The sequence below is a fragment of the Desulfosarcina sp. genome (assembly GCF_055467485.1).
Map to the genome: position 1 here is coordinate 1 of NZ_JBUOIV010000010.1, position 112,696 is coordinate 112,696.

The window sequence follows — 112,696 nt, forward strand, 5'->3', positions numbered from 1 at the left end:
AAACTTTTTCTCACACGAATTCTCACACAGAAACAAAAAGGGGCACGCCATCAAAAACGTAACCCCTTGATTTTACTGGCGCGCCCGGCAGGATTCGAACCTGCGACCTACGGATTCGTAGTCCGGCACTCTATCCAGCTGAGCTACGGGCGCTAAAAAGTTGGACTGCTTCTTAAGCCAAACGGACGAGCATGTCAATGAATTCTTTAAATGGTCCACACCCGCAAACGGCTATTCGGGTCGACAGGCTTCGATAACGACCCAGAGGCCATGTTTCAGGACAGACGCTAAAAAGGTATTGATCAATGCAGGAAAAAAAGTAGACTGTCCAGTCATGACCCCCCCTCACGAACACTTCATGAAGATGGCCATCGATCAGGCCATTGTCGCCGGGCAAAAGGGCGAAGTGCCTGTAGGTGCGGTTATCGTCGATGCCGACAACCAGGTGCTCGCGCAGGACCACAACCGGACCATCGGCAACTGCGATCCGTCGGCCCATGCGGAGATCAATGTCCTTCGTTCGGCCGCGCGCCGGATTGAAAATTATCGTTTGTTAAGCACTACGCTCTATGTTAGCATTGAACCTTGTGCCATGTGCATGGGCGCCATTGTCCACGCCCGGGTAAAAACAGTCGTGTTCGGGGCGCCCGACCCGAAATGGGGCGCGGCCGGCAGCCTTTACCACCTCGGTCAGGACTCGCGACTCAACCATCAGGTCGAGATTGTGCAGGGAATTTGCGCGGACCGGTGCCGGTTGATCATCCAGGAATTTTTCCGCGAGCGGCGCAAAGCGAATTGAACCATCCGGCCAGCGCCTGTTCACGCCATTCAGTTAATTTCGATGAAGGAGCATTTCGTGGCAAACATTGTAATTGTAGGGACCCAGTGGGGAGATGAGGGAAAAGGTAAAATCGTTGATTTGTTGGCCGCTGACGCCGACGTGGTGGTGCGGTTCCAGGGTGGCAACAACGCCGGCCACACCATGGTTGTGGATGGCGAACAGTTTATCAGCCACCTGATCCCGTCCGGAATCCTTCAGAAAAAAATCTGCGTGATCGGCAACGGCGTCGTCGTGGACCCCGAAGTCTTGATCGAAGAGATCGATTACCTGGAATCCAAAGGAATCGCCGTCGGTTCCGACATTCTCATGATCAGCGACCGTGCCCACGTGATCATGCCCTATCACAAACTGGTCGACCATGGTCGTGAAAAGATGAAAGGTGACAAAAAGATCGGCACCACCGGCCGGGGCATCGGACCCAGTTACGAAGACAAGGCCACCCGGCGCGGTGTTCGCTTCGTGGACTTGATCGACCCCGAATCTTTCGACGAGCGCCTGCAGGCCATCGTTCCGGAAAAGAATTTTTACCTGGAAAAATTTCTCGGCACCGATACGGTGGATCTCGAGTCGACACGGAACCGGTACACCCAATTCGCCAATCGGCTGAAACCATACGTCACCAACGTTTCCGTGGCCTTGCAGAAAGCCGGCGGCGCCGGCAAACAGATTTTGTTCGAAGGCGCCCAGGGTACCCACCTGGACATCGATCACGGCACATACCCCTATGTCACCTCTTCCAACACCGCTTCCGGCAATGCCTGTTGCGGCAGCGGCGTCGGTCCGAAAGATATCCACGGTGTGATCGGCATCGTCAAGGCCTATACCACCCGAGTGGGCGCCGGCCCGTTCCCGTCGGAACTGTTTGACGAAATCGGCGACCGGATTCAACAGACCGGCGCGGAATTCGGCGCCACCACCGGCCGTCGGCGGCGATGCGGTTGGTTGGATACGGTCATCCTCAATAATGCGGTGAGACTCAACGGTCTGACCGGTCTGGCCATTACCAAGCTGGATGTGCTCGGCGAGCTGGATGAACTGAAAATCTGTACCGCTTATGAACTCAATGGCCAGCGCATCAATGAGGTACCGGCCAATCTCAATCACCTGGCCGCCTGCAAGCCGGTATATGAGACCTTGGCCGGCTGGCGCCAGGATATTCGCCGTGTTCGGCGCTACGACGACCTGCCCGAGGTCGCCCGTGTATACCTGGCGCGCATCGAGGCCTTGACCGGCGTACCCATCCAGATCGTTTCGGTGGGGCCGGGAAGAGATGAGACCATCGTTTTGGACAACCCCTTCACCCGATAAAAAAGGGTAAGCCAATCGGGCTTCAACCTATTGACTTTTTACATGCCTTGACATACAAGGACGACCCATCGGGACATGGCTCAGTCTGGTAGAGCACAGCGTTCGGGACGCTGGGGTCGCAGGTTCAAATCCTGCTGTCCCGACCAAATTGGTTGAAAGGGGTTACGGTTGCATAATCGTGCCCCTTTTTTATTTTCCGAATCTGCCAACCGTTCATTTATAAAGGAGGATCACATGACAAACCAGCGCATCGGATGGATCGGGACGGGCGTCATGGGTGCGTCCATGTGCGGGCACCTGCTGACCGCCGGACACCGGCTGACGGTTTTCAGCCGAACCCGCGACAAAGCGGTCAGTCTTCTTGAAAACGGGGCGGCCTGGGCCGACACACCCAAGGCCGTGGCGCAAAACAGCGATATAGTTTTCACCATGGTAGGCTTTCCGGACGATGTTCGGGAGGTGATCTTAGGGAACGCGGGCGTCCTGGCGGGGACCAAGGCCGGTGACACGGTGGTTGACATGACCACATCCAGCCCGGACCTGGCCCGCACCATTTACCATGAATGCGCCGCAAAGGGGGTAAAGGCACTGGATGCACCGGTTTCCGGAGGGGACGTGGGAGCCCGGGAAGCCACCTTAGCGATCATGGTGGGCGGTGACAAGCCGGTGTTCGATACGGTCAAACCGCTGTTCGATCGTTTAGGCAAAACCATCTCTCTGATGGGAGGGGCAGGCGCCGGCCAGCACACCAAAATGACCAACCAGGTTCTGATTGCCGGCACCATGATCGGCGTGGTCGAATGCCTTCTTTACGCCCAGCGGGCCGGCATGGATGCGCATCAGGTCATCGATGTAATCGGCAAGGGCGCGGCCAGTTCGTGGTCCATCAATACCCTGGGGCGCAGAATAGCCGATGGCGACTACAATCCCGGTTTCTATATCAAGCATTTTGTCAAGGATATGGGCATCGCCCTGGAAGAGGCGCGGCGCATGCGACTGTCACTGCCCGGCCTGGCCCTGGTTAACCAGTTTTACGTGGCGGCAATGGCCATGGGTTGGGAAGACCTTGGCACGCAGGGGTTGTTCAAGGTGATGGCGGCCATGAACCGGAAAGTATCCGGCCAATAAACTGGCATATAAACCATCGCGGCTCATCGTTAAGGACGCAGAACCCGGTAGCGGATGCACAACGTGTTTTCGTCGATCTGGCAAAATTCTTTCAGGGCCAGTTTCAGGTTCACGGTACCTGAAAAGATGGACAGCCCGGAACCGAAGGCATAGGGGGACAGCGTGAGGATCAACTCGTCTATAAGCCCTTTTTCGGCAAAGAGCTGGTTGATCTTCGCGCCGCCGACCACCACGGCTTCCTCGTAGCCTTGCGTGGCCAGGTCGGCAAGGATCTGCACGGGAGGCGCCTGGGTATACACCAGATCGTCCCGATCGGAGCGACGATCCGGGTTGCGTGTCATGACGATGGTTTTGCGGCCGGGCAGCACCCGCCCGATCGTATCGAAGGTCGTTGAGCCCATGATCATGACTCCGGCTTTTTTGGTAACTTTTACATACAGCTGTTTGTCGGCCTTGCCGGTCCAGTCGGGGTAGTGGTCCACAGCTCTGGCGATTTTTCCATCAACCGTAATGGCAACCATCAGGCAGACATGCATGGCGGTAAGTTCCCTGTTTTAATGTGAGAGCCAGGATGCGAAATACTGGAGAAGTCCTTATCATAAAAGCACGCCGCTTAAAATATAAAGGATGGCAATAAAGTTTTCGATCACAGGGCCGATGAAGAAGTGTGTCGGGGCTTTCGTCCCATCACGTGTCGGCCATTTGACAAATTGATGATGGTCAAAATCAACAGAAAACGATATATATACACTTCCGGAATAGGATTGTGAACCGGGTTATCATTCGTCGATGGATAAGGGGTGCGACGTTATCGTTCTGCCTGCCAAAACCATTGTCTGTAATTCTAAATCACGGTACCGATTACGTGATATGACAGACCCCCTGAGCCTTCCGAGAAAGGTGTTCCCATGAAAGTTGAGTGCGAAAACTGCAGCAAGTCGTTGGAGCTTCCCGATGACCGCCTTCCCACCGGGAAAAAAGTCTCGTTCCCCTGCCCCGGCTGCAAGTCAAAAATTACCCTGGACCTGAGGGAGAAACCGGAACCCGAACCTGCTGATACGGCTCCCGATGAATCCACCGGGAAAGTGGTTATCACGCCGATCGCTGAGAAATCCTCGGGCGACCTGGACGGCACCGATCTGAAGCGCAAAATCCTGAACAGCCTCAAAGACCTGCCGCCGATGCCAAAAATTATCTACAAGGCACGGGAGGTAATGGCCAATCCCATGTCCGGGTTCAAAGAAATCGCCGAGGTGATCGAAACGGATCAAGCCATTGCCGCCAAGGTGCTGCAAGTATCGAACTCCGCCTACTACGGGTTGTCCGGAATGGTTTCTTCGATCCACCAGGCCACAGTCGTTCTCGGTCATAAAACGCTGGAACAACTCATTACCATGGTATCGGCCACCAGTCTGCTGGGAAGTCATCTCAAAGGATACCGCATGGGGTCCGGCACCCTTTGGCAGCACTCTCTGGCCGTGGCCCTGTGTTCGCGGTTGATCGCCAAAGACCGAGCACCGGCAATGGAAAACGACGCCTTTTCCGTCGGGCTGATCCACGACGCCGGCAAGTTGGCCCTGGATCGTTATCTGCTGGAACGAAAAGCCCAGGTGGACCAGGCGCTGACAGCCGGTGTCAATTTTCTGGAGGTGGAAAAGCAGGTGCTCGGTTTCGACCACACGGAACTGGCCTCCGAGTTGTGCACCAAATGGAAGCTACCGGAGAATCATGTGAGCGCAATGCGATTTCACCACGACCCCGGCGCATCCAAGGGCAACCAACTGGCCTACATCGTCCATACGGCCAATCATATCGCCCAGCAGAGCGGGATAGGCAGCAGCCTAGACGCCACCCTTTATGCGCTGGACCCGGAAGCACTGGCTTTTCTCTCCCTGGATGAAGAAGATCTGGCCAAGTACAACGACGCGACGATCGAAGCCGTGAACCAGATTACCCAGAGCATGGCGTAAGCGGCTACTAATTTGCAGGAGCAGATGGAATGATTGAGAATGAAAAAACGCTGACCACCACTGAATTTTCACAAATGACGGGCATCGCCGTTCCCACGATCACCCGGATGCTGCGTCAGGAAACGATTCGTGGAAAAAAACGCGGAGGGAAATGGGCCATCTACGAAAGCGAGCTTCAAAACCGGACCGTTGCAACTCGAAAAGATCCTGCGGCAATGCCACCCGGCCTTAACCCTGCAGCTAATCCACCGACCGATTCCCCTAAAACAGTCGATGTCGATGCATTCGCCCAAATGACCTATCTGACTGAAAAAGGGGTTCGCCAATGGTTGAAAACCGGCCGGTTGTCAGGTCGTACCGGTGCGGACGGCACGCTACGGGTGGATGCATCCAACCTCGAGCGACCCGAACTCCGACACTTGATCAGAAAATAGTTCAATCCACTTCCGGCGATCTGTTTTTCCATAACCTTGGCACCGCCCGCGCTTGGCGAGGTGTATCGATCGGCTTCCTTTTCAATTGTCACCTGATGATTGCCCCCCCTGCCATCGACCCGCCAGGTTCGCCGACCATCGTGCGGTTTACTTGAACCGCAACAGCAAGCACATACGCCGTTGCTTGCGGCGGAGTAAGTGGGCGGACAGGACATCGACTTTCATTCTTACGTTGACGCCTCTCTTGCCCACCGAACGACCCGACAATCTATGGAAAGCCGGTGCAGGCGCAACCGTTCACCCGCACCGGCGATAGATGCTGCTCAATTAAAGCGAATCGGCAGGGTACGCTTCCGCACGGTGAGACTGGATTTTCTCCTTGTTCTTGATCAGCTGTTTTTTGGCTTTGTCGACCACCAGATCAATGGCTTCGTTCCAGGCACTGCTCTCTTCTTTGGCGTGGACATCGAACCCCTTGCCACTAAGGTTGATATCCACGATTTTTCTTAGTTTTTCTTCCTGGAAAACCACATCGGCGGTTCCGGAATGGGGCATGATCTTTTCAAGACGCTCAAGCTTTTCTTCAAGGTAGGATTTCAGGTAATCTGAGGAGTCTACACCTTTGAAGGTGATCAGAATTTGCATATCACGTCCTCCTTTCGCGGCGGCCCGGTCCACTCACCACAGTTTATGCAATCCCCGTGTCTTGCTAGACCGATGGGGAGGTGTAAGGTCATTTGATTCGCTTCTGAATTAAAACGGCAGCGCCTCCTTTCAATGGCTTAAGACGATGATCCGAAATCGGAATCCGTCTGTTTTTTCAGTTTATCATCGGCTGAAAGCCGAGACAATAAAATCCTTTGCTTTTTCCAAGAAGGGTTTCTTGAATTTGACTTTCAGATACAGATCGCCGTTTGGGCCGCCGTTTTTTCCTGTGCCGCCCATCTGGGACAGTCGAATCTGCTGGCCGTCCTTCGTACCGGCAGGAATGCTGACCACCAGCCGTTTAGAACGCCGAAGGTGATGATAGGGATAGGGGCCGCCTGCTCTGGCAAATTCCGGAGTCAGCTGGATGGTGTCGTGAATATCCTGCCCCATTTGAGGAAGGCTCAACCCGGTGACCTTCTGCAGCAGATAATTGGCAAACCGACCCAAACCCGGGGATGCACCGGTCGCCATGGCCTTCCCCCCGCGCCTGCCGAAGCCTCCGCGGTAGATGAATCCGCTGCCGCGAAGGCCATGCTGCCTGAAGTCAAAGCGCTTGTACCCCGAACCGTAAAAATCGTTGAATATGGCATCCACGCCACGAAGGCCGAACGACCGTGCCATCTCCTCGAAGATCTGGTGAATATCGGACCCGCTGAAAATATCCTGCTCGGTGTAGGTATTTCTGAACTGGCCGTAGGCATTGTCACCGAAACGGCTGCGCATGGCATCGTATGCACGACGCTTCTCCACATTGGACAAAACCGCATACGCCTCGTTGACCGACTTCATCATTTCCGCACTGTCCGGATTTTTTTCGTTGCGGTCCGGATGATATCTAAATGCGAGTTCCCGATACGCATCCTTGATTGTTTTTGCCTCTGCATGCGGATCCACGCCGAGAATCTGGTAGTAGTCCTGTTGTGCCATACGCCGGTTTTCCCTTTTTTGAATTGAATTCAACACCCCTTGCCTGCTCAAGTGACAATATAGTCATGAATCGGCCGTTGGCGATGCTAAAAACGGCCGGCCGGAAAAAGGTTTCACCGTGTATTCGTTCAAATTGTCGGCGAAGATGCTCAAGCATTCAGAAAAATGGCCGAATAACAGATTATCATGCAGGATAAGGAAGTTGGGAGTTTAAAGGTGAAACCAAACCTGACCACCCTGTTAATCAGTTCATTTGTCTTGATGGCCGCCCTACTGACCAGACAGGCAATTGACGTTGGTAATTCGACGCATGGTCGCTATTATGTGACGGCCATCTTGATGATCAGCAGTATCATTGCCGTGATCACCGGACTCCGATGCTTGCTGCTTCTAAGACGCCGGCCGATGGCAGTTGGCGCTGCCGATGAGAAAGACGATGACCGGCAGCGCCAGCATTATCGGATGCAGTTTGATGAGGCATCCCATCCCCTTTTTGTCCAGAGGACCGATGACCGCCATTCGGCGACCCAGTTCAGTTGTCCGGTCCGCGATGTCTCGGAAACCGGGATCAGCTTGGGCTGCAAGGGGGTGTACATGCGCGGGCAAACGGTTCAGGGTGAAATTATCTTTGTCAGCGGCCGGACGGCTCCGGTAAATGGCGTGGTGATACGTGAGGAGTCCGACCGTACCTGCCTGCGTCTTCACTGCACCATCGACCCGCCCCTGTTAATGGCGGAGCAGCGTGAACAGATAACCCATGAAAAGGGGAGCCACCCACGCCCGGTGGTCAGCAAGGCCTTGCTGGACAAGACGGCCGGGTCCCTGCCCAGTCACTCGCCAAAAGGGATCTGTCGATTGAAAAGGCCATGAGCGTCCCCCGATTTGTCAATTCGAAAGGGCCTGGATGACGACATCCGGGCCCTTTTTTTTAAGGAAAAGATAGGCGTGGTTAAATCGTATGGCTACAGTTCCCAGAGTGGTGGAACCGCGCCGGAAAATGCCTTGGGCATGTTAAACTCCCCGCTCTCTACCGTCAGTCTCACCAGACGGGCGGCTTCTTCCATCCCCATGGCGTTCATCATGGCAAACGGCCCTTTGGGCCAGGCCAGCGAGGTGCAGATCCCCAGTTCGAGGTCTTTGATGGAGACCACCCCCTTTTCGATCAGATGGGTGGATATGGTGAAGATGGAGCCAAGCAGACGGTCTTTGACGACATCAAGCAAAGCCGAGTCCTCGGCCACGGGTCCATCTTCAAGATCCCATGGGTTGCCGCTCTCAAACTGGTCTTTCAGCTGATCCGGCACCGCCGGGTAGCCGACATCGGTATCGGCCAGATAATCGTTCATGGAAACGGCGGCGTGGTAGCAGGTGCCCAGGCCAGATCCGTTTTGCACCCACATGATCCCGAAGCGCACGCCCAATGCCAGTTGGGAGATACGTTCCAGGGTGGCGACATTGTAAGCGTCGCCATAAAAGGAGTCGAGCATCATGTAGCTGGAGATGAACACCGGATTGATAGCGAAGCCGGGAAAGTCCTTCACCGCGATGGGCACTTTGCGGTTTTTTTCGGCGAATGCCATCAGGGCTGTAAAGGTTCCGTCGCTGGTATGCTTTTGTCTGATCACCTCCACCAGCCGGTTGATGTTGGCTGGAAAGAAATAATGCAGTCCGGCGGTTCGGGAAGGGTTGGAAACCGATGCCATCAACCGCTCGATAAGAAAGGTGGAGGTATTGCTGACCAAAATGGCATCCGGGCGGCACACCTTGTCCAACTCCTTGAAGATCTGGATTTTCAGGTCCATGTTTTCTACTGCGGCCTCAATAACCAGGTCGCATGGTGCCAGGTCCTGATAGCTGGCGGTTCCCGATATCATGCCGGCCACCTGATCCATCTCCTGCTGGGTTATCTTACCTTTGGCCACCCGCTTATCAAGGGCTGCTTTCACCCATCGGTCATACATGGAACGAACCAACTCGTCATTCAGCTCCTTGAAAATGACGCGGTATCCGGACGATGCAGCATTGAGTCCGATGGCCGCACCCATCACGCCGAATCCAACGATTCCCACGGTTTCGATTTTTGCCATCTCTCCTCCTTATTCCATTAACGTAACGTGCCTGGCCATTGCTTCGATACAATGGTGGGGTCGTAATAATTTAAATTATATTAAGATAGTTAATTCAACAATTGAAAAGGGGTAAAGATGAATCGACTCTTTTTATCTCACCCTTGCGCCACAGGGTCAAGGCTATTTTTTAACTACATTAAAGCTACATTGTATTTCAGGACGAAAAATTTGCGCTTCGGCCACCTTGTATTGACCTGCCGGATGGCTATATTGGCACTTGTCCCAAAAAACGCCAACCATACGAAACGAGCAGATATGTCCTCTTTTTCAACCAACGAGAAAATTCGTAATATTGCCATTATCGCTCATGTCGACCATGGCAAGACGACCCTTGTGGACGCCATGTTCCGCCAGAGCGGCCTCTTTCGGCATGGTCAGCAAATGGACGAAAGGGTCATGGACAGCATGGACCTGGAGCGCGAGCGTGGCATCACCATCGCCGCCAAAAACTGCTCCGTGGTCTACCAGGGTGTAAAAATCAACATTGTGGACACACCCGGTCATGCCGATTTTGGCGGCGAGGTGGAGCGAGCGCTGTCCATGGTCGACGGCGCCATCCTCTTGGTAGACGCCTCCGAAGGCCCCTTGCCCCAGACCCGTTTCGTACTGCAAAAAGCCCTCAAATCCAAACTGAAGATCATCGTGGTGATAAACAAGGTCGATCGCAAGGATGCCCGGACATCTGCAGTGCTGGATCAGGTGTACGATCTGCTCATCGACCTGGATGCCAATGAAGACCAGTTGGAATTTCCATTGCTTTACGCCATCGGCCGCGACGGCGTGGCGGGCGAAGCCCCCGACCGCCTGGCCGATGACCTTCATTTGCTCTTTGACGCCATTGTCAGGGAAATTCCCCCGCCCCGGTTCGATGATGAATCACCGTTTCAGATGCTGGTTTCCGATCTGGGCTATTCAGACTATCTGGGCCGCCTGGCAGTGGGACGTGTGGTGGGTGGCAAGGCCGAATCCAGGCACCGACTCATCCGCATCGATGCCAACGGCAGCCACCGCCCCTTGAAAGTCACCCGCCTGCAACTATACGAGGGCATGGACATCACACCGGTATCTACAGTGAGCGCCGGTGAAATTGCGATCTTGTCCGGCATCGATGAAGTATCCATCGGAGACACCATCTGCACTGAAGACGCACCCTTCGCGCTGCCCCGGATTACCGTCGATCCGCCCACGGTTTCCATGCTGTTCACCATCAACGACGGCCCGTTTGGTGGCAAAGAAGGACGCTATGTACAGTCGGCAAAAATCCGGGAGCGGTTGCTCAAAGAGACCTTGCTCAATGTGGCGATCCAGGTGGAGACCACCGGGGACAGGGATTCGGTGGTGGTCAAAGGACGCGGGGAGTTTCAGCTGGCCATCCTCATCGAGACCATGCGCAGGGAGGGGTTTGAATTTTGCGTGGGGCGCCCTGAAGTGATCCTGAAGGAAGCGGACGGGGTCGTCAAAGAGCCCGTTGAACGGCTCTTCGTCGACTGTGGCGAAACCTTCATGGGGGTGGTGACCGAAAAACTTTCCGTGCGCAAAGGAAAGATGATGAACCTCACCAATACGGGGACCGGACGGGTGCGCATCGAGTTTTCAATTCCTTCGCGGGCCCTGATTGGCTATCGGGATGAATTTCTGACCGATACCCGCGGAACGGGCATCATGAATTCCTACTTTTTGGGATACGAACCTTACCGGGGAGACTTTCCCAGCCGTTTTACCGGGTCGATCGTATCGGACCGTCAGGGTCATGCGGTGCCCTATGCCCTGTATAACTTAGAACCAAGGGGTCGGCTGCTTATCCAACCCGGAGAACCGGTTTACGAAGGGATGGTGATCGGCGAGCATAACCGGGAAACGGACATCAACGTCAATCCCACCAAAGAGAAAAAACTGACCAACATGCGCGCGTCCGGCAAGGACGAAAACGTAATCCTGGCCCCTATCCGGCCGATAACCCTGGAACAGGCCATCAACTTTATCCGTGACGACGAGCGGGTGGAAATTACCCCCAAATCCATCCGGCTGCGCAAGGTAACGCTGGGCCTCAAGGCCCGATACGTCCAGCGCGGCGCTAAAAAGTAAGCAACGCTTAGCGGGGGTTTTCGAAAAAAACGTAGCTGGTGGAGTAATCGGAAAACTCGAAATAAACCTTGCGCTCGTCGGCATCCTTGACCATGTTCAAGTTGGCGTCCAGGTAACCGTATCCGAAGCGGTAGGGTCGTGGGTTGTTGTCCGAAGTGCCGTAGGCCGTGGACAATTTATCGATATTGATGAAACGGCGTACCAGCTGTTCGCCGGCGTAAATCTCCAGCACTCCGTCAGTACCGGTCCAGTTCTGGATGGACCGTCCGATCTTGTTCTGTGATTCCTGGGTACAGCCCACTGCCGTTAAGACAGCCAATATTGCCATCGTTTTCATTAATGTCTTCATTACGTTTCCCCTGATTTAGCCTAAAAACGCCTTAAGGCCCCATCATCGCTGCCTGCCGGGCGATCCGGCGGTTTTTTTCACACTCGCTCAGAACGGCTCATCCTCGCCGCAGACCTTGAATATTGCCATGACCTGCCGGCAAAGCAAGTCGAATTGTTCCGGGAAGAGGCTCTGGGCGCCGTCGCTCAACGCCTTCTCCGGCTGGTGGTGGACCTCCACCATCAACCCGTGTGCGTTGGCGGCAACCGCCGCACGGGACAGGGGTAACACCTGATCCCGTCGACCGGCGGCGTGGCTGGGGTCCACCACAATGGGCAGATGGCTCTCTTTCTTGACCACCGGCACGGCGGACAGATCCAGGGTATTGCGGCTGTGGTGAACGAAGGTTCGCACCCCCCGCTCACACAGGATCACCTGGTGGTTTCCCTGGGCCATGATGTATTCGGCGGCCATTAGCCACTCGTCAATGGTAGCGGCCATGCCACGTTTGAGCAGGATGGGCCGGTAAGACTCGCCGGCCCGCTTGAGCAGGCTGAAATTCTGCATGTTCCGGGTACCGATCTGGACCACGTCGGCATAATGTTCCACCAGGTCGAAGGTCTGAAAATCCATCACTTCGGTGACCACCGGCAGGCCGAAATTCTCTCTGACTCGGGCCAATATCTTAAGTCCCTCTTCTCCAAGGCCCTGAAAGGAATATGGTGAGGTTCGCGGTTTGAAGGCACCGCCCCGGAACAGGTGCGCACCGGCTTTTTTGACATGCCCGGCGATGGTCAAGGCCTGCGTTTCATTTTCAATGGCACAGGGTCCGGCAATAAGGGTAAGGTGGCCGTTTCCGATAGTGACCTCTCCCACTTGAATCAGCGTGTCCTCAGCTTTTGTTTCCCGACTGACCAGTTTGTAGGGTTTGGTGATGGGCACTGCCTCTTTGACCCCTGGCAGGCCAACAAACAGGGCCGCATCCACGGGGCCTTTGTTGTTCAACACGCCAATGGAGACGCGATCGCCGCCTGGAATTGGCCTGGCCGTGCATCCCTGTCCTTCAATGACCTTAACCACTTGGTCGATCTGCTCGGCTGTCGCCGTTTTATCCATCACCACCAGCATGCTGCGCCTCCTTTGGTAATTGGGACCCGGGATGGTCATCCCGGCCAGAAAAAAAAGGCCCGGATTAACCCCGCGGCCCCTTTAACTGAAAACGGACCGCCGGATTATCGCCCGTAGGTCCGTTTGCTTGTCATCGATACACCATACATCTCATGCAACGGGGATCCGGCAGGCGCACCCGATTGGTGAGCGCCACCACCAAAACCATAGCTTTCCTATCACTGAGATGTTCATGTTTTTCTGCTTTTCCTAATGGTTACCATACGAGAAGGAATGGCTTGGATATGGCATCCATCATCATAATTGTCAACCGTTTTTCCAATGGGGTAGGCGATGGTGATGGGCTTGAGCCGTAGCACAACGGGCAGACGTAAAAAGGGCTTGACTTGAAGTATGCTCGCATTATTGTATTGCCCAAAAAAAGGAGCGCGATCATGCCGATTTTCGAGTACCAATGCAAGGCCTGCTGCAACCATTTTGAACAGCTCGTGTTTTCATCGGACACCGAGGCGGTTGCATGTCCCGTGTGCAACTGCGCGGACGTGGAAAAGCTGATGTCAGCCGGTGCCGTCCGGCCCCATGGCATTCCCACCGGCTCCGGCGGTTTCCAGCCTCCGGCTTGCAAGCCATCTGCCGGTGGCTGACGCATTTAATCCTGCTTTTCCGGTCCGGAAAAGTTCCCTTTTCAAGAAAAAGGCTCGTTGTCAAACCGGGCCTTTTTCTTTTTCATCCGGCAAGTCGATTCCCATGGCAGCGAGTTCCGATTCCACCCGCAGCGCCCAGCCCCGATTGGCCTTGGGGTTGGCCGGACTGGGGTGGGTCAACCTGCCGGTCTTCAAATGCCTGCCCTTCAAGGCCTCTTCAATCCGCTTTTCGGCAAAACCGCCAATCCCCAGCACCCAATGAGGCTGGAATACCTCGACGGATCGCTGCAGCGCCATATCGCAAATTTTAAAAAGCCGTTTTTTTTCAACCGCCGGAAGCTTGTCGGGTGTGCGGTTGCGGCCGCTGGCTTCCATGAACACCATCGGGCAGTAATTGAGTACGAAAAACTGCTTGAAAAAGTGGTCCGGCGTTCCATACCGATATTTGGCCCATCCCCACAGCCGTTGGCCGCTCACCTCCCTGCGCGTGCACGAAAATCCTGAAACCGGCCGCTTGGGGTGAACGTCGGGCGGCAGCGCGATAGGGGCGTGGATGCCCATCCATCCGGACACCATCTCCACGTCGCCAAACGGTACGCCGGTCTGCGCCATACCGAACGGGCCGGGATTCATGCCTACCAGAATGACCGATTTGACCGTATCCCCATAGCGGGCCACATAGCTGTCGTATCCCCTTCTGGCATAGACCAGCGGATGGTAGGTGTGGGTCACGGGAGCTGAAAAGGTCAACTGCCTGGCGCTTGCCACCAGGTCGTCGGTAATCGCAGCGATACGGGTTGCCGGGCGGCTGTCTGTTTTCACCATCCTACCGGATCGCCCGAGCCCTGACCGGACCGATCATGGCTTGTTTTGCATGAGGGTCCAACATGGATGTCCTGGTTTTCATGCCGGCTTGCCCCTTTCGATTCGATGTTGGCATACGGGTCCGCAAGTCGTTTGAAAATGCCAGCCGTGGCGGATACCCCGAGCCTGGACACCGTAACCCAAACTGCTTTTAAACACAACCGATGCTGCGTCCGACTGGCCTCGCCGAAGGTTGTAACAATCAGATTTTCATTGACTTTTTCAGTAGATGATGGTCCACTTTTTCCGGCACCATTCATTGCGTCATTTCCGATCAGCACCTTCAAACCCCGTTTAAACCAACAGGTCCGTCCATGGCGAATGTCAAATCATCCTCGACTGCCCCTTCTTCGGCGACAAAGACACTGAATGCCAAACGGCTGGAATCCGAAAATCGGAAGCTACGAAAAAAAAACGAGGCATTAAGCCAGAGAAACCGTGAGTTGGACCTGATCAGCCAATCTTTTCTTGCAATTAACTCCAGTCTCGAACTGGATCGGGTTCTTTCTACGATTTTAGAGGCCATCAAAAACCTGTTCGGTGTCGTTGGCAGTTCCATTTGGCTGAAAGATCATCATACCGGGGAGGTGGTGTGCCGACAAGCAGCAGGCTTTCAGCGCAATGTCGTCAAAGGCTGGCGTCTGGCACCCGGTGAAGGAATTGCCGGATGGGTCAGCTCTTATGGCGACAGCGTCATTTTACCGGACACCCGTAAGGACATGCGCCATTTTCGGAAGGTTGCCGATACGATGCAGGTGGAATTGCGTTCCATCATCAGCGTACCCATGCGGGTCAAAGGCACGGTAATCGGTGCCCTACAAGTCGTGGACAAGCAGGTTGGCCGTTTTGATCAATCCCACGGGAAAGTGCTCGAAGCACTGGCCGACGCCTCGGCGACCGCCATCGAAAATGCCCAGCTGTTCGAACAGGCCAATCGTGAAATCGCTGAACGCAAGCGGGCTGAAAAGAAACTGAAAAAGAATGAAAAGGAGCTGAAAGACAAAAGCGTGGCTTTGAAAGAGGTCAATACCGCACTCAATGTGCTGCTGAAAAACAGGGAGGAAGACCAGGTTCACATGGAGGATACCATCGTGGCCAACGTCAAGGATCTGGTGATGCCCTTTCTGGAAAAGCTCGCCCGAAGCCAGCTGGATGAAAAACAGACCACTTACGTGGAAATCATCCAGGCCAATATCTCCAATATCGTATCTCCTTTTCTGCGCCAGATCCCTATGAAGTTTTTCGATCTGACCCCCACAGAAATCCAGATTGCCGATCTGGTCCGCAAAGACAAGACCACTAAGGAGATCGCTCAAATCCTGAACGCATCGGCAAAAACCATCGAGGCCCACCGCAACCGGCTGCGCAAGAAACTGGGACTGACCAATCAGCGGATCCAGCTTCGCGATTACTTGATGACCCTGGTGTAATGGCTTGAAGGTCGATCACGGCTCCGCTGGCCCAATGAGTTCGCGAATCTTTTCTATCAGTTGGGTATTGGAAAACGGCTTGGTGATGTAGGCATCGGCGCCCATGGCGATTCCCTTGGCCATGTCGGCATCCCGGTTTTTGGCCGTGAGGAATATGATTCGGATGGATTCCCACTCGGTCCGTTGTCGAATCATCTGGTAGATCTCATACCCATCCAGATCGGGAAGCATGATATCGAGCAGAATCAGATCGGGCTGGACTTCGGCGATTTTTTCGATGGCTTCCTTACCGCTCTGGGCCAGTTTGGGCAGGTAGCCTTCTTTTTCCATGAGAAATTGCAGCGGCACCAGAATGCTCAATTCGTCATCCACAATGAGAATCGTTTTTCGATGCATTCGACTGCTCCCCCGGGGGCTGACTGGCATGCTGTCCCTGTCTCGCCGAAACGTGACCGCATATTGAACCGAACAGATGATCTTATTTTTCAGTATAGTCGATTTTGGATGGATGCACAATCCGTTGTGATAAATAACGACTCAACGCGCGATTGAACGCTCGTCAACCTGTGGAATCGACCCAAAGGGCGCATTGAACAGGGCGCAACCGAAAGATCGGCTTCGTTGATTGAAAAGAGGCTGCGCCTTGGCCGCATGGGCGGGCGGTCACGCCCACTGGTCTTGATCGTTAAACAGCGCCATGACCTCCCGTCGGTAGCGGTCGAGGGTGTCCACCTTGCGGATCCGTTTGACTATTCGCCGGCCATCCGGGAAACCGGCCGCAAAATAGCTCCAGAATCCTTTCATCCGATCCAGTAGGTGGCCGGGCCCTGAAAACTGGCGGCGGTAGCTGTCCATCAGGTCGTCGTGAAATTTTTCAAACCGCTGGTTTCTGTTGCCGATAAGCCGGTTTCCCGATTGGATCATTTCAGGCAGAAACGGGTTGGCGATCAGCCCCCGCCCCAACATCCAGCCGGATGCGGACGGAAATCTCGATTCCAACGAGTGAAACATCTCCAGGTCATTGATATCCCCGTTGTAGACCACGGAATGGGTGATGCGTGCCAGGCAGACGTCAAAGGCAACTAAATCCACCTCTCCCGCATACATTTGCACCCCGGTACGCGGATGAACAATCACCCGCGCAAGGGGGTAGCGGTTGAAGACCGGGATGAGGTGATCCATTTCACTGCCTGAAAACCGCCCCAAACGGGTCTTGATGGACAAGTTTCCGGCAAATCCATTCAGTACTTTATCGAGCATTCGATCGACCACATCCGGGTGCGGCAGCAGTCCGGAACCCCGCATTTTTTTGGCTACCATGGGAAAAGGACACCCCAGGTTCCAGTTGATTTCCCGGTAACCCAGGTCGCAGAGCGTGTTGGCCAGGCAAAGAAATTCGTCCGGGTCGTTGCTCAGAATCTGGGGGACGACCGGCATGGCCCGGTTGTCGGCCGGCGCCAGATCCCGCAGGTGGGAGGGTTTGATGCGCCGGCCTTTTATTGAGGTGACAAACGGTGCCACCGCCTCGCCAACACCTTTGAAATGGCGTTGATAGGCATTCCTGAACACCGCATCGGTATAGCCGCGCAACGGGGCGAGAATCAGGTGTTTCATCGTCTTTACAGCCACGAAGCGGGTACGGCCAGGCTCAGGTAACATTCCCGCTCTTCGAAGACCAGCCGTTTGGTAACCAAGGATTGAAGGAACGTGCGGATTTGTTCCGGACGCTGGGCGGCAAACGCTTTGATTACCTCTTTGAGGGTGCGGGGGATATGGCAATAACGGTAGATTTCCGCCGATGCCCCCGTGAGCCGATGCCTGGCTGCAGCCTGCATCGGTAAATACTGGTCGATGACAATAAAACGTCCACCATCTCGAAAGGACAATGCCGGTCTGCCGCCGGTCTGCCGCTGCAAGGCGTCATATTCCTTTTGCCACTGGCGTGTCTGTAACTCGACGGGGCGCCACAATTTGAGCTGGTGTGTCCGATCACCGCGATAGCTCTGGATCATGAAACGGATACCCGCAGCCACCGGTTCCGGAAACAGTTTTTTCAAGTTGGGATGGTTGAAGACGGACCGGATGTGAAACCGCCGGGCAAACCGATATACCGGGCTATCCAGACCCAACCAGAAACTGACTGTTTTGAGCGGCCGGTACCATCGGGCAAATGCGAGGGTACGAAGGGTTTCATTGATATCGTTGCTGTCGCTGCCGGGGAAATGAAGCATCAGGTTGGACGCGTTGACGATGCCCAAGGCTTCACAATGCTTCATCAGGTTCAGGTTGTCGATGGCCCGTACACCTTTGTTCATCCTGGTCAGTAATTGGCTGGACAGGGCTTCGATGCCCACTTGAACGGTATCCACGCCGGCCTGCTTCATTTTGCGAAGCAGCGTCGGGGAGGTGGTGGCCCGCAGCTCGGTAAAGATGGACAGATCCAGGCCCAATCTCCGGATCCCATCGAAGATCGACGAGGCCTGTTTCATCGAGAAGGCGTTGTCGGCAAAGGTCAGGGAAAGGACCTGATGCCGCCGGACGAGGTAGGCCACCTCGCGGACGACCTGTTCCGGCAGTTTGGCACGATATCCCTGCCACTGCAGGTTCAGGTTGCAAAAGGCGCATCCCCTGAACCGGCCGGCGGCATCCTGCCGGTGCCACCAGCACCCGCGAGAGCCTTCGACGGGAAGAACAGGGAAGAAACGATGATCAGGAGAAAACCCGGCCAGCATGTTGAAGTAGTCATCGTAGTCAGGCACCGGCAGGCGGTCCAATCGACTGAGTTGACGAAACCGGTCTATTTCGCCAGGCCTGGAATCGGAGGAGAGGACGCCGTCGGGAAGCGTCGAGGCGGACCGGGAGCGGGGGGTGGTCAGATGGCGCAACAGTCCGGTCAGAGGGCGCTCGCCCTCCCCCACCACCAGGTAATCGACATATGGGAAAACCTTCAACAGGTCCGCAGATCGCTCACCGGAGAAGGAAGAGCCGCCTACGACCACCGGCAGCGATGGACAGATGGCCTTGATTCGTGAAATCAGGTAAAGGGAAGCGGTCACCTGGCAAAACGAAATGGTAAATCCGACCGCTGCGAGGGCCGGCCAATCGATTCGCTGTAGCCAGTCGTCGGTGACAGTCTTTACCTGGTGGACCAACTGCTGAAAATCATCAGTTTCCTGATCCTTTCGTTTCAGTGTCCGGGTGTACAGCGATTCAGCCCGAAGGGCATGCTCGGGATAGAGCAGTGCCGAGAAGACGGATTCGGCCCGCCAGACCCGTCGTGAAACGCCCTGATAACGGTCATATCCCAACGCATGGGCCACCTGAAGGAAAAGATGGCAGGCATCCGTTTGAATCTGCGGCAGCGTTTGGCTTAAGTAGGCTTTCAACGCACCCAACGGCAGGGATGGGCGATTGAATAGCGGCCAGGGCGCGGAAACCAAAAGCACCCGCCCCGATATGGCCGTTGCCTCGGCTGACATGATCCTGCGGGTTAACCCACCCGACCGGATCGAGCCAGCAGGCGCTGGACACGCTGGTCGGCGGTCATGTTAATGTTATTTATGATATGTTTGAATTTAAACCATCGATATGAAGATTTATTTACGAATCCGTTTATACACCCGCCTGCAGGCAGCGATTCACCGTATCCGGATAGAAGCGTCAAATGCAGCCGGCCGTTTTTTACCACGGCGGCCAGGTTGGTTTTTTTCAGGTTTTCATACTGACCCTCCAAGCCGATGGATATCCGGGTAACGCCATTGCTCATTTCACGGGAAAGAATCTGGCCCACCACGGTTCCCTTGAAATTCACCGAAGGATCGAAGATCAGCGGTTCACCGTCAAACACCACCCCCATACCGGCTGGGCTCCCATTTCCGATATGCGGCACAGAACAAGCGAACAAACCGATTGCCGATACCATCAAGGTCAACAAAACTGTTTTTTTCATCATCCCTCCACGAATCGTAACGTCTAAACGGCTAAGTGAAGCGAGCACGTACAAGCATCGAGGTGCGAACGGGAGGCTTTCTTATAGCGCTAATGCATGATTTCATCAACCGGAAAGCGTTATTGGGGGCATCCGATGAACGATAGCGCGCCTTGTGGCAGCCGGGGGACAATCTCACGCCGGAGACTGCCCAAACCGTTCCGACTGGTTTGATTTTTTTCCTGAGCCGGCAGTTTCAGATTTTCTAAGATATATGACCTGCCTTATCTCATGAGCAACGAATCGACTTCAGGTGGCAAAAAAGGAAAACCGTCGAGCATGGTGTTCGCACCTTGTCTTCAGCCTTAGCATTGCCCTTGCACAGGCGGTTGCCGCCCAAAGGCATCTTCTTTGGTTCTGCGACAGCGTCGACAAGTGTTCGAGTCAGGATATTTTTTTTGCTTGAAACCTGAAACCGCTCCATATACATCAATTCCAGTCCGATCAAAAGTGACTATCGACACGCCCAACCATCACGGGCGGACGCTTCTGGCTGAACACGGCTTTATTATCGTGCAATTTGAACCACTTCCGACCTGTGGACCAACTATGAAAATTTCGATTCGCTGGGCGCTGATTGCCGGTTTTTTGGGATTGATCTGGGGAACCCACCTGATCACGACCACGTCTTCCTTTATCACCTCCCAGGACGTGCTTCGACAGCACGCCCGGGATATCATGAAGAACATCGCCGAACTGGCCATGGAGCAGTCCCAGCGCCACCTGTTGCATGCCCATGCTGCGGCCGCGTTGACCCGGCGCCTGATGGCATCCAACGTGGTGGGCAACCAGACGCACCAAATTGACGCACTGGAGCGCTATCTGCACGACCAACTCACCGTCAATCCCCATTTTGCCGGCATTTATGTAGGCACGCCCCAAGGCGATTTTTACGATGTGCGCCATTATGACGCCAAGGTAAAAGGGGGGTTTCGCACCAAGGTTATCCTAAACACCGCCCAAGGAAGGCAGGTCCGCTTGAACTACCGGGACTCCCTTTTTACGCCCCTTGGTGAAGAAAACAACAACGCAGACACGTATGATCCGCGAAAGCGACCCTGGTATCAGAAAGCAGTTGCCGAAAACGGCATCGTCTGGACCGACCCATACATCTTCTATACCTCACAAAAGCCCGGTATTACCATTGCCGGGCCCTTTTTCGATCCGTCCGGGAAACTCATGGGCGTGGTTGGCGTCGATATCGAAATCGACCAGTTATCGGTTTTTATCGGCAATTTGAAAATCGGCAAGAACGGAAAAGCATTCATGCTGAACCGCAACAGCGACGTCGTGGCCTTCGGGAATCTGGACAAGCTGAAAATCCTGGAAGCGGGGGATGGCGGTACCCCCCGCCTGGCAAAAATCAGAGAGCTTGACGATCCGCACAGCCGGAAAGCCTTCGAAGCGGCAAAAATCCAAACCGACGCATCGGGGATGCTGATCATGGGCGAATCGCGATTTTCGCGGTTTACCCACGAGAATCAGATCTACCTGGCCATGTTCACTCCTTTTTCCAACCCTCAGTGGCCCTGGATCATCGGGGTGTACCTGCCTGAAGACGATTACCTCGGCGCCATCAAATCCAATCGATTTTACAATATCCTGGTCACCGCAATGATTTCCCTGTTTGCCGCCTTTGTGGGATTTCTCCTGGCCCGAGGGGTGATCCGCCCGATCGCCCTGCTGGGACGCACCTCTCGGCAGATTAAAATGGGTCAATCGGCCCCCCTGCCGCAAATCCATTCGGCTTATTCCGAAATCCAGGAAACCGCTGACGCTTTTGCGGAAATGAAAACGGCGGTGGAGCGAAGCCGCAAAAAATACCAGGGTATTTTCAACAATATCCAGGATGTATACTACGAAGCCTCCATCAAGGGAACGCTGATTGAAATCAGCCCGTCCATTGAAAAAATATCCCAATACCGACGACAGGAGCTGATTGGGAAAACCCTGCTTAAAATTTATGCGGATCCCGGCCAGCGGATGGGTATCGTTGACAAACTGATCGACAAGGGCCGACTCAACGATCAGGAAGTGGTGTTCAGAGATAAGGACGGGCGGTTGAAACACTGCTCCTTGAATTCCACTGTGCTGCGGACCGAATCCGGTAAGCCCTATCGCATCATCGGTTCCCTGCGCGACATCAACGACCGCAAAATGGCCGAGCAAGAGCTGCTTCGATACAAGAATCAACTGGAGGCGTTGATCAAGGAGCGAACCCTTGAATTGCAGAAAGCCAACGACGGCCTGGTCGGACAAATCGAACAACGCCGATTGACGGAAACGCAGCTTCGTGTCAGCGAAGAGAAATACCGCACGATCCTGGACACCATCGATGAGGCCTACTTTGAGCTGGACGACTCGGGCAATGTCACCTTTGTCAATGATGCCGCCTGCCGGATCATGGGCTACGATATCGATCAACTGATTGGCATGCCGTTCAGGCGCTTTTCGACACATCAATCGACACGGGAGATCATCCAGGCATTCAGCAAGATGGTCCGCTCCGGTGAACCGCTGCGGGTGACCGCTTTCCCGGTGATCACACAGGACGGCAGCGACAAGGTGCTTGACTTGAGCGCGGCATTGATTCTGGATCCTTTAGGAGCCGTCACCGGATTTCGCGGCGTGGCTCGCGATGTCACGGCCAACATCCTTGCCCAGAAGGAAAAAGAGAAACTCCAGGGCCAGCTCAATCATGCCCAGCGGATGGAAGCGGTGGGCACCCTGGCCGGCGGCATCGCCCATGACTTCAATAATTTACTGATGGGGATCATGGGCAATGTGTCCCTGCTCGCCTCCAAACTCGAGGCCACCAGCATGCTCTCCGAATACCTGCGGGCCATCGAGCAATGCGTAGAGAGCGGTGCCACCCTGACGCGTCAACTTCTCGGATATGCCCGGGGTGGCAAATACCAGGTCGCACCCGTCAACCTTAACGAGACGGTCCAGCGGACCGCAGACATGTTCGGCCGAACTAAAAAAGAGATACAGATTCATGCCCGCTACCAGGAGAATATCTGGACGGTCGAAGCGGACCAGGGCCAGATCGACCAGGTGCTGGTCAACCTTTACGTCAATGCCTGGCAGGCCATGACAGACGATACGACCCTGTCCCTGTCAACCAAAAACCTGCTGCTGGACGAGGTTTTCACCGCGTCTTTCGGCGTCAAGCCGGGTCCCTATGTGGCCGTTAGTGTTAAAGACAGGGGAAACGGCATCGACCCGGAAACCATGAAACGAATTTTCGAACCATTTTTCACAACCAAAAAAATGGGCCGGGGAACCGGCTTGGGACTAGCCTCGGCATTTGGCATCATCAAGAACCACGGCGGCATCATCGACGTGGAAAGCCGGGTGAGCCACGGTTCAACATTTACCATCTATCTGCCTGCCATATCCCGGGTTCCCGAAAAAATATCGGCAGCACCACCCAATCTGCCGCTCAACGGGTCCGGCACGTTGCTGGTGGTGGATGACGAGCCCTACATCCTGAATGCCCTGACAGGAATACTCCAAGACTTGGGATACCATGTCATTCCTGCCAACAGCGGACACCAGGCCATTGCCCTTTTCGAAAGCGGGATGGGTAGAATCGACGGGGTGCTGCTGGATATGATCATGCCCGACTTAAACGGCCGTCAGGTCTTGGCCCGGCTGAAGCAGATCCAACCGGGCGTCAAGGTGCTGCTGTCCAGTGGATACAGCCTCGATGGTCTGGGGGGAAAAGAAGAGGCGGGCGATGGGTTTATTCAAAAACCGTATCATATAGAACAGTTGGCGGCTGCCTTGAATGAGCTCCTAAACGGCGGCAATCGTGCTGGGACCGCCTGATTCGACCCGTCACGATCTATCGCGATGCCAGCTACTTGGGATTTAAGGAGTAGTCGGGATCAGTCTGACGGTCAGGGGCAGAACATGTATGGCGCGCGACACTTCCCGGGTGCGCCCCAAGGTCCATTCAGCACATTGTTTGCCATTGACCATCAGCGAATTGATCTGCCGCACCACGTCGGCGACATCGATCACCGGGTGCCGCATGAACACCTCGGGAAGGCCGTAGGTCAGGTTGCAGGCCAGGCACTTTCCGGGTCGCTGTTTGAGCTGAAATTCGAGATCGATCTGATCGTCCGTTTCCCCTGCAAAGGTAAGGGTGATATCATAGGCGCCTTCTGACGCATCACCCAAAAGGGCAGCGAAAAACCGATCCGCGCGGTCCGATGGGAAAATTTCGTCCAGCGTGCGTTGATTTAAAATCGACTTGCATGAAGGTGTGTGCATCAATTGGGTTCCTCAGCTTCGAATCCTCACTCGTGCAGCCGTTATTGAACCGCCATAGCGAGCGATTTCTCGCCGCTTGCGGCGGGGTTAGCGAGCGAACAGGAAATCGATTTTTATCCTTACTGTAAAGATTCCCCGCGGCTTGCCGCGGAGAGGTTCAATCAAACTTCCTATCGCGGTCCGAACCTGACCGTTCATCTACACTAGCGTCCATCCAAAATCAACCGCCCTGTCCATAGCGCAGGCACAACGTCGGCTTATCATCGGGGTAAAGTGCCCTCGAGATAGCGCCGGCCCAATCGGCGGTGGATGACCGGCAATGAAGTCATCGCGGGCGGCACATAATCGAAGATCGTCTTTAAGAACCGTTCGGTAATCCGGTAGGTGGCACCCCACAGCAGTTCATCGTCGCCATCGTGACGGTGAACAAAACAGGGCATATCCCGGTATGGCATGTCCGGTTCCCCGGGGGTGCCGGTCTTGAACGAAATTCGATATCGTGCATAGTTAGCGGCATCGAAGAACGCCGCCACCGGGATGGTGATGATTTTTTCCACTTCCCAGTTGGGGAAAAAGCGTTTCTGGTTGTTCACCCATCCTACCATCGGGTAAATGGCGCGTTTGAACATGACCAGATGCTGGGCAGGCATGGGGCCCAAAAATCTCACCCCAAGTGGATTGAGCCGCATCTCTTCAAATCCTTCCCGCAAGGCAGCGGCCAGGAGCAGGGCCAGCTTCGAAAAATCAGTCTTTCGGTGTCGCCGCCACCACGAACCATGGGGCCACCGGGACAATGGCATTCTCGGCCAATTGAGCCATCTGGCCAGCAGTCGGTCGATTATCGGTGCGATGCCGCCACCCGGGCAACAAAGGTCTCCAGGTTGGCGAACTCGCTGCGAACGCTTGTTCAGGATCAAATACGGCTCCCCGTCGCCATCTTTTCCCAGCAGGAAAAGAACCGCAGAGTGTAGACTCAGGTCGCCATTGGCACTGAAAGCGAAGGTTGCTGGAGACAGATGGTGAAGCCGTTCCTGTACGAGTCGGATGAACGATTCGGGCGATCGGGGCAGCGCTGGCATGGTGGTTTCCATCGGTGTTGCCTGGCTCACTTAACGATTCGGATCCGGCATGTGGCGCGCAACCGCTTCCAGAGTGCCCGGATGATCACGGCGGCCACGTCCTTGGTTTCCAGGTTCCACTGGCCCGACTGGCGCTGACAATCCGTCAGCAACCCGGTGTTGGCGGTGAACAGATCGAAATGGTTGTTGATATAGCTTCCCAGTGTAAAATGCAGTGAAACCAGTTCGTCCGCAGTCATGTTGGCAATGGCAGCCCTGTCTTTCAGCGACAGGGTCCGCTCCAGATGATCGACTGCCGCCTTTATGCTTCGGGGCGGATCTTCCCGTTGAGGCAGACGCTCCTGTTCGACGACCGACATCAGCGGCGTAGTGATGCCGGTTTCGATCATTGAAAGAAAAAAGGTCGATTCAAGGATTTTGGATACCTTGTCCGCAACCGAATAGTCGACGCGGTTTTCACCCTCCCCGTCAACATGCAACACCTTGATTCGATTCTCGGCGATCCACCTGGCTATCCGCCGGGATGCGGAAAATCCATTTTCCCCTTCAAGATCCTGAATGAGCAGGGCTTTGTTCTGCCGCAAAGCGGTTTTTCGGGTTGTTTCCAGTCGAATGGAAGCCGTTTCTCCGGTGGTGAAATAGACGGTGCCGTGGCTGGCCTCGACAGACTTTTCCGTGATCGATCGCTTATCAGCGACCGACAGCCGGTCGAGGGAAAATTTATTGGGGATCAGCTCACCTTCACGGAACCATCCGCCATAGGCCAATCCCAGTTTGACGGCTACCTCCAGGGCAGCCACTGCTGCACCGGGCTTCCCGCCGGAAATGATCTTCTCGATCATCCGTTCTCATCTCCCTCGATGTCTTTCAGGTCGGTCTTTATCCCACCGGCTGCAGGAAAAATAACCAATCGCTGACCGGGATGGATCACATTGCTCAAGCCGATGCGGTTCCAGATGAGCAGTGCGGCAAGGGGCACCTCGAACTTCTGGGCGATTCCTGAAAGGCTGTCTCCCTCCTTGACCACGTAAACGCGTTGGCTGCGAATTTTGGCGTCCGCTTCGATCAGGGCTGCCAGACGGTCATGAAACCCGGCTTCACCGTCATCGGGTATGTTTACGTTGCGTGTCCCGGCAGCCAGGTAATGCCCCCGTATTTCCGGGTTGAACTCCTTGACCGTTTTAAAATCGGTTCTGGCTGCGTTGGCGATCAAACGCAGGGGAAGATCCGTGAACGCATTGACCCGAACCGTCGAAAACGTCTCCGGAGTATAAAAATCACTTGCAGAGAGTTCAAATCCATGATTCCGGGGTGCTTCGACAATGCGTTTGATGGCCAGGATACGAAAAACGAAGCGCTGGGTTTCCAGGGGAAGGTAGAGTTGATAATAGTTGGTGACGCCCTGCTCCAGGATTTCAGCTTCGAGGCCCTCTTCCCCCATGTTATAGCCTGCCAGGGAAAGGCTCCAGGAACCGAATCGTTCGTAGAGCGCTTTAAGGTATGTCAGCGCTGCCGGCGTACTTAGATATAGATTACGCCGTTCGTCAAAATTGTCATCCACGACCAATCCATATTTTCTGGCTGTCTGGGGCATCAATTGCCAGACTCCCATCGCGCCTTTACTGGACCCGGCGTGCATTCTGAGGGCACTTTCAGCGACGGCAAGATACTTGAGGTCGTCGGGTAGTCCATTTTCCCTGAGCATCTGTTCAATGTAGGGGAAATAGCGGGTGGTCCGTTTCAGCCAGAGAATCACTTGGGGACGGTTTCCCATGGCGACCAGCATCTCTTTCTCGAACCGCTCCAGCACCTGTGGATCGTCAGCAGGCACCGTTTCCCCGCACAACCGGATCGGCTGTTCAAGCTTGAGCGCCGATAGCAGCAGGTCATCTTCGATCGCATGGGCCAGGCTCAGGCGGGGAAACAGCACGCTGACAAGGATCGCGACGGTGTATATGGCAAGGTTTGGCATGATGAGCATTGTCTTATTCATGAATTTCAATTGTCCGCCAACGCCTGGCGGATGAGTGGGTTGGTTCAGCAGCAACCGATGGCTCGCAACACGGTTGAAACCCTATCATAATCAGTCTGATCCGATTGTCACTCGAGGGAGGAATAACGAGTGCCACTTGCTCGCTATCGTGACTCGGGGCGAGTTCTTTACATTGGCCGGCGTTTTTGGAAACGCCCCACTTTTTTTCTCAGGTACGTGTTTGGTTTCCTAATCCAGTTTCAACCAACGGCAGATCAAGCTTTTTATCTCCGCGTTTTCCAGTTTATCGCCGGTTACGGAAACCAAACCCAGACGAAGGGAAATCCGCTCATCATCGCCCCATGGCCACCACGCCGCATAAAGCACCACCCCGTTAACGGGATCCATGGTAAACACCTTCTGGCCGGGCACGAGACCGAAACCGGACTGGAAATAATCGCGGACAGGTGCATCGGCATCGTTAATGGTGGTGAAATCCCATTTGTAAGAAAATTCAAGCGTCAGCGGAAGCTCAACCATGATTTCATCCTGACGGTCGATTACCGCCAGGGCCAGGTTGAACTCTTTGTCCCATCGCCACGGGCAGGTTTCAGGAATATTGAGGCTGATGCGTTGGCAGACGGTTCCCAGAGATTCCAGATCGTTACGTGGCATGGGTTTCCTTCCCGTTGAGATGAATGCCTACCTTATTTTGATGCTCCTGTTCGGCATCTGCATTGATGGCAGGCCTGCCGCAAGTTAGTTTGTCCCGAATATAGAGCACCCGGCGGGTCTGTTGCAAGTACTAGCCGGTCCGAGGCCGCAGAAACCGTTTGGCGGTTGTTTTTTTTCATCACGACCAACGCGGTTTGCGCAACCGGGTTATCCTGAGGAAGCCGCCACGGAGACAGGGATGGCCGGCAGGATCCTCACCAGCACAGCCGGATCGACGGCCACGATAAACCCGCGTTTGCCACCGTTGATGTATATCGTTTCCATGTCCAAAATGGTGGTTTGTACATAGACCGGCATGTTCTGCCGGGTACCGAAAGGGCTGATGCCGCCGACCTGGTATCCTGTGCAATTCAAGGCCCTTTCGGGCCGGACGGGAAACACTTTTTTCGCACCGATCACCCGGGCCAGCGTCCGGGTCGACACCACTTGGTCACCATGCATGAGTACCAGCAGAGGTGACTGCGCGTCGGTCTCCATCACCAGGGTTTTCACCACCCGATGTTCGGGAATATTCAATTCCATAGCTGCCTGGCGGGCACCACCTCGCTCGGTGTAGGTATACATGAACGTATGAAATTTCACCCGCCTGTCGCGCAGGAATCGTATGGCCTGGGTGATCGGGTATCTGGGTCTGTTCATTTGTCCTCTATAGCCGCGCATACCGCATACCCCCTCCTCGGATATGAAACGGCGGCCATTTTTCCAAAAACCGGTTGAACGCAATAGTCATTTATATCAAGTTGCAGCCTATTTTCATAGTCCTTTACACCGTTGGGAAACACCCCCTCATCAGTAGTATTTGTTTAAGTTTATTTGTAATTATTCCTGTATGATTGTCACTAATAATTCAAGTTTTAAAGGAATTCTAAGTAGTCAAGTACACCTCCGATTGCAACCGCGTTGGGTAGACCATGACCATGTTTGTGGTAATGAACAAAGCCAAATGGAATTCGTTGGGTCCGGAGATCCAATGCGTTTTTGAATCGAACAGCCGCAAGTGGATCGATGTCCATGGGGAGCGCTGGGATCAAGGCGACAGGGAGAGCCTTGCGTATGCCAACAGCCTGAAGAACGAAATCCTTGAACTCAGCAGCGACGAGTCGCTTCGCTGGAAGTAGAAAGTGCGCCCCATTATCGACGCCTACATTTCCGGTGCGACGACCAGACAGCCGGACGGCAGCGGCTACGTCGACATGCTCGTCCACGCCATCGATGGACAAAAATGACCGGGGCGCGGCGGTGAATCGGATTGAACGTCTGGTGGGCCGGCTGGCCTCTTTTTTCAACGGTATCGCGGCGGGATGCGCCATGCTCGATGTTGTGCGGTTCGCCAGTTGCGCGTCATGGTCCCTGAAGGCATTCAACCCTGCCCCGGAAAACAGTGCCGATCCGTCGACAACCCTGTCAATCCGACAAGATATAAGGAATCGTTAATGAGCCTTACCATGGCCGGCGTCACCGGCCTCATGCTGCTGTTCATCCTGATTTTCACCGAGATGCCCGTCGGTTTTTTGATGGCCCTGGTAGGCGTGGCCGGCTTCGCCGGTCTCGTGACCGTGGATGCGGCGCTCAACCTGACGGGCCAGATTGCCTTTCATTCAGGCATCAGCAGCCGGCTGTTCTAAGTCGCCTACACGTTCATCGGTCACTGTCCCGAGGGAATGGCCGTCGCCACGCTGGGAGCCTGCACCGGCTTTTCCGCCACCTGCGGTTAGGCCAACGCAAAGGCCGCCACCATGGCCGCCGTGACCCTTCCCGAAATGAAAAGACATCACTATCAGGACAGTCTGGCCACCGGCGTGGTATATGCAGGCGGGAGCCTGGGCATCTTGATTCCGCCCAGCGTCATTTTCATCATCTACGGGATCATGACCGAGCAGTCCATCGGCAAACTGTTCATGGCGGGGATCGTTCCGGGGATTCTGCTGACGGCTCTGTTCATCCTGACCGTGGTCATCTGGGTGACCCTGCGCCCTGATCTGGCACCCCGCGGTCCTCGGACGACGCGCAAGGAAAAACTGGAATCCTTGTCCGGTAAATAGTGGAGACGCTGATCCTGTTCGGATTGGTCATGGGCGGCCTGTTCCTCGGCATCTTCACCCCGACGGAAACTGGCGCCATCGGCGCCATGGGCACGCTCTTCATCGCCGTCATCCGCCGCAATATCAGCGGTAATGGACTCATCCGGGCACTGTTCGAGACCACCCGTATCTCCAGCATAGTTCTGGTGATCGTGGCCGGAGCCACCATTTTCGGTCATTTTCCGGCCATCACCCGGATTCCCTTCGATGTGGCCAATTGGGTGACTGGTTTCAATCTACCTTCCTATCTCATAATGGCGCTGATCATCGGCGTGCATCTGGTGGGGGGCTGTTTTATCGATACCCTGGCGTTCATCATGCTGACCGTCCGCATCTTCTACCCGGTGATCATCTCCATGGGCTACGATCCCATGTGGTTCGGGGTCATTATCGTTCTGGTCACCCAGATTGGCGCAATCACGCCGCCGGTGGGCGTCAAGGTCTATGTGGTCAGCGGAGTCGCCCGAACCGTTCCTCTTGAGGTCATTTTCAAAGGCGTCCTTCCCCTGCTCCTTGCCCTGGTTGTCGGTGTGCTGCTCATGATACCCTTCCCCCAGATAGCCTTGTATCTGCCCGGATTGATGAAATGAACCTGCATCCTAATCGGTTGGAACGAAAAAACCGCACGCCGGCTGCTCGGATCGTGCGGTTTTCTTTTTGGGTGCGGCGGCGATTATTGGAATGACTTGGAGATTCGACCCGACTCCCGGTTTTGAAAGATGAGTTCCTTGGGTTCGATCTCACGGTTGTATTCTATCTTGCCGTGGGAAATGCTGCCCGGTTCAAGCACGCTGTCCAGGCTCTCGCTGAACTCACCCGTCACCTTGTTGTTATCGCGGTCAAGTAGGGTAAAATGATCGGGATGGGTGGTGATAATTTGTCTGCTGACATTTTTCACCCAGACATACAGCATGCCGTTGCCCATGTCGTGTACAGCCATCTCTGCAATGCCGTTTCCGGTGTATTGCCTCAGCCGTGCGTTGCGTCCCTCGCGCGCCTGCTCCCACGCCTGCCGGCGTTTCGCATTGGCTGAACGGATGGCGCGTTCCTGTTGGGCTTTTTTTTGTTGGGTCAGTCGTTCTTCGTAAAGCGCCACCTTTTTCTGGTACCTTGAATTGTCGGGATCCAGAGCCAGCAATTGGCGGTACAGCTTCAGGTTCAGAGCGGCATTGGAGGCCGGAACCGGTTTGACTTCGTTTTCCAGGGCTTCGATTTTTTCCCGACGGGCAGCCTTTGCACGCCGTGCAGCAGCCTCTGCCATTTCGGCCTGCTGCCGTTCATTTTCGGCGATGGCCGCCTGGCGGAGACGCTCATTCTCTTCGCGGGTCCAGCGTTCGGCGATGTCCCCGCCGACAGCCACAACCGTGCCGTTTTCAAAAGCGATCGGTGTGCACAACTCCGCTGTTACCGGTTCACCGGATCCATCCCCGGCTTTTGTCTGATAAAATGCCACAAAACGCTGGTCGCTGATATCATTCCGGATATCTGGCGGCCCCAGGGATTCAAAAACAGCTTCCTGGGAGTCTCCTGGTTGGATTCTGTTCAAGGCGCTGATGGTTTTGTTGATGTCCAGATGGACACAAGCGGTCAGCGTTAACGCTGCGATGAAAACGACCACCCCGATTCGCATTGCACCAATCTCCTTCTTCCGTGGTACGGGGATCATGGTTATTGATCCTGCTGTCTTTGTCCCGCAATGGGTTGCGCAAAGTGGATTTCCGAATCCCAGGGAAACAGTATCCAGGTATCCTGGCTCACCTCGGTCATGAACGTGTCGACCAGGGGCCGGCCGGCCGGTTTGGCATAAACCGTGGCGAAGTGGGCCCGGGGAACCATTTCGCGAACCTTTTTAGCCGTTTTACCCGTATCCACCAGATCGTCGATCAGCAGCCAGCCGTTGCCGTCACCGGTCGTGGATTTGAGCACCTGAATCTGGCCCTGATTTCGGCCAGCGTAACTTGCAACGCAAACGGTGTCAACCAGTCGGATATCCAGTTCCCGCGCAATAATGGCGGCGGGTACGAGGCCGCCCCGGGTGATGGCGACAATGCCTTTCCAGGGCCCCAGCTCGACCAGGCGCCAGGACAAGGCCCGGGCGTCCCGGTGCAATTGCTCCCATGAAATGGGATAGGTACGATGGTAAGTGTTCTCCCGGCCGATGGTCATCGGATTTGCAGCCCGCCCTTTCTCACGAGGTTCCGGTCCAGAGGCGTGCCCGCCCAGGCGTGGGACATGACCATCAACAGGTCATCGCGGTCCAGTTCCTCGGGATTGCACAATATGGTTCCATCCCCCAGTGCTTTGTCCGCTATGGCTTCAATGCTATCCACCGGCACCCGGGCACCGCCGTCCGGACCCACGATCTCCTTGAAAAACCTGGCGTGGCGTCCACCGGTCTCCTGGTGAAGGCGCTGGTTCAGCTGTCTTATGGCCGCAATGGCATGCTGCGCCCGCAGATGAGCCGGTGTCTGCGCATAGGTACGCGCCCCCGACAACGGCAGCAACAACTGGGCGGTCAAATGACCGTTTTTATGCATATTGTACTCCAGCCCGTAGGGGAGCAGAATTGCCATGCAGGTGCCATGGGGCACGCCGCAGACCGCACCCACTGAATGGCCCAGGGTGTGGACCATGCCCACCATGGCGTTGGAAAAAGCTACGCCTGCCAACGTTGCGGCCACGGCCAGTGCCAGTCGCCCGCGTGCATTCTCCGGCTCATTTATCACCTTCAGCAAATTTTGGCCAATCAATTCAATGGCCAACAGCGCATGGGCGTCACTGAGCGGATTCTTGGCCAGGCAGGTATAGGCCTCGACGGCGTGGGTCAGGGCATCCATGGCGGTTGCGGCCGTGATCGCCGGCGGCAGCGTCAGCGTCATGCGCGGATCCAGCACCGCTATGTCCGGCAACAGGAAATAGGACGCAAAAGGCATTTTCAGGTTTCGGGCATGGTCGGCGATCACCGCCACCAGAGTCACCTCCGATCCCGTTCCCGCGGTGGTGGGAACGGCCATCAGTGGCTTCAACGGACGTGCCAGAATGCCGGCTCCGGAAAACTGCAGCAGGTCGTCGGCATTCTCAGACACCAGGATATTGACCCCTTTGGCCGTATCCATGACCGACCCGCCGCCCACGGCGAGGATTGCATCGCAGCCGCTTTCCCGGTACACCCCGGCGAGCCGAACAACCACTTTCAGGTCAGAATCCGGCGGAACATCGTCTTCTACGGCGCCAATCCGGATCCCCGGAGTGATGGCCGCGCTGAGGATATCAATCAGGCCGGCACCGACAACCCCCTCATCGGTGATGATCATGGGGCGCTGAGCCCCTAATTCGTTGAGCAGTTGGGGTATTTTTTCCAGCGCATGGTGGCCGGCAACAGTTTTGACAGGGCAGAAAAATTCGTAGTAGCCCGGGAAATACATGATCAACTCCTCTGAAAGTGATTGGAAAAGAATAGTTTTCTACCGGTGGCCACTTCAGTTGTCCATCGCCGTAACGCCTCGCCTGGCGCCCTCCAGTATACGCGCCACGTGGTCGTCGGAGGAACCGCTGGCCAGATGGGACCGGATCCGTTCAATCTGTTCTACCGTCATGTCGCTGTCAACGATAGCGGATGGGATTTTTTCAGACAACTCGGCATTCAGCGCATCGAAAAATTCCCAAAACAGGGCAATGGTGCGCGGTGTTTTCAGGTCGGCGGCAGTCACGGCGAAAATGTCCGCCCCCACCATGGGGTATAGCAGTTCCCCCACCTGCTCCGGTTGGTTATACCCTGCCTCAGCCACCACATGGGGCAGCAGCATCGCCATTAAAAAGCCCAAGGGAAGGTCGGTCCCCTCCTTCAGGCCGGTGGCCAGGACATGGCAGATACCCGGAGAGGAACTGAAATAGGCGCAACCGGCCGCCACCTGGCCATTGACGACGGCACTGAGGTTTTTTTTGCGGTCCGTTTTTCGGAGGGCGGCCGGCAGGTGTTGCATGATCAGGCCAATGGCTGTGTGAGCGTAGGCGCGGCACATGGGCCCGGCAGAATCGTCGAGGAACGCCTCCACGGCATGAACCAGCGCAATCATCGCCCCATCCACCACATCGCGGTCATTGCGGTCCACCATCATCGCCGGATCGATGAAAACAACGGTGGGGATCAGCCGCGGGGAGCACAGTCGCCGGATTCCGTCGTTGGCATAGCCGGTCGCCTCATCACCGTTGCCGGCAGCCGTGGCCACCAGCATCAGGGGACGCAGCGGCCCTGGGTCGGAAGCCTCCTCGCCTGCCTCGTCAACGCTTTCATGAAAACCCTCAGAAACCATCAAATTCAAGCATTTTGCTGTGTCCACCACCGCGCCATGCCCCAGGGCAAGGATACTGTCGCAAGCCCCGTCCCGGTACATCCGCGCCAGCACGGGCATCAAATCCGGTTGCGGCCGGTCCGGCAGGCGGTCATAAATGCCCAGTGTCAGGCCGGAGGTTTTGAAGGCATCGACGACGCTGCCGATCCGCTTCTTACCGACCTGGTCACGACTGGCCAGAATCAGCGGTGCGTTGGCATTGAAGGCTGACAGTTCTGCGGGCAAGTTCTCCAACGCACGGCTACCGCAGTTGATTTTCAAGGGACAGGAAAAGGAAAACTCATCAAACAGACGCATCGATCACTCCTCCATTCATTAGAGCGAAGCCACTTTCGCGTCGCGACACGATCAAAGACCGACCACTGCACGCAGGTAAATCAGGGCACGGCCCACATATTTCCGAAAGGGAGGCCACTGGGGGTATCGCCGGACCGCCATTGAAGCCAGCCGCCTGGGCAACAGGAATACTTCCACCATGTCCAGGATGCGAACCACGGCGCAGGCGGCGGGAAGTTCCCCGTCCACAATCAGTCGGTCCCTGGCCGCTGCCGTGACCGTGGCCTCCTGAAAGGTGAAAAGCAGCATCGCCGCCTCGATGTTTTTGATAATCAACTTCAAATCGATATAGCGCTGCTTGATATTGGCGCCCAGGTATCTGACCTTGCCGGCTTTGTCCTTGCCCACAACCATGGCCGGTCCCTCTGGTGCAACGGTCAGGGCGAAGGTGAATCCGTCGGGGATGGTATCGAAGGCCTTGCGCACCTCCCGATCCACCCGGGCGGCCGCCTGGATGGCCCGCCCCATGAACCAGAGCATGATGGACAGGTATAACCGTTTGACCGGTTTGCCGCCGGGTGAAACCATCCTGAAATACTCCAGCCGCGGGTCGGTAGCCATGTCCCATTTGGGCTTTATCCCCAGCCGTTTCAGCGTATTTTCGGTTGGGATACCGTGGGGATCATATCCGCGAAGCCGGTAATAGGCATCGAGCATGGGTTGCAGGGGAACTGTCCGTTTCTTGGCATCGCAGCCCCGTCCTTCGGTGAGAAACCGTCTCGGCAGGGTATCGTCTTTACGGGATATTCCTTCGCCGGTGTTCATGGTGCGCTCCAGCACGTGAATCCGTGCACCGGCCGTGAGCATCTGCCATTGGTTCAATCGCAGGCCAGTCATCGACCGCCATAGCTTTGAGAAAATGCTGATGTCCATGAGCATGATGGCAACGGCCGGCAGATATTGCATGATCAGGCGCAGCAGAAACGTGGGCGTGTATTTGACGATGGGGGGTTCGAGCACATAAGCGTAGGATGTAAACTGGCAGGTGTGCAGGGAGTTGACCGCGGCGTAGAGGTTTTCAAAAAAGGCGACGAATCGTGCTTTGGCGCGGGTGGTGTAGGGGTTGAGAAAACCAAAGGTTACTTCCAAGGCAAAGGTGGTGGCGGACAGGTGACAGGCGCCCCGGTTGGCAACGGCATAGGCCAGCCCCTGCCCCCACGCCCCCCTGGGATCGTAAGCTGGCATTTCCAGTCCTTTGACCTGGATCGCAAAATCCGAACCGCCATAGCGTTTAGACAGCAACCGCGTGCCGTTGGCCATTTCGTCGCCGAACCCCCGTCGCCAGGCCATGTCATCAAGGGCCTGGGCAACACCATCAGGGACGCCAAACTTCAAACCGGTGGAGATCAGGCCCTTTTCACCGGCTTCCATGCACCATGCCAGGACCGATCCGGCCGAGATGGTGTCCATTCCCAGCAGGCCGCATTGGTCGTTGAAGGCGGTGATCATGTCCGGTTCAAAGATGCCCAGGTTGGGACCCAGCAGACCGACGGTTTCGTATTCCGGAATCTGGTGCACACTGCCGTCGGCCAGGGTGCCCTTGTGCCCACACATGATCGAACAGGGTTTGCAGGTGCTGGGCGTGGCGCGGTAACGCTGCCGCATGGTCTCGCCAGATACCTGATCGGCCTGGGGGTGGCTGCCTTCCTGAAAATTCTTCACCGGCAGGATGCCGCCGTCGTTGCACCAGTTGACATGGCTGCTGGTGCCATAGTTGCGATAGTCGTCGGAGGTCACCGGATTTTTTTCGATATATCCAGCCGCCCTTTTCTTAGCCCGGTCGAACAGCTTTTGATTGGCCGGGACGATTTTGTAGGCCTTACCCCTGGCAACGATGGCCTTCAGGTTTTTCGACCCCATCACGGCCCCCAGACCGCCTCGACCCAGGAACCGATGACCGGAGGCCACGTTGGCAATCAGAACCTGGTTTTCGCCGGCCGGTCCAATAGCCAGTATTCCGGCCTTTCCATCCGGGTTCAGTTCTCTCTGGACCGCCTGGGTATCCATTCCCCAACACCCGGTACCGTCCACAATTCGAACACGGTTTTCATCGATGTCGATCATGACCGGTGAAGGTGCCTTGCCGGTGATCAGCAGCCCGTCATAGCCGGCGGTCTTATAGGCCATCCCGAATGGCCCGCCGCAGGACGAATGCAGCATGATGCCGGTCAGCGGCGATTTGGTGATGGCCGAAAAGCGCCCCGTACACGGTGCGCCGGATCCCATGAGCACCCCCATCATGAAGGCCAGGTAATTCTTTTCACCCAGCGGGTCGATCCCGCGATCCATGCGGTCATAGAGTAATTTGAGCCCAAGCCCTTTACCGCCCAGGAAACGCCGGCGGTCATCCGCATCCACTTGAAATTCATCCACCTGGCCGGTCGTCAGGTTAATCTGGACAATCCGGTTGCTGGTTCCGACGATTGTTTTCATGCAATTGTTCCTAACCGTTTGGCGTGAGCGCAACATGCCTGCAGATGACGCCAGGCAAAATGATGAATTCGGATTCGATTCGACACCGTACATCATTTTAAATGACAGGACAACTGGAACGATCAGCTTCCCTATTCATTGAAATAATTGAAATTCGCGGATTACTGATTGCCGCCGGGAAGGCATCGTCATTGGAAGGGTCGGATCGGCAACGAAACCATTCCTTTCCAAGGCGTCGGTTCGGAAAGCCGAAATGAATCGCAGGCATTGAACCCCGGTAGCGACCGATAGCCCCCCGCTTGCGGGTGGATGGTGAGCGGTGCCGAAAGTCGATTTTCATCCCCGGCTCTGAATATTCCGGAATGATTGCCGGGTCCATGCGGCCGCTCAGCAAAGGGAGAGAATTTTAGTGACCAGTTTTTCGATACCGGCGGCCACATCCTTGATACCGGGCCCCAACATATAAGCCGGCGTGGTGACAATCCTGTTTTTTTCATCCACGCAGATGTCAGACACGGAGCAAGCGGCATGCACCCCGCCCATGGATTCGATGGCCGCGGCGGTGCCTGCATCGTTGCCAATGGTTACCCGCGGAGACCGTTTGGACAGCACACGCGTCAGGGTTGCCGGGGCGATGCATATGGCACCGATGGGTTTCGAGTGGTCAGCCATTTCTTCCAACAGCCGCTGCACTTCGGAATGGACCTGGGCGTCGGGCCCCTTGACCGCAAAATCACTGAGATTTTTGGCCGCACCGAACCCGCCGGGAATGATCAGGGCATCCAGGTCACCGGCACTGACCGAACTGACATCCTGAATCTCGCCCCTGGCGATTCGCGCGGATTCCACCAGCACATTTCGCCGTTCATCCGCCTCCTGTTGGGTCAAATGGTTGATCACATGAAGTTGATCCACATTCGGGGCCATGCACAGGGTCGATGCCCCCGCTCGATCCAAGAATAAGAGGGTCAGCACCGCCTCGTGGATTTCAGCACCGTCAAAAACACCGCAGCCGGACAATAACACACCAATTTTTTTTGCCATTTGATTTCCTTTCGCTGTCAGTTACCATCGCGGGGCGCAGTTATTCCAATACATGCTTGTCCAGGACGAAACAGGTGAACATGCCCTGAAAAAGTTCCACGCCATCTTTGGTCACGCTCACGGAAACCCAGTACTTCTTGCCCTTGACCTCCTGGACCTGTGCCTGCGCGAGCACGGTCTCACCCACCCGCACGGGTTTGAGGAACTTTACATCCGAGGCCCCCAAGACCACATGGGGATGATTTACTGCGATCATGGCCGCGTAATCCGCGGCACCGAAGATAAATCCACCGTGGACCAATCCTTGCTCGTCCGCGGCCATTTGCGGTGTGGTCACGAGTTCAACCTGGCTGTTCCCGTTATTTACGTATAATGGCTTGCCGCACAGGGATTGATCGATATGGCGATGGGTGTCAATGTTCATCCATACCTCCATAAGTGTTTCAGGCAGCCTACCTGCCCGGGTCAATGGCAATTGAAATAGCTGATTGATGCCGGCGTGGCTTGAAAAGAGGTTTTAATCATAATAAAAAGGGGGTAATGCTGTCAATCGTTTGCGAGTGGGAATCCCGCCACGATCGTACGAAAGGAGTCGTTTTGAATTCGATTGTTCAGAAGCGCATCACCACGATCAGACAGGACCTGGCTGAAAAGGAACTGGACGCCCTGATGGTATCGGTCCAGGAGAACCGCTATTACCTGAGCGGGTTTACCGGCGAGGACACCCAGTTCGATGATTGGGGGGGTGTTGTGTTGATATCCGGCCCCCCCCGGGTGGTGGTGCCCGGGAGCCGCTATGAGCTGCAGGCCCAGGCAGAGGCAGCCGGATTTGAGATTGTCTGTTACAAAAGCGGCCTTGAAAAAGAGTTGCCGGCAATTGCCAACTCCTTAGGCATCCGCCGGCTTGGATTCGAAAGCGTGCGTCTTTCCCATAAAAATCATTCGGCCTACCAGGGCGCACTGGGTAAGCGGAAGCCGCCGGTCGAATTGGTTCCCACGGAAAACATGGTGGAGGCGCTTCGCCAAATCAAATCTGAAGACGAAATCCAACGCATCGCCAACGCCTTGCAGTTGGCTGAAAAAGCCTTCGATCAAGTCCTGGGGACTATCCGACCAGGCATAACAGAAAGGCAGGTGGCCTGGGCCATGGAAAAGGCGATGCGCGAATCCGGCGCCCAGGATTTGTCGTTTCCCGTTATCGTGGCTTCGGGTCCCAACAGTGCAATGCCCCACGCCGTGCCCACGGACCGCATGCTGGAACGGGGGGAACCCATCCTCTTCGACTGGGGCGCCCGATTGGACCAGTACTGCTCGGATACCACCCGAACGGTGGTGATGGGTAAGCCGGATGACCACTTTAAAAAAGTGTTCGACACGGTTGTCATGGCTCGGGAAATGGCCATTGCCGCCATCCGGGACGGCGTTAGCGGCACCCAGGTGGACAAGATCGCCCGGGACCATATCGATCAAAACGGCTATACGGGCAAATTCGGCCACAGCCTGGGTCACGGCACCGGCCTGGCGGTTCATGAGAGTCCTCGATTGAGCCCGATCAAAGACCAGCGGTTGGATGCGGGTATGGTCGTTACCGTGGAGCCGGGCATTTACCTGCCGGGATGGGGGGGAATCCGCATGGAAAACCAGGTCGTGGTCCGCGGGAGTGACGCCCAGGTTCTCAATGATGCCACACCCTTTGATCCCTGGCTAAGGATGTAGACGATGGACAGCACATCCGACTTTCTCCAGCGCATGGATCAGTACCAGACCTTTCTGGTGATGGAAAAAGGCCTGGGCGAAAAGACCATCGCTGCCTACAGTGCGGACCTGATGCGATTCGGCCTGTTTCTTGAAAAGAAAAAAACGGATCGCGTCTCCCATATCGACACGGGACTGATCCTGGCCTATCTGATTCACCTTAGAAACCGGGGGTTGAGCGCCCGGTCGCGTGCCCGTCACCTGGTCAGCCTGCGGGGTTTTTTTAAATTTCTGACCAATGAAAAAATCGTCGAAAAAGATCCGGCGCAACAGGTAGACCTGCCCAAAACCGGATTGCAGCTTCCCGACGTACTGACCATCAGCGATGTGGAAGCCCTGCTGGATGCTCCGGACCGGAACCAGCCAGAAGGATTGCGGGACGCTGCCATGCTGGAACTGATTTACGGAGCCGGCCTGCGCGTATCCGAACTGATCCGGTTGGCCATGACCGGCATCAACCTGGAGGCAGGATTTGTCAGGGTTTTCGGTAAAGGATCCAAAGAGCGGGTGGTACCCGTCGGCCGGATGGCCCTGAACGCCATCCGGGAATATCTAGACCGATCACGGCCGTTGCTGTTGAAAAACCGTTCCAGCGCGGATCTCTTCGTCACCCGGCGGGGCAGGGCCATGACCCGGCAGAGTTTCTGGAACCTGGTTGGCCGGTATGCCCGGCAGGCAAAATTAAAGAAAAAAATCTCCCCTCACAGCCTGAGACATTCCTTTGCGACGCATTTGCTGGAAGGGGGTGCCGACCTGCGCGCCGTGCAGATGATGCTGGGCCACGCAGACATCTCGACCACCCAGATTTACACCCATGTCGCTCAACGGCAGTTGGTCGAAGCCCACAAAAAATACCACCCCAGAGGGTAAACAACGGCCATGCAACCCGATCAGGTAATTCGTCTGAAGCAATGGTTCGAGTCGTATACCCGTTCATTCATGACCGGTGAAGGGCCCATAGACAGTCCACTGGAATTGAAGATCGGTCATACGGCAAGGGTTTGCGACAACATCTGCCATCTGGGCCGTTCCATTGAACTGACCGACGGCCAGCTGTGCCTGGCCGAGACCATCGGCCTGTTTCACGACCTGGGACGTTTTGAGCAGTATCGGCGCTACCGAACATTCAACGACCGGCAATCGACCAATCACGCGGCCGTGGGCATCGATGTGCTTAATCAAACCGCCGTCCTGGACACGCTTCCGGCCGATGAAAAAGCTACGATCATCGACGCCATCCGATTTCACAACGCTCCGCGCCTGCCCGCCAACCGGCCACCGGCCGCCCTGTTGTTCATGAGATTGATCCGGGATGCCGACAAACTGGATATCTGGAAGGTCTTTGCCGATTGCTACCGGTATCGCCAACGACCCGAACCAGCCATCGTCCAGCACCTGACCGACCTGCCGACATGGGACCAAAAGATCGTCAAGGCCATCTCTGAAAAGCGCACGGCCAGCTTCCAGGACATGAAAAGCCTGAATGATTTCAAACTGCTCCAGCTTAGCTGGGTATTCGGTCTGTACTATGCCGAAACCGCTGTCCAGGCAAAAAAAAGAGGAGATCTGGCCGCCATTGCCCGTTCATTGCCTGACCATCCCATCTTGCGCCGGGCCATCGGCGTCATCACCGGCCACCTGGACGAAGCGGTATCGGCCGACCGGACGCGAACGACGGTATGTCAACAGGTCATCGGCGGGTAGGTGCGGTTTATCGTTCCTGATTCCGGCCGGGTTGACAGACAGCGGCGGCTTGGATAAGGGAACAGGCGTTGAAAATTGCCAATAAAACATTTACCGCCGATTGACAGCCGTCCACCAACAGGGAGCAGCCGCTTGACCCACACCCATACACCCTTGAAACCCCACGGATTCTGGAAACCCGACAACCACTTGCCAAGGACCGGAGAGAAGGCCTGTGGCGAAGCCCTGTGTAATCTTTCACAACCCGTTTATGTGGTGGATGTGAACGGCCAGACGGGTGTGGCCCAGGATGGCATGGCCACGCTCGGAACGCACGCGCAACCGGCAACCGACGGGTACCCCCTGTTGGGATGGTTGCCGTCCCTTGATCTGGCGTCGCTTGGAGACCCTGGCTTTAAATCGGAGCATGGATTGACCTTCGCCTACATCTGCGGGGCCATGGCCAACGGCATTACCTCCACTGCCATGGTAGAGGCAGCCGGCCGGGCAGGCATGATCGGGTTTTTCGGAGCCGGCGGGCTGTCCACCGAACAGATCGAATCGGCCATCGACACCCTGCAGAAAAACCTCGCTGGTATTCCCTACGGCTTCAACCTGATCCACAGCCCAAACGATATGGACCTGGAACAAAAAACCGTGGACCTGTACCTGTCCAAAGGGGTCCGACTGGTCTCGGCATCCGCGTATCTGGACCTGACGCTGCCCCTGGTTCAATACCGCATCCACGGCATTCATAGAGACAAACGGGGGAAGATCGTCTGCCCCAATCGAATCATCGCCAAGGTATCCCGCGAAGAGGTTGCCCGGAAATTTTTTTCCCCGCCGGCGGAAAAGATCCTTCAACGCCTCAAAGAACAGGGAAAGATCACCAGCGAGCAGGCAGAATTGGCCCGCCAGATACCCATGGCGCAAGACCTGACCGCCGAAGCCGACTCGGGCGGCCACACCGACAACCGGCCGGCCCTGTGCCTGTTTCCCACCATGAAGGCCCTTCGTGACGAAATGGCCAGGCAGCACGGCTACGGCATCCCCCTGCGAGTGGGGCTTGCCGGCGGCATCGCCACCCCTGAATCGGCTGCGGCCGCCTTTGCCATGGGAGCGGCCTACGTTCTGACCGGTTCCGTCAATCAATCCTGCGTGGAGGCCGACACCTCCCCGTTGGTCAAAAAGATGCTGGCCGAGGCGCGCCAGGCGGATGTCATCATGGCACCGGCGGCGGACATGTTCGAAATGGGTGTCAAGGTTCAGGTGCTCAAGCGGGGTACCATGTTTTCCATGCGCGGTTCCAAGCTCTACGATATCTATCGGAACCACGACCGGTTCGAAGATGTGCCGGAAGACCAGCGCAGGCTGGTAGAAACCTTCCTGAAAAACACGTTCGAAAAGGAGTGGCAAAGCACACGGGACTTTTTCAGTCGGCGGGACCCGGTCCAGGTTGAGCGGGCGCAAAAGGATCCGAAACACAAGATGGCCCTTGTTTTCCGTTCGTATCTCGGGCAGGCATCGCTTTGGGCCAAAAGCGGTGTACCGGATCGGGCGATCGACTATCAGATCTGGTGCGGCCCGGCCATGGGTGCCTTCAACGAATGGGTCAAAGGATCCGTCCTGGAATCGCCGCAAAACCGCAGAACAGTGAGCGTCGCCCTGAATCTCCTCTACGGCGCCGCCGTGATCTTGCGATTGAACGGCTTGAAAAACCAGGGTGTCGATCTGCCAACTGCGCCGGGGATGGTCTCCCCCCTCACCGATGCGCAGTTATCATCCCTGCCCCGTCTTGACTTCAACGGAGGTGGTGCTGAAGTTGGTTGACTAACGCGGTAAACAGCGGCGAAAAGTTGATCAATCGTACACACGGGTCTTCAAGAAAAAAACAACTGTCCGCTGCATCGACATGGATGATGGTCTCTTCAACGATTTCCGTAATTCTCAAACCGGAGGTCAGTTGATTGGATTGCACGCCAACGGTCTTTCGGATGAGATAGCAAAAGCCTGGTCCTTTCCTGGCACCAGCCGCCCTGACCGGACAGAAATAGATGCGATATCCATTCGATTGGCCACTTTTTTCACCCACCGCCCCATTAGCGCCATTCAAATCTAAAAAGCCATTTTTTTTCATCCACGGAGACAGATCAGTGAGCACCTGCCGGCTGTCCGGTACGGAAAGCTTCAGGTGGGACAGCAAATGACCGCCCAGGTAAACTTTGAACAGGTCTTTGAAAGCATACTGCCTCGCGTAACCCGATTGCATGCCTCCCAGCGGGTCCGGCGGAAGAAAGGATCGGGACCAGCGTTTCCAACGGGCCAGGTTGATCTCAAGTTTTTCCGCTATTTCCCGATTGGTATAGTAATGAATCATAGGCCCTTAACCTGATTAGTTGTTATATCTACCTAACAAGTCACAACTCTTGTGTCAATCCCTTGTTTTTTAGGCTTCAATGAATTATATTTAGCGTCTGATTTTTCAGGCAAATGAACGGCCGCTGCAGGCGCAATAGTTTTTTCGCCACCGGCCCATGGAGTAAATCGGCTCAACTTGGTTCCAAACCAACTAATATGACTACGAAAACGAAAACAGTTCACCAGCCGGTTGCCATCATTGGCATGGGAGGCATGTTTGCCCGATCAAGGAATATCAAAGAGTATTGGCGGACCCTGCTCAACGGCATCGACTGCATTTCCGAACCACCGGCTACGCACCGACAGCTGAACGATTATTTCGATACCGACCCTAAAAAACCGGACCATATTTACTGCAACCGAGGCGGATTTCTTCCGTCGATGCCTTTCGATCCCACCGAATTCGGTATTCCGCCGGCAGCCCTCGAGGCCACGGACACCTCCCAGCTGTTGGGTCTCGTAGCCGCCAAGATGGCCCTGGCAGATGCCGGGTATGGCGATGATCGCGAATTCGACCGTGAACATACATCGGTCATCCTCGGCGTTACCGGCACCCAGGAACTGGTCATTTCACTGGGATCACGCCTGGGTCACCCCTTGTGGCGCAAAGCGCTCGAAAACAAGGGACTCAGCGACCAGCAAAAAGCATCCATCATCGATGACATTTCAGATGCTTATGTGCCCTGGCAGGAGAATTCGTTCCCTGGACTGTTGGGCAATGTGGTGGCGGGCCGCATCTGCAACCGGCTGAATCTCGGCGGGACCAACTGCGTCGTGGACGCAGCCTGTGCCAGCAGCCTGGGCGCCATTCATATGGGGCTTTTGGAACTGGCGGCCGGAAAAAGCAATATGGTGGTTACCGGTGGTGTGGACACGATCAACGATATCTTCATGCACATGTGCTTTTCGAAAACCGGCGTCCTTTCACACAGCGGCGACGCCCGCCCCTTCTCCGCCGATGCCGACGGTACGGTTCTGGGCGAGGGAATCGGCATCCTGGTATTAAAGCGCCTCGAGGATGCCGAGCGTGACTCAGACCGGATCTATGCGGTCATCAAAGGCATCGGTTCGTCCAGCGACGGAAAATCGCAGAGCATTTACGCACCGCGGCCCGAAGGCCAGGCCCGGGCGCTGATCGAGGCGTACCGAAATGCCGGCATTTCGCCTGAAACGGTTGGGCTGGTAGAAGCCCACGGCACCGGCACCCGGGTGGGGGACGAGATGGAGTTCACCGCCCTGAAAAAAGTCTTCGGCGCAATCAACCCCAACGGCAACCACTGCGCACTGGGGTCGGTAAAGTCCATGATCGGCCACACCAAAGCGGCGGCCGGCGCGGCCGGGCTGATTAAATCGGCGCTCTCGCTCTACAACAAAGTTCTCCCACCCACGCTCAAGGCGGACAAACCCGATCCGAAGCTGGGAATCGAATCCAGCCCCTTTTACCTCAATACCGCCCCGAGGCCCTGGTTTACCGCAAACGGCGCTCCACGGCGTGGCGGTATCAGTTCCTTTGGATTCGGCGGGAGCAATTTTCACGTGGTGCTCGAAGAGTATCAGCCGGACAAAAAAGAGATTGCCTGGGATGGCTCGGTAGAAATTCTCGCCTTCTCGGGCCCGGATGCAGCGGCGATCACCACCGGGCTTCTCCAGCTTCATGAACGGCTTGGCGATGCATTCGACACCGCCGCGCTGTCCCGGACGGCAAGGCACCTTCGGAGCGCATTTTCGTCCAACCATCGTCACCGGCTGATCCTGGTGGCAGACACCGCCTGGGAAGCCAACGACCTGAAAGAACGACTGCAACAATCCATGGCGATTGTCACCGAAGGCAAGCCTGCCCTCCTGGCCGGTCAGGGCATCTATTACGATCCGGCACCGCACGCTGCCGGGAAAATGGTCTTCATGTTTCCCGGACAGGGAAGCCAATATCCCCATATGGGCAGGGATCTGGTGTGCTGCTTTCCCGGTGCCATGGAAGCCGTCCAAGCCGCCAACCACCAGTTTGATCAAGATCAGCCGCTGTGGGAGATCCTGTTTCCGCGCCCTGCTCTTTCTGACGACCATCGTCAGCGGCAGGCGGAGGCCCTTCGCCGGACTGACGCGGCCCAGCCCGCCATCGGAGCGGTCAGTCTGGCCATGCTTTCGGCACTGACACACTTCGATGTGCGTCCGGATGCGACCTGCGGTCACAGTTACGGGGAACTGGTGGCATTGTATGCAGCCGGCTGGATCAACCGGGAAACCCTCTTTACCTTGAGCGTCATCCGCGGGCGTCTGATGGCCGATGCCGGCAACAGCGGCGATGCCGGGACCATGCTGGCCGTAAACGCACCCATTGACCGATTACAGGAACTGGCCGATCAGATACCCGACGTGGTGCTGGCCAACCTGAACAGCCCCGACCAGGGCGTGCTTTCCGGAACCACACAAGCCATCGAACAGGCAAAGGCAAGATGTGACGATAGAGGATACCGGTCGATCTCCCTGCCGGTCGCGGCCGCCTTTCACAGCCCGCTCGTGGAAAAAGCCCGGCAGCCATTTTACACGGCCGCCGCAAAGGAGCGGTTCACCCCCACCCGAATTCCAGTATATGCCAATGTAACGGCGGCACCCTACCCGGCCGACCCGTCCCGGTGTGCCGATTTACTGGGCCGCCAGATGACATCATCGGTCCGGTTTCAAGAAACGGTCGAGCACCTTTACGAAGCCGGCGTTCGCACATTCGTCGAAGTGGGGCCCAAAAGGGTGCTTTCCGGACTCGTCCGATCCACCCTCAAAGAGAAAAACGTCACGGTGATTGCCCTTGACCAGTCCTCCGGAAAAACCTCCGGCATCATGGATCTGGCCCACGCCATCGGCCATCTGGCCGCCCTTGGCGTGGGCCTCGACCTGAACCGATGGGAAGCCGAAGCCCCGGCTGTCCGGGCGCAGAAAATGACCATCCCGCTATCCGGAACCAACTACCGGGCACCTCGTAAGACGAACCCGACACCGGGAACCGGCAAACCGCAAGCGACCACTGCCCCTCAAGTGGAAAGCCGGCCCGCAACGCCGCTCAACCAAACCGTGGTCAATGCGCCCACGCCCATGGATACCCGTAGGCCAATGAATCCAGATGTAGCCGAAAGCCCAGTCGAGAACCAGGCGGTCCAAGAACGGAAAACGAATCCGACCGCCACCGCCAACATGAACGAGGCACTGGCCATTGTCCAGCAAGGACTGGCATCGATCCAGTCCCTTCAGCAACAAACGGCACAGGCCCACCAGAAATTTCTGGATACCCAGGCGCAGGCCAGCCGAACCCTTCAGGAAATGATCAAGAGCACCCGGTTGTTTATGGGTGCTGCCCTGGAAATGCCCCTGCCGGCTGTTGCGCCCCCCCAGACCCCGGTCGATCATCCGGAACCGGTTTCGCCCCGTCCGTCTGCAAGGGGAGAGCGCTCAGCGCCGCCGGCAGCCATTGCCGCCGTTGCCGATCCGTCGGTTATGCCTACTCCCGCTGAACCAAATGACTCCCTGTCGGCCAAACTACCGATGGCAACGGCGTCGCAACATTCAACGCCCAACCCAGCCAGCGAGGATGTGGCCAGTTCACTGGTCACCATCGTTTCGGAGCTGACCGGCTATCCCGCCGACATGCTGGGGATGGACATGGACATCGAGGCGGACCTGGGCATCGACTCCATCAAGCGGGTGGAGATCCTTTCCGCCATGGAAGAGCGCATGCCCCACCTGCCCCCGGTCACACCGGACATGGTGGGCACCCTCAAGACCCTCGGCCAGATCTGTGATTTCCTGTCGGCCGGCGGCAGCCAACCGACAAGCACCGACTGCGCATCTTCACCGATACAGCCGGTATCGACGCACGCAGAACAGGCAGAGGAGATACCCCGTCAGATCATCGACGTCGTCGCGTCTTCGAAAAAGCCGGGTCGAGTGATTCGTTTCGAACCGGGTCGCTGGATAGGCGTCCTGAGCGACAGCGATCCCCTGGCGCAATCCATGGTCACGGCCTTGGCTGACAGGAAAATAGAAGCCCGTCTGCTTGCCTTGGATTCAGTCGACAGCCCAGCGGGATTTGCCGGGGCGGCGGGTTTGATCATTTGCGGTTCGACCGATCCGGAAACCGCTTTTCTGGCAGCGAAGCACACTGCTGGGGAACTATCTGACGCGTCGGCACACGGGGATGCCCTGTTTGCAACGGCCACCTGCATGGACGGCGCCTTCGGTTTTACGGGAAACGCCTTCGACAATCCCGAACAGGGCGCCCTGGCGGGCCTGGTCAAGACTGCCGCCCTTGAATGGGATTCGGTCATCTGCCGGGCCATTGACCTGTCCCCTGATTTTTCAGACCCGGATGCCGCTGCACACCAGGTCGTTTCGGAACTCCTGGAAGTCTTCGACCACGATCCGGTGGAGATCGGTCTGCGCCCCGGTGGCCGGGTGACGTTGGAGCCGGTTCCCGCCCCAATTGCGGAAGGTCCGCTCCTCCTGGATGACAAAGATGTAATTGTCATTACCGGCGGCGCCCGCGGTGTGACGGCCGGTTGCGCCCTTTACCTGGCCAAGGCTACCGGTGCATCCGTCGCCCTGATCGGTCGATCGGCGCCGCCGTTTAAGGTCCCCGATTGGCTCGCGGGGATCCACGACGAAGCGGCGATGAAAAAAGCCATTCTCGACAACGCGTTTGCTGCCTCCACGCCTACACCGCAAAAGCTGGAAGAGGCCTATCGGAGTCATGCGGCCAATCTCTCCATCACCCGGACCCTCGACGCGCTCAACGCCTCGGGAGCCAACGCCGGCTATTTCCGAGCAGACGTTACCGATCGGGAGAGCCTGCGCAAGACGGTCGACGCCATTGAAAAACGGCTGGGCCCCATCACCGGACTGATCCATGGCGCCGGCGTACTCCACGATCGACTGATCGTGGACAAAACCGTCGGGCAGTTCCGGCAGGTCTACGCCACCAAGGTGGATGGGTTAAAAAATCTGCTGTCCGTCACCGGATCGGACAACCTGCGCCACCTGGTCCTGTTTTCATCGGTCAGCGCCCGTACAGGCAACATCGGCCAGTGCGACTATGCCATGGCCAACGAAGCGCTCAACAAGATGGCCCGGGCGAAGGCTCTGGACCATCCCGCCTGCCGGGTTACCGCCATCAACTGGGGGCCGTGGGACGGCGGCATGGTGACGCCAGCCCTCAAAAAAGCCTTTGGCACGAGAAACATCGAGCTGATTCCCGTTGAAACCGGTGCGCGCCTGTTGACGGCTGAAATGAGCAATGCCGATCCAGGCCCGGTGGAAGTCCTCATCGGCAGCATGCTGGCCGGCAGGGCAGACGACGGATCGGCCGAACACCCCGACTCACCCATGGCACTTCTCGAACGCCGTGAATTGGATCTTCAGCGCTACCCGGTACTTGCCTCGCATGTTATCGGCGGCAGACCGGTGGTGCCCTTTGCCCTGATCACCGAGTGGATCGGCCATGGTGCGCTCAAGGAGAATCCGGGCTATTCCCTGCACGGCTTCGACGATTTGCGCCTGCTCAGCGGTATCCGCATCGAACAGGAAAAAAAACTGGTCCGTCTCATGGCCGGCAAGGCCAGAAAAACCGGCAATGCGGTGCATGTGGACGTAGAACTGAGAAACGGCGTCAAGAACGGCAAGGATGTGATCCATACCCGAGCCCGCGCACTGCTGGTTGACCGGTTTCCCACCGCCCCGATCTATTCCGGCAACGGCAAGAACGGCAGTCGCGCCTACCCCCGCGATCTGGATGCCATTTATGGGCCGATCCTTTTTCACGGCGACCACCTGCGGGCAATCAAATCCATTGACGACTATTCCGACCATGGCATGTCGGCCCGGCTGATCGGTGCGCCGAAACCCGAGGCGTGGATGCAGGATCCCATCCAGGGGTGCTGGATGGCCGACCCCATGGTCTTGGACGGCGCCTTCCAGATGGCCATCGTCTGGTGTTTCGAGCAGTCCGGAAAAGTCTGCCTGCCCAGCTATGCCCGCGCCTATCGCCAGTATCGGCCGACCTTTCCGGCATCTGGTGTGACGGCGGTGATGACAGTGACCGCTGCCGGCCACCGCAAGATGATTGCCGATTTCACCTTTCTGGACGACGATAGACAGGTGGTTGCCACCCTGAACGGCTACGAGGCCATCGTGGATGGGTCGCTCATCCACGCCTTTAAAGAAAACGTATTAACATCCTTTTTTACTGAGCGTATTCAATGATCAAACTACCGGTTAAAAACCGTAGTGACACCTATACCGTCAATCCGACCAAGCTGATTGCCCTGGGATTGAACTATCGAGCCCACATCGCCGAAAACGCGACCCTGAAAGTCAGGGGGTTCACCGACGAGGTACCCACCGAACCCCTGCTTTTTCCCAAAACACCCAACGTGCTGGTCGGGCCGGATCAAGCCATCATCATTCCACAGTTTTTAAAGGAATACGGATTCAACACCCTGCGGACCGATTACGAGGCGGAACTGGCGTTGATCATCGGCACCCGGTGCAAGGATGTACCTGCCGCCGATGCCATGGGTCATATTTTCGGCTACACCTGTATGAACGACGTCAGTCAGCGGAATATCCAGAACGGTGACCGCACCGGATGGTACCGGGGCAAATCCTTCGACACCTTCGGGCCCATCGGCCCGCAGGTCGTGCTGGCCCGGGACCTGCCCGACCCGCAACATCTGGACATCTGCTGCCGGCTCAACGGGACGACGGTTCAGCAAGGCAATACCCGCCAGATGATATTCCCGATTCCCGAGATCATCGCCTTCGTCTCCAAAAACTTCACCCTGATGCCCGGCGACATCATCCTCACCGGCACCCCGGCAGGCGTTGGGCCCCTGAGCCATGGCGACACCATCGAAGTGGAGATCGAACATGTCGGTGTATTGAAAAACACCGTTATCGATCAGACGGCCTGAAGCCTGGATTCCAAAACAAAACGAGAATGCCGGAGGGCAACAAATGGGCGGGAACCCCCGCCCATTTGTTGTATGTGACCACCGATCACCACCCGCATCAAAAACAGGAGCTGAACCGGACAATCACAACTCCAGCGACGTCACGGAACTGACCATCTCCGCCGAACGCAGCTCATCGAGCACATCGGGAGGAACCGGGGTATCGGTCTGCAGAAATATGATATTGCGATCACCGTCTTTTTCCTGCCCCACGTGCATCCGCCCGATATTGATGTTGTGCCGGCCCAGGGTGGTCCCGATACCGCCGATTGCCCCTGGCCGATCCTGATTGTAAATCAACAGGATATGCCCTTCGGGCACCAGTTCCAGGCGGAAATTATTAATCTTCACCACCTTGATGTCGCTTCTGCCGATGATGGTGCCGGCAACCAGGTTCTCACCGGCGTCCGTGCTCACCCGCAGCGTAATCAAGTGGGTGTAGTCTTCGGTTTCCGATGTGGTCGATTCGACAATTTTTATGCCCATCTCTTCGGCCACAAGCGTTGCGTTGACGAAGTTGACGGCATGCTTGACCATGGGCGTAAGCAGTCCCTGGAGGATCGCGGTGGATACCGGCGCCATGTCCATCCCTTTAAAATCGCCGGTGTATTCAATGGTCACCGCCTTTACCGGTCCGGCTGCCAGCTGGGCCTGCAAACACCCCATTCGATCGCCCACCGCCATGTAAGGACCGATTTTCTGTAAAAGGTCCCCGGTCACAGACGGTACATTGACTGCGTTGACGATGGTGCCGTTGATCAGGTAGTCGATGATCTGCTGGGCCACGGCCACGGCCACATTGGTCTGGGCCTCCTGGGTGGATGCGCCCAGATGGGGCGTACAGATGATCCGATCCAGTTCAAACAGCCGGCATTCGCCGGGAGGTTCGATTTCGAATACATCCAGTGCGGCACCGGCGACCTTTCCGGATGTTATGGCCGCCTGCAGATCCTCCTCGTTGACGATGCCGCCCCTGGCGCAGTTCATGATCATCACACCGTCTTTCATTTTTTCAAAAGCCGCCTTGTTCAGCAGGCCGGTGGTTTCCTTGAGTTTGGGCACATGAATCGAAATGTAATCGGATCGCTGGTAGAGTTCATCCAGGGTCACACTTTCGAAACCGGATTTTTCGATCTGCTCGGGCGTCACAAAGGGGTCGTAGACCACCACCTTCATCCTGAGCCCTTTGGCCCGGTCAGCCACGATTGAACCGATTTTGCCGAAACCGACGACCCCCAGAGTCTTGTTGAACACCTCCCGCCCCTGCAGCGTTTTCTTGTCCCAGCGCCCGGCCTTCAGCGACAGGGTGCCCTGGGGGATGTTCCGGGTCAGGGCCATCATCATGGCAATGGCATGTTCGGCTGTGGTCACCACGTTGCCCGTGGGGGTATTCATGACGACGACACCCCGTTTGGTGGCGGCGGGAATATCCACATTGTCCAGACCGATGCCGGCGCGCCCGACGACTTTCAGTTTCTTGCCGGCTTCGAGTATCTCCTCGGTCACCCGCGTGGCACTGCGAATCACCAGTGCGTCGTAGTCACCGATGGTCTCCTTGAGCGCCTGAGGGGTCAGCCCCGTATTTACGTCAACTTCGATGCCCTCGGTTTCGCGAAATATCTGAATTCCCGCGTCGCCGAGCGCATCGCTGACAAGCACCTTGATCATCTGTTTGCTCCTCCTTTTTCTGCAGATTGTGTCCCTATCCGTTTCTATAAACAAAAACAAGCAGAGCCCGGTTCAACGATTCCGATCGACCAGAGGCCGCTTTTCATCAGCGACGGATTAAACCCGGTTGGTTTTCGAAAAACCGACTCGACTGATTGTCAATCATTAAGGGAATGGGTCGGTCGAGCAGGGCTTGACGCCCCACGCCGTTTGGGACGGCACGAGGGGTATGTTTCTTAGATTTTTCAGGGAAAGTCAAGGCACAAGGCAAGTTTTGCATTTTCCATCATTTTGATATTTCATTTATTTTCAGATATTAAGATAGATATATTTCTTATTTTGGAACACGTTGCCATTAATATTGATGATTTCATCAGTTTTTATGCATCGAACACTGGAAATGAAAAAGACAGAACAAAAGATCCGCCCTTGGAAAGAGTGGCCCCCTTATTTTCGAAACAGACTGGGCTTCGTATTGAAAAACGACTCATTTCATGAAAAGAAGCCCAGGAGGAAGGAACTTGATTACAGATGATATCCGAACACCGCATCCGGTTTGCCGATGCATCCAACATGTCCGACGTCGCGTCGCAAAGCGTACACCTGGTGGTGACCTCTCCACCCTACCCGATGATCGAGATGTGGGACGCGTTGTTCTGTGAGCATGCCGCCATCCACAGGGCGCTGCAGGTCCGGAGCGGCATGAAAGCATTCGAACTGATGCACCGTCACTTGGACAGGGTCTGGGATGAACTACACCGGATCCTGGTTCCCGGCGGTATCGCCTGCATCAACATCGGGGACGCCACCCGGACGATTGACGGCGAATTCGCCCTTTACCCCAATCACAGCCGCATCCTGGCGCACATGCTCAAATTGGGCTTTACCAACCTGCCTAACATCCTGTGGCGCAAGCAGACCAACGCGCCAAACAAATTCATGGGATCGGGCATGATGCCGCCCGGCGCTTATGTAACCCTGGAGCACGAGACCATCCTGATATGCCGTAAAGGCGGCAAACGGCTGTTTACGACCGAGGAAGAGAAAACCAACCGGCGCCAGAGCGCTTTTTTCTGGGAAGAGCGCAACCAGTGGTTCTCCGATGTCTGGATGGATCTGAAGGGGGTCAGGCAGAAAAACGCAGATAAACAACTCCGGCAGCGCAGCGGCGCCTACCCCTATGAGTTGGCCTATCGCCTGATATGCATGTTTTCCGTCATGGGCGACACCGTGCTGGACCCGTTTGTTGGCACCGGGACCACCTTGTCTGCCGCCGTCGCCACGGCACGCCACAGTGTGGGCTACGAACTGGACAAAAGCCTGCAGCCGTTGATCCGCAGCGGCTTCGGGCAGGCCGTCGAACAGGCTCATCGACGAATCGGCGAACGCTTCGACGGCCACCTGAAATTCGTCCGTGACCGCCAGGCAGCAGGCGGCGCCATCAAATACACCAATCGGGCCTACGGATTCCCGGTGATGACCCGCCAGGAAACTGAACTGATCGTTCCCATGCCCAAAACGGTAAACGAAACCGCGCAAAACCACTTCAGTGTATCCTACATGATCCCGGTGTTCTCGGCCACCGGCGAACCCGCCGCCGTTCCTGCGAAAACGCGTCCGGAAAGAACCGGTCAAATGCAGCTGTTTGATTGACCCTTGACGTTGCAGGCCGACTAAAAACCTGATTGCTTTTACCATCAGAGCTTGCCGTTTAGCCGGTAGATGAACACCAGCACTTCGGCAACGGCCCGGTATAGTTCGGGCGGGATTTCAGTTTCGAGTTCCATGGCCTCCAGCACATTGGCCAGGTTGCGGTCTTCGAGAAGGGGGACGTCGTTTTCGCGGGCCACCTGGACAATCTGCTCGGCGATGTGACCCTTTCCCTTGGCGATCACCCGGGGTGCCATGTTCTTGGCCTGGTCATATTTGATCGCGGCCGCCTTTTTAATCTGTCTGTCGTTCATATGCTCAGGTCCACCTGCCGACGGTTCGGAAGGGTCAGATCTTCACCTTCGAATTCTGCAATTTTTTTCTCGTTGACCACCACGCTGACGGCAACGGTATTAAAGGTGTCGTTGAGCATCTCGCGGATGCGGTGATGGTCGCTGTCGATGGCCGTTTTAATGTCCGCTTCCTTGACGTAAAACGTGATGGTCAGATCCTTGCCCACCATCCACAAGTCGGTGCGTACCGTTCCCATGCGGTCCATGTCCAGCAACAGGGAGACCCGGGGGGTCTTGTGGGCATCATCGCGATCTTTTTTGGCGTAGTATACCTTGAGGCGGGCATTGCGTTGCGAGTCGGTCAGAAACAGCAGGTGGGAAAACGCCTGAAACAGGTCCGGGTCTCCCGGCTTTTCCGTAGCCGCGAACTGCTGCTGATCGATGTGGGAAACCGCTCGCTGAACCATGCTTTTCAACGTTTCCAGCATATGCCGGTCCGCTCCCCGGGAATCCGGCGCTTGCGCATCGATAAATTCTTTGAGGATCAGCAGGTTGGGTTTCATGTCGGTGATCATGATCTTGCCGATTTCCGGCTGATGGGCCAATTCGACCGGTGTCATTGACGGGAATCGGGCCTGAAGATCGGTGATGGCCTGCCCTATCCGTCTTTCGAAATAAATTCCGGAATTTTCGACAAACGCCCTGACCCTGGCCACCAGGGCCGCCATATCGCCGGCTGGCGACACCGGATTCAGCGCCTGCTGCATGTTGATCAGCGCCCCTTTCATCGGGGTGGGCAACGCCGTAAAAAGACCTTTCCCAGGCTGAATCATCCCATCGAGCAATCGCTGGATCTGATCTCTCACCATCGCCATTTCCGCCGCCGTCGGTGGTGGAGGTGCATCGGCCGGAACCACCCATGATCGATCCGGTCGGCCTGAAATCATTTCCGGCTGCGCCTGTTGGGCCGATGATGATGCCGATGCCTGTCCCATCGACCCCGCTTGGCCTGGAGGAGGTGCATCAACCGCATTGGCAAGAGGCAAGTTGGCCAAACCGCTGGGCGTTGCCTTTGGCGCCACGGCAAAAGCGATGCCGCTTTCGGTTTTGATCACGGTGAGGGGAATGGCCTGACCTTGGCGGACCGGGATGTCGATTTTGGCAAAGGCTTTGAACTTTCCGAAATCGACCAGCATCAGCCCATCTTTTTCGAACCCGGTAATGCGTCCCTGGAGTGACTCGCCGGGAACCAGCGATCGCGAATGCTCGGAAAGAAAGGGCCTGTCGGAAATGGGTTCGAAAAGGTGAATCGGCAACCCTTCACTGGCCGGGACGTTCGCCGCCGCTCCGCTTGTCGGTACCATGACCATGCGAAGCGCTTCCCCTGCGGCATCCACGCGGATCTGGATTTCCTGGCCGGTGACCACCGGCAACGGCAGGCGGGCATAAGCCTTGAACTGGCCGATGGAGAGCAGGGCGTCGTTGTTCTTTTCCACACCCAATACGGATGCGGTCAACAGGTCCCCGGCTCGCAGCGCCAGCGATGTCGGCAGGTTTTTTCCCGATGCTGTCATCTGCTGCGGCTTTTGCAGCAGCCAGTGGATGTCCATGTTCCAATCTTCCGATCAGGGTTCCTGGCGTTGGTATACAGTAACCGTGCGTGTCTCTGTGATAATATCGAACCGATCGCGCAAAACTTCAATAAACGGGCTGTTCGGTGCGTCCTGGCCGTTGATGGCCTCCACGGTGATGGATCGCAGCGGATCGACACGGCGGCCCAACAGGTGTTCGAATACCCCAAAGCAGTCTGCCAACCGATCATGATCGACCGGCAGACGGATGTACAATACGCGGCCGTTGCGCTTGGAAACCATCGCCAAACGGCTGCCGACATAGACCAGATGGGTGCCGGCCGAACGCCGGGGCAACTCGCCCCGGATGGCCTCGAGCCCCAGCCCGCAGATGGAGGCCGGATCCCGGGCGCTGATCCAGTAGAGGCTGTCCTCCGGCAGTTTCTCCCGGAGCAGCCGAAGCATCCGGTTGGATACGAACTGCAGCCCGGGTATATCATCGAAAAAGCAACCGGCGAAGACCTCACCGGAAAGCTCCATGAGCCGCAGCGACCTGAAAATGGCAGGCCATTGAAACAGGGGCAATTCCCTGGAGAGCAGTTGGCGGAAGAGGATGCCGTAGCGGTCCAGCAACAACCGCACCCGATCTTTGACGATCTCTTCCGCTTCCATCAACCCTTCGGGCGGGTGCGGGTTGGCGACCAGGTACCAGTTCCCCACCTGTCCGCTAAACAGACTGGCGGAATTCCCGCGCCGGTTTCGCCGGGACCTGGCAAGGGATTCATGGCCGTTGGTCATCCAGCCTTTGGACGGGCTGCCAGTATTGCCCCTCCTGGCGATGCCGTACCGCAGGGCGGTCATGCTGTCGTTGGTCACTTTCCCATCCCACACGCCATCCCACAACTGCTTCAGCACTCGGCTTGCCGGTTGGGGCGGATCGCCCACGAGCGAAGATAAGCTGTACCTTGCACGCTGGTCAGGAAACAGGCGGATCACGTCGCTTGACGACTTGTCCTCACCGTTCGTGCGTTCCGGTTGATCCGCGAGATCGCTGATCATCAGGTCCAGGTCGCCTTCATGACAAAAGGCGATCTGTCGGCGGCGCCGGCCCACCCACATCAAGGCGGATTCCTGCATCAGGCGGTCAAGCCATCGGGGATCGTAGCCGGTGAGCCGTGCGGGAAGAATCTCCTTCTCCCACGAGGCTGCGGGAAGCGGCAGACACATCAACGGCTGCAGGCAAGGCACCAGGGCATCCATGGAATCGCCCGGCCGGGTCAGGCCCTGAAAATGGGCCAGTGTCAGGGCGAGGTCCCGGATGTCGCGAATGCCGATGGCCGGTGCCCGCCGGCGTCTGCTCATGCGCAGCAAGGTGTCGAAATTGTCCGCATCGCAAATCATTTCCGCTTTTTGTCCGCGGATCAGGTTTCCGGATATGATGGCCCCGGTCTCGATCAAATCGGACAAAACCCCGGACACCGTATCTGTGTCCAACCCCAATTCCTTTTGGACGAAGTCGGCAGTTACCGGCCCGTAAAATCTGATCCACTGGGCCACTATTTCAGCAACGGTCGGTACGTGGGGTTCACCGTGGGCAAGCGATATATCGCCAATCCGCGTGGCATGACCCTCCAGGGTGGCCCACCGCGAATGCTTCCGCAGGGAGCCGAGCGCATCGTCAATTCCCGGAGCCATCTCCGCGGCGACGACCCAACCCAGATCCCCACTGTCCGCTTTACCCGGGATAAGTCTGAGAAGCCGTTCGCGGATCGGTTCGACCAGCTCTTTGGGCGACGCACCACTGTCGAAGGCGGCACGCTGGAGGAGCCGTTGCCAATCGACGATGGGGAGCAACAGGCGTTCTTTGACCCATTCCAAAAGTTCCACGGGATTGTCCGGCGCATAGCCGGGACAAATCCGTTGACGCTTTTCCTGAAAAGCCGCAACCGTTCCGGCGTCGATTTCGGGCCTCAATTCAGGGGTGAACACCACCTGCTCGAGCAACCCCCGTGATAGATTGGACTTCACCGTGCCGGGCTGGCGGTCATCGGCGTACATATACTGATTGACCTGCCGCCATGAACCGGACAGAGCCATGGGACTGGGGGACGCGGTTTGAACCTCGGACCAGGATATGGCACCGCTTTCCAGTTCCTGCAGCACCCGGACCAGGGCGGTCATATCAAAGTCGTCCTGAAGACAGGTACGCCAGGTTTCTAAAAGGATCGGAAAATCCGGGAATCGTCCCAGCATGTCCAGCAGTCGCTGTGATTTTTGCCGGGTCAGCCACAAGGGCATGCGCTGATTGAAATGGCGGCGGGGAAGCAGCAACGCTCGGGCGGCGCACTCACGAAACCGGGCACCGAAAACACCGGATCCTTCCAACCGCTCCCTGAGCAGCGCTTCGACGTCACTCGATGAAACCAGCGCCATGACATCGCCGGCGTCTCCTTCCTGGGGCAGCAGCAGGTAGACGGCATCGTTGGTGGGAAAAACCATGGGCGCATACCCGTGGCGCTTTTCCCAGGCAGCCTCCAGTGCATATGCATAAGGACGATTGACCCGGCCACCCCAGAACGTGTGAATGACCATCTGACGAACCGGCGCCCGACCCTTTCCCGACCGCATCCGTTCCACCACGACGTGGTGACGGTGGGGCAACGGGCAGCCAGTTTTCGCCTGTTGACGTTTCAAAAACGTCAACAGGAACCGAGCACCGTCGCTGTCCATACAATAGCGTGAGGTCAATTGATCCAGGAATCCCGGTTCCGCCATCCGGTTCTGGGCAGCCTCCAGAAAGCGGGCGATCTTTTCGGACAGGAAGAAATCACGATCTGAATCCTCGGCCCGCCAAAAAGGCGGTGCGGCTGCTTTGGGTCTGGCCGGTCGGACGAAAACGTCGTTGTGGGTGATCCGGTGGACGCGCCAGTTCTGGGTTCCCAGGGTAAAGACCTGGCCGACTTTCGCCTCCCAGACAAACTCTTCGTCCAATTCGCCGATACGCGCCCCGGTCTCCGTGTGCCGCAGGCCAAAATACCCGCGATCGGGGATCACGCCGCCTGACGTGTAAAGGGTCAACAGCGCCCCTTTTCTGGCCGTCACTGTGTTGTCAAGCCGGTCAACGGCGATCTTCGGCTGCAAAGCGGGAATACGGGTGGCAGCGTATCGACCGGCCAGCATGTCGACAACCAGATCGAAAACCCTGCGCTGCAGACGGTGGAATGGATAGGAGGCACGCAGTTCGCCATAGAGCTGGTCCACATTCCACGATTGAGCGCCCGTCATGGCCACCACCACTTGGGCCAACACATCCAACGGACATTCAATCGGCCGCACCGGTTCGATATCTCTTTCCATAACGGCTTCGGCCAGCACCGCTGCGGTCAGACTGTCGGTGGCATGGGTGGGAACGAAGGTGGCCCGGCTAGCTTCGTCTACACCGTGGCCGGACCGGCCGATGCGCTGCACCGCCGACGAAATGGACGGCGGCGACTGCACCAGGATCACATGATCCAGCGCTCCGATGTCGATGCCCAATTCGAGGCTTGCGGTGGCCACGATGGCCTTGAGATCGCCCTGTTTGAGCCGCTGCTCCACTTCAAGGCGCAGCGTTTTGGACAATGATCCGTGGTGGGCGTAGGCGATGGGGTCAGGTCGATCGGCCCCATTAGCATGATTGATCAGAAAGGCCAGTTTTTCGCATAGCCGCCGCGAGTTGGTAAAGATAATCGTCGAGCGGTGCTTTTGGATGGTCTGCTTAAACGTGTCTGCCAGATCCTCCCAGACACCGCGGGCACCGTCATTGGCAACGACGGCATCCGGGACCCGCACATGAATGAAATCCCGAGGCTGCCGGCCGGACCGGCACCGCTTCACCGCACGCGGGATATACCGGGGCTCGGCCTTGTCCCCATCGATCATGAATCCGCCGACAAAACCAGCCACCAGCTCTTCGGGTTTGACTGTGGCCGACAGCGCAATACGCTGGAATTCCCCGCAAAGCGGCACCAAGCGATCCACGGCTGAAATGAGCAGGGTTCCCCGCTTGTTGCCCACCACGGCGTGGATCTCGTCCAGGATGACCGTGCGGATCCGTCCCAGCATGGAACGCCCGCCATTGGAAGAAACCATGAGGTGCAGGCTCTCCGGTGTGGTGATCAGAATTTCCGGGGGGTGCCGGATCATCTGCCGGCGCTCGTGCGATGGGGTGTCTCCGCTGCGGGTGAGCACCCGGATCGGAGGAAAAGGCACCCCGTTTTTTTCGAACAGGCGCCGGATCTGTATCAGCGGTCGCATCAGATTACGCTGGACATCGTTGTTCAGCGCCTTGAGCGGTGAGATATACAGGATCCGCGTCTGTCCGGTGCCCCACCGCTTCCGGATAAGCTGGTTCAGTGCCCATAAGAACGCGGCCAGTGTCTTCCCGCTGCCGGTGGGTGCGGTGACGAGCACGTGGGCATTGGATGCAATCAGCGGCCAGGCCTTCTCCTGAATCCGGGTGGGTCGACCGATCCGGGCCTCGAACCATTGGTTTATCAGCGGATGAAACAGACCGTCGTTGTTGTTGTCACGTCCCATGGTTGGTCACTCGTCGCCCAGCGTTTGCCGTCAAAAAAAAGCATATCACACGGTACCTGCTTTTCCTAACCCCCGATGATCGGCTACAACCATAACTGGACTCCATTTTTCACCGCTGGACATTTCCCAATGTTTGCCTAACCTCTGAGATTATGCTAATCAACATGCCCTTGCCACTCACTCATCAGCATGAACCGGTGAAGGACCCCATGTTTACAGGAATACAGGAAATTCTGATTATCTTGCTGATCATTTCGGGCATTATTGTGCTTCCCCGCATGATGAATCCCAGGCCGGCCCCTCAAAAGGTGGTGCTGCGCCGCGCGCCCCTCAGGCTTTCCTGGGCGCTTCGCCTGGCCATCATTCTGACTATCCTGTGGCCGGTTGCCTGGGCGCTTTACTTCAAGCCGTGGCAGCAGGGCCTCGTGCCCTTTGCCACAGTGGGTGCCGGACCGGTGCTGATCGGATGGAGCCTCAAGTGGGTACTTGCCGGAATGAAGAACAAGCGCTAATTTATTATTCGTTGAGAAAAGCGAGCTCGTCACTGCAACCGCGCTTGTGGCTCTGACGGGTCATTGTTACCGACCGATCACCATCTATCCGAAAAGGGGTTTTCCATGGCACATGAAGATGCCGGTCACTACGCGGCCAAACATCCAGGCGCTGAAATCGACAGGGCCATTGCCGACGCCATTGCCGGCAAGGAGAAAGAGGGACGCATCACCTGCGTGGCAGCCCATGCCATCGCCAGAAAACAGGCCTGTTCCCCACAGGTGGTGGGTGTGAACATCGACCTGCTGGAAAAAAGAATCCGCCGGTGCCAGTTAGGGCTGTTCGGCTATGATCGGAAAAGGAAGAAAGTGGTTAAACCGGCAGCCATGGTGACAAAACCCCTCAAGACCGCTATCCGTAAAGCCATGGATGGCGACCGCATCACCTGTCTGGCCGCCTGGGATCTGGCGAAAAAAATGAGCCTGACGCGTCTGGAAGTATCATCGGCCTGCGAAGCCATGAACGTTAAAATTTCAAAATGCCAGCTGGGCGCATTCTAGAGCGGTCGACAATCACTTTCCGTCGGCCAGCGATTTGAGATAACGAAACAGGTTGCGGGCCGATTTCGGCGGTGCGTTTTTTTCCTTTTCTTTGCGGGCGCTGCGCACCAGTTGTCCCAGGCGACGGCGATCCGCATCCGGAAATGTTTGCAGCATGTCGTTGAAGCAGGCATCGTCCCCGTCAACCAACCGGTCCCGCCAGCCTTCTATTTGATGGAAGGCTTTTGCCTGTCCATAGGCGCCCTGTTCGATCGCTAACAGTGCCTGCTCGATCGGTTCGGCATCCACGCTGCGCATCAGCGAGCCGATATACTGCATTTGACGCCGCCGGGCCCCATGTGAATTGATCTTTCGAACGGTCTGGACGGCTTCCAGCAGACGCGCGGGCAAAGCCATCCTCTCGAGTTGATCGTCGGAGAGCAGAACCAGTCTTTCCCCCATCTTCTGAAGGGCGGTGGCCTCTTTTTTCAGCCGGGTGCGGCTGATTTCATATTCGTCGTGCATGTTCATGCTTCCAAATCCCCTCGTCTGACCGGATACAGCGGCATTCGTCTGAGGGGTTTAAATCCTCAGGCCAGCGGCCGCCAATCATTGCAGGACCGGTTTTTTGTCCACACCCGCAGCCGGTTGGCCGCCAGGCAGGTTTGGCTGTTCGCATTCAAGTGACGGATGGAAAAAGGGAGTATCGACAAACCGTCGATGCGTCAAGGACTAATCGCGAGGTCGGACCCGCAGGCACCGCCGGGGGTTAAACAAAAACCAGGCTCAGCCAGGGAATATAGGTGATGACGACAAGCACTCCCAATAGAATCAGCAGGTATGGCAGAGACGAACGATAGAGCAAGGTCACGGGCTTTTCGAATTTCAGGCTGGAAATGAAAAGGTTGATACCCACCGGTGGTGTGGAGTAGCCGATCTCCAGGTTCACCAGAAAAATGACGCACAGGTGAATGGGATCGACGCCGTATGACAGGGCAATGGGTACGATGATGGGCACCACGATGACGATGGCGGAAAAGATATCCATGATGCATCCCACCGCCAGCAGGAACAGGTTCAATCCGGCCAGAAAGAGCAGACGGTTGTCGCTCAATGCGGTCAACCATTCTAATATCCGATTGGGAATCTGCTGATCCACCAGGAAACCGGTAAATCCCAGCGAGACGCCCAAAATGACGATAATGGCACCGGACAGAACCGCGCTTTCAACGATAATCGACGGCAATGTCTTGAAAAAAGACACCTCTTTCAAGACGAAGCACTCCACCGCAACCACATAAATCAGCACAACAGCCGACACCTCCGCGATGGTTACAAATCCGCCGTATACGCCGGCCAGGATGATGCCGACCACCGGCCAGTCCCAGATCCCGTCTACGAAGGCGCTTTTTACCCGGCTGAAGGAGACGCCGAGGGTGGCCTTCTCCGGCCGGGCGGTAGCGGCCTGTTTGAAAAAGGCGTAGATGCAAAGCACCCCGATGAGCAGCAGGCCCGGGACGAGCGCCGCTTTGAAAATCCTGCCGATATCCACCTGCGCAACGACCCCGTAAAGGATGACGGGCAGGCTGGGCGGGAAAAGCAGCCCCAGACTACCCGACGTGGTCAACAGGCCCAGGCTAAACGATTCTCCGTATCCTTTCCTGCGCATTATCGGATACAAAATGCCGCCCAGCGCCACAATGGTCACTCCGCTGGCGCCGGTCAGGGCCGTGAAAAACGCGCAGGAACACAGGGCCGCCATGGCCAGCCCGCCGGGCAACCAGCCCATGAGCGCGTCGATGAAATTCATGATACGCTGAGGCGACCGCGTCTCGGTGAGCAGGCAGCCCACGAAGGTGAAGAGCGGAAGCGCCACCAGCACGGGCATGGCCCCCAGGCGGTTCATTTCGATGAGGACGGTCTGAAGCGCCAGCAGATCATGCTCCATCAGGTAGAGGCAGGCGATGGACAAGGCGGCAATGACGGTAAACAAGGGCGTTTCCAGGAGCGCCAAGATCAGGATGGCCGCGATGGCTACAGCGAGTGGATTCATGGGGTCGGTTTCGCCGGTGGGGCTGTTCCCGGTGTTAAGGTGGGCGCAAACCGATAGAGCAGTGCGGCAAGGTAACGAAACGCAGCCACGCTGAAAAAAAAGGGAAAAATCATCGACAGGCGGCCCCAGTCGCCGAACATGGCGATTTCGTTGTTAACGAATTCAAAGGAGGTGACCAGCAGGATCCCCATCACCAGGGTGCCAAACAGATTCACCGCCAAGGATGCCCACCATCGAATGCGGCTGCCGCAATAGCGCAGGACCAGTTCGATTCGGATGTGTCGCTGTCGCCTCAGGGCCATCGATGCGCCCAGCAGTGCCAGCCAAAGCACCAGGTTGGGACCGGCTTCAAAAATGTGATGGGATGGCAGATGGAACAGATTGCGCGAAAGGATGTTAAGGACGATAAAAAAAACCAGCAGCGAAAAGCAAATGACGATGACGCTTTTTTCGAAAAGCGCCAGTGCATCGTCTATGCGTTTGATGGCTTTTAACATTCAGCTATAAGGCTCGGCCGGTGGTCAGCCGCAAAATGAGATGAATGCGCGGAACGCAGAGATGAGAAAGGGCGGCCATTGCCGTATCCTTTCTCGATCTCATGTCCACCCTCCCCTTTTCACTTTGCCTGATTCCGGTGCTCCGCGATCAGCCCGCGAACCTGATCGAACAGCGCTTTCGAATAAAGTGACGGCATGCTCATCTCGTAATTCTTTTCGGCACTCCTTTTGAAGGAAGCGGTTTGTTCGGGTGTCGGCGGGATCAGCGTAATGCCCGCCTGGCTGAGCACATCGATCGCTTCGGCGTTGTCCTTGCGGGTCAGCCGGACCAGCCTGGCAGCGTATTGCCGGACCAGCCGGCTGACGATTTCCCGGTTTTTGGGGTCCAGGTCATAGAAAGTCCGTTTGTTCATCAACAGGGCGCCGGTGGAGTTGACCATGGGGAAATCGAGCATGTATTCCACCCTCGCGTACCACTGGAAGGCTACAGATGCAAGCGGCGGTGAATAAAAAGAATCGATCATTCCCGTCTCCAATCCGGTGTTCACATCCGCAAGCTGGAGTGGGTATCCCTGTACGCCAAAGGAATCCAGAAAATTTTCCGCCACCCGATCCCCCTTCCACACCCACATCCGGGTTCGCTTCAGGCGGTCCATCGTGTCGATGCGCTGTTTTGAAAAAAGGTAAACAAACCCGGCCTCGGCGAATCCCAGCAGGACATACCCTTTTTCTTCGAATCGGGCGGCGAAGTCATCGAACATCTTTTCCTTGACGTAATCGATCTCCTCATAGGTGTTAAACAGCAGCGGCGCCTCGAAAACCCGTATTTCCGGCAGGACCATCCCAAGCCCCACCCCGGAAAACCCGCCGGCATGCAGGCGGTTGACCCGCATCTTTCGCAGGACATCCACCTCGTCACCACTGATTCCGCCGGCATAAATTTTAAATGCCACATCGCCGCCGGTCTCTTCGATCACCGCATCGGCAAAGTCATGCAGGATATGGGTCCATGTGCTGCCCTCGGGCATCACCACGGCAATTTTTATCTCCGTCGGTCCGGCGAGTCCGGCGCAAGTGAATACGCACTGCACCAAGAATAAAACAACGAGCCGTGTTAGGATAGCTTTAGCTGGTTTCATTGGTTGAATTGACATTAACCGTTGGTTGGGAGTGCGCTAATCAAACAGTATATCCACCGCAGCCAGATAAGCGGCGGCCCGTCGTCGGGCAATGGCATTGTAAAAGGAAACCGGGTTCTCGCTGGCGGGACGGTCTACGATTCGCTGCATCAACTCGACAAATCCCTCCCGGTCCTGTTGCTGGTAGAGGCAGAACCGACCATAAAAAAGATCCGGCAGAAGATAGTTGTCTCCGGCGATCGTTTTGACCTCTTGATAGTGGACCAGCGCTCTTTCCTGGTTTCCACCCATCATGGGCGGCCGGGAGCCGAAATAGGCCAGCAGGAAAAGATGCGCATTCCCATGATTGTAGGCAGAGTCGAGCACGATCACCCGTTCCATGACTGTTCGGGCCACATGTGCCTGGGATACGGCCCGAACCGAATCGAGATTGCGGTTGACCCAGGCGCCCAGGTTGAATCCATACCAGAAGAGCGGGGCCACGTCCTGCCTTCCCAGCTTTTCCAGAAAGGGGGTGATGGTATTGACCTTCTGGAACGCCACCGCCGCCCCCGGTGCGCTCGCTTCCAAGGCCTTCAGGGCATAGCCGATACCTTTTTCGTAGTATCGATTCACCCTGTCTTTCAATAATTCTATCTCTTTTGCCCGGCGGTCTGACGGATCGACAAGATAATACGTCTCATCGAGCCGGGTTTCGGCAAACCCGAACGAATAGCTTGCATACATCCGGGACAACATCGTCAGCAATTGACGGTCATCCGGTGAGTTTGCCAGCACGGTTTCAAGCAGTTTGATATTGGCAGGCAACGCCTGTTCCATGAGTTCCCAATCGTCATCTCGCTCATATGCCGTCACCCCGTGATCGATCAAATCAGCAAACTGGCTGACCATAAGGGTTTTTGGCGAGCAGGCCATCACTGCCAGCAAAATCGAAACCAGCAATATCAATCGGTTGACGGTCATCAGGGATCCTGTTATCGTTCTGGACTATAGTCCGCGGATCATTTTTCAGGTCGACATTTTTATAAATCAAGCGCTGGGAAATGCTGAAGTATCCTGCTCCGGTATTTCACGCAGGCTTTCTGGAATTTTGCCTGTCGTGAAGACACTGCTTATGATGCGGACCAATCGGTGAATGTGGCGTTTAATCTCTTCGGGGGAACGACCCGGATAATTCTTGAAGGCCATGACGACACCGGTAACCGATGCGTAAATAGCGTGGGTGACCAGACGGTTGTTCATGCCGATATCGGTTTGGTTGTTTACCTTTTCCAAAATATCTAAGAAGTTGCGTTGCATTGCGTTATACCGTTCCAATGCCTTCTGCTGAATCTGTCCGGTAATCATGAAATGGCCCATCATTTGGAACACGGATTCATTCTCCAGAAGGTAGTCCACACTTCCCATGGCCAGTTCCTCCAATGATGTCCGCCCCGCTTTCACATTCTTTTCAAACAGCTCCTCCACCACTTGCATGTGGCGGACCAGCGCTTCGACGAACACATCGTCCCGGCTGGGGAAGTAGCGGTAGATCGCAGCAGCCGAGATGCCGGCCCGTTTGGCAATGTCCCGCATGCCGATCTTGTGGAAATCTTTCTGACTGAACAGATCCATGGCGGCATTGACGATAAGGTTTTTGCGTGTTTCGCGCTCTTCTTTGCGCAGCTTTTGAAACGTCGACATGGCTGGGGCTCCTGCGGGTTCAGGTTGTCGTTGTGCCGAAGGCCTCGACCGGATCAGAAGATGCCGGGAATCGAATCACGACAGACAGCGGATGAGGACAATTGTACTCATTAACGCAGTTAACTTGAATTAACAACTCTTTTCCAATTGGATGGATTCTGCTAAAGCATCGCTTGATCGTGACGTTTTGGTCATTCATCAAATCCCTAACCCCCTATCCGCCATGCAAACTGGAGGTGCTAAATGAACAAGCCATTGCTGACGATCACCCTGCTGCTGGTTGCGGCCGTGATCAGTCCGATACCGGTTTTCGCCGGTTCCATTGCCGATGCCGACACGATGTATGAGAAAGGCGGGATGGCGAATATGTTGGAGGCGATCGGCAGGTATGAACGTTTCCTGTCGGCCAACCCTGAAGATTTCGAAGCCAATTGGAAATGCGCCCGCGCCTGCCGGCAATATGCCGACACTGCGAAAAAGGGTCAAGTCGATGAGTGGAAAAAAATCTGCGCCGAATACGGCAAGAAAGGCATGATTTACGGCGCAAAAGCCCGGGAACTCAACCCGGACGATCCAGCCGGTTATTATTATTTCGGGCTCAGTGTGGGCACCTATTCAGACGGAACCAGCATCCTGACCGCACTGAAAGAGGGGCTGAAGGATAAGACCCAGACCAACTTTGAAAAAGTATATGAACTGGATAAAAAGTATGACGACGCCGGCAGCATCCTCGCGCTCGGCCGATTCTGGGCGGTGTTGCCCTGGCCATTACACGACAGGGAGAAAGCCCTGGCTTATTACCGCGAATTTCAGCAGACAGACTATTTTCAATCCAGTATCGAAGGCCGGGTTTACCTGTCCGAACTGTTGATCACATTAGGCGGCGACGAGAACGTTGCGGAGGCCAGAGCGCTGCTCAGCCAGGCAATGTCCAGCGGTGAGCCCTACTTCACCGATTGGGCCCAACGCTTGCTGAACAAGATCGATTAGACCTGAAGCGAACGGGCAACACGGTCCGGTATCAGGAAAAACCCCTGCCCGGGTGTGTCGGCTGACCGGATTTCCTTGAGCCGAAAACCCATCAAGCGGACCCTTTTTTTATCAACCGGGCCACCGATTCGATATGAAAGGTGTGGGGAAACATGTCCACCGGCTGGACTTCTTTAACGTCATAGACCTCCTTGAGTTCCAGTATATCCCTTGCCAGGGTGGCCGGGTTGCAGGACACATAGACAATTTTCGCCGGCCCCAGCCTGAGTACCTGCTTGACCACGTCTTTGTGCATGCCGGCGCGGGGGGGGTCGATCACCAGCAGGTCCGGCGCCGCATCGATGGTTTCCAGGGTGTCCTTGATGTCGCCAAGGACAAACCGGCAGTTGTCGATGCCGTTCATGCGGCAATTCTTGCGGGCGTCGCCGACGGCGCTCTCAACCAGTTCCAGGCCGATCACTTCGCCGGCCTGTTTGGCCAGGCAGATGGCGATGGTTCCGGTGCCGCAATACAGATCCAGCACCTGCTCGTATCCATCGAGGGCCGCGTATCGCCCGACGGTTTCGTATAGCTTTTGCGCCCCGCGGGTGTTGGTCTGGAAAAAGGAGTTGGCCGAAATTTCGAACTCGAATCCGCCGATCCGGTCCGTCAGCACCGGTTTGCCGGCCAGGTGGATTTCACGCTCCCCGACGGCCACGCCCGAGCGCCTGGCCGTGATGTTGTTGACCACGGAGACCACTTCGGGAAAACCATCCATGATCCTATCGGCCAGAGGCATGAGCGCCTCGCGGTCTTCGCTGGCCGTCACGATGTTGACCAACCACTGGTCGTGGGCCACCGAGTGCCGTAGCATGAGAAAACGCCAGAAGCCTTCGTGGCTGCGCAGTCCATACACCGGCAGATCCGACGCACGCATGAAAGTGCGCACCGCATCCAGCATTCGGTTTCCCGCTTCGGGCTGCAACAGGCATGCCCGGGTGTCCAGAACCTTATGAAAGGTGCCGGGCACATGCAGCCCCAGCGCAAAGCCGATGTCCGCATCGCTGCCCATCTCTTGGGGCATCAGCCAGCGCCGGTCCGAGCAGGAAAATTCCATTTTGTTGCGGTAACCGAAAACAAGCTCGGACGGCAGCGTCGGATGAACGGGCGTTCCACCCATCAGCGCGATGTGTTCCAATGATTCGGCGACGTGGCGGCGTTTCAACTCAAGCTGGTGCGGGTAGTCGATGAACTGCCACTTGCAGCCGCCGCAATATCCGCTGTATGGGCATGGTGGATCCACACGCCAGGGCGAAGGTGTCAGCAGTTCCTGCACCACGGCTTCGGCGTAGTTGCGCTTTTTCCTGATGATGCGGGCGGCTACCCGGTCACCGGTGACGGTTTGATCGATGAATACGGCAAAACCGTCGATCTTGGCCAGCCCCTTCCCTCCAAAGGCCACATCGATGACGTCGCATTCGATGATCTGTTTTTTCTTAACGGTCATATCAACCCTTTAATCGTTCATCGGTTCCGCGTTCAGCGGGTCAGGGGTTACCGTCGATGGTCGCTCGGCATGAAATATCCGGTGAAGCCTGAACCGAAAAACCGCTGAACCGGTGAACGCATATGCCGTATCCACTTGTTCCATGGCCGGGCGTTTGTCAAGGACCAATACCCATGGCCACGTTTCAAACGCCCTGCGGGAATTCGCCTGCAGCGGATCCTGCGCTCCTGTCGATCGTTTTCTTCCCTTTTTTTTCTTGCCCTGCCAGTCGATTTTCTTTACTTTAGTAAAGCCTGACTGATCGTTATCAGCACCCCATTTCCAAAATTATGTCGTTCCGGACCATTCGTTCCTTTTTGTTCATTCGATCATTTTCGAGTTCCATTCAACCCCGATAAGGATTTTGCCATGAAAAACACGGATTATTTGAAAGCGCTCCACGTCGATGGGGAAACTTTTCATTTTTTCGATTTCAATCAGTTTGCCGCCGACACCGGGGCTTCCGTTGAAAAACTGCCTTTTTCAATCAAGATCCTGGTGGAGAACCTGCTGCGAAAGCTCGACGGCCGTGTGGTCACGGAAACGGACCTGGCCAATATCGTCGGCTGGCAAAAGACCTATGCATCGCCGGTAGAAATTCCCTATCACCCCGCACGCGTGCTCATGCAAGACTTCACCGGCGTGCCGGCAGTGGTGGACCTGGCCGCCATGCGCGATGCGGTGAAAGCCCTGGGCAAGGACCCGGCACGGGTCAATCCTCTGGTTCCCACGGAATTGGTGGTGGACCACTCGATCCAGGTGGACTGCTTCGGCACCGACGACGCCCTGGAAAAAAACGTGGCCCTTGAATACAGCCGCAACAGCGAACGCTATGAGCTGCTCAAATGGGCCCAGAAAAGCTTTTCCAACTTCAAGGTGGTCCCCCCCAACTCGGGCATCTGCCACCAGGTGAACCTGGAAAACCTTGGCCGTGTGGTCATCACCCATGACGAGGGCGGCAAAGCGGTCGCCTATCCGGACACGCTGGTGGGAACCGACTCTCACACACCCATGATCAACGGCATCGGCGTGATGGGGTGGGGTGTTGGCGGCATCGAAGCCGAGGCCGTCATGCTGGGCCAGCCCTACTACATGTCTATTCCTGAAGTGATCGGTGTCCGGCTCACCGGAACGCTGAAAGCGGGCGTCACCGCGACGGACCTGGTTCTGACCATCACCGAGATGCTGCGCAAGGTCAATGTGGTGGAAAAATTCGTGGAGTATTTCGGTCCCGGCATGAAAAGCCTGTCGGTGACCGATCGGGCCACCATCGCCAACATGACCCCGGAATATGGAGCCACCCTGGGATTTTTCCCGGTTGACGAGAAGACCCTTGACTATCTCGAGTTGACCGGCAGAGGCGACCGTGCACGGATCGTCGAGGCCTACGCCAGGGCCGCGGGCATGTTCTACACCGGTGAAACGGACCCGGCATTCACCCAGGTGGTGACGCTCGATCTGGCGACGGTCCAGCCCTCCCTGGCCGGCCCGGCACGACCCCAGGACCGCATCTCCCTTCCCGACCTCAAAAAAACATTTGCCGATATCCTCGGGTGCGAATACGACCGGGACGCCGAGGTCAAGCGCATCTCTGAATTTCTCGATGAATCCGGCTGCAAGACCGTGCGCGCCAGACGCTGCCACCCGGTAACCCAGCGTCAGTTCAACATGGAACTCAATGGCCGGCCGTTGAAGATCGGTGACGGCAACATCGTTATTGCCGCCATCACCTCGTGCACCAACACGTCCAATCCCCACGTGCTCATAGGCGCCGGCCTCATCGCCAAGAACGCCGTTGCCAAAGGTCTCAAGGTACCTCCCTTTGTCAAGACCTCCCTGGCGCCTGGATCCAAAGTGGTTATGAACTATCTGGAGGCAGCCGGTCTGGTGCCTTACTTCGACGCCCTGGGATTTCATCTGGCCGCATTCGGCTGCACCACCTGCATCGGCAACAGCGGCCCGCTGCATCCCGACATCGAACAGGTCATCACCCAAAACGACCTCAACGTGGCGGCAGTACTTTCCGGCAACCGCAATTTCGAAGCCCGCATTCACCAGAAGATTAAATCCAATTTCCTGGCATCACCCATGCTCGTGGTCATCTTTGCACTGGCCGGCCGGGTGGATATCGACCTGACGTTGGAGCCGGTGGGCATCGATCCCAACGGCGAACCCGTCTATCTGGAAGACCTGTGGCCGTCACACGATCAGATCGCCGAACTGACCCAAACCCACGTAAAAAAAGCGTTTTACGAAAAAGAATACGCACGCATCTTCGACGGCGATCGTTTTTGGGAAGCCCTGAGCATCGACCCGAGCACCACATTCGCCTGGAACCATGCCTCCACCTACATTAAAAACCCGCCCTATTTCGAGGGATTCTCCCTGACACCGCAACAGCCGGAAGATATCACCGGCGCCCGCTGCTTTCTGCTGCTGGGAGACACGGTCACCACCGACCACATATCGCCGGCCGGTGCCATCCCCGAGGATTATCCGGCTGGCCGGTATCTGATCGAAAACGGTGTTACCCCCGACCAGTTCAATTCCTACGGTTCCCGCCGGGGCAACCATGAGGTGATGATGCGCGGGACCTTCGGCAACATCCGCATCAAGAACCAGCTGGTGACCCCCAAACAGGGCAGTTTCACCCTGAAATATCCCGAAAAGACCGAGATGACCAACTACGATGCGGCCATGGCCTATGCGGATGAAGGCACCCCGCTGATCGTCCTGGGTGGCAAGGAGTACGGCACCGGCTCCTCCCGGGACTGGGCCGCCAAGGGAACCACCCTGCTGGGCATCAAGGCAGTCATCGCCCAGTCCTATGAGCGCATCCACCGCAACAACCTGGTTGGCATGGGGGTGCTCCCCCTGGTTTTTTCCGACGGGGAAAGCGCGCAAAGCCTCGGACTGGATGGTTCGGAAACCTTCACCATCTCCGGAATCGGCGGAATGACGCCCCGAAAGCAGCTGGCCGTCAAGGCCGTCAAGACAGATGGCAGTGAAATCGATTTTACGGCCACCTCCCGCCTGGATACGGAAGTGGATGTGGAATATTTTGAAAACGGCGGGATTCTTCCCTGCGTCATTCGCAAGATGATTGCGCAGGATGCCGACTAGCCGGCAGTTACTGATAAAACCGTTCAGGCGGCCCATGATAAACGGGCCGCCTGACGTTATATGAGCCCGGCATTTTTTTTGATTCTCAGCAGGCCCGGGCTCAGGTTCAGGTGCATGAGTGTGGACTGGATACCCAGATCGATAAACACGCGTTCCAGGTCGTCAAACAGCACCGGGCGGTCCGGCCACTTGAATGATTTTGCCTGCCGGCAGAGTGAATTCCATTCTCTTTTCGCTTCGGGCGCATCGCTGAAGACGGACTGCATGGCCCGATCACAGAGAAACATGGCGCACACGATGGGTCGAACCGTCCACATGCAGCCATAGCTGGCCAGATAGACGCATCGATGCCCCCTGTTTACCTTGTTCAAGGCCGCCTCCAAGCGATCCACCTGAGCCGGCGTGGCATGCAGCGCGTTGACCACCGTGTCGGCAAAGAAAGTGATGACGCCATCCTTCGAACAACAGGCGCTCGTGCGGCTGAGATAGCAGGTGTGGGTGCACACGTCGCTGAAATGCAAGCTCAAAAAACGATCGGTCGATTGTCTGAATTGAATGTAATCGTTTGTGGTTTCTGTGAGTTCTATCCGTTTGGTCTCACCGAGTCGCACCAGTCCGCGTCTGACGGCTTTCAATGCGTCGAGTTGTTCTATCTGGTAGTCGTTCATTTCCAGGACCCGGGTATCCCTATTTTAACTGGCGCCAACACGTGTGCAAATCCGTGTGTATGAGATAACCTGTTGATTGTCAATGCGATGCCGATTTTATCGGCAGGACGGCCAATGTTCGGGGATCTTTTTCCCTTGACGATTTTCGCCAATTTTCAGATAAACGGAGCTCAATACACCGCCAACCTCACACAGGAACGCATCCGCATGCCAGATCATACCGGACCGTCCGGTCACCCCATGGATCAGATTGCCGAGCAATTCAAAGCATCTGCCAAACCTGCGCAGAATCACAGGCCACTGGAGACCGACACTACCGTTGAATCATCCGGCAATCGATTCGATCCCGAGGGGGATGACGGTTCTGAAGGCCAATCGTCCCTGATCGCGCATGCGATCGTTGGTCCCCTATCCCTTTCACCGGACCAAATCGATGCACCGTCGTTTCTGGTGGACAAGAAGTTGTCCGTCCGGTGGATGAATCCAGGCGACTCAGATGCATTTTCCCTTGCCCTGGCCCACGAGTTTCGTTCAGCAACCGAAGCGAATATCTTCGACCTGCTGCTCAAGCCGGCCGTCAAGGATTCGATTGCCGACTGGCAGGAGTTGTTTTCATTTGTCTATATCCTTTTGCGTCGCTCCACCGCCAAAGACACCTTTGACCGAAAGACCGTCTTCATCTCAAAAAATCACCTCCCCGCCACACACGACGAGACCACTCTCGCAGCGTCCATCCACCCGTTTCTGGTGGACAGCTGCATCATCGGACAAAAAAACGGGGCCACCCGATCGCCCCTGCGCCTTTTCGGCCTGGAATTCAGGGAAGGGACACTCTTTTTGCTCCGGCAGGATCCATGGCACGCTGCCGTGCCCGCCAACGGGGAACCTGAATCCGCCGGTACCGCTATCGCCCCCGGGGACGAGAAAGAAGCGATCTGCATATTGTCGGCACGGCTCAACGACTCTCACCGCATCGCAGATACCATGCTTCCGGAGGTTTTCTTCAAACTGATGAATCGAATATGGGACGAAAGCGACAGCGTTGTGCGATCTTTCGGCGGCAAGCGGGCTGGCTGCAGTGGTGCGCAGATCGACTATCTGTTTACAAAAAACGCCGGCCGGAACCCCATCTTCAGCGCCATCTGCTGCGCAACCCGCATGAACCGGCAGATGCTGGCGATGGAAGAAAAACTCAAGGCTCAAGAGGGATGGGCAGATGAGATCCGCATGAATATGGGCATCAGCCACGGCACGGATGAACTGACGGCAGCAACGCCGGGCGGTTGCATGGAATCCACGATCCCCGGCGGGACGTTTGACCAGTCCACGCACCTGTGCGCCGTTGCCGGCAAAGGGGAAATTTGGATCACCAGAAATGCCGTTGCCCAATTGCCCAGAAAGCTGATCGACCAGGTGGTGGTGGGTATTGATCGCCAAGGCCGGTTTTTGCGGAATTTTTTCACCCGGCTCTCAGACCTTCCACAGGCCGCCGGGGCCGGTCGGTCCCATCCTGATCTGGGAACGCTGACCATCGCCCGCATTTTAACCGTTGAACGGCCAGGATCGGTGCAGCCGGGAACGAACGAGGTTTAACCATGTTGGAAAACGACCCGATGGTAAGGGTTCATGTGAATATTGAACTGTCCGCCGCATCTCTTCAGGCGGTGGTGGCCAATTCAAAAAAGAAGGCCGGCCCGGATGAAAATGGACGGTACCGGGTGGATACGGCCGATGCCCTGGCCGCCCTGATTTCAACCTTCCTCAGGGAAAAAGGCTTTGACGCATTTGCCCGGGATGTTGCCAATTATTGATGCAACAATGGTACAGCCGCCTTGTAAACGGTGACATTACCGCCAATTGAATAGGGGTTGAGGCCTGCCGGAATAAGGAAGCTGTCCCCTTTTTTCATGGTCAGGTGCACACCCTGACCGCCATCTTCGATGCGTCCTTCTCCTTCCGTGCACAAGAGCATTTCTATATTTCTGATTGTGGGCGCAACGTAAGGATGACCGCTGGAGGGATGGATGACGGTGAGTGAAAATTCATCCGCCGGGCAATCGTAGACCGACTCAGCCACCCCCACCGGCTTAGGATCGAGGATCTGGATCGCGGTCTCCTCAAACCGGACAACGCTGAGCAACTCGACCACATCCACATGCTTGGGCGTCAGCCCCCCCCGGAGCACGTTGTCCGAATTGGCCATGAGTTCGATGCCCACGCCGTCCAGGTAGGCGTGGAGCTGACCGGCGCGCAGATACATGGCCTGTCCGGGTTCAAGGCAGACCAGGTTCAATAGTGCCGGAGACAGGATTCCCATATCCCCCGGATAGGCGCGGGCCAGATCGACGATCCAACGGTAGAGCGGTGATGCGCCCGCCAGGGGTCTGGCCTTGTGCAGAATCTCCCGGGCCGCTGTATCGCGCGTATCGCCCGTGAGGGTCATCATGGCTTTGAAAAAATCCCCGAACCCTTGGCCGCGGCTAGTTTTCAGATGCTGGAGCGCATCATCGAGGTCGTGGGGGCATACCGGTGCCAGCAGTTCGGCGGCTTCAGCGGGCGGCCGAAATCCGTTCAGCCCCCAAAATGGCGTCAGTGCGCAGATAATTTCCGGCTTGTGGTTGTCGTCCCGGTAGTTGCGGTCCGGCGCATCCAGGGCCTTCCCTTCCCGATTCTCCCTGTCAAACCCTTCCACCGCCTGGTGTTTGCTGGGATGCGCTTGGATGGAGAGCGGTTGGGCGGCGGCCAGCACCTTGAACAGGTACGGCAGGGCATTGCCGAACCGCCTGACGACATCCCGGCCCAGAATGTCAACGGGTTGCCGGTCGATCAACTGCTGGAGCGGGATCCGATCGTCACCGGCAACCGCCAAGGAAGGTCCTTTGGGGTGGGTGCCCATCCACAGTTCGGCCTGGGGCTCATGGGCGGGGTTGGATCGCCCGGTTAGCCTGGCAATGGCCGTTTTCGATCCCCAGGCATAGGGTTGGATCACGTTTTCGAGACGGTAAATCTGCATGGCTGACCTCGATCGCATCGTCAGCAGATGGTTTACTAACGCCGACCACCTTGCTATACAGGGTCGGCTGGTGCCTAATGCTGAAACACCGGTATGGAGCCATTTATAGCATGATCCTTACGGTTAATGAAATCTTTTACAGTATTCAAGGCGAGTCGGTCTACGCCGGCCTGCCCTGCGTGTTCGTGCGCCTGACCGGATGCAACCTGCGCTGTCGCTATTGCGACACCCGATATGCGTTTGATGCGGGCAAGGCCATGTCCGTCGCCCAGATAGTCGATCAGGTGGCGGCTTTTGGTTGCGGCCGCGTTGAAATAACCGGTGGAGAGCCACTGGCCCAGGACCATACACCGGCACTGGTGGATGCCCTGCTTGGCAACGGCTACCAGCTGTTGATGGAAACCAACGGTTCTCTGGACATCGATCGCGTGGATCGCCGCTGCAGTCGGATCATGGACGTCAAGTGCCCGTCCAGCGGAGAACACGAGAAAAACGACACCGACAATCTGCAGCGGCTGACGCCCCATGATCAGGTTAAATTCGTTATCGGCGATCACGACGACTTTTTTTTCGCAACCCGGCTGTTGCCCCGTTTAGCGGCGATCCTGCCGGCGGATCGCATCCTGTTCTCGGCGGTAGCCGACCAGCTGCCGCCAGATCGGCTGGCGGCGTGGATACTCGAGGCCCGAATCGAGGCCCGGCTTCAGCTGCAACTGCATCGGTTGATCTGGCCCGATCAGGAGCGGGGCGTTTGACGAAATAAGCAAAGCTTATGCATAACATTAAGGAGATAGATAAAACCATCTATGATTAAATCACTAAAAGCAGTAGTGTTATCCAGCGGCGGCCTTGATTCCAGCACCGTTTTGGCCATGGCTGCCGCCCAGGGGTTTGCGATATACAGCCTCAGCTTCGACTATGGCCAGCGGCACGCTTGCGAACTGCGGGCGGCCGAGAGGGTGGCGGCGGCAGCCGGTGTACAGCGCCATCTGGTCACCCGGGTGGATCTGAGACCGGTCGGTGGCTCGGCCCTAACCGACGACATCGCCGTGCCCAAGGCCCGCAGCGAATCCCGTATGGCCGAAGCGATTCCGGTCACCTATGTGCCTGCACGCAACACGATTTTTCTTTCCTACGCCCTTGCCTGGGCCGAAGTGTTGGGCGCCTGGGACATTTTCATCGGTGTCAACGCCGTGGATTACAGCGGTTACCCCGACTGCCGTCCGGAATACATCCAGGCTTTTGAAACCATGGCCAACCTGGCCACCAAGTCTGCCGTCGAGGGCAAGGGACGCTATCGCATCCATACACCGCTGATCGACCTGACCAAGGCCGGGATCATCCTGACTGGGACCGAATTGGGTGTGGACTACGGCCTGACCCACAGCTGCTATGATCCAACGCCCCAGGGAATGGCTTGCGGCAGTTGCGATTCGTGCATCCTGCGCAAAAAAGGGTTTGCCGATGCCGGGGTACCCGATCCGACCTCCTATGCGCCGCAGTGACGAAGCGATCTGAACCCCGGCCAACCGGCAACAAGAAACGCTGATACAACATCAAAAAAGACAATAACCTGAGGTATTGAATAAAAATGGTAATCGGAATCGTATTGGGGCTGGCGGTATTGCTTCTGGTGGGGCTGGTATTGGCCGAGAAGACGGAACAGCCCAAACGGATTCTGGTGTTCAAAACACCGCTGTCCCTGTTGTTCATCATCGCCTGGACCCTTCAGCCTGTCCAAAATGCCGCTTTTGGGGGCCTGATTCTGACCGCCCTTATATTTTGCATGGGAGGGGATGTCCTGCTGGCCCTCGGTTCGCGAACCGCCTTTCTTTGCGGCCTGGTCAGTTTTTTGCTGGGCCACGTGATGTATGCCTCGGCCTTTTTCGTGGTAGGCAGCGTCGGACCGCCCATGGCCGTGGGAGCCATTCTGCTGGCATTATCGGCGGCATCGGTCTGGCGCTGGCTGGAGCCCCACCTGGAAAATATGCGCACCCCGGTGATGGCCTATGTCGTTGTGATCAGCGTCATGGTGTGCGGCGCCTTTGGATTGGTTGCCGATCCGACGATCCCGGCTCGTGTGCGCAGCGGTATCGTCGCGGGTGCCGTACTCTTTTATATATCGGATCTATTCGTCGCCCGGCAGCGCTTCGTGGTTGGCGCCCATGTCAACCGGGCGGTCGGACTGCCCCTGTATTACATCGCCCAGTTTCTGCTGGCCTTCTCAGCTGCCGGGGTTCCCGGTTAGCCTGAAAATGGGTGGTCAATGCAAGGGATCCATCACCAGTTTACGGGCAACCGCACGGTCTGTTTGGCCTTATTTCGAAACAACAAGTATCGGTTTTCCCGGCCGAACCGATACAGATCGCGGGTAATGGTCACATCCGACCGGCAGTATTCGAGAATTTTGGCCATTTTTCCTTCCCGCCACCATCTCAGGGCATCCAGCCCGTCTGCCGTCTTTCCGGCATCCAGGGTGACCGATGCCAGATGGTCCAAAGAGAGGCGGTACCCCAGCTGATCCTTCACCTTTTCCAGGATGTCCAGGGTAGGAACCTGCCGGAAATCAAGCTCGGTATACGCCGAGAGCACCCGGTAGTCGAACCGTTTGACGTTGAATCCGACAACCAGGTCCAGCTGCTGCAAGTGATCCAGCAGCATGGGAACCTGACCCTCGACGAACTCGAAAAAATGGTCCGAATGTGAATCGTAGAGCACGACGCAACTGACCCGCATCCGCGATGCATGATGCCAACCGCCAACCTCCTGGGCCGACAGCTGGGTTTCAATGTCCAGCACCCCGTAACGCATGGCCTGATGCGTGACATCCGCCTCCTGTGGGGCATTCTCCGCTGCCTTCTCCGCTTCGACGGCCATCGGCCCGGAAACGACCCGGGCGACGGTCAGGGTCTTGGCGGCAATCAGGGTCTTCAACAGAAATATCGCCCCCGCCTTGTCGATGGGGCGGTTGCCCGAACCGCATTTGGGAGAATGGACACAACTGGGACAGCCGGTCTCACAAGGGCAACCGGATATGGCCGACAACGTGGCGTCCAGCAGGCCATGGCCATCGGAGAACGCCTGGGTGCACAGCCCGCTTCCCCCGGGCAAACCATCATAGATAAAGATGCCGGCACTCTCCAACTGCGCGTGAAATGGGGTGGAAATGCCCCCCAGATCGTTTCGGTCGGCGAGCACTAACAGCGGAAAAACGCCGATGGCCGCATGCTCCAGGGCATGCAGCCCGCCCATGACATGGATCCAGGCCTTTTCCCCCTCGGCGGTCACTGCCGGTGGAACCGTAAACCACAGGCCCTGGGTTTCGAAGACCATGGGCGGCAGGTCGAGCGAAACCCGCTCCATCACTTTGCCGGTCCGCGTTTGTATGCGGTCATAGCCGGTGACCTGCTCGGTGACCCGGAGCCGCCCCACGGCCATCATGGTTCCGTAGACCGGCTTTTGGTCGGTAACCTCGAGAATCCGGGTCTCCTTGTGAGATCTCACGCGGGTGTGAAAATCGACCTGGGCCTGTGCGACCCGGACCTTACGCTTTTCCGGGTCCAGAGACTCCACCGTATAGGTTCGGCCACGATGCAGATAGACGGCCCCGGGATGGGTTTCCCGGTAAACACGGATTCCGTCGATTTCACCTAACTGGGTGTTGCCGGCTACCTCGATGATGGCAAAACGGGCTCCTGCCCCTCGCAGGTCAACCAACCGATGCGGATTTTTCATCGGCGAAAAGCAGGCGGTGCCGTCAGCGCTCAGATAGAGCTCGCCGGAGGCAATCGCCCTTTGGAGGCAGGCTTTCATCGGTTCAGGTGACAGCATGGGGTCTGCGGTCATCAAAGGCAATTCCGCTGCAGCGCACACCAGGTGTCGTGCCACGACATCCGGATTATAAGGATTGATCACGGCCGCTTCCGGCCGGCGAAGCACCAGTTGTTCCGGATTCTTGATAAAATAATGATCCAGGGCATCCTCTCCGGCCACCAGTACGACCGCCGAATCCTGGCCGCTTCGCCCCACCCGCCCCCCGCGCTGCCAGGTGGCGACAATGGAACCGGGGTAGCCGACCAGAATACACAGATCAAGACTGCCGATATCGATGCCCAGTTCGAGAGCGCTGGTGGTGATCACCGCCAGCAGTTCGCCGGAAGCGAGTTTGGACTCGATGTCGCGGCGCTCTTCAGGCAAGAAACCGGCGCGATAGGCACTGATGCGATCGGCGAGCGAACCGGCACGCTGTTGGGCCCAGATGGCCAGCAGTTCCGCCAGTTTACGGGACTGTGTGTAAACGATGGTGCGAAGTCCCCGGTTTATGGCCGCCTTGAGCAGTATCACCGTTGCCGTCAACGATCCGTCTGCCGGGTCCATCATGATCAGGTGACGCCGACCGTTGCCGGCCGTGCTCCGGGTAACGGTCTCGACGCTCAATCCGGTCAGCTGCTTGGCCAGTTCGTCCGGGTTGCCGACGGTGGCCGACGTGAAAACGAACGTGGGCGCTGCACCGTAATGGCTGCACATCCGCCGCAGGCGACGAAATACCTGGGCCATATGCGCACCCAGGATACCCCGGTAGGTGTGCACCTCGTCGACCACCACGAACCGGATTCTGGACAGCAAACCGGTCCACCGATCGTGATAGGGCAAAACCGAAAGATGGACCATTTCCGGGTTGGTCATCAGGATGTGGGGCGGGTTGTCGCGGATTTTCTTGCGCCGGTAGGCTGACGTGTCCCCATCGTATATGTCCGCCCGCAGGTTGATATCGGGCAAGTAGGCGGACATGCGCTCGATGGCTTTGAGTTGATCCTGGGCCAGGGCCTTCAGCGGGTAGATGAACAGGGCGCATGCGGATGGATCCTGGAGGACGGCCTCGAACACCGGAAGCGAATAGGCCAGGGTCTTGCCAGAGGCGGTCGGGGTAGCCGCTACCGTATGGATCCCTGCTCTCACCCGATCGATCGTCTGGGCCTGATGGACATACAGCCGATCGATCCCCAAGTCCTCGAGCAAACGTCCAATCGGTTCCGGCCACGGTTTGCAGGTCTTTCCGTAGGCGGGTTGGCTGGGCGCAAACTCACGGTGATAAACCACCTGGCCCTCAAATGCGCTGGCAGCCTTGAGAGCGTTGATGTAACCGTCGACCGGAGAACCGTCAGCCATGGATTGACAACCGAAATCGAATCACAGTTTTCATTTTTGTGTGCATAGGGGCTTGAAAAACTGAAAAAATACGCTATAGTGGGCCTTTATTGGACATGTACGATCCGCATCCGTGAACCTTAAGGCAGCGATTGACAATACCTCACCGAAAAAAGGTCTTCCCCTTTAGCGGGAAGAGCCACTATCGCATGACTTCATCTCCCATTTCAAGAGGAAGGCCATAACGTTGGACGACCCTTTTTTACCCGGCCCAGGTTCCGCAACCCTGGGTAAATGTCATGTTTGTTTCGCTTCTCTTCTTTTGCATGTAAACCACCGGACTCTCAGTTATCCGCGCGACCGCATCACCGGTGCAGGAGTCAGCGGATGATGCTGAATCAATTTATTCTGCTTTTCATCCTGTTGCTGCTTTCCGGTTTCTTTTCATCGGCGGAGACCGCCCTGTTTTCCATCAGCCAAACCCGCGCCAGGCACATGGCCAAGGAAAATATCCGATCTCACCAGTTGATCAAGCGCATGAAGGATGACCCCCACAAATTGCTGACCACCATCCTGATCGGCAACAACGTGGTCAATGTGGCTGCATCGGCAATCGCCACGTCGCTGACGATCAACATGTCCGCCAACTATGCCGTCGGCCTGTCCACCGGGATCATGACCTTTCTGATTCTCGTCTTCGGCGAGGTGATCCCCAAATCCTTTGCCACCCGCAACAACATCCTCCTGGCCAAGCTGACGATCTTCCCCATTTACTGGATGTCGATCCTCTTCTTTCCGATCATCTTGTTTCTCAATTTCATTCCGCGCATCACCGGAAGGATGAGCAAGACGCCGTCAGCCACCGAAGAGGAGCTGATCACCTTTGTCGAAGTGGTGGAAGAGCAGGGAGAGATCAAGGAAGAAGAGCGCGAGATGATCCACAATGTCTTCGAATTGGACGACACCAATGCATCGGAGATCATGACGCCGCGGGCCGACATGTTTGTCGTGGATGCAGATGCGCCCCTGGATTTCAAGGCCATCGCCGAATCCGGTTTTACGCGCATTCCGGTTATCGAAGGCGACATCGACCACGTGGTGGGCATCTTGAATATCAAGGACATCTTCATGCACCAGGCCACATCGGAAACACCGGTGAACATACGGGCCATCATGCGACCCCCCTATTTCGTTCCGGAGAACAAGAAACTGGACCGGATGCTGCATCAATTCAAGGCCCGCAAGAACCACATGGCCATCATCGTGGACGAGTATGGCGGTGTCTCCGGCCTGATCACCCTGGAAGACGCCCTGGAAGAACTGGTGGGTGAAATCCGGGACGAGACAGACAAAGAGGAGCCTCACATCATCAGCAAAAAACCCAAGGAGTGGATGGTGCTGGGCAAATCGGAGATCGAGGAAGTCAACGACAAGACCGGCATGAACATCCCCGAATCCAGGGAATACGACACCTTTTCCGGGTTCATTTTAGATAAGATCGGCAGGATTCCGGAAGAGGACGAAGTATTCACCATCGACGGGCACAAGGTGGTGGTGATGGAAATGGATGGCAACCGGATCAAGCGCTACCTGGTGCAGTCCCTCTCATCCAAACCGGACTGATCGATGCCCTCCCCGTCGGCTGCCAGCCGATGAACCGCCCCTCCGCCCGGCACCGGGGACGGCCCCTTCAATCCTATCATGATCGATTGCACACCCCGGCCACGCCTGCTGTTGATCCCTTGGACCAATCAACCTGCATCGCCAAGGAGTGGCGTCGCCCACCCCCAAACGGGAACGTAGTCCGCCCTCGGACCGTATGAGATACCACGACGAGAACGCATCCCGCTGCAACGCCTGCGGTCATGCGATCTACTGGTTATTGCGGGTTCGGCAGCTGGCTAGGGCAGCTACTTGACGCGCTCCACGTACTGCCCGGTGCGCGTGTCAATGCGGATGGTTTCGCCCTCGTTGACGAACGGCGGCACCTGCACCACATGACCGGTTTCCAGGGTGGCTGGTTTGGTGGACCCGGCGGCGGTGTCCCCTTTTGCCCAGGGTTCGGCCTCGGTGATGGTCAATTCCACGAAATTGGGCAGCGAGATGTCCAGGGCCTTCTTATCGAACATGAGGACGTTGCAAACGGTGTTTTCCTTGAGAAAGGCCTTGGCGTCGCCCAACTGCTCCTCGGACAAAAATTCCTGTTCATAGGTGGACGAATTCATGAAACAGTAAGCGTTCCCGTCGAAATAGAGGTACTCCATCTCCACCGCTTCCAGATTGGCTTCCTTGAATTTTTCACCGGACCGGTAGGTTTTGTCGAACTGCGAACCGGTTATCATGTTTTTGAGCCGGCATTTGTATAGGGCCTGCCCCTTTCCGGGTTTCACGAATTCAAACTGGACGATCACGTATGGATCACCGTCGATCTCTATCTTCAGCCCTTTTCGTAAGTCACTGCTCTCGTACATATGGTTTTCAACCTTTCCTGGCGTTGGTAAATGGCAGGATCCGGCTTGGGCGGCCCGGATCCCGTGGTTAATCCGCTTGGTCAAATCGTCATGTCGTTGGTCCCCGGCCCTTCCATGTGCATTCGATCCGTCCGGTGCGTTTCAGACACCAGGGCCTGGACCCGTGCCGGGTCCTTTTTAAAACGGATGGGGCGCCCGTCCTCGCCCACGGCATTGGTGCAGGTGCAGCTGTCCACCCCAAAAGGCCGGACCTGCCGTATGCCGCCGGCAACATTTTCCGGCGAGATGCCCCCGGCCAGAATAACCGGGATTCGGCTTCCGGCCACCAGCTCTGCAGCTACCGACCAGTCGCAGGTAAGTCCGGTGATGCCAACGAATCCGGCCACCGGCTGGTCCTCATCGGCTGAACCGGAAGCCCCGACGATGATCGTGTCGGTCAAGAAATAGTCGCTGACGGGTTCCAGCCTGGCAGCCAGGGCCAATACGGCATCACGGTCAGCCTTTCCTGCCTGCCCGATGGGAATGGAGCGCATGATCTGAAGACGCGGAAACCGCTGCTTGACCGCCGCCTGAAGTTGGAACGCCGCATGTACCGAACTACCCCCGCGGTCATCCAGCCGGTCACAGAAATGCACGATATGCGGCTGATAATAGTCCAGCGTATCGAAAACCGCCTCCCGGTTTGAATACAACGGAATCAGACTGCTGACCGCACCCAGCTTGCGAACCGCGTCAATGGTTTCACGGATGACCGGATCGTGGCGCGCTTCGCACGCGGTGACCACGCTGCCAATGTGATCCACACCCAGCGCGATCATGGACCGGGCTTCACCCGGCGTCTGAATTTCATATACCTGAACGATGGTGCCTGGCATTATCTTGAGCATTCCTGAATGGTTAACATCCGAAGCGAGCGGTGCCGGTGGCCGTCTCTATCATATCCATGGGCTTTGTGCAAATCGTACCCCGGATCGCTGGTCGCCGGGTATCGACGGTATGCACAATGGTCTGTCGACGACTGATCAAGGCAGGATCGCTGGATCCTCTGCGGCGGCTGAACCGGAGGCCATCACGTCCACATTCTGCCGGAGCATCTTATAGTAGGTTCGGATGCGGTCCACGTACATGACCGCTTCATTTCCACGCGCATATCGATGTTCAAGGGTCGTGTAATATTTTTTCTGCTGCAACAGCGGAAATACCGACCGGACGCCATGCCAGCTGTTTTCCGGCTTGCCCAACCGGCGGGCCAGCAGCCTGGCGTCCTGCAGGTGGCCGAATCCAATGTTGTAGGCAGCCAATGCCATGAGGGTACGGTCCGGTTCCGGTACCGACTTGCCGACCAGGCGGTGGAGACGGGCCAGATAGCGGGTGCCGGCAAATATGGATGCCTCGATATCCATCCGGTTTTCCAGGTTCATGGAGGCCGCCGTTTCGCGGGTCAGCATCATGATTCCGCGCACGCCCGTATAGCTTTTCGCACGAGGATTCCAATGCGACTCCTGATACGCCTGGGCGGCCACCAGCTTCCAGTCAAGCTTGTATTTTTGGGCAGCGGCTTCGAAATACGCCCGATATTTGGGCAGCCGGACCTTGATCCGGCGACGGTACCTGGCCAGGTCAACATAGTCGAAAGATTCCAGATGGCTGTAATAGTGATCGATAAGCCCCTTGATGATCTCCCGGGTCCCTTTTCGATCAAACCACTTGGCGATGACCTGCTTCAATCGGCGGTTGCGTGGATCCGTTGCCCAGGTCAACTTACGGGGTTGGCCCAGGGTCAGCTTGACGGTCAGTTCCGGGTAATAGTGGTGGTTCATGGACATGATATTAGATTCCACGACCGTAAGCGGCAAGGAGCGGTTCCACACCATCTGGAGCAAATCTTCGGCGCTGTATGCAGTCAGTATCTGCCAACTGACACCCGGATAGATGCGGCGCAGCTCCTCGAGATATTCGATACGGGCGCTGCTGCCGGTCATCCAGAGCGTGTATGCCTCGAGCGCCTTTTTGCTTTGGATTTCCGGACCGCCGCGACGGCCCACCACCTGCTGCTCCACCTCCAGATACCCCGGTCCCAGCGAAAGCAACCGGGCCGACTGGCTGCCAAAGGGAACCCCAGGGGCGATGATATCACCCTGACCGGCTTTGAGAGCGGCGATCATATCGACTTCATCCTCGATGATCGATACGCGAAGATTCACGCCCAGATGATCGGCAAACGCGCTTGCCAGATCGTACTCAAATCCGACAGGGCCATGGGGGCCTTCATAATAACATGCTGAATTGTTTCGCGTAATCAACACGATTTCACCCCTGGCCTGCAAGGCTTCGAGATCATTTTGTGTCAGGGGAAAATCGCATCCTGAAATCACGATGGACACGAACAGAATAACCAGCGCGCACCGATTTGTTCTCAGCTTGTCAACACGCATATTCTGCCAACCGTTTTCATGGTTTGCGTCTGAGCTCCAGAGCGTCTGGTGGTTGCCCGATTGAACCCTCCCCGCGGCAAGCCGCGGGGAGGGTTCACCGTATGGATAAAAATCGATTTGCAGTTCGCTCGCTGTCGCGGTTCAAGTCGACGATGTAGTCACGTGATGGTTTATAGTCTGAGATCTCCAATTTATCAACCCGCACCATGTCTTCGCTCACTCCCGTCCGCCCGGCAACCGGTGTCCATCGGCAACCGGGGGCTATCTGACCGCAGTCACCGGACAGGACACGCCACAGCGCCCGGTTGCCTTTTTCAATCGATAATGGTATTACCCCCCGAAATCAACCAATCTGCTGTTTTGTAGCGTATTTGCGACGCATTAGCCCGGAGACACACTATGATTGTTATCATCGATTTCGGATCCCAGTTCAACCAGCTCATCGCCCGGCGGGTGCGTGAATGCCGCGTATACTGCCAGATCGAGCCACCGACTGTCACCGCGGAACAGATTCGGTCCTGGGCACCCGAAGGCATTATCCTTTCCGGCGGCCCATCCAGCATCTACGAAAAGGACAGCCCCCGGGTGGACGCCGGCATTTTCGACCTTGGCATTCCGGTGCTGGGCATATGCTATGGCATGCATTTTATGGTGGACACCCTCGGTGGCAAAGTCAAGAAGGCCGACAAACGAGAATACGGTTTTGCCTCCCTGACCGCCAGGCAGCAAAAAGGGCTTTTTTCCGGCATCGGCAAAGAAACAGTCACCTGGATGAGCCACGGCGATTCCATCGACGGCCTTCCCAATGGCTTCTCCATCAGCGCATCGACTGCCAACACAAAAATTGCTGCAATGGCCAACACCCGTAAAAAGTTCTTCGGCGTCCAGTTTCACCCTGAAGTGGAGCATACCGCCAAAGGACGCAAAATGATCCACAACTTTCTTTTCGACATATGCGGCTGCAAAGCATCGTGGACCATGAAATCCTTTGCCAGGGACACCGTCAACCAGATCAGGGAAACTGTCGGTGACAAGAAAGTGATCCTGGGTCTTTCCGGCGGCGTGGACTCGTCCGTGACGGCCCTGCTGATTCACCAGGCCATCGGTAAAAATCTGACCTGCATCTTTGTGGATAACGGCTTGCTGCGCAAAGACGAGGCGGCCCAGCTGAAAGAGAAACTCAAAAGCCACCTGAAGATAAACATCCGCTTCGTCAAGGCGGCCTCCCGTTTTGTCAAAGCCCTTTCCAACGTGTCCGATCCGGAACGGAAACGCAAGATCATCGGCAAAGAGTTCATGGATGTATTCGAAGCCGAAGCCCTGAAAATAAAAGGTGCCGATTTTCTGGCCCAGGGCACCCTCTACCCGGATATCATCGAATCACGATCAGCTTTCGGCGGCCCCACGGCGGTGATCAAATCCCATCACAATGTGGGAGGGCTCCCGAAAAAAATGAAGCTCAAGCTAGTCGAACCCTTAAAGTATCTATTTAAGGATGAAGTGCGCAAACTCGGCAAAGCATTGGGGTTGGACGACGACCTGGTCTGGAGACAGCCGTTTCCCGGACCGGGGCTGGCCATCCGGGTGATCGGAGAGATCACTAAAAAGCGTCTGGATGTGCTGCGGGAAGTGGATGCCGTGCTGCAGGAGGAGATTCGCGCATACGGATACTATCGCAAACTCTGGCAATCTTTTGCCGTATTGCTGCCGATTAAAAGCGTCGGTATCATGGGTGACGGCCGGACGTATGAAAACATCGTCGCCATCCGGGCAGTCACCAGCAAAGATGCCATGACCGCCGACTGGGCCAAACTCCCCCACCGGTTGCTGGGCAGGATTTCAAACCGGATCATCAACGAAGTCCGGGGCGTCAACCGCGTCGTATACGACATCAGTTCCAAACCACCTAGCACCATCGAATGGGAATAGCACATCATGAGCCAAAAAGACGATACCTCCCGGTTCACCATCCGCGATGAGGAAGCGGAGCCTGATGCGATATTTCTCTCGGATGCAGAAAATCTGCGTATCGAGAAGCTGAGCACCCGGGTCACCCTGGTGGCCGTGCTGATTCCCTGCCTGTTGGTGGTAGTTCTGGCCATCGCCTATCTGGACATAAAAAGCCGGGTCGTCAACACCCAGCATTCCGGTTCCATGGGCGTCCAGAATCTGTCCAAGGATCTTGAATCCCGGTTTTCCAACCTCTCCCTCAAGCAGGCCAGGATGGAGGAGCAACTCACCGAAATGTCCAAAGCGTTAGAAACCGGCGTTGCTGCTGTGCAGGTCAATTTGCAGAAAGCCATCACCGAACTTAAACGGATCACTGATGACAAAGCCGACCGATCCGCCTTGACCGCGTTGACCGCCGCAACCCAGAAATCGGATGCGTCCGTTGCCGCCCTGCAGAAGGAGATGGCAGACCTGAACACCGCCTTCAGCAAGTTCGACGAGGAGTTGGCCGACCAAATCCTGCTGATGGCGCAGGGCCTGAAAAAAGATCAGGGGCGGCTTGCCGCCATCGAAGAGAAAACCCAGCGCCTTGAATCGGAAAAACTGAGCAAGGGGTCCATGGAACTGGCACTGGGTCTCGAGCGGTTGGGTCTCCAGGAGATGGTCAAGGACCGAATTCGTGAAGTGGAGAATAAACTGGCTGGTCTCAGCAAGCAGATCGAGGCGTTGAACCAGCGACTGGATGCGCAGGCGAAAAAATCATCAGGCTCATCGGCGACGGGCGCAGCCACGGCGGCCTCACCTAAACTCTCGCCGACCCCGTCCCTCCCCCCCGGCTCCACGGGTATCGTCGAACAGACAATCAACTGACCTGGAAAGAGCTCTGGATCGCGGCCGTCTCTATTGAACCCGGGGACGATCTTCGTTCGCCGTTGGGCTTACACCTGACATCAACTGCACGTTGATCCGCGATAGCGAGCGCTAACCCCGCAGCTTGCCTCGCGGAATGTCCAATTTTAGCCCCACGTACCAAACGCCCAGTCAGCACAGCCCCATGCCCGCCATCTTCTCTTCGATGCGCCGGATGTCGGCCGGCAGGTCCACTTCAGGCGAATCATACGGCGTCACCACCACCCGAATACGGTATCCGTGCTCCATGGCACGAAGCTGTTCGAGCTTTTCGATCTCTTCCAGGTGCCCGGGAGGGAGCCCTCGAAAGCACGCGAGGAATTCTTGGGTATAGGCATAAACACCCAAGTGTTTATAGGTTTGGAAGATGTTCGACCCGTCGCGGTCATAGGGAATAGTCGCCCTCGAAAAATAGAGCGCATCACCCTTGTTGTCGAAAGTGACCTTGACATCCTTCGGGTCGGTGATTTCACGCCTGTCCACGATGGCAAAGGCCAGTGTGCTCATCTTTACCGCCGGGTCTTCGTAAAACGGTTTTACCACGGCGTCAAAGCATCGCGGATCCACCAGGGGCTGGTCTCCCTGGATATTGACCACGATGTCCCCCGGGTTCAGACCGAGCCGTTCGGCGGCTTCGGCCACCCGGTCGGTGCCGGAGCGGCATTTGGAGGAAGTCATGACGACATTACCGCCAAACCGGTCGACTGCGTCCCGGATTCTGCTGTCATCGGTGGCCACGTGGACAGATTCGATGGATTTGGCCTGCGTGGCCCGTTCGCAGACCCACTGGATCATGGGCTTGCCGCAGATGTTGGCCAGCGGTTTGCCATCAAATCGAATGGAGCCGTAGCGCGATGGGATGATCACCACTACCCGCATTTAGAGATCCCTTTTCAGAACACCGTTAATATCCACACGACCATAACGGCAAAATGAATCGCCTGTCATGGTCATTCCTGAACCCGCTGTCGGCAAATGACCGGAAGGGGTCGTCAGGCGACAGGCGCTATTTTTCCCATCCCCCTATCAGGTGCAGGTGGAGATGAAAGATCACCTGTCCGCCGCCTTTCTCTACATTGAATAGAAGCTTGTACCCGGAGACATCCACCTTCTCCTTTTTAGCCATCTGTCTGGCGGTCACGATCATTTTGGCCAGAATCTCATTATCCGATTCGGTAAGATCGTTGATGCTGCGGATGTGCCTTTTGGGAACGATCAAGAGATGGACGGGGGCGTGAGGGTTGATGTCACGGAAAACCACTAAATCGTCATTTTCGAACAGCATGTCGGTTCCCATCTGGCCTTGTGAAATTTTACAGAAAAGGCAATCTTTTTCCATGGACGGCGCCTCCTGTGGCTCCCCCATCGCCCGTCCTTTCAAGCGATGAAGAAAATCGGGTGGGTGGTCAGCGGACTCTGAATGGTCTGTTCCTACCGGTTCAGCGGTAACCTTGTCAAGCAGACATTAACCAATGACGATCCGCTTTTATTCAGCAGACAACCATTCGCCAGAAGGGACGAAATCCCTGAAATTCATTGCTTAAGTTTTAAATGGGGCTGCCGATATGAAATTACAGCGAAACGGGCTCTCGGCCCTGCCCTGAGTGCACCGCAAGTAAGGCATCAAGTTCTGATTTGAGGCCTGATTTTACCCAAGCCCATGCGGAAACGGATTGAAGCAACCAAAACCATGAACATCCTGATTGCAGACGACGACCCCGTCACCTTGAAGATTCTGGCATCACGCCTTGGCGCGTGGGACCACACGGTACATCAGGCTGCCGACGGCAATGCGGCCTGGGAAACCATTTGCGGCACGCCCGTGGATATGGTCATCAGCGACTGGATGATGCCTGGCATGGACGGGCTCGAGTTGTGCCGCCGGATCCGGGAGATACACGAATCCGGCTATATTTACCTGATACTGATCAGCGCCCAGGATTCCAAGGCGGATATCGTGCGCGGCCTGGAAAGCGGCGTCGACGATTATATCACCAAGCCCATCGACATGGACGCCCTGCACGCCAGAGTTGAAATCGGCGTGCGTATCGTCAACCTGGAGCGGACGCTCAACCGTAAGATAGAGATCATTACCGCCAACCACATCCAGACCATCCGCATGTTCTCCCGAATGATGGAAGTGGTGGATGACGACCTGGGGGGACACTGCCGCCGGACAGCCGGCCTGGCCGTCAAACTGGCCGGTCTGCATCCCAGCGTGGGCGATGCGGAAATTCCCATCATCGAAACGGCGGCCCTGCTGCACGACATCGGCATGGTGGGCATTCCCAAGCCAATCTTAAACAAGCGCCGCACGGAAATGGTTGAAAACGAGCGCCAGCTGTACCAATCCCACGCGGCCATGGGTGCCCGCATCATCGGAGAGATAGAGATCATGAAGCCGGCAGCCCTGCTGGTGCGCATGCACCACGAACAATACAACGGCAAGGGGTTCCCCGATGGACTGGCCGGCGATGATATCCCAGTCGGGGCGCAACTCATTTCGGCCGCCTCTATTTACGACAACATGATCCACAAAGGCAAGATCGCCCTCGACGGCATTGCTGAACGCCTGCAACAGATCCGGAACTACCAATTGTCACCCGAGGTGGTGGCGTTACTGCTTGAAATCAACGTGGCGCAGCAACACGAGCTGGCACGCAAGACGGCGGAGGAACGGGAACTGGACGACTTGAAGACCGGGATGGTGATAGCAGCCAACGTACGCATGAAAACCGGGGCCTTTGTCATGGCCGCCGACACTGAGTTGGACGACTACAGTATCGACAAACTTAAACATTTCAACAACATTGGTGCCATCTCCAACAAGGTGCTGATTCGTAAATCTACTGTGAGGCGCTAAATGGATCTTGCAACCATCATCGGTCTGGTCAGCGGCAGCGTACTGATTCTGGTTTCCATCGTCATCGGCGGCAGCGCCCTGGTTTTCATCAATATCCCCGGCCTGCTTATCGTTGTCGGCGGCACTTTTGCATCCACCTTCATCAAATTCACCATGTCCGATGTCATCGGCTCGATCAGCGTGGCCATGAAAGCCTTCCTGGTAAAAATGGAAGCACCCGAAAACATAATCAAAGAGATGGTGGAATTCACCCGTATCGCTAAAAAAGAGGGGCTCATCGCCCTGGAAAAGGAGAATCCTTCAGATGCCTTTTCCGTCAAGGCGTTGCGATACCTGTCCGACGGCTATGACGAAGGTCTGATCGCCGATATGCTCCACAAGGATATCCGCCTGATGGGTCAGCGGCACACCACCGGCCAGAATGTGTTCAAAGGGATGGGCGATTCCGCGCCGGCATTCGGTATGGTGGGAACGCTCATCGGCCTGGTTCAGATGCTCTCCTCCATGTCGGACCCGGCAAGCATCGGACCGTCCATGGCGGTGGCGCTGTTGACCACCTTGTACGGCGCCGTCATCGCCAATCTCATCGCCCTGCCCCTTGCCGACAAATTGGCCCTACGAAGCGAACAGGAGCGCTTAAACAAAAGCATCATCCTGGAGGCGGCCATTGCCATCAACCGCGGCGTCTCCCCCATGGTGCTGGAGGAATCCCTCAAGATTTTTCTCTCCCCCAAGGAACGGCAGCTGGCTGAAGCCGAGAACGCCAAAACCGAATAGCAGGTGATCGATGCGCAACGACATCCAGGAATGTCCGCCATGTGATAAAGGCGCCCCCAAATGGGTGACCACCTTTGGCGATCTGATGAGTCTGCTGCTCTGCTTTTTCGTGCTGCTGCTCTCCTTTTCCGAAATCGATCGCCAAAAATACAAGGTGGTCGCCGGATCCATGGAAAAAGCCTTTGGCATGCAGCGCAAAAAAAATGTTTCCGAATCGCCGCGCCACGGCCTGAAGATGATTGCCAAGGACTTTGACCAGGAAGCGATTGCCACACGGGTGAAAGAATTTATCGGCCGGGAGCTGGAAGAGAATTTCGATGAGCTCTATGGGAGAATCGAGGACGACATCGAAATCGAGGCCAAGAAGGACCAGTTGATCATCCGCATGATGGGAGAGAGCACTTTTGATTCGGGAAAAGCCGAGATCAAGACGGAACTGAAACCCATGATCCTTCGAATCGGCCAGATCTTGTCAAGCGAGACCGCCGGCGACATCGTCATAGCCGGCCATACCGACAATGTACCCGTCAGGGGCGGCCCGTTTCAATCCAACCTCAAACTCTCCATCGCCCGGGCCGCCACTGTCGCCCAGTTCCTGCTGGACCAGACCGCCATCGACCCCCAGCGACTGTCGACAATGGGTTTTGGTGAATACCGACCCATTGCGCAGAACGACCTTGAAGCGGGCCGGCGCAAAAATCGACGGGTGGAAATCATCGTTGGCACCATTCCCCGCCGCGAAGGCATGGCCGCTTACGGGAGCACCCCCCAACTGCAATAGGCGTTGATTCGTCGTCAGGATCGATACCCGAAAAATAGATTGGCAATCGGTTGGGTTTTGAGCTTGCGGCGTCTGGGGACATATCCGTCGCACTCTGGACCCGCTTTAACCGGCGAAGCGGTGGAAAAGGAGGGAAAGACAAAGGGTTTCCGAGGATTGACCGCCTCGTCGCGTCCGGCCGGCCAGCAACGTTTCCAGACGCCTATCGGAGAAAATCAACCAGCGTGGGTTGAATGACCCTGGCGGATGTCGCCAACAGCACTTCGTAAGCGGTCTGCTGCACCTGCATCTCAATGGCGGTCTGGGCAATATCGGCATCTTCCACATCCGACCGCATGGTTTCCACCGAATTGCCAAAACTGACCCAGTAATCGTTCGTGGCTTCCAGGCGCTTGTAGTCCGAGGCGAGCCCACTTCTTGTAATTTGAATCCGGTCCCCAATGCGTGCCAGCGGGTCGACGGCGGCCCGTATCGCCACCGGGTCGTCTGCAGTCAACGCCGCTTCCAGATCGTCAAGCACCTGAAACAGGTTGTCGACGCCATCGATAAACATCTGGCTGCCGTCTGCTTCTAGTTCCACTGTTATCCCCTCCCCGATGGTGACCCGGTGCAGGCCGCCGTCGCCGTTGTAGGCGTAGGTGGCCGAGTCGAAAGCCGGGATGTCGCTCAGGTGGCCGGAAAACAAGTGATTCTTTCCATATTTGCTGTTGGCCAAGCCCAGTGTCTGATCACGGATATCTTTGATCGCTTCTGCGAGGGGCGTTTTATCATCGGTACCGGGGTTGGATGCGATGCTCTTGGCCTCACGCAAAAAATCATGAATCTGTTCCAGGATGGTCTCCGTGTATTTTATCCGTGTCTGAGCATCGGTGATGTTTTCCCGATACTGGTCGATGGAATTGATGGTGGTCCGATAGCCCAAGACTTTTCCGATGCCGATGTGGTCATCCGAGGGTCGGTTGATCCGTTTGCCTGACGCCAACTTCAGCTGCGTCTTCGTCAGCTGGGTACTTTGCCTGGCCAGATTGGCTTTGATGTTGTCTGCCATGATTTTGGCGCTGATTCGCATGGGTTTCCTCCTGCCGGCGGTTATACCATCTCTATGAGGGTTTGGAGCATTTCATCGACGGTGTTGACCAGTTTGGCGGCAGCCGTGTATGCACTCTGGAACTGCACCATGTTCACCATCTCTTCATCCATGGAAACTCCCGAGACCTCCTCACGGTAGGTGGATAACTGCAGGGATATCATGGATTGATGGTCGCTGTTCACCTTGGCCTGGGAGACGTTCCTGCCCACGTCGCTGACCAGTGAATCGTAAAAATCATCGAAGGTTGCGGTTCCACCGGACATGGAGAGGCCGTGTTGGCGTTCACTGATGGCGATGGCATTGCCATTGCCGCCGGGCACCCCTTCCGTATTCAAGGCCGCCGCCAGCAGGTTTGAATCGCTGACCACGGCCGCATTCACGGCGATATCCGAGGCATCCGTACCGGTAAAAAAGTCAACCCCCGTGTCATCCGGCGGTGCCGCCATGGTAAGGCCGCTACTGTGGAGCGTGTTGACCGCGGTGATCATGGTTTGCGCCAAATCGTCCAACCGGACCAGATAATCCGGTATGGTGGTATCCCGCGCCTCGATCCACCCCTTCAATTTCCCGTCCGAGATATCGCTGGTGATATTCTGCTGGACACCGCTGCTGCTTTCCCAGAAAACGTCCTTGAACCCATTGGCATTCGGGACGGTGGCCAAATTCCAGGAATTGACGCGATCGACCAAGGTGTGGCCGTTGGTGGTAACGACCGTCAGATATCCATCGGCATCCTCGAAACTGTTGATGTTGATGAGACCCGAGAGTTCCTTGAGCTTGAGATCGCGCTGGTCCCTGAAATCATTGGCACTGTGATTGTTTCCGGCTTCGATTTCGGCGATCTTCAGATTGATTTCGGCCAGTTCACGGGTAAGCGTGTTGATATCATCGACTGCGCCGCCGATGCTGGTGTCGCTGTCTTTCTGGACCTGAGTGAGATCGCGCGCCAGTTTGTTGAACACCGCGGTCATGTTCTGGCTCTCTCCGATCAAGGTCACCCGTTCGGTATATCCGGATGGATTGTTGGACAACTGCTGCCAGGCGCCCCAGAATTGGCTCATGGCCTCGTTCAGGCCGTACCCGGAGACTTCATCGAACATCAGCTCGGCCTTTTCCAGGGTCTCCCCCTGTGCCTGCCAGCGTCCCTCCTTGGCGGCTGCATCGGTCAGTTGGGCGTTCAGGAACCGGTCGTAAACACGTTGAATGGTCCGGTTGGCCCTGACGCCGGTGCTCAAGGTTCCCCCCTCGTAGCGAACCGGTTCGTTCTGCTCCATATTGAGCCGCTGCCGGGAATAGCCTTCGGTGTTCACATTGGCGATGTTGTTGGCCGTGACGTCCAACGCCTTTTGCTGGGTGATCAGCGCCGTCCGCGCAACGTTCAACATGCCGTATATGATATTTGCCATGGCTTGTGCCTCTGCTAGTGGCTATCGATTTTCAGTTCGCTCGTTAACCCCGCTACAAGCGACGGGGAATGCGCTCGCTGTCGCGGTTCAAACGTTTCCACAAATGAATCGTCCCCCGCCGGCATGGAAACCGGGTGAAAGCTGATGAGTCCCCGGTTTTTGATAAACCGGGCTGTCTTCGAACAGATGGGTCAGCAGTTTCAACGATCCTTTGATCAGATCGAGAAAGTGGTTGATCATCATCTGGTTGTGCTTGTTTTTCTCATGCACATCAGCGATGATCGATCGCAGTCGATTGGCACGGTCCAGCAGATGTTGCCGGGTCGGAGGCTCGACCCGATGGGCCAGATGGCTGATGGTCATTGATGTTCCATCGGTCTGGTAGGTTTCCGACAATCGACCGACCAGCATGTTTCTTTTTTCTTCCAGCCGTTGGAGCTTGACTACCAGGCGTTCCTTTGCATCCTGAACCTGGTCGAAAGGTTCTTTTTTCGAAAAAGAAATCGAATTTTCTTCATCGACCAGGACCCGTTGCATGTCCCGGTAACTGGCTGCCTCTTGATCCAGTATGTCCACCAGTTCGATTATCATCGTGTTCATGGTATTGTCCCGTGGGTTGCGGTCATGCTTCGATATCGATGTGTTTCAGCACGTGGTTGTTTTCAAGGGTTTCGTTGATCATGTTCACTGCGATGCGATGGCCTTTTACGCGGTATGTTCCTTCTTCAAGCTGTCGTTTGAGCTGCATTACCCGTTCTTCTCGGATTTCGGGCAGAAAATGCGCCTGTTCGGCGGCGGCCTTGAATTCGCGGCCTCTTTCAGTGAGCCTGACCGTATCTTTTTCCGCTGTCTTGCTCTGCCCTCCGCGCAATTCCGTTGCCGGGTGCAGCACCTCTTCGGCGGATAGGTGCTGTGCGGATGGGGCCGGTAGAGGGTTTTTCTCGGGAATTTCCATCTAAGATCTCCTGATGCGCGCTAATCTCATTTTCAATGGTGTGCGATCTTGATCCGGTTTCCCTTGTTATCGGCACCTTACGGCGACGGCTTTAGTTTTTCCATTCGTCGGCGGTCCCTATCGTTTCATTATAACAATTATTTAGTTTCTTTGAGCTGATTGAAAATCATGCGTGAAATGCCGATGCCGCCGTTTTGCGCCATGTTTCCGGCAATCTGCTCATCCATCATGCCGGTAAAAATCTCTTGGGCCATGGATGGGGGAAAGAGGGTCGATTCAGGGACCGTCGCTCTCATTTCACGAATCATGAAATTGAGCAGCAGGGATTCGAACTGCATGCTGGCATTTTCGAGATCAGCTTCCGAGTGTCCGTCGCGCCTCATCGTCGACTCGGCGGAACCCAGCGTTTTGTCGGCACTGGACGCATGCAGCTGGAACATCGCGGAATCCATCGCCATCGGATTGACATCGGCCATCAGATCACCTCCAAATCCGCCTGAAGCGCACCGGCCGCCTTGATTGCCTGGAATATGGCGATCAGGTCCCTGGGGGTAACCCCCAAGGCATTCAGTGCGTTGACCACCTCACCGATACTCACCCCCTTGGGAACGACAATCAGCTGATTGGCATCCTCCTGGACATTGATCTGGGTATTGGGCGAAGCAACCGTCTGTCCGTCGGAGAAGGGCAGCGGCTGAGAAACATCAAGGTTCTCTTTGACAACGATGCTCAGGTTTCCGTGGGCAATGGCGATGGTCGAAATGCGAACTTGATCGCCCATAACCACCGTGCCGGTCCGTTCATTGATCACCACCTTGGCGTCATTGTCCGGCTGCACCTCGAGCGAGCTCAAGGAAGCCAACAGCGGAATCGTGTTTCCCTTGTACTGGTCCGGGATCCTGATCTCGATGGTGCCGGCATCCCTAGCATGCGCAACCGAGTCATCAAATTGGGTGTTGATCACATCGACGACCCGGGCGGCCGTATTGACATCGGGATTGTGCAGGCTGAACTGCAGGATGTCGCTGTTGCTGAAATCGTTGGGGACCTCCCGTTCGATAATGGCGCCGGACAGAACCCGACCCACGGTGGGGAAGTTTTTGACCACCGTGGATGCCGTGCCGCCGGCGCCGAATCCACCGGTGTTCACCGGACCCTGTGCCACCGCGTATATGTTGCCGTCGATGCCTTTAAGGGGAGTCAGCATCAGCGTTCCACCTTGAAGGTTGCTGGCATCGCCGATCGAGCTGACCAGCACGTCGATGCGGTTTCCCCGTTTGGCAAATGGCGGCAGCTTGGCTGTCACCATAACCGCGGCGACATTTTTAACCTGAATGTCTTTCTGGTCGACGGTCACACCCATCTTTTCCAGCATGGAAGACATGGATTGAAGCGTGAACGTGGCCTTTTTCCCGTCGCCGGACCCGTCCAGCCCCACCACGAGACCATAGCCCACCAGTTGGTTCATGCGGACCCCGTTGATCTCGGCAATGTCCTTGAGCCTGGCCGCAGCGGCATCGCCATGCCCACCCATACCGATGACAAGCACCATGCCGATCACAATTTTACGTATGTTAGTCATTGGCTTTTGTCCTTGGGTTAAAAGGGCCATACCGTCATAAAGATAGTAGTCAGCCAACCGGGTTTTTGCCGGTCATTCACCACACCGGTGCCGCTGTATGATATCCTGGCGTCGGCGATGTAGGTGGAAAGCACCTGGTTGTCCGCATCGATATCGCGCGGTCGCACCACACCGGAAAGTTGGATGATCTGGTTTTCCCTGTTGATCAACACTTCCCGCGTCCCGGTGACGACCAAATTGCCGTTGGGCAGCACCTGGGTCACCAATGCGGTGATGTAGGCATTCAGGTCTCCGCTGCGTTTGGTCGTGCCATTGCCTTGGAAGTCACTTTCCATACCGCCGGCCACCTTGGCGAAGGGGTTGAAAAACGGTTGATCGGCCGGAAACCGTTTTTCTGCATTGAAGAAAGCATCCACACTGGCGCTCAGGGAAGACGAACGGTCCGTGGCTGTGCTGGCCTTGTTGGTGGCCGCCGACGATTCAGCGATTTTTATGGTAACGATGTCACCCACGGTTCGGGCCTTCTGGTCGGCAAACATGGAGACCAATGGCGCGTTCTCCCGCCATATGGAGCCATCCGGCTGGGATTGGGGGGCGGCTGCCAATGGTGATGGCAAGGCCGACTGCTGGCTGGGTACATAGCTGGGGACTTTGGACTGCAGGGGTTTGCCCAGTCCGGAAAACCCATTGGCACAGCCTGCCAGCGCGATCCCCGCAACAAGAAGGATCACCGACGCCCCTGATCGGCGGGCAGCGTCAGCGATGAATGGATAGACCATGATACACCTCGCTAAAAGTTCACTTCAACCGCACCCGGTCCGGTGACCCGGGCCGTGATGATGCGGTTGGAATCCGTATTGACCACCCGGACCATCTCACCTTTGCCCCCCTGTTGTTTGACCACGCCGGTAGCAGTAATGATCATCGGTCCGGAGTTGGCGACGATCTTGACGATGTCACCTCTTCTGACCAGAGGCGGTGAGGCAAACATGCTCGATTGGAGAACGGTGTGGGGATAGATCATCCGCGTGGTCCGATTTCCAATGGCGTCTTCGATCCGGCTGACCGTTTCCGACGACAGATCCGAAATATCGCGGCGCTCAACCGACAGGTCGGCCAGCTGGATATAGGCATGCTTTCCCAGGGGTCGGATCACGGTGACCACATCCGCCATGACGGAAATGGTCGCATTGACCCAGACCTTTCGCACCGGTTCGCCGTCGACCAAAAGGTGCAGCGCCACAATCGTGCGGCCCAGGTAGTCTTCGTTGCGGGAAGGCTCGATCCGGTATGACAGTCGCCCCGTGGGAAGCTGGATGGTTTCATCCAATTCAACCTCGCTGATGGTCACATCTTCGTTTCTCCATGGCATCCGGCTGCGAATCGCCATTTCAACCGCATGCTGTATGCGCTGGATGGGCAACACGGCTGCCTGGCGGGTCACCTTTACATCCGAAGGGCCTTTGAAAATCATCGAGGATGTATCGATCCCGGCCTGTTTGAGACGAATGCGGATATAGTCGACGCCAACGAACCGGGTCTGACCGGGCTGAGGGGAACTGGCCACGATGGTCGAACCGACCGCCTTCACCCGGCTTTGCGATGGGCCGGTCACCGTGGCGATGTCGGACAGGCGAACCGAATCTTGTTCGACCTGAGCCGCTGCCTTGAGTGTGAGACAGGTGCCGTCCGCGCAGAACGCCGCCGGCGCAAGCATAGACACCGCAACCATGACCAGAAGACATGCACCCGGTTTTGCCAGCTTGAAGGATCGTTTAATTCCCAATGTCATCGTGGGGCCTATCTTCTCAGGTTGGTGGCCGTCTGGAGCATATCATCGGAGGCCTGAATGGTCTTGCTGTTGGTTTCGTAGGCCCGTTGGGCCACGATCATGTTGACCATCTCATCCACCACGCTCACGTTGGACAACTCCAGGTACCCCTGTGCAAGGGTGCCGTACCCGTCCTCGCCCGGTGTCCCGGTGGTCGCATCTCCCGATGACGCCGACGGAACGTAAAGATTCCTGCCGATGCTCCTCAACCCCGCCGGGTTCACAAAGCTGGCCAGTTCAATATTGCCGATTTCCGAGGGCTGGTTCTCGCCGGCCAGAAGGACGGACACCGTGCCGTCGGTCCCGATGGAAACGGCGACGGCATCGACCGGGATGGTCAGCTCCGGCTCCATGGGAAACCCGTCCGAGGTCACCACCCGGCCGTCGCTGTCCAGCTTGAAGGTGCCCGCCCGGGTATACCCGGTTTCGCCGTTGGGCTGGATGACCTGAAAGAATCCGCCGCCTTCGATGGCCATGTCCAATTGATTCTGGGTGTGGTTGAACTCCCCCTGGGTGAACATCTTCTGGGTGGCGGCGGGGCGCACGCCGTGCCCCACCTGGATGCCGGTGGGCACTTGGGTGTCTGCCGAGGACGATACACCCGGCGATCGGAGTGTCTGGTAAAGCAGATCCTGGAAATCGGCCCGGCTTTTCTTGAATCCGGAGGTGCCGACATTGGCCAGGTTGTTTGAAATCACATCGATGTTCAATGTCTGAGCCTGCATTCCCGTGGCCGCGGACCATAGACTCCTGATCATGGTTTCCTCCTTTGGGGTCGCTTCACTGGCAGGGGCGCTGCGGCGATCGTTCGATCGGCAGCAGGTGCCTTGTCAGTTCATCGGTTATATGGTTTTGCCCACATCGTTAATGCTCTTGGATGTGGCTTCATCTGCGCTTTGGATCACTTTCTGGTAGGCTTCAAAGGCCCGCGAGGTTTCGATCATCTCGGTCATGGCCCTTACCGGGTTGACGTTGGCCGACTCCAGGTATCCCTGGCTCAAGGTGGTGTTTTCCGGTCGTTCACCCACCGTCGTTTCTTCCGATCCGACAAATCGTCCGTTACCGGCCTTTTTCAGTGTCTCGCTGTTGTTGATATCGGTGATCTGCAACCGGCCCACCTCGTCACCGTCCTGGTAAACGGCGCCTTGAAGGTCGATTTCGACGGTACCTTCCTCCAGGGTTATTTCACCGCCCTCGCCCATCACCGGATAACCGTCCGGTGTAATCAGCACGCCATTGCTATCCAGCGTGAAATTGCCCTGGCGGGTGTACTGAACACCGTCGGGCGTCTGGATTGAGAAAAAACCGCTGCCGTTAATGGCCACATCCAACGGGTTGCCGGTCTGTCGAATCGCCCCTTGGCTGAAATCAATGACAGTGGCAAACGGCGGCGCATAAGGCGATAGGGGTTGAACCCCTTCAATGGAAGTCTCAACGGTCTGCGGTTCGGTCTCTTGCGGGATCTGGAAAATGGATCGATCGCCTTTATAGCCGTTGGTACTGATATTGGCCACATTGTTGGATAGCACCTCCAGTCGCAATTGCTGAACCAGGGCGCCGGCTGCGGCAAGGTACATTCCACCACTCATCGGATTGACTCCTGAAGGGTTGTATTGGGTTTATTCATATCTGACAGGTTTTTTGCAACCTGTATGCCACAAGCCCGCACTTTCCGGAGATTCCCTGTTTTTGCCCGTTCACTTTACCGGATCACAAGCTGAACCGCCAAAAAACCAAAAACCGGTAGGCAACGGTTGCCTAACCGGTCTTTTTTTCCTGTTCGTTAAAAATACGCCAAACGTCCGGTCAGGAAGCACTCAGCCGCATCACCATGGAAATTTCAGCTTCGGGCAATTGCAGCTGGCGGGCAATCGTCGCCACCGCGAGCCCTTCGCGGGCCATGGGCAGGATCTGGTCATAGGACGAATGACCACCGGTCGAGACCGGCATTGCTTCTGCATGAAATGCATCAACGGCATCGTTCATCGACGGTTTTCTGACGACACCGCCCAGTTTTTGTCGTTCCTGCTGGATGGTACGAGCCAGTGCAGCCAGTACGGAATCGGTTTTCTGGGCCATCAGGAACATGAGCGCCTGATGATGGATATCATGATCCGGGCAGGTGCCATCGACTATTGCGCGATCCAGCCCGCCGGTCGTTTGAGAGCTTTTTCTGGAAATGCATCGTTTTATGGTCCAGAACCCGATCAGCAGTACGGTGACGCCAATGCCCCAAATTTCATAGCTGACATCTAACATGTTCACCTCTTTTCCTTCCATCAATGTTGTCGTTGATGCAAGTCGGCGGGTATCGCTCCCGGTCAATCCTCAAGCAACCCCTCCCGGCGCAATTTGCTTCTCAAATGAATGATGGCCTGGGCGTGGATCTGTGAAACCCGGGATTCGGTGATGTCCATCACTTTGCCGATTTCCTTCATGGTCAACTCCTCGGAATAATAAAGAGAGACGACAAGTTTCTCCTTCTCCGGCAGCAAGTCGATGTTTTGGGCGATAGCCGACTTGATTTCTTTCATCGTAGTCATGGACAGCGCATCATCGGCATCACCATATGCCAGGGAACTGGCAATTGTCGCCGTGTCGCTTCGCGATGCCTGCCCGACCTCCTCGAAGCTGACGAAAGAGATGCTGGACATCCGCTTGACTTTATAAAACTGTTCCAGGTCCATGTTCAGCTCTTCGGCAACCTCCTCGTCAGCCACATCCCGACCCAGTTTCTGTTCCAGCTTCAGATAGGCCTTCTCCAGATCCCGGATCTTTCTTCGTGTGGTACGACCCAGAAAATCGCGCGATCGCAGTTCGCTCAAAACGGCTCCCTTGATCCGAAAGACGGCGTAGGTGATGAATTTATTGTCCCGGGTCGGATCGTACCGCTCGATGGCCTGAATCAATCCGATAATTCCCACGTTGATCAGGTCGTCCACTTCGATGGTGGCCGGCAGATGAACCGCGATCCGATTCACGATCCGCTTCACGTAGGGAAGGTATTCGTTGATAATCTGATTTCGCAGCAAATGGCTGTCTTTTCCGAAATGTTCTTCTCGTGATTGCGCCAGATCCATATTTTTGCTCCAGGTATAGGAATTCTTCCGTTTTGCATTACGTCCACCCCCCCCGGATTGAAAGGAAGGAGGATTCCAGGGACTGGGTTCAGACCTGTTGAGTCATGATGATTGCCATTTCAAGATGCAGGGTCAAACGATATCCCGCCAGATCAGGGGTCTATTTTCCGGGCGGGGAATCATCGGTTGACACCGAACGAGCTTATGGGCCAGTTCGGCGAAGTTTCGGCTCGCCTGGGTCATGGGGGCCATCTCGCTGACGACTTTCTGTTTACGAACACCGGCTTTCACCTTGTCGTCCACCAATACGTTCCCGAAATATTCGATGGAGACGTCCAGAAAACGATTGGCCACCAGGCAGAGCTGCCGGCTGACGTCATCCGCTTCTTTTGCATTATTTGCCAGGTTGACGATCAGGCGGAAATGCTTTTCCTGATATTTGACGGAAAGGATCTTCATCAATGCATATGCATCGGTGATTGAAGTCGGCTCAGGAGTGACAACCACCATGATCTCACTGGCGGAGGCGTTGAAATAGAGCACATTGGAGGAAATACCGGCGGCGGTATCAATCAACACGATATCGTAGTCGGACAAGAGGGTGTTCAAATCATTGAATATCCCCAGCTTCTGAGTCGGTGTCAACTTGGTCAGTTCCTGAATCCCAGACGAGGCGGGCAATATCTTTAAATTGCCCGGCCCGCTGATGATGATTTCAGACAATTTCTTCCTGCCGTCGACCACGTGAGACAAATTGAACTGGGGCGTGAGCCCCAAAAGCACATCCAGGTTTCCCAGGCCCAGATCCGCATCGAAGATGAGCACCCGTTGGCCCGATTTACACAGGGTATATCCTAAGTTGGCAACGATATTGGTTTTGCCGACGCCACCCTTGCCGCTGGTGATGGCGATGACCCTGGCCGGTGACGGCGGCGCGGCACCTTTTTTCGCCATGGACTGCCTCTGTCTTCTTTTCTGGTTCAGGCTGATGATCTGTCCGGTCTTCTCATAGTTTGGCATTACGTTTAGTTCTCCCAGATTACATGGCACGCGAACGCTGATAACCAAAGCCTTCCGCCACCGATTTTTTGATCATGCTGATATCGCAGCATGCCCGGCACGGTTTGAAGCCTTCGTCCATGGCTTGTTCAATGTCGTTGAACGCGGTAATATTCTCCGCGTTGATCCGTTTGACCGACTTGCAGGCGGGATGATGAAACAGTTCTGAATTGCGATTGGCCAGATAGTGGACTGAATCGCCGCTCGCCTCGCTGTTGGCGGAAGCGGTTTTTTTCGGACCTCGGTTTCTGGAAAAAAGGGTCACCTGCCCACCGGCGGGCTCACCAAGCGAAGAAAGCCCGCCCGGCCCGACGGCCGTATATTCATGAAAGCCATCGGACAGGTCCACCCCGTCGCCATAAAAGCAAGACAAAAGGCCACCTTTCTTGACCATATTCAATCCGACGGTCTCATCGACATGCGCATCCACGTGGGTGAGGAGCAAACGATTCGCCCCCAGGGACAAAAAGGTCGCCACGCAGTCCTCGAACACGTCGTCACGGACGGTTGCATTGGCCACCAGATGGACCTCGTCCGGTTCAGCGATTCGCAGCAGCGAACCGATCTCATCCATCATGGATGAATCCTTGCCGCTCATACCCGGGGTGTCGATCAGGACCACATCGACGTCCGCCATGCCGGCTAACGCCGACTGCAGCTGCTCGGTGTCATGGACGATGCTGAGCGGCAGGTTCATGATGCCCGCTACCCTCGCCAGCATTCCGTTTGCCCCGATTCGAAAGCGATCGAGACTGACCAGCCCGGTCCGTTTCTTTTCGACCACCCGGCAATGCCATGCCAGTTTGGCCACTGTGGTGGTTTTTCCCGCGCCGCACGGCCCCACCAGCGCAATGACTTTCCGCGCTGCCGTGTCCCGATAAAAGGGTTCGGCGACCAGCGGACTGCGCGGCGTGTTTCGAAACGAAACTGCCTTTGTCCTCCCCCCTGCCCCGCCGCCGTGCACAGTGGCCGGGTCAGCATTGACTGCTTTCTGAAGCGATGCCTGCGCCTGCATCGCCCCGCTTCCATCGTGGGACGGGGGCGGGTATTGCGGAGCCGGTTGCTGGTGCGAAATTGACCGGAATTGGCGGCCCAATGGCATATGGGCCGGGGGTGTTGACGACAGGGAAACGCGATCCGTCTCCACATCCGAATTCAGGTGTTCGGTCAGCATGCCTGAAAAGTCGTTGCCTTTCCGGGCTTCGTCCACCGGGTAATCGGTGGCAGCGGTAATTTCGACACGCTTTTTTCTCAAGGCGCTGAAAAACCCACCCGGTCGAACTTCTTTGGCCGACAGTATCACGGCATCGTCGCCAAACTCGCGTTTAACCAAACGAAGGGCGTCTGCCATATCAGCCGCTTCAAAGCGCTTAATCTGCATCGGAGGCCTCCACGGTTCCCACTATTTGTATCTTGGCGCTGCTGACGATCTCATCATAGGAAAGCACTGCCAGTCCGGGAATGAAACGGTCGGCCAATTTTTTAAAATGGCTCCGGATCTGGGCTGAGCAGACGAGCAGTGGCTGGACGCCCAAGGATTTATAATCCTCCATCTTTATGCTCAGGTCGTCCATGATGCTTTTAGCTAAGGCGGGATCGATGGCCAGGAAAGCTCCCTGATCGGTCTGTTGAAGCGACTCCGCGACCTTTTTCTCACACCGTTGATCCAAGGTGAGCACATGCAGCCTGCCATCGTCCGCCTGATAAAAGCTGGTAATGGTCCTGGCAAGGGCCTGACGCACGTGCTCGGTCAGGATTTCCAGTTTTTTGGTGGTGGGGGTCCAATCTGCCAGGGTCTCCAGGATAGTAAGCAGATCCCGAACGGGAACCTGTTCCTGCAGCAGATTCTGGATCACCCGGACCACACCTCCCAAAGACATCAGATTGGGGACCAGTTCTTCCACCACCTTGGGGTGGCTGCCCTTGATGATGTCGAGCATTTTCTGGACTTCCTGCCGCCCCACCAACTCGTGCGCATGGCGGCGGATCACATCGGAAAGATGGGTGGTCATGATCGTGGCCAGGTCCACTACCGTATATCCTTTTGAATTGGCATCCTCACGGGCCGCCGGGTTGATCCAGAAGGCCTCCAGTCCATAGGTCGGTTCCCGGGTGGCAATGCCGCTGATCTTCGCATCGGCTTTACCCGAATTCATGGCCAGCAGATGGTTGATCATCAGGTCACCGCTGGCGACTTCGATGCCCTTGAGCAATATGGAATAGGCGCCAGGTTTGAGTTTCATGTTATCCTGGATGTGAATCGACGGCACCACGATGCCGATCTCCTGGGCGATTTGCCGCCGAATGGATTTGATGCGCTCGAGCAGTTCACCATCCTGTTCGACATCCACCAGCGGAATAAGGCCATAACCGACCTCAAGGGCCAGCACATCGATGGGCGGCAGGGGCTTGAAGGTTTCCGGCGGTTTATCCTCGGCCGTTTTAGTTTTTTGCAGGGCGATTTCACGTTCATTTTCCTGTTTGGCCCGCTCGGTTTGAAACACCAGATAGGCAACCAATCCGGCCGTAGCGGATAAAATCAAAAACGGAAGGGTCGGCATCCCGGGAACCAGCCCGAAACCGAACAGGATAACCGAAGCGACAACGAAAGCCCGGGGTTGAACCAGCAGCTGGCTTCCGATTTCAAGTCCCAGATTTTTTTCGGCACCGGCCCGGCTCACCACGATGCCGGCAGCGGTGGAGATAATCAGCGCAGGGATCTGGCTCACCAATCCATCACCCACGGTGAGCAGGGTGTAGGTCTGGGCGGCATCGACAAAATTCATGTCCTTTTGGAATACACCAATGGCCAGGCCTGCCAGGATATTGACAAAGGTAATGATAATGCCGGCAATGGCATCGCCACGCACAAACTTGTTGGCACCATCCATGGCGCCGTAATATTCAGCCTCACGGCTGATTTGACCCCGGCGCTCACGCGCCTGGGCTTCATCGATAAGGCCGGCGTTCAGATCGGCATCGATGCTCATCTGCTTTCCGGGCATGGCGTCCAGGGTGAAGCGGGCGGCCACTTCGGCGATTCTGCCGGCCCCTTTGGTGATCACCATGAAGTTGATCACCACCAGGATGACAAAAACGATAAATCCAACCAGATAGTTGCCGCCGACCACGAAATTGCCAAAAGCCATGATCACCTTGCCGGCGGCATGGGTGCCCTCGTTGCCATGCAGCAGAATCATTCTCGTGGATGCCACGTTCAAGGATAGCCGGAACAGCGTGGACAGCAACAACAGCGACGGAAAGGAGGACAGATCCAGTGGTTTAAGGATGTACATGCCCACCAGGAGAATGATCAGGGACAACGTGATATTGAAGGAGAGGAACAGGTCGAGCAGCATTGCCGGAATGGGAATGACCATGACCATCAGAATGGACATGGCGGCAAATCCCATCAGCACATCGGAATTGTTGGTGACAAAGGCGAACCGGCTCAAATGCTGTTTGCGTTCAACAAGTTCCATGATGCGGTATGGCGCTCCTGTATAGCTGAAAAGTGGTAATGCAACTTGGAAATAGCACATTCCATGCCTAATCCGACCCTATCGATACTTTCTACCGGCGGTTGACCCGGACCGAACCGAACCTTTCGTTTATACAATAAATTTCATCTTGTTAATTTTTTGCGATACATATCGATCTTGGCGCTCACCGATGAATGCCGGCATGCGTATCAGTAAAGCGTCAATTTATTGTCCCGGATAGACGAATGTATCGATGGGGGATGCAGGGTGGGCAGCAGATCGACGCCGGCGTCGATCGAATTCCATCATCCAAAGGTGATCAGGAGTTGACCAGGCCTTTGAGGCGATAGACATAGGCAAGGATTTCGGCGATGGCCCGGTATAGTTCCGCAGGAACGAAGTCGCCGATCTCCGTAGATTTGAACATGGTTCGAGCCAGCGGTTTGTTTTCCACCAGGGGGATGTCATTTTCCATGGCAAGGGCTTTAATCTTCTGGGCGACGAAACCGGCGCCCTTGGCCACGACGGTGGGCGCATGCATCCCTTCTTCGTATTTCAGCGCAATGGCCAAATGGGTGGGGTTGGTAATGACCACAGTGGCTTCGGGCACCGCCTCCATCATCCGCCGCCGGGCCATCTCCCGCTGGACGGATCGAATCCGGGCCTTTACTGACGGGTCACCTTCACGCTGCTTGTGTTCATCCTTGACCTCCTGTTTGGTCATTTTCAAATCCTGCTGGTGTTGCCATTTGGTGTAGGCAAAATCAAGAACAGCCATGAGAAAGAGAACCATGCAGGTATACAAACATATCTGGAATGACACCTGACCGATAAACTGGATGATGTTGCCGATGCTCAACTGCATGAGGCCGGGAATCTGATCCACATATCGATGGATGACGACATAGGCGACACCACTGATAATGACGAGCTTAAGGATCGATTTGGCCAGTTCCACCAGCGATCTGAGCGAAACCAACTTCTTGAGGCCGCTGATGGGATTGAGTTTGGCCAGGTTGGGTGACAGTTTTTCCCCGGTAAAGAGGAATCCGAATTGGGCGACGTTGCCAAGAACCGCGGCAGTCATGACCGCCAGCATGAGCGGGATCAAGACGACGATGCCACTGAGAAAGATTTCCCCAAACAGGGTATGCATGGTTTCGGGCATCAAGCTCAGGGTTCCGGCACGTTGATACATGGCGCGCATGACCTCTGTGAGCCGCCCGAGCATCCATGAACCGGCAAAAAAGAGAACGCCGAGGCTACCGGAGAGGATCATCACGGAAGGAACCTCCCGGCTTTGGGCCACATTGCCCTTTTGGCGGGCATCGGCAAGCTTCTTGCCGGTGGGTTGTTCGGTTTTGTCCTGACTCTGCTCACCGGCCATGGGTCACCTCACCGGAGCCATCAACCGAATCAGGTCAAACAGGGTCACCCGATAGGATGAAAAGAGATCAATCAAGAAAGCCGTCAGGTAAGGGCTGACAATCAGCATGAAAACCAGCCCGATGACGATTTTCATCGGCATGGCCACGATGAAGATATGAATCTGGGGAACGGTTCTGGCCACCATTCCCAGGGCCACGCTGACCATCAGCATGACCGCAATCAGGGGGGATCCGACTTTAATGGCCACGACAAACATGTTTGCGGCCAGCCGCATCATCATTCCCACCAACTGCGGACTGATCTGCATGGACAGGGGCGGAAGGATGCGATAGCTGTCCACCAGTGCCGAAAAGAACATGTGGTGGGCGTTAATCGCTAAAAATACAAGCATCGCCGTCAAATTGTAGAATTGGGCCAGAATCGGGATCTGGGCGCTGGTGGCCGGGTCGACCACATTGGCCACGGCGAATCCCATCTGGTAGCCGACGATCTGCCCGGCCAGTTGAATGCCGGCGAACAGCAGCTTCACCGAAAGCCCGATGGTCACGCCAATGGCGATTTCCGAGAGGACACCGATGACAAAGGTCATCAGGCTCAGATCCCTTACGGTAACTATCGTATCCACCGCAGGGAGCAACAGAATGCTGACCGCAATGGCCAGCCCCGCTTTGAATACGGCGGGAATGGCGGGAGTATCCAGAACCGGTGCACTGAAAACGATGGCGGCCACCCTAAGAAAAATCAGCATCACGCCGTAAAAGGCGTCAACGGGGATGTTAAGCGTCGCCATGGTTTCGTTCCATGATCATCGGATGTAGGTGGGCAGATTGATGAACAGGTTCTGGGTATAGCCGATGATGATTTTCAGCATCCAGGGGAAAAAAAACAGCAGGGCCAGCGCGACGCCCAACATTTTGGGTACAAACACCAGGGTCATTTCGTTGATCTGGGTGGCGGCCTGGAACATGCTCACCAGCACACCGGCGATAAGGCCCACCGCCAGCATGGGAGAGGCAAGATAGATGGCCGTTTTGATGGCCTGCATGAAAAAACCGGTGATGAATTCAGGGGTCATGGGAATACGCTCCTTCAGGCAAAGCTTTTTACGAGTGAGCCGACGATCAGGTGCCAACCGTCGGCAAGCACGAAAATCATCAGCTTGAAAGGCAAGGAGACCATAATGGGCGGCAGCATCATCATTCCCATGGAAAGCAGAACGCTGGCCACCACCATGTCGATGATCAAAAAAGGTACGTACAGCATGAAACCGATCTGAAAAGCCGTCTTCAACTCACTGATGATAAAAGATGGGATCAACACCGTGGTGGGAACCTCGCCGACATTGGCCGGACGCTGCATCTTGGCCACGTTGACCAGCAGGGCCAGATCCTTTTCCCGGGTCTGGGAAATCATGAAACTGCGTATCGGCCCCAACGCCCTTTCCAGAGCCTGTGTCTGATTGATTTCCTTGGCGATGAGGGGTTGGAGGGCCTCCTGATTCACCTGCTGCCAAACCGGGGCCATCACAAAAAAGGTCAGGAAGAGCGACAGGCCGATCACTACCTGGTTGGGCGGCAGTTGGTTGGTCCCCATGGCCTGGCGAAGCAGCGAGAAAACAATGGCAATACGGGTAAAGGAGGTCAGCATGATCAGGATCGATGGCGCCAGGGAGAGCACGGTCATCAGCAGGAACAACTGCATGACCACAGCCACCTGTCCCTGATCGCCATCCTGGTCCAGACCGATGCTGATCAGCGGTGCCGGCGCCTGCCCCCAGGCGCTGCCGGCCACGATGGCAAAACCAACCAGCATGACGGCCAGCAGGCCGAACAGGACCGCTGTTCTTTTTCCCCGGTGCCGTCCCCGGACCTGCCGCCGGCTGTAGGTCTTTATCACGAGGCGTCCTTTCTCTTGAATCCGTTGCCGATTTTTTTCAATCGTTCGGATAGTATCGGCGCGAAAGATGTCGGCCCAGCAGGCGGCGCCTCCTGCTGGACGATATCTTCGTCCAGCGTATCCAGCAAATTGATACGATCACCGGAAATGCCCAGCACCAAAACTTTTCCCGGCACGCGAACCAGCGAAATGCTCTTTTTAACACCCATGTAATGGCTTTCCAGAACCTGTATCCGTTTCCCGCCGGCGGCGCCCATTCGTTGGCGGGCAACCTTTCTGATCCCGTACAACAGGAAAAGAATCACCGCCAGCACCACGCCCAGCGAGGCGATCATTTTCAACCCGGCGGTAAGCATGTCAGGTGTCCCGTTCATCCCAGTTTCTCCACCCGTTCGACGGGGCTGATCACTTCGGTAAGACGAATGCCGTATTTTTTATTCACCACCACCACGTCGCCCTTGGCGACCAACCGGTTGTTGGCCAGTATTTCAAGGGTATCGCCGGCCTCCTTGGCCAATTCAATCACCGAGCCCTGGCCCAGTTTGAGCAGATCATTGATCAGCATCTTCGTTCTTCCGAGTTCGATGGTGATCTCCAAAGGGATGTCCAGCAGCAGGTCCAGGTTGTCACCTGTGCCTGCAATGCCTTTGGCACCGGTGCTGGAAAGCTCAGCCGTCCCGGCTGCTCCTGCCGGCGAACCCGCCGGGTTTCCTCCGGTGGCAACCCCGGACGGCACATGTTTCTTATTTTCTGCCATCGATTATCCCTTTCCCTGGTCCTGATCGATCACTTCGGTGATTTGAACGGCCTTGCTTCCCTTGACGACACCGGGCATCCCCAGATACTTGGGCACGCGCTCGATGTTGATCGTCACGTTGTTCTGGGGACCGGTGTTTAACCGAAGAATGTCATCGACTTCAAAATTTAAAATGTCCTCCACCGAATAGACGGTCTTTCCCAATTCAGCCACGATATTGACTTCCGTGCGCCCCAGCAGCTTGCGGATTTCATCGCCAAATGAACTGGCCCGGTCC

Annotated in this window: 99 protein-coding genes, 2 tRNA genes and 1 pseudogene; 35 read left to right on the plus strand and 67 right to left on the minus strand. The window is 56.3% G+C overall.

Annotated elements, in window-relative coordinates:
- Window positions 1-76 precede the first annotated feature (76 nt).
- A tRNA-Arg gene (locus ACZCED_RS06920) sits at window positions 77-153 on the minus strand.
- Window positions 154-334: 181 nt separating this feature from the next.
- Here ACZCED_RS06920 and tadA point away from each other — a divergent pair.
- The 4 genes from tadA to ACZCED_RS06940 all read left to right on the plus strand — a co-directional run bounded on the left by tadA (window position 335) and on the right by ACZCED_RS06940 (window position 3,277).
- A complete protein-coding gene (tadA, locus tag ACZCED_RS06925; RefSeq protein ID WP_464860488.1) occupies window positions 335-799 on the plus strand; it encodes a tRNA adenosine(34) deaminase TadA in 465 nt (154 codons plus the stop codon).
- 57 nt (window positions 800-856) lie between these two features.
- Complete coding sequence (locus ACZCED_RS06930; RefSeq protein ID WP_464860489.1) at window positions 857-2,149, plus strand: adenylosuccinate synthase; 1,293 nt, start codon at window positions 857-859, stop codon at window positions 2,147-2,149.
- A gap of 69 nt (window positions 2,150-2,218) precedes the next feature.
- A tRNA-Pro gene (locus tag ACZCED_RS06935) sits at window positions 2,219-2,295 on the plus strand.
- An 88-nt stretch (window positions 2,296-2,383) separates the two neighbouring features.
- Window positions 2,384-3,277, plus strand: coding sequence for an NAD(P)-dependent oxidoreductase (locus ACZCED_RS06940; RefSeq protein WP_462971134.1), 894 nt, complete (start codon window positions 2,384-2,386; stop codon window positions 3,275-3,277).
- Window positions 3,278-3,306: 29 nt separating this feature from the next.
- Here ACZCED_RS06940 and ACZCED_RS06945 read toward each other — a convergent pair whose 3' ends face one another.
- A complete protein-coding gene (locus ACZCED_RS06945) occupies window positions 3,307-3,813 on the minus strand; it encodes a dihydrofolate reductase family protein (protein WP_462971135.1) in 507 nt (168 codons plus the stop codon).
- A 372-nt stretch (window positions 3,814-4,185) separates the two neighbouring features.
- Here ACZCED_RS06945 and ACZCED_RS06950 point away from each other — a divergent pair, with 372 nt between their 5' ends.
- Window positions 4,186-5,247: an HDOD domain-containing protein gene (locus tag ACZCED_RS06950; RefSeq protein WP_462971136.1), complete on the plus strand. Its 1,062-nt coding sequence runs from the start codon at window positions 4,186-4,188 to the stop codon at window positions 5,245-5,247.
- A 29-nt stretch (window positions 5,248-5,276) separates the two neighbouring features.
- On the plus strand, window positions 5,277-5,681 hold the full coding sequence (locus tag ACZCED_RS06955; protein ID WP_464860490.1) for a helix-turn-helix domain-containing protein: 405 nt from the start codon (window positions 5,277-5,279) through the stop codon (window positions 5,679-5,681).
- Window positions 5,682-6,008: 327 nt separating this feature from the next.
- Here ACZCED_RS06955 and hpf read toward each other — a convergent pair whose 3' ends face one another.
- Together hpf and ACZCED_RS06965 are read right to left on the minus strand one after the other, a co-directional pair.
- Entirely contained in the window at window positions 6,009-6,326 is a 318-nt protein-coding gene (gene hpf / locus ACZCED_RS06960) for a ribosome hibernation-promoting factor, HPF/YfiA family (protein WP_462971138.1), read from the minus strand.
- Between the two features lie 183 nt (window positions 6,327-6,509).
- On the minus strand, window positions 6,510-7,316 hold the full coding sequence (locus ACZCED_RS06965; protein WP_462971139.1) for a DnaJ domain-containing protein: 807 nt from the start codon (window positions 7,314-7,316) through the stop codon (window positions 6,510-6,512).
- Window positions 7,317-7,532: 216 nt separating this feature from the next.
- On the opposite strand from ACZCED_RS06965, the gene ACZCED_RS06970 reads away from it, so the two are divergent.
- Window positions 7,533-8,186 carry a PilZ domain-containing protein gene (locus ACZCED_RS06970; protein WP_462971140.1) on the plus strand — a complete coding sequence of 218 codons (654 nt, stop codon included), beginning with the start codon at window positions 7,533-7,535 and terminating at the stop codon, window positions 8,184-8,186.
- Between the two features lie 92 nt (window positions 8,187-8,278).
- Here ACZCED_RS06970 and ACZCED_RS06975 read toward each other — a convergent pair whose 3' ends face one another.
- Window positions 8,279-9,403, minus strand: a complete 1,125-nt coding sequence (locus ACZCED_RS06975) for a 3-hydroxyacyl-CoA dehydrogenase family protein (protein WP_462971141.1) — start codon at window positions 9,401-9,403, stop codon at window positions 8,279-8,281.
- Window positions 9,404-9,700: 297 nt separating this feature from the next.
- Between ACZCED_RS06975 and typA the strand changes: the two genes are divergently transcribed.
- Entirely contained in the window at window positions 9,701-11,530 is a 1,830-nt protein-coding gene (typA, locus tag ACZCED_RS06980) for a translational GTPase TypA (protein ID WP_462971142.1), read from the plus strand.
- Between the two features lie 7 nt (window positions 11,531-11,537).
- On the opposite strand, the gene ACZCED_RS06985 is transcribed toward typA, so the two are convergent.
- Both ACZCED_RS06985 and aroF read right to left on the minus strand, forming a co-directional pair.
- Window positions 11,538-11,879, minus strand: coding sequence for a hypothetical protein (locus ACZCED_RS06985; RefSeq protein ID WP_464860491.1), 342 nt, complete (start codon window positions 11,877-11,879; stop codon window positions 11,538-11,540).
- Window positions 11,880-11,966: 87 nt separating this feature from the next.
- Window positions 11,967-12,986 (minus strand): 3-deoxy-7-phosphoheptulonate synthase, encoded by a 1,020-nt coding sequence (gene aroF, locus ACZCED_RS06990; protein WP_462971144.1) that lies wholly within the window; start codon window positions 12,984-12,986, stop codon window positions 11,967-11,969.
- A 434-nt stretch (window positions 12,987-13,420) separates the two neighbouring features.
- Here aroF and ACZCED_RS06995 point away from each other — a divergent pair, with 434 nt between their 5' ends.
- Entirely contained in the window at window positions 13,421-13,630 is a 210-nt protein-coding gene (locus ACZCED_RS06995) for an FmdB family zinc ribbon protein (RefSeq protein WP_462971145.1), read from the plus strand.
- Window positions 13,631-13,690: 60 nt separating this feature from the next.
- Here ACZCED_RS06995 and ACZCED_RS07000 read toward each other — a convergent pair whose 3' ends face one another.
- On the minus strand, window positions 13,691-14,455 hold the full coding sequence (locus ACZCED_RS07000) for a uracil-DNA glycosylase family protein (protein WP_464860492.1): 765 nt from the start codon (window positions 14,453-14,455) through the stop codon (window positions 13,691-13,693).
- 482 nt (window positions 14,456-14,937) lie between these two features.
- On the opposite strand from ACZCED_RS07000, the gene ACZCED_RS07005 reads away from it, so the two are divergent.
- The gene (locus ACZCED_RS07005; protein WP_462971147.1) at window positions 14,938-15,924 is read left to right on the plus strand and encodes a GAF domain-containing protein; all 987 of its coding nucleotides are present in this window, start codon (window positions 14,938-14,940) and stop codon (window positions 15,922-15,924) included.
- Window positions 15,925-15,939: 15 nt separating this feature from the next.
- On the opposite strand, the gene ACZCED_RS07010 is transcribed toward ACZCED_RS07005, so the two are convergent.
- The 4 genes from ACZCED_RS07010 to ACZCED_RS07025 form a co-directional block, all read right to left on the minus strand.
- A complete protein-coding gene (locus ACZCED_RS07010; RefSeq protein ID WP_462971148.1) occupies window positions 15,940-16,320 on the minus strand; it encodes a response regulator transcription factor in 381 nt (126 codons plus the stop codon).
- Window positions 16,321-16,587: 267 nt separating this feature from the next.
- Window positions 16,588-17,583, minus strand: coding sequence for a tRNA dihydrouridine synthase (locus ACZCED_RS07015; protein ID WP_462971149.1), 996 nt, complete (start codon window positions 17,581-17,583; stop codon window positions 16,588-16,590).
- Complete coding sequence (locus tag ACZCED_RS07020; RefSeq protein ID WP_462971150.1) at window positions 17,544-19,403, minus strand: RiPP maturation radical SAM C-methyltransferase; 1,860 nt, start codon at window positions 19,401-19,403, stop codon at window positions 17,544-17,546. The genes ACZCED_RS07015 and ACZCED_RS07020 overlap by 40 nt, the downstream gene beginning before the upstream one ends.
- A gap of 11 nt (window positions 19,404-19,414) precedes the next feature.
- Window positions 19,415-19,780, minus strand: a complete 366-nt coding sequence (locus tag ACZCED_RS07025) for a hypothetical protein (RefSeq protein ID WP_462971151.1) — start codon at window positions 19,778-19,780, stop codon at window positions 19,415-19,417.
- Between the two features lie 681 nt (window positions 19,781-20,461).
- Here ACZCED_RS07025 and ACZCED_RS07030 point away from each other — a divergent pair.
- The gene (locus tag ACZCED_RS07030) at window positions 20,462-23,746 is read left to right on the plus strand and encodes a PAS domain S-box protein (protein WP_462971152.1); all 3,285 of its coding nucleotides are present in this window, start codon (window positions 20,462-20,464) and stop codon (window positions 23,744-23,746) included.
- 42 nt (window positions 23,747-23,788) lie between these two features.
- Here ACZCED_RS07030 and ACZCED_RS07035 read toward each other — a convergent pair whose 3' ends face one another.
- The 6 genes from ACZCED_RS07035 to ACZCED_RS07060 form a co-directional block, all read right to left on the minus strand.
- Window positions 23,789-24,193, minus strand: a complete 405-nt coding sequence (locus ACZCED_RS07035) for a pancreas/duodenum homeobox protein 1 (protein WP_462971153.1) — start codon at window positions 24,191-24,193, stop codon at window positions 23,789-23,791.
- 260 nt (window positions 24,194-24,453) lie between these two features.
- Window positions 24,454-25,284, minus strand: a complete 831-nt coding sequence (locus ACZCED_RS07040; RefSeq protein ID WP_462971154.1) for an NUDIX hydrolase — start codon at window positions 25,282-25,284, stop codon at window positions 24,454-24,456.
- 14 nt (window positions 25,285-25,298) lie between these two features.
- Window positions 25,299-26,114: a YpsA SLOG family protein gene (locus tag ACZCED_RS07045; protein WP_464860493.1), complete on the minus strand. Its 816-nt coding sequence runs from the start codon at window positions 26,112-26,114 to the stop codon at window positions 25,299-25,301.
- Window positions 26,111-27,265, minus strand: coding sequence for a lytic transglycosylase domain-containing protein (locus ACZCED_RS07050; RefSeq protein ID WP_464860494.1), 1,155 nt, complete (start codon window positions 27,263-27,265; stop codon window positions 26,111-26,113). Before ACZCED_RS07050 ends, ACZCED_RS07045 begins: the two co-directional genes overlap by 4 nt.
- A 228-nt stretch (window positions 27,266-27,493) precedes the next feature.
- Window positions 27,494-27,919 carry a hypothetical protein gene (locus ACZCED_RS07055; protein ID WP_462971157.1) on the minus strand — a complete coding sequence of 142 codons (426 nt, stop codon included), beginning with the start codon at window positions 27,917-27,919 and terminating at the stop codon, window positions 27,494-27,496.
- A 207-nt stretch (window positions 27,920-28,126) separates the two neighbouring features.
- On the minus strand, window positions 28,127-28,618 hold the full coding sequence (locus ACZCED_RS07060) for a YbaK/EbsC family protein (RefSeq protein ID WP_462971158.1): 492 nt from the start codon (window positions 28,616-28,618) through the stop codon (window positions 28,127-28,129).
- Between the two features lie 272 nt (window positions 28,619-28,890).
- Here ACZCED_RS07060 and ACZCED_RS07065 point away from each other — a divergent pair, with 272 nt between their 5' ends.
- Entirely contained in the window at window positions 28,891-29,097 is a 207-nt protein-coding gene (locus ACZCED_RS07065; protein ID WP_462971159.1) for a hypothetical protein, read from the plus strand.
- Between the two features lie 315 nt (window positions 29,098-29,412).
- A pseudogene (locus ACZCED_RS07070) lies at window positions 29,413-30,650 on the plus strand (TRAP transporter large permease).
- Window positions 30,651-30,733: 83 nt separating this feature from the next.
- On the opposite strand, the gene ACZCED_RS07075 reads toward ACZCED_RS07070, so the two are convergent.
- The 7 genes from ACZCED_RS07075 to ACZCED_RS07105 form a co-directional block, all read right to left on the minus strand.
- The gene (locus ACZCED_RS07075; protein ID WP_462971160.1) at window positions 30,734-31,726 is read right to left on the minus strand and encodes a DUF3192 domain-containing protein; all 993 of its coding nucleotides are present in this window, start codon (window positions 31,724-31,726) and stop codon (window positions 30,734-30,736) included.
- A gap of 2 nt (window positions 31,727-31,728) precedes the next feature.
- The gene (gene gpt / locus ACZCED_RS07080; RefSeq protein WP_462971161.1) at window positions 31,729-32,226 is read right to left on the minus strand and encodes a xanthine phosphoribosyltransferase; all 498 of its coding nucleotides are present in this window, start codon (window positions 32,224-32,226) and stop codon (window positions 31,729-31,731) included.
- The gene (locus ACZCED_RS07085; RefSeq protein WP_462971162.1) at window positions 32,223-33,485 is read right to left on the minus strand and encodes an iron-containing alcohol dehydrogenase; all 1,263 of its coding nucleotides are present in this window, start codon (window positions 33,483-33,485) and stop codon (window positions 32,223-32,225) included. The genes gpt and ACZCED_RS07085 overlap by 4 nt, the downstream gene beginning before the upstream one ends.
- A 54-nt stretch (window positions 33,486-33,539) precedes the next feature.
- Window positions 33,540-34,709, minus strand: a complete 1,170-nt coding sequence (locus ACZCED_RS07090) for an iron-containing alcohol dehydrogenase (protein WP_462971163.1) — start codon at window positions 34,707-34,709, stop codon at window positions 33,540-33,542.
- Window positions 34,710-34,760: 51 nt separating this feature from the next.
- Window positions 34,761-37,181 (minus strand): aldehyde ferredoxin oxidoreductase family protein, encoded by a 2,421-nt coding sequence (locus ACZCED_RS07095; protein WP_462971164.1) that lies wholly within the window; start codon window positions 37,179-37,181, stop codon window positions 34,761-34,763.
- A 387-nt stretch (window positions 37,182-37,568) separates the two neighbouring features.
- Window positions 37,569-38,225 (minus strand): isoprenoid biosynthesis glyoxalase ElbB, encoded by a 657-nt coding sequence (elbB, locus tag ACZCED_RS07100; RefSeq protein ID WP_464860495.1) that lies wholly within the window; start codon window positions 38,223-38,225, stop codon window positions 37,569-37,571.
- 40 nt (window positions 38,226-38,265) lie between these two features.
- On the minus strand, window positions 38,266-38,649 hold the full coding sequence (locus ACZCED_RS07105; RefSeq protein ID WP_464860496.1) for a thioesterase, FlK family: 384 nt from the start codon (window positions 38,647-38,649) through the stop codon (window positions 38,266-38,268).
- A 173-nt stretch (window positions 38,650-38,822) separates the two neighbouring features.
- Between ACZCED_RS07105 and ACZCED_RS07110 the strand changes: the two genes are divergently transcribed.
- The 4 genes from ACZCED_RS07110 to ACZCED_RS07125 all read left to right on the plus strand — a co-directional run bounded on the left by ACZCED_RS07110 (window position 38,823) and on the right by ACZCED_RS07125 (window position 43,493).
- Entirely contained in the window at window positions 38,823-39,941 is a 1,119-nt protein-coding gene (locus tag ACZCED_RS07110) for a M24 family metallopeptidase (protein ID WP_464860497.1), read from the plus strand.
- A 3-nt stretch (window positions 39,942-39,944) separates the two neighbouring features.
- Entirely contained in the window at window positions 39,945-40,850 is a 906-nt protein-coding gene (xerD, locus tag ACZCED_RS07115) for a site-specific tyrosine recombinase XerD (protein WP_462969644.1), read from the plus strand.
- A gap of 9 nt (window positions 40,851-40,859) precedes the next feature.
- Window positions 40,860-41,684: an HD domain-containing protein gene (locus ACZCED_RS07120; RefSeq protein ID WP_462969645.1), complete on the plus strand. Its 825-nt coding sequence runs from the start codon at window positions 40,860-40,862 to the stop codon at window positions 41,682-41,684.
- A gap of 132 nt (window positions 41,685-41,816) precedes the next feature.
- The gene (locus ACZCED_RS07125) at window positions 41,817-43,493 is read left to right on the plus strand and encodes a PfaD family polyunsaturated fatty acid/polyketide biosynthesis protein (protein WP_464860498.1); all 1,677 of its coding nucleotides are present in this window, start codon (window positions 41,817-41,819) and stop codon (window positions 43,491-43,493) included.
- Here ACZCED_RS07125 and ACZCED_RS07130 read toward each other — a convergent pair.
- Window positions 43,465-44,040 (minus strand): hypothetical protein, encoded by a 576-nt coding sequence (locus ACZCED_RS07130; protein ID WP_464860499.1) that lies wholly within the window; start codon window positions 44,038-44,040, stop codon window positions 43,465-43,467. The two genes, ACZCED_RS07125 and ACZCED_RS07130, sit on opposite strands and share 29 nt — an antisense overlap.
- A gap of 197 nt (window positions 44,041-44,237) precedes the next feature.
- Between ACZCED_RS07130 and ACZCED_RS07135 the strand changes: the two genes are divergently transcribed.
- The gene (locus ACZCED_RS07135; protein ID WP_464860500.1) at window positions 44,238-50,327 is read left to right on the plus strand and encodes an SDR family NAD(P)-dependent oxidoreductase; all 6,090 of its coding nucleotides are present in this window, start codon (window positions 44,238-44,240) and stop codon (window positions 50,325-50,327) included.
- The gene (locus ACZCED_RS07140) at window positions 50,324-51,037 is read left to right on the plus strand and encodes a fumarylacetoacetate hydrolase family protein (RefSeq protein WP_464860501.1); all 714 of its coding nucleotides are present in this window, start codon (window positions 50,324-50,326) and stop codon (window positions 51,035-51,037) included. The genes ACZCED_RS07135 and ACZCED_RS07140 overlap by 4 nt, the downstream gene beginning before the upstream one ends.
- A 123-nt stretch (window positions 51,038-51,160) precedes the next feature.
- Here the strand turns inward: ACZCED_RS07140 and serA are convergent, their stop codons facing one another.
- Window positions 51,161-52,741 carry a phosphoglycerate dehydrogenase gene (serA, locus tag ACZCED_RS07145; RefSeq protein ID WP_464860525.1) on the minus strand — a complete coding sequence of 527 codons (1,581 nt, stop codon included), beginning with the start codon at window positions 52,739-52,741 and terminating at the stop codon, window positions 51,161-51,163.
- Between the two features lie 534 nt (window positions 52,742-53,275).
- Here serA and ACZCED_RS07150 point away from each other — a divergent pair.
- Entirely contained in the window at window positions 53,276-54,397 is a 1,122-nt protein-coding gene (locus ACZCED_RS07150; RefSeq protein WP_462969650.1) for a DNA-methyltransferase, read from the plus strand.
- A 44-nt stretch (window positions 54,398-54,441) separates the two neighbouring features.
- Here ACZCED_RS07150 and ACZCED_RS07155 read toward each other — a convergent pair whose 3' ends face one another.
- Genes ACZCED_RS07155 through ACZCED_RS07165 form a run of 3 tightly spaced genes read right to left on the minus strand, consistent with a single transcriptional unit; the run spans window position 54,442 to window position 60,836 of the window.
- Complete coding sequence (locus ACZCED_RS07155; RefSeq protein WP_462969651.1) at window positions 54,442-54,708, minus strand: EscU/YscU/HrcU family type III secretion system export apparatus switch protein; 267 nt, start codon at window positions 54,706-54,708, stop codon at window positions 54,442-54,444.
- Entirely contained in the window at window positions 54,705-56,297 is a 1,593-nt protein-coding gene (locus tag ACZCED_RS07160) for a hypothetical protein (protein WP_464860502.1), read from the minus strand. The genes ACZCED_RS07155 and ACZCED_RS07160 overlap by 4 nt, the downstream gene beginning before the upstream one ends.
- Before the next feature lie 15 nt (window positions 56,298-56,312).
- On the minus strand, window positions 56,313-60,836 hold the full coding sequence (locus tag ACZCED_RS07165; RefSeq protein WP_464860503.1) for a DEAD/DEAH box helicase: 4,524 nt from the start codon (window positions 60,834-60,836) through the stop codon (window positions 56,313-56,315).
- A gap of 209 nt (window positions 60,837-61,045) precedes the next feature.
- Here ACZCED_RS07165 and ACZCED_RS07170 point away from each other — a divergent pair, with 209 nt between their 5' ends.
- Window positions 61,046-61,348 (plus strand): hypothetical protein, encoded by a 303-nt coding sequence (locus ACZCED_RS07170; protein WP_462969654.1) that lies wholly within the window; start codon window positions 61,046-61,048, stop codon window positions 61,346-61,348.
- Between the two features lie 105 nt (window positions 61,349-61,453).
- Window positions 61,454-61,888 (plus strand): hypothetical protein, encoded by a 435-nt coding sequence (locus ACZCED_RS07175; RefSeq protein WP_462969655.1) that lies wholly within the window; start codon window positions 61,454-61,456, stop codon window positions 61,886-61,888.
- A 12-nt stretch (window positions 61,889-61,900) separates the two neighbouring features.
- Here the strand turns inward: ACZCED_RS07175 and yjgA are convergent, their stop codons facing one another.
- The 6 genes from yjgA to ACZCED_RS07205 all read right to left on the minus strand — a co-directional run bounded on the left by yjgA (window position 61,901) and on the right by ACZCED_RS07205 (window position 67,239).
- Entirely contained in the window at window positions 61,901-62,398 is a 498-nt protein-coding gene (gene yjgA, locus ACZCED_RS07180) for a ribosome biogenesis factor YjgA (protein ID WP_462969656.1), read from the minus strand.
- Between the two features lie 238 nt (window positions 62,399-62,636).
- On the minus strand, window positions 62,637-63,920 hold the full coding sequence (locus tag ACZCED_RS07185) for a TRAP transporter large permease (RefSeq protein WP_462969657.1): 1,284 nt from the start codon (window positions 63,918-63,920) through the stop codon (window positions 62,637-62,639).
- A complete protein-coding gene (locus ACZCED_RS07190) occupies window positions 63,917-64,417 on the minus strand; it encodes a TRAP transporter small permease (protein ID WP_462969658.1) in 501 nt (166 codons plus the stop codon). Before ACZCED_RS07190 ends, ACZCED_RS07185 begins: the two co-directional genes overlap by 4 nt.
- 119 nt (window positions 64,418-64,536) lie before the next feature.
- The gene (locus ACZCED_RS07195) at window positions 64,537-65,451 is read right to left on the minus strand and encodes a TRAP transporter substrate-binding protein (protein WP_462969659.1); all 915 of its coding nucleotides are present in this window, start codon (window positions 65,449-65,451) and stop codon (window positions 64,537-64,539) included.
- Between the two features lie 141 nt (window positions 65,452-65,592).
- Entirely contained in the window at window positions 65,593-66,519 is a 927-nt protein-coding gene (locus tag ACZCED_RS07200) for a TRAP transporter TatT component family protein (RefSeq protein ID WP_464860504.1), read from the minus strand.
- 66 nt (window positions 66,520-66,585) lie between these two features.
- Window positions 66,586-67,239, minus strand: coding sequence for a TetR/AcrR family transcriptional regulator (locus tag ACZCED_RS07205; RefSeq protein ID WP_462969661.1), 654 nt, complete (start codon window positions 67,237-67,239; stop codon window positions 66,586-66,588).
- A gap of 243 nt (window positions 67,240-67,482) precedes the next feature.
- Here ACZCED_RS07205 and ACZCED_RS07210 point away from each other — a divergent pair, with 243 nt between their 5' ends.
- Window positions 67,483-68,229, plus strand: coding sequence for a hypothetical protein (locus ACZCED_RS07210; protein ID WP_464860505.1), 747 nt, complete (start codon window positions 67,483-67,485; stop codon window positions 68,227-68,229).
- A 91-nt stretch (window positions 68,230-68,320) separates the two neighbouring features.
- On the opposite strand, the gene rlmD is transcribed toward ACZCED_RS07210, so the two are convergent.
- The gene (gene rlmD / locus ACZCED_RS07215) at window positions 68,321-69,715 is read right to left on the minus strand and encodes a 23S rRNA (uracil(1939)-C(5))-methyltransferase RlmD (protein WP_462969663.1); all 1,395 of its coding nucleotides are present in this window, start codon (window positions 69,713-69,715) and stop codon (window positions 68,321-68,323) included.
- Window positions 69,716-70,123: 408 nt separating this feature from the next.
- Here rlmD and acnA point away from each other — a divergent pair, with 408 nt between their 5' ends.
- On the plus strand, window positions 70,124-72,877 hold the full coding sequence (gene acnA, locus ACZCED_RS07220; protein ID WP_462969664.1) for an aconitate hydratase AcnA: 2,754 nt from the start codon (window positions 70,124-70,126) through the stop codon (window positions 72,875-72,877).
- 56 nt (window positions 72,878-72,933) lie between these two features.
- On the opposite strand, the gene ACZCED_RS07225 is transcribed toward acnA, so the two are convergent.
- Window positions 72,934-73,545 (minus strand): hypothetical protein, encoded by a 612-nt coding sequence (locus tag ACZCED_RS07225; protein WP_462969665.1) that lies wholly within the window; start codon window positions 73,543-73,545, stop codon window positions 72,934-72,936.
- Window positions 73,546-73,752: 207 nt separating this feature from the next.
- Here ACZCED_RS07225 and ACZCED_RS07230 point away from each other — a divergent pair, with 207 nt between their 5' ends.
- Window positions 73,753-75,138, plus strand: coding sequence for a hypothetical protein (locus tag ACZCED_RS07230; RefSeq protein WP_464860506.1), 1,386 nt, complete (start codon window positions 73,753-73,755; stop codon window positions 75,136-75,138).
- Window positions 75,139-75,140: 2 nt separating this feature from the next.
- Window positions 75,141-75,356, plus strand: coding sequence for a hypothetical protein (locus ACZCED_RS07235; RefSeq protein ID WP_464860507.1), 216 nt, complete (start codon window positions 75,141-75,143; stop codon window positions 75,354-75,356).
- Here ACZCED_RS07235 and manA read toward each other — a convergent pair.
- Window positions 75,350-76,558, minus strand: a complete 1,209-nt coding sequence (manA, locus tag ACZCED_RS07240; RefSeq protein ID WP_464860508.1) for a mannose-6-phosphate isomerase, class I — start codon at window positions 76,556-76,558, stop codon at window positions 75,350-75,352. The two genes, ACZCED_RS07235 and manA, sit on opposite strands and share 7 nt — an antisense overlap.
- 110 nt (window positions 76,559-76,668) lie before the next feature.
- Between manA and ACZCED_RS07245 the strand changes: the two genes are divergently transcribed.
- From ACZCED_RS07245 to ACZCED_RS07255, 3 genes are all read left to right on the plus strand, one after another.
- Window positions 76,669-77,313 carry a radical SAM protein gene (locus tag ACZCED_RS07245; RefSeq protein ID WP_464860509.1) on the plus strand — a complete coding sequence of 215 codons (645 nt, stop codon included), beginning with the start codon at window positions 76,669-76,671 and terminating at the stop codon, window positions 77,311-77,313.
- Window positions 77,314-77,364: 51 nt separating this feature from the next.
- Window positions 77,365-78,063: a 7-cyano-7-deazaguanine synthase QueC gene (queC, locus tag ACZCED_RS07250; protein ID WP_462969670.1), complete on the plus strand. Its 699-nt coding sequence runs from the start codon at window positions 77,365-77,367 to the stop codon at window positions 78,061-78,063.
- A gap of 86 nt (window positions 78,064-78,149) precedes the next feature.
- Complete coding sequence (locus tag ACZCED_RS07255; protein ID WP_462969671.1) at window positions 78,150-78,806, plus strand: lysoplasmalogenase; 657 nt, start codon at window positions 78,150-78,152, stop codon at window positions 78,804-78,806.
- 32 nt (window positions 78,807-78,838) lie between these two features.
- On the opposite strand, the gene ACZCED_RS07260 is transcribed toward ACZCED_RS07255, so the two are convergent.
- Entirely contained in the window at window positions 78,839-81,727 is a 2,889-nt protein-coding gene (locus ACZCED_RS07260; RefSeq protein WP_464860510.1) for a DEAD/DEAH box helicase, read from the minus strand.
- 366 nt (window positions 81,728-82,093) lie between these two features.
- Here ACZCED_RS07260 and ACZCED_RS07265 point away from each other — a divergent pair, with 366 nt between their 5' ends.
- Window positions 82,094-83,329 carry a hemolysin family protein gene (locus ACZCED_RS07265; protein WP_462969673.1) on the plus strand — a complete coding sequence of 412 codons (1,236 nt, stop codon included), beginning with the start codon at window positions 82,094-82,096 and terminating at the stop codon, window positions 83,327-83,329.
- Between the two features lie 287 nt (window positions 83,330-83,616).
- Here the strand turns inward: ACZCED_RS07265 and efp are convergent, their stop codons facing one another.
- The 3 genes from efp to mltF form a co-directional block, all read right to left on the minus strand.
- Window positions 83,617-84,177 carry an elongation factor P gene (efp, locus tag ACZCED_RS07270; RefSeq protein ID WP_462969674.1) on the minus strand — a complete coding sequence of 187 codons (561 nt, stop codon included), beginning with the start codon at window positions 84,175-84,177 and terminating at the stop codon, window positions 83,617-83,619.
- Window positions 84,178-84,257: 80 nt separating this feature from the next.
- Window positions 84,258-85,052 (minus strand): phosphoribosylanthranilate isomerase, encoded by a 795-nt coding sequence (locus tag ACZCED_RS07275; RefSeq protein WP_462969675.1) that lies wholly within the window; start codon window positions 85,050-85,052, stop codon window positions 84,258-84,260.
- Window positions 85,053-85,199: 147 nt separating this feature from the next.
- On the minus strand, window positions 85,200-86,612 hold the full coding sequence (mltF, locus tag ACZCED_RS07280; protein WP_464860511.1) for a membrane-bound lytic murein transglycosylase MltF: 1,413 nt from the start codon (window positions 86,610-86,612) through the stop codon (window positions 85,200-85,202).
- A gap of 399 nt (window positions 86,613-87,011) precedes the next feature.
- Here mltF and guaA point away from each other — a divergent pair, with 399 nt between their 5' ends.
- Window positions 87,012-88,541 (plus strand): glutamine-hydrolyzing GMP synthase, encoded by a 1,530-nt coding sequence (gene guaA, locus ACZCED_RS07285; protein WP_464860512.1) that lies wholly within the window; start codon window positions 87,012-87,014, stop codon window positions 88,539-88,541.
- Window positions 88,542-88,547: 6 nt separating this feature from the next.
- On the plus strand, window positions 88,548-89,432 hold the full coding sequence (locus tag ACZCED_RS07290) for a hypothetical protein (protein ID WP_464860513.1): 885 nt from the start codon (window positions 88,548-88,550) through the stop codon (window positions 89,430-89,432).
- Between the two features lie 171 nt (window positions 89,433-89,603).
- Here the strand turns inward: ACZCED_RS07290 and kdsB are convergent, their stop codons facing one another.
- Both kdsB and ACZCED_RS07300 read right to left on the minus strand, forming a co-directional pair.
- Window positions 89,604-90,350 carry a 3-deoxy-manno-octulosonate cytidylyltransferase gene (gene kdsB, locus ACZCED_RS07295; protein ID WP_464860514.1) on the minus strand — a complete coding sequence of 249 codons (747 nt, stop codon included), beginning with the start codon at window positions 90,348-90,350 and terminating at the stop codon, window positions 89,604-89,606.
- Window positions 90,351-90,477: 127 nt separating this feature from the next.
- Entirely contained in the window at window positions 90,478-90,810 is a 333-nt protein-coding gene (locus tag ACZCED_RS07300; RefSeq protein WP_464860515.1) for a histidine triad nucleotide-binding protein, read from the minus strand.
- Between the two features lie 351 nt (window positions 90,811-91,161).
- Here ACZCED_RS07300 and ACZCED_RS07305 point away from each other — a divergent pair, with 351 nt between their 5' ends.
- The 3 genes from ACZCED_RS07305 to ACZCED_RS07315 are packed head-to-tail and all read left to right on the plus strand — an operon-like array spanning window position 91,162 to window position 93,892.
- The gene (locus ACZCED_RS07305) at window positions 91,162-92,334 is read left to right on the plus strand and encodes a response regulator (protein ID WP_464860516.1); all 1,173 of its coding nucleotides are present in this window, start codon (window positions 91,162-91,164) and stop codon (window positions 92,332-92,334) included.
- The gene (locus ACZCED_RS07310; RefSeq protein WP_462969775.1) at window positions 92,335-93,111 is read left to right on the plus strand and encodes a MotA/TolQ/ExbB proton channel family protein; all 777 of its coding nucleotides are present in this window, start codon (window positions 92,335-92,337) and stop codon (window positions 93,109-93,111) included.
- 10 nt (window positions 93,112-93,121) lie between these two features.
- The gene (locus ACZCED_RS07315) at window positions 93,122-93,892 is read left to right on the plus strand and encodes a flagellar motor protein MotB (RefSeq protein ID WP_464860517.1); all 771 of its coding nucleotides are present in this window, start codon (window positions 93,122-93,124) and stop codon (window positions 93,890-93,892) included.
- 202 nt (window positions 93,893-94,094) lie between these two features.
- Here ACZCED_RS07315 and flgL read toward each other — a convergent pair whose 3' ends face one another.
- The 22 genes from flgL to ACZCED_RS07425 form a co-directional block, all read right to left on the minus strand.
- Window positions 94,095-94,961, minus strand: coding sequence for a flagellar hook-associated protein FlgL (gene flgL, locus ACZCED_RS07320; protein WP_464860518.1), 867 nt, complete (start codon window positions 94,959-94,961; stop codon window positions 94,095-94,097).
- Window positions 94,962-94,981: 20 nt separating this feature from the next.
- Window positions 94,982-96,388, minus strand: a complete 1,407-nt coding sequence (flgK, locus tag ACZCED_RS07325; RefSeq protein ID WP_464860519.1) for a flagellar hook-associated protein FlgK — start codon at window positions 96,386-96,388, stop codon at window positions 94,982-94,984.
- Between the two features lie 87 nt (window positions 96,389-96,475).
- The gene (locus ACZCED_RS07330; protein ID WP_462969779.1) at window positions 96,476-96,988 is read right to left on the minus strand and encodes a flagellar protein FlgN; all 513 of its coding nucleotides are present in this window, start codon (window positions 96,986-96,988) and stop codon (window positions 96,476-96,478) included.
- Window positions 96,989-97,010: 22 nt separating this feature from the next.
- Window positions 97,011-97,343 carry a flagellar biosynthesis anti-sigma factor FlgM gene (gene flgM / locus ACZCED_RS07335; protein ID WP_462969780.1) on the minus strand — a complete coding sequence of 111 codons (333 nt, stop codon included), beginning with the start codon at window positions 97,341-97,343 and terminating at the stop codon, window positions 97,011-97,013.
- Window positions 97,344-97,480: 137 nt separating this feature from the next.
- Window positions 97,481-97,819: a rod-binding protein gene (locus tag ACZCED_RS07340; RefSeq protein WP_462969781.1), complete on the minus strand. Its 339-nt coding sequence runs from the start codon at window positions 97,817-97,819 to the stop codon at window positions 97,481-97,483.
- Complete coding sequence (flgI, locus tag ACZCED_RS07345) at window positions 97,819-98,925, minus strand: flagellar basal body P-ring protein FlgI (RefSeq protein WP_462969782.1); 1,107 nt, start codon at window positions 98,923-98,925, stop codon at window positions 97,819-97,821. The genes ACZCED_RS07340 and flgI overlap by 1 nt, the downstream gene beginning before the upstream one ends.
- Before the next feature lie 17 nt (window positions 98,926-98,942).
- Window positions 98,943-99,704: a flagellar basal body L-ring protein FlgH gene (locus tag ACZCED_RS07350; protein ID WP_462969783.1), complete on the minus strand. Its 762-nt coding sequence runs from the start codon at window positions 99,702-99,704 to the stop codon at window positions 98,943-98,945.
- Window positions 99,705-99,715: 11 nt separating this feature from the next.
- Window positions 99,716-100,717 carry a flagellar basal body P-ring formation chaperone FlgA gene (gene flgA, locus ACZCED_RS07355; RefSeq protein WP_464860520.1) on the minus strand — a complete coding sequence of 334 codons (1,002 nt, stop codon included), beginning with the start codon at window positions 100,715-100,717 and terminating at the stop codon, window positions 99,716-99,718.
- An 8-nt stretch (window positions 100,718-100,725) separates the two neighbouring features.
- Window positions 100,726-101,514 (minus strand): flagellar basal-body rod protein FlgG, encoded by a 789-nt coding sequence (gene flgG, locus ACZCED_RS07360; protein WP_462969785.1) that lies wholly within the window; start codon window positions 101,512-101,514, stop codon window positions 100,726-100,728.
- Between the two features lie 84 nt (window positions 101,515-101,598).
- On the minus strand, window positions 101,599-102,345 hold the full coding sequence (gene flgF / locus ACZCED_RS07365; RefSeq protein WP_464860521.1) for a flagellar basal-body rod protein FlgF: 747 nt from the start codon (window positions 102,343-102,345) through the stop codon (window positions 101,599-101,601).
- A gap of 217 nt (window positions 102,346-102,562) precedes the next feature.
- Window positions 102,563-103,036, minus strand: coding sequence for a hypothetical protein (locus ACZCED_RS07370; RefSeq protein ID WP_462969787.1), 474 nt, complete (start codon window positions 103,034-103,036; stop codon window positions 102,563-102,565).
- Window positions 103,037-103,077: 41 nt separating this feature from the next.
- The gene (locus ACZCED_RS07375) at window positions 103,078-103,836 is read right to left on the minus strand and encodes a FliA/WhiG family RNA polymerase sigma factor (protein ID WP_462969788.1); all 759 of its coding nucleotides are present in this window, start codon (window positions 103,834-103,836) and stop codon (window positions 103,078-103,080) included.
- A gap of 132 nt (window positions 103,837-103,968) precedes the next feature.
- A complete protein-coding gene (locus tag ACZCED_RS07380) occupies window positions 103,969-104,856 on the minus strand; it encodes a MinD/ParA family protein (protein ID WP_462969789.1) in 888 nt (295 codons plus the stop codon).
- A gap of 19 nt (window positions 104,857-104,875) precedes the next feature.
- Window positions 104,876-106,276 carry an Ada metal-binding domain-containing protein gene (locus tag ACZCED_RS07385; RefSeq protein ID WP_462969790.1) on the minus strand — a complete coding sequence of 467 codons (1,401 nt, stop codon included), beginning with the start codon at window positions 106,274-106,276 and terminating at the stop codon, window positions 104,876-104,878.
- Window positions 106,266-108,377 carry a flagellar biosynthesis protein FlhA gene (gene flhA, locus ACZCED_RS07390; protein ID WP_462969791.1) on the minus strand — a complete coding sequence of 704 codons (2,112 nt, stop codon included), beginning with the start codon at window positions 108,375-108,377 and terminating at the stop codon, window positions 106,266-106,268. Before flhA ends, ACZCED_RS07385 begins: the two co-directional genes overlap by 11 nt.
- Before the next feature lie 319 nt (window positions 108,378-108,696).
- The gene (gene flhB, locus ACZCED_RS07395) at window positions 108,697-109,764 is read right to left on the minus strand and encodes a flagellar biosynthesis protein FlhB (RefSeq protein ID WP_462969792.1); all 1,068 of its coding nucleotides are present in this window, start codon (window positions 109,762-109,764) and stop codon (window positions 108,697-108,699) included.
- 3 nt (window positions 109,765-109,767) lie between these two features.
- Window positions 109,768-110,556, minus strand: coding sequence for a flagellar biosynthetic protein FliR (gene fliR, locus ACZCED_RS07400; protein WP_464860522.1), 789 nt, complete (start codon window positions 110,554-110,556; stop codon window positions 109,768-109,770).
- Window positions 110,557-110,571: 15 nt separating this feature from the next.
- Complete coding sequence (fliQ, locus tag ACZCED_RS07405) at window positions 110,572-110,841, minus strand: flagellar biosynthesis protein FliQ (RefSeq protein ID WP_372679369.1); 270 nt, start codon at window positions 110,839-110,841, stop codon at window positions 110,572-110,574.
- 14 nt (window positions 110,842-110,855) lie between these two features.
- Window positions 110,856-111,662 (minus strand): flagellar type III secretion system pore protein FliP, encoded by an 807-nt coding sequence (gene fliP / locus ACZCED_RS07410; protein ID WP_464860523.1) that lies wholly within the window; start codon window positions 111,660-111,662, stop codon window positions 110,856-110,858.
- Entirely contained in the window at window positions 111,659-112,036 is a 378-nt protein-coding gene (gene fliO / locus ACZCED_RS07415) for a flagellar biosynthetic protein FliO (protein WP_462969795.1), read from the minus strand. Before fliO ends, fliP begins: the two co-directional genes overlap by 4 nt.
- On the minus strand, window positions 112,033-112,419 hold the full coding sequence (gene fliN, locus ACZCED_RS07420; RefSeq protein ID WP_462969796.1) for a flagellar motor switch protein FliN: 387 nt from the start codon (window positions 112,417-112,419) through the stop codon (window positions 112,033-112,035). Before fliN ends, fliO begins: the two co-directional genes overlap by 4 nt.
- A 3-nt stretch (window positions 112,420-112,422) precedes the next feature.
- On the minus strand, window positions 112,423-112,696 hold a 274-nt coding region (locus ACZCED_RS07425), incomplete at its 5' end, for a FliM/FliN family flagellar motor switch protein (protein WP_464860524.1).

Coding starts and splice junctions, on each gene's coding strand:
- ACZCED_RS07300 (WP_464860515.1), bottom strand. CDS start 90,810: ATGGAAAAAGATTGCCTTTTCTGTAAAATTTCACAAGGCCAGATGGGA.
- flgF (WP_464860521.1), bottom strand. CDS start 102,345: ATGAGTGGTGGAATGTACCTTGCCGCAGCCGGCGCCCTGGTTCAGCAA.
- ACZCED_RS07095 (WP_462971164.1), bottom strand. CDS start 37,181: ATGAAAACAATCGTCGGAACCAGCAACCGGATTGTCCAGATTAACCTG.
- flgM (WP_462969780.1), bottom strand. CDS start 97,343: ATGGAAATTCCCGAGAAAAACCCTCTACCGGCCCCATCCGCACAGCAC.
- gpt (WP_462971161.1), bottom strand. CDS start 32,226: ATGACCATCGGCCGGGAGAACACTTACCATCGTACCTATCCCATTTCA.
- ACZCED_RS07040 (WP_462971154.1), bottom strand. CDS start 25,284: ATGGAAACCACCATGCCAGCGCTGCCCCGATCGCCCGAATCGTTCATC.
- ACZCED_RS07380 (WP_462969789.1), bottom strand. CDS start 104,856: ATGCCAAACTATGAGAAGACCGGACAGATCATCAGCCTGAACCAGAAA.
- flhA (WP_462969791.1), bottom strand. CDS start 108,377: ATGGAACTTGTTGAACGCAAACAGCATTTGAGCCGGTTCGCCTTTGTC.
- fliO (WP_462969795.1), bottom strand. CDS start 112,036: ATGAACGGGACACCTGACATGCTTACCGCCGGGTTGAAAATGATCGCC.
- ACZCED_RS07200 (WP_464860504.1), bottom strand. CDS start 66,519: ATGACCGTCAACCGATTGATATTGCTGGTTTCGATTTTGCTGGCAGTG.
- ACZCED_RS07155 (WP_462969651.1), bottom strand. CDS start 54,708: ATGAACGACAGACAGATTAAAAAGGCGGCCGCGATCAAATATGACCAG.
- fliN (WP_462969796.1), bottom strand. CDS start 112,419: ATGGCAGAAAATAAGAAACATGTGCCGTCCGGGGTTGCCACCGGAGGA.
- ACZCED_RS06945 (WP_462971135.1), bottom strand. CDS start 3,813: ATGCATGTCTGCCTGATGGTTGCCATTACGGTTGATGGAAAAATCGCC.
- ACZCED_RS07210 (WP_464860505.1), top strand. CDS start 67,483: ATGAACAAGCCATTGCTGACGATCACCCTGCTGCTGGTTGCGGCCGTG.
- ACZCED_RS07000 (WP_464860492.1), bottom strand. CDS start 14,455: ATGGTGAAAACAGACAGCCGCCCGGCAACCCGTATCGCTGCGATTACC.
- acnA (WP_462969664.1), top strand. CDS start 70,124: ATGAAAAACACGGATTATTTGAAAGCGCTCCACGTCGATGGGGAAACT.
- ACZCED_RS07375 (WP_462969788.1), bottom strand. CDS start 103,836: ATGGATCTGGCGCAATCACGAGAAGAACATTTCGGAAAAGACAGCCAT.
- ACZCED_RS07010 (WP_462971148.1), bottom strand. CDS start 16,320: ATGCATCGAAAAACGATTCTCATTGTGGATGACGAATTGAGCATTCTG.
- yjgA (WP_462969656.1), bottom strand. CDS start 62,398: ATGAACATGCACGACGAATATGAAATCAGCCGCACCCGGCTGAAAAAA.
- ACZCED_RS06985 (WP_464860491.1), bottom strand. CDS start 11,879: ATGAAGACATTAATGAAAACGATGGCAATATTGGCTGTCTTAACGGCA.
- ACZCED_RS07130 (WP_464860499.1), bottom strand. CDS start 44,040: ATGATTCATTACTATACCAATCGGGAAATAGCGGAAAAACTTGAGATC.
- ACZCED_RS07275 (WP_462969675.1), bottom strand. CDS start 85,052: ATGCCAGGCACCATCGTTCAGGTATATGAAATTCAGACGCCGGGTGAA.
- ACZCED_RS07305 (WP_464860516.1), top strand. CDS start 91,162: ATGAACATCCTGATTGCAGACGACGACCCCGTCACCTTGAAGATTCTG.
- ACZCED_RS07255 (WP_462969671.1), top strand. CDS start 78,150: ATGGTAATCGGAATCGTATTGGGGCTGGCGGTATTGCTTCTGGTGGGG.
- ACZCED_RS06950 (WP_462971136.1), top strand. CDS start 4,186: ATGAAAGTTGAGTGCGAAAACTGCAGCAAGTCGTTGGAGCTTCCCGAT.
- ACZCED_RS07245 (WP_464860509.1), top strand. CDS start 76,669: ATGATCCTTACGGTTAATGAAATCTTTTACAGTATTCAAGGCGAGTCG.
- elbB (WP_464860495.1), bottom strand. CDS start 38,225: ATGGCAAAAAAAATTGGTGTGTTATTGTCCGGCTGCGGTGTTTTTGAC.
- ACZCED_RS07175 (WP_462969655.1), top strand. CDS start 61,454: ATGGCACATGAAGATGCCGGTCACTACGCGGCCAAACATCCAGGCGCT.
- ACZCED_RS07225 (WP_462969665.1), bottom strand. CDS start 73,545: ATGAACGACTACCAGATAGAACAACTCGACGCATTGAAAGCCGTCAGA.
- ACZCED_RS07235 (WP_464860507.1), top strand. CDS start 75,141: ATGTTGGAAAACGACCCGATGGTAAGGGTTCATGTGAATATTGAACTG.
- flhB (WP_462969792.1), bottom strand. CDS start 109,764: ATGGCCGGTGAGCAGAGTCAGGACAAAACCGAACAACCCACCGGCAAG.
- ACZCED_RS06995 (WP_462971145.1), top strand. CDS start 13,421: ATGCCGATTTTCGAGTACCAATGCAAGGCCTGCTGCAACCATTTTGAA.
- ACZCED_RS07055 (WP_462971157.1), bottom strand. CDS start 27,919: ATGCCACGTAACGATCTGGAATCTCTGGGAACCGTCTGCCAACGCATC.
- ACZCED_RS07265 (WP_462969673.1), top strand. CDS start 82,094: ATGATGCTGAATCAATTTATTCTGCTTTTCATCCTGTTGCTGCTTTCC.
- ACZCED_RS07025 (WP_462971151.1), bottom strand. CDS start 19,780: ATGGGGGTGGTGTTTGACGGTGAACCGCTGATCTTCGATCCTTCGGTG.
- ACZCED_RS07385 (WP_462969790.1), bottom strand. CDS start 106,276: ATGCAGATTAAGCGCTTTGAAGCGGCTGATATGGCAGACGCCCTTCGT.
- ACZCED_RS06955 (WP_464860490.1), top strand. CDS start 5,277: ATGATTGAGAATGAAAAAACGCTGACCACCACTGAATTTTCACAAATG.
- ACZCED_RS07120 (WP_462969645.1), top strand. CDS start 40,860: ATGCAACCCGATCAGGTAATTCGTCTGAAGCAATGGTTCGAGTCGTAT.
- ACZCED_RS07310 (WP_462969775.1), top strand. CDS start 92,335: ATGGATCTTGCAACCATCATCGGTCTGGTCAGCGGCAGCGTACTGATT.
- ACZCED_RS06965 (WP_462971139.1), bottom strand. CDS start 7,316: ATGGCACAACAGGACTACTACCAGATTCTCGGCGTGGATCCGCATGCA.
- ACZCED_RS07030 (WP_462971152.1), top strand. CDS start 20,462: ATGAAAATTTCGATTCGCTGGGCGCTGATTGCCGGTTTTTTGGGATTG.
- ACZCED_RS07085 (WP_462971162.1), bottom strand. CDS start 33,485: ATGTATTTCCCGGGCTACTACGAATTTTTCTGCCCTGTCAAAACTGTT.
- ACZCED_RS07160 (WP_464860502.1), bottom strand. CDS start 56,297: ATGGACATCCACTGGCTGCTGCAAAAGCCGCAGCAGATGACAGCATCG.
- flgA (WP_464860520.1), bottom strand. CDS start 100,717: ATGACATTGGGAATTAAACGATCCTTCAAGCTGGCAAAACCGGGTGCA.
- ACZCED_RS07330 (WP_462969779.1), bottom strand. CDS start 96,988: ATGAACACGATGATAATCGAACTGGTGGACATACTGGATCAAGAGGCA.
- ACZCED_RS07060 (WP_462971158.1), bottom strand. CDS start 28,618: ATGAACAGACCCAGATACCCGATCACCCAGGCCATACGATTCCTGCGC.
- flgL (WP_464860518.1), bottom strand. CDS start 94,961: ATGCGAATCAGCGCCAAAATCATGGCAGACAACATCAAAGCCAATCTG.
- ACZCED_RS07370 (WP_462969787.1), bottom strand. CDS start 103,036: ATGGAAGGAAAAGAGGTGAACATGTTAGATGTCAGCTATGAAATTTGG.
- ACZCED_RS07315 (WP_464860517.1), top strand. CDS start 93,122: ATGCGCAACGACATCCAGGAATGTCCGCCATGTGATAAAGGCGCCCCC.
- ACZCED_RS07170 (WP_462969654.1), top strand. CDS start 61,046: ATGTTTACAGGAATACAGGAAATTCTGATTATCTTGCTGATCATTTCG.
- flgI (WP_462969782.1), bottom strand. CDS start 98,925: ATGACTAACATACGTAAAATTGTGATCGGCATGGTGCTTGTCATCGGT.
- fliR (WP_464860522.1), bottom strand. CDS start 110,556: ATGGCGACGCTTAACATCCCCGTTGACGCCTTTTACGGCGTGATGCTG.
- mltF (WP_464860511.1), bottom strand. CDS start 86,612: ATGCGTGTTGACAAGCTGAGAACAAATCGGTGCGCGCTGGTTATTCTG.
- ACZCED_RS07165 (WP_464860503.1), bottom strand. CDS start 60,836: ATGGGACGTGACAACAACAACGACGGTCTGTTTCATCCGCTGATAAAC.
- ACZCED_RS07205 (WP_462969661.1), bottom strand. CDS start 67,239: ATGTCGACGTTTCAAAAGCTGCGCAAAGAAGAGCGCGAAACACGCAAA.
- ACZCED_RS07090 (WP_462971163.1), bottom strand. CDS start 34,709: ATGCGTCTGTTTGATGAGTTTTCCTTTTCCTGTCCCTTGAAAATCAAC.
- ACZCED_RS07045 (WP_464860493.1), bottom strand. CDS start 26,114: ATGATCGAGAAGATCATTTCCGGCGGGAAGCCCGGTGCAGCAGTGGCT.
- xerD (WP_462969644.1), top strand. CDS start 39,945: ATGGACAGCACATCCGACTTTCTCCAGCGCATGGATCAGTACCAGACC.
- guaA (WP_464860512.1), top strand. CDS start 87,012: ATGATTGTTATCATCGATTTCGGATCCCAGTTCAACCAGCTCATCGCC.
- manA (WP_464860508.1), bottom strand. CDS start 76,558: ATGCAGATTTACCGTCTCGAAAACGTGATCCAACCCTATGCCTGGGGA.
- rlmD (WP_462969663.1), bottom strand. CDS start 69,715: ATGACCGTTAAGAAAAAACAGATCATCGAATGCGACGTCATCGATGTG.
- aroF (WP_462971144.1), bottom strand. CDS start 12,986: ATGCTGGTGGTGATGGATAAAACGGCGACAGCCGAGCAGATCGACCAA.
- ACZCED_RS07065 (WP_462971159.1), top strand. CDS start 28,891: ATGACCATGTTTGTGGTAATGAACAAAGCCAAATGGAATTCGTTGGGT.
- ACZCED_RS07140 (WP_464860501.1), top strand. CDS start 50,324: ATGATCAAACTACCGGTTAAAAACCGTAGTGACACCTATACCGTCAAT.
- ACZCED_RS07260 (WP_464860510.1), bottom strand. CDS start 81,727: ATGGCTGACGGTTCTCCGGTCGACGGTTACATCAACGCTCTCAAGGCT.
- ACZCED_RS07075 (WP_462971160.1), bottom strand. CDS start 31,726: ATGATCCCCGTACCACGGAAGAAGGAGATTGGTGCAATGCGAATCGGG.
- ACZCED_RS07105 (WP_464860496.1), bottom strand. CDS start 38,649: ATGAACATTGACACCCATCGCCATATCGATCAATCCCTGTGCGGCAAG.
- ACZCED_RS06940 (WP_462971134.1), top strand. CDS start 2,384: ATGACAAACCAGCGCATCGGATGGATCGGGACGGGCGTCATGGGTGCG.
- fliQ (WP_372679369.1), bottom strand. CDS start 110,841: ATGACCCCTGAATTCATCACCGGTTTTTTCATGCAGGCCATCAAAACG.
- ACZCED_RS07035 (WP_462971153.1), bottom strand. CDS start 24,193: ATGCACACACCTTCATGCAAGTCGATTTTAAATCAACGCACGCTGGAC.
- ACZCED_RS07230 (WP_464860506.1), top strand. CDS start 73,753: ATGCCAGATCATACCGGACCGTCCGGTCACCCCATGGATCAGATTGCC.
- ACZCED_RS07290 (WP_464860513.1), top strand. CDS start 88,548: ATGAGCCAAAAAGACGATACCTCCCGGTTCACCATCCGCGATGAGGAA.
- ACZCED_RS07350 (WP_462969783.1), bottom strand. CDS start 99,704: ATGGTCTATCCATTCATCGCTGACGCTGCCCGCCGATCAGGGGCGTCG.
- queC (WP_462969670.1), top strand. CDS start 77,365: ATGATTAAATCACTAAAAGCAGTAGTGTTATCCAGCGGCGGCCTTGAT.
- kdsB (WP_464860514.1), bottom strand. CDS start 90,350: ATGCGGGTAGTGGTGATCATCCCATCGCGCTACGGCTCCATTCGATTT.
- ACZCED_RS07050 (WP_464860494.1), bottom strand. CDS start 27,265: ATGAATAAGACAATGCTCATCATGCCAAACCTTGCCATATACACCGTC.
- efp (WP_462969674.1), bottom strand. CDS start 84,177: ATGTACGAGAGCAGTGACTTACGAAAAGGGCTGAAGATAGAGATCGAC.
- typA (WP_462971142.1), top strand. CDS start 9,701: ATGTCCTCTTTTTCAACCAACGAGAAAATTCGTAATATTGCCATTATC.
- ACZCED_RS07015 (WP_462971149.1), bottom strand. CDS start 17,583: ATGTTACCTGAGCCTGGCCGTACCCGCTTCGTGGCTGTAAAGACGATG.
- flgK (WP_464860519.1), bottom strand. CDS start 96,388: ATGGCAAATATCATATACGGCATGTTGAACGTTGCGCGGACGGCGCTG.
- ACZCED_RS06975 (WP_462971141.1), bottom strand. CDS start 9,403: ATGGCAAAAATCGAAACCGTGGGAATCGTTGGATTCGGCGTGATGGGT.
- ACZCED_RS07190 (WP_462969658.1), bottom strand. CDS start 64,417: ATGTTAAAAGCCATCAAACGCATAGACGATGCACTGGCGCTTTTCGAA.
- ACZCED_RS07150 (WP_462969650.1), top strand. CDS start 53,276: ATGATATCCGAACACCGCATCCGGTTTGCCGATGCATCCAACATGTCC.
- flgG (WP_462969785.1), bottom strand. CDS start 101,514: ATGATCAGGAGTCTATGGTCCGCGGCCACGGGAATGCAGGCTCAGACA.
- ACZCED_RS07135 (WP_464860500.1), top strand. CDS start 44,238: ATGACTACGAAAACGAAAACAGTTCACCAGCCGGTTGCCATCATTGGC.
- tadA (WP_464860488.1), top strand. CDS start 335: ATGACCCCCCCTCACGAACACTTCATGAAGATGGCCATCGATCAGGCC.
- ACZCED_RS07020 (WP_462971150.1), bottom strand. CDS start 19,403: ATGTCAGCCGAGGCAACGGCCATATCGGGGCGGGTGCTTTTGGTTTCC.
- ACZCED_RS07340 (WP_462969781.1), bottom strand. CDS start 97,819: ATGGCCGATGTCAATCCGATGGCGATGGATTCCGCGATGTTCCAGCTG.
- ACZCED_RS07185 (WP_462969657.1), bottom strand. CDS start 63,920: ATGAATCCACTCGCTGTAGCCATCGCGGCCATCCTGATCTTGGCGCTC.
- hpf (WP_462971138.1), bottom strand. CDS start 6,326: ATGCAAATTCTGATCACCTTCAAAGGTGTAGACTCCTCAGATTACCTG.